Below are 115,343 nucleotides of genomic sequence, written 5' to 3' on the forward strand. Positions count from 1 at the left end.
TGGGAAAGACTTCAGATAAATTAAGAATTTGCGTGACTGTTTTTCAGCGACTCGGGCGTTTTGAAGGCCTGCAATGGCCCGCGACCACTCAGCGTAAAGGCTGAGATTATCGTGAAGGTCAGTGCGACCAAGCCCAGGATCAGATACGTTCCGTGGAAACCGATACGGTCATACATATTGCCCGCGAACACCGACATAAAGATGATTGCCACCTGTTTGAAGAAGCAGAACGTCACCAGATAAATCGTCGCGGAGAAGCGCACCTCAAACACTGAGGTAATGTATTTAAAACAACCGACAATCAGGAACGGCACCTCGAACATATGCAGGGTTTTTAGCACCACCACTTCCAGCGGCGATGACGCGAAAGACGAGCCGATGATGCGTACAGACATAATTGTCCCGGCCAGCAGCAGCGCATTCTTACCGCCAATACGGTTCACAATCAGCGGCGCGAAGAACATGATGCAGGCGTTAAGCAACTCGCCCATGGTGGTCACATAGCCAAAGACGCGCGTCCCTTCAGAAGATGACGTGAAGAACGAGGTAAAGAAGTTGGCAAACTGCTGGTCAAACACGTCGTATGTGCAGGAAACGCCGATGACGTACAACGCCAGGAACCACAGTTTTTTATCTTTCAGCAGTTCCACCGCCAGTTTGAGATTGAACGGTTTGCTATTCGCTCCCAGTTCGTTGGCCACGCGGGCGCTGGAGGTGACTTCTGGTTTGGCAATAAGCAACAGAATCGCGAGGATCACCGCACAGCCGGAACCAAGCCAGAACACGAACTCATTGTTGATGGTAAACATGATACCGACTACCGATGCACACAGCGCCCAGCCGACACAGCCAAACATGCGGGCACGACCAAATTCAAAGCTGCTGCGGCGGCTGACTTTCTCAATATAGGCTTCAATGGCAGGGGCACCGGCGTTATAAATCAGACCAAGGTAAATCCCGCCAACGACCGAACCGAGATAAATATTAATTTTCAGTAACGGTCCAAACACGTAGATAAAGAATGGCGCGAACAGGATCAGCATACCGGTGATGATCCACAGCAGATGCTTTTTCAGCCCCAGTTTATCCGCCAGTAAACCGAACACCGGCTGGAATAACAGCGAGAACAGCGAAATGCTGGCAAAGATAATGCCGGTGTCGCTTTTGCTGATCTGATTGATGTCATGCAGCCAGATCGGGAAAAACGGGAAGTAGGCGCCCATGATGAAAAAGTAAAAGAAGAAGAACAGCCCGAACATCCAAAAGTTAGTATTTTTCAGGTAATACATAAGCAATTTCCTTACGTCTGAATATCGCGCCGCCGGGGATTAACACGGCGGCGCAGGCTGTCAGGCACGTTTCATGGTGAACGAATAATGGTACTGACCGGCTGTCAGCAGGAAATCGGGGCTGACGCTCGGGCTCCACGAATCATCGCCGCCGACGCCCATATGGAAGCCGTCGATGTTCAGCCAGGTGCCCTCTTCTTCACGCAGTAAATGACGATGACTGGTCTCCATCAGCTGTTGCAGGCTGTAGCGGCTAAGACCAAAGTGGAAATTACCGCGCAGTTTCCATCCGGCATAATCCAGCTCACGGGTATCCCCGCGCAGGCCGTTTTCGGTCGGGAATACGTAAGGCGTATAGAGCTCACCAACTGGCAAAGTCCATCGCCCATGTTGTGCGGCCAGACGGCGATCCGGATAGTTTTCGTGTGGCCCCAGCCCCAGCCAGCTGACGTTTTCTGCTGTTTCTGCCAGCTGACAGGTCAGGCCAATGCGCCCCGGCGACGGTACGTTTGCTGCCACGCGAACATCGGCACTGATATGTAGCTCGCCCTGATTATCGATGCGGAAAATTTTGCGGCTCAGCAGGCGCATTTCCTCGCCCGCCATAAACGCGTGCGTGGTAATAATCACCACGCCGTCCTGCAACTGATCGGCGGAGATATTCAGCAGGCGGGATTCCAGCTGATACATGCCGGCGGCTTTCCAGCGCTCCACCCAGGCATTCGGGTCGATACGCGTGACTTCGCTGACGCCGATATCGTTATCCACCGGCGCACGGACAAACTGGTCGCGCAGTGCGCTAAGCAGGCGCGGCGTTTTGCCATCAAACCACTGTTCGAGCTGGCCGGTTTGCTGACTGAACTGCCAGCGTTGCGCGCCGTGTACTACAGAAATCAGGTCGCCCTGCTGATCCAGAACCGGCGCAGCGGCGGAGATTTTCTCCGGCACCGGCAAGGTCAGCGGCTGCGGCAGTTGCCATTGATCCCATGCGCTGCGATGCCCCGCTTCTGACCACGCAGTTGCCTGCGGCTGGTGTACTGCGACGTTCAGCCACAAATCGCCTTCTGCCTGCGGGATATCGCCCAGCTCTAACGTTTGTTTACCGCATGGCGCGATATTCAGTACCGTTTCGCCCTGCGAGATGACTTCGCCGTCACGTTCAATGCGCCAGACTAACTGTTCGTTATCGCTGTGACGGAACAGGTATTCACTGTGAATTTCCAGCGTCAGCGGCGAGGTACCGGTCAGGGAGAACTGGAAGAATTGCTGGGCGCGCTGCGCTTCGAACAAGGACGGATGCGGCGTGCGGTCGGCAAATACCAGACCATTCATGCAGAACTGACGATCGTTTGGCGTATCGCCAAAATCACCGCCGTAAGCCATATAGCGTTCGCCGTTTTCGCCGGTACGCAACAGACTCTGATCGACCCAGTCCCAGACGAAACCACCCTGCAAGCGCGGGAACTGACGGAAGGCTTTCCAGTATTTGTCGAAACCGCCGAAGCTGTTACCCATCGCGTGAGCGTATTCGCAGAGGATCAGCGGACGTGTTTCATCCGGCATGCTGATCCACTTTTTAATCGACCATTTTGGTACCGCCGGGAACGGCTGATCTTGCTCAACGCGGGAATACATCGGGCAGATAATGTCGGTTGCTGCGCTGTTAGCGCCGCCGCCTTCGTACTGCACAGGACGGGTCGGATCGACAGATTTTATCCAGCGGTATAGCGCGTCGTGGTTTGCGCCATGCCCGGATTCGTTGCCCAGTGACCAGATGATAATGCACGGATGATTGCGGTCGCGCTGAACCATACGTGTAACGCGTTCGCTGAAAGCGTTGAACCATACCGGATCGTCCGACAAACGGTTCATCGGCTGCATGCCGTGGGTTTCGATATTGGCTTCATCGACCACATACAGACCGTATTCGTCACACAGCTTGTACCACAGCGGATGGTTCGGATAATGCGAGCAGCGCACGGCGTTAAAGTTGTGCTGTTTCATCAGCACAATGTCACGGCGCATGGTGGCTTCATCCATCACCTGACCGTTTTCAGGATGATGTTCGTGGCGGTTGGTGCCGCGGATCAATACCGGCTGACCGTTCACTTTCAGCAGCCCGTTGCTGATTTCCACCTGACGGAAACCGACGTCACAGGCTTCGGCTTCTATAAGCTGGCCTTGCGGAGAAATCAGGGAAATCACGGCACGATACAGCGCCGGTTGTTCTGCGCTCCATAAAGCCGGCTGGCTGACCGGCAGGCGCAGCGTAGTGCGGTCATATGCCGCCCCGCGTTCATCGATAATTTCGCTGCCCAGCGGTTGCTGATGTTCTGCGACCGGTTTATCGCCCTGCCATAACTGGACACGCACCTGATAATCAGCCGAGTTTTCCTGCGGCACGGCGGCACTGACCTGCACTTCCAGCTCGGCCTGCGTGAAGCCATGGAACAGATGCGTGCGCACCTGGTAATCCGTAATTTGCTCCACCGGTTTATGCAGCAACGTAACATCGCGGAAAATACCGCTCATGCGCCACATATCCTGATCTTCCAGATAGCTGCCATCACTCCAGCGCAGCACCATCACCGCCAGACGGTTTTCACCCGAGTGCAGCACATGACTGAGATCGAATTCCGCCGGTAAACGGCTGTCCTGCGAATAGCCGATCCAATGGCCGTTGCACCACAAATAGAACGCGGAATTGACGCCATTAAACACGATGCGCGTCTGTCCGCTGTTCAGCCAGTCTTTATCCACAGAAACTGTGAGCGAGTAACAACCCGCAGGGTTTTCTTCAGGCACAAACGGCGGATTGACCGGGATCGGATACTGTACGTTGGTATAAATCGGTGCGTCATAACCTGCCAGTTGCCAGTTGGAAGGCACCTGTACGGGATCCGCATCCGCCAGATCCTGCTGTAACCATTGCTCCGGCACCGCTTCAGGACGGGTGAAATAGCTGAATGCCCATTCGCCGTTCAGGCTGCGGATCCTTTCTGAAGGCTGATTCTCTCTGGCTTCTTGTGCATCACGCCAGCTGTTGAAAGGCGGGTGCGCGGGTAATCTGTTGCACTGCGTCGAGGCAGGTTTTTCCCAGTCACGGCGGGCCAGAACGGTGGCCAGCGATGATAATTTATCTTCCGCTGATGAAGTCATAATTTCTCCCCGGTAAATTGTTATGCGCTCACAATAATATAAACATGCGTAACCGGAGAGAGTAAGTAAAGCGCAGGGATACGGGAAAGGGACGCGGATCACAAAATCCGCGACATGGACAATTAAATGAGGAACGGACTAAGAGAAGATCAGAGCGCGCTGAGCTGACGGGCGATGCGGATCAGTTCCTGCGACAACGCTTCCTGTGACACATTTTCTGCACCAGGTCGGGCGGTCGTATGGCGCTCAACCAGGGACGTGGGCAGCAACAGTGAGTCGCTGTGGTGATCGCTGTGATTATGCAGATGATCCACCAGCCGGTTGACGCTCTCGTGGCCGAGCAGACGGAAATCCTGTTTGATGGTGGTCAGCGGCGGGAAGAAAAAGGCGCTGTCTTCGGTATCGTCATAGCCAATTACCGAGATTTGTTCCGGCACCCGCAGGCCAAACTCGTGCACTGCGCGCAAGACGCCGAGCGCCATCTGGTCATTGGCGACCAGAATCGCCGTCGGGCGCACCGGCTGATTGAGCAGTAATAACGCCTGCTGATAACCCGACGCTGCGCTCCAGTCGCCGTGCTGAACCACACAGGGCCTAATATCGTGCGTCGCCAGCGTATTCAGCCAGCCTTCATAACGCAGGCGCGCTGAGATGGATTCAAGCGGGCCGGTCAGCACCGCGATCTGCTGATGACCTAGCGCCAGCAAATGCTCTACGCCCTGCTTCGCCCCGCAGTGCGGATCGAACAGAATTTTGAAGACGTCAGCTTCTGGATCCACATCCAGAAACAGCGCCGGTAAATTGCCACAAAGCTGTGCGATTGCAGCCGCATCGTCATTCGACAGCGGCACGTTAATCAGCACGCCGTCCACCCGCTGCGACATCAGTTCGTTCACCGCCGTGCGACAGGCGGCCAGACTCAGGTTATCAATCATCGAAATCACGACGTTGAAACCTAACTGGTTTGCGCGGGTTTTCATCGCCGACGCGATTTGTGATGGGGCATGCAGCGCCAGTTCGGTGGTCGCCAGTCCGAGGGTGAAGCTTTGTTTACCCGCCAGTTGCTGGGCAACGCGGTTCGGAACGTAATTGAGCGCTGCCATCGCCTGTTCGACTTTGTTGCGCGTTCTTACCGACACGTGCGCTGCCTGATTCAGTACACGCGAAACGGTCTGATAAGACACACCCGCATGGCGCGCGACATCATCAAGGGTGACAGATTTTGGCTTCATGGCTTTCTACCTTCAGACTTCATGTTAAGGACAGCTTAAATCGCCTTCTTCGCAGTGCAGAATGTCATTAATTTCTTTGGTGCGCTGCTCGGTTTTCTGTTGCAGACAGCCGGAATAGATCATCGGCTGAACAGATCCCCCGTCAACGCCGGAAGACATAAACGCGCAGTCGTTATCACGAAATGCAATCCAGCTGCGCTGGGCTGCTTTGAATTTGGTTTGCTGCTCCGGCGAAAGCTGCGCCATTTTTTGTTTGTAGGCCTGATTTAATAACGTATCACTGCGTTTGAACTCCTGTCCGGCACAAATGTTCATATCCATCTGCGTCGTGGCATTTTTACAGTCGGTTTCAGCGGCATGAACAAAAGGTGTCAGGGCAAATAACGCGAACAACGCTATACGCATAATTTTCTCCGCCAGTGGCGTTTCCGTTAACAGGACTGACATTGTGAAGATAAAATGGGCAATAAAAAAGGGGCCGAAGCCCCTTTGACGATTATCCTCACATTCCGGTGGTCAAGCACCGGAAGCGTAAGAATTACAGTACGTCGATTGCGTTCAGTTCTTTGAATGCCAGTTCCAGGCGAGTCACCATGGAAGACTGTGCAGCACGCAGCCATACGCGCGGGTCATAGAATTTCTTGTTAGGTTTGTCCGCGCCTTCCGGGTTACCCAACTGACCTTGCAGGTAAGCTTCGTTTTTCTTGTAGAACTGCAGGATACCGTCCCAGTTAGCCCACTGGGTGTCGGTGTCGATGTTCATTTTGATAACACCGTAGCCTACAGATTCTTTGATTTCTGCTGCAGTAGAACCGGAACCGCCGTGGAAGACGAAGTTCAGGCTGTTGTGTGGCAGGTTGTGTTTCTTGCACACGTATTCCTGAGAATCACGCAGGATCGTTGGAGTCAGTTTAACGTTACCTGGTTTGTAAACACCGTGTACGTTACCGAATGACGCAGCGATAGTGAAACGCGGGCTGATAGCGTTCAGTTTTTCGTATGCGTAATCAACGTCTTGCGGCTGAGTGTACAGTGCAGATGCGTCCATATGGCTGTTGTCCACGCCATCTTCTTCACCGCCGGTGCAACCCAGTTCGATTTCCAGAGTCATGTCGATTTTTGCCATACGAGCTAAGTACTTGCTGCAAATTTCGATGTTTTCTTCCAGGGATTCTTCAGACAGGTCGATCATGTGTGAAGAGAACAGTGGCTTACCGGTTTTCGCGAAGTGAGCTTCACCTGCGTCCAGCAGACCGTCGATCCATGGCAGCAGTTTCTTCGCGCAATGGTCGGTGTGCAGGATGACTGGCACGCCGTAATGTTCTGCCATCTGATGTACGTGATGTGCGCCAGAGATTGCACCCAGGATTGCCGCGCCTTGTGGCACGTCAGTTTTCAGGCCTTTACCAGCGATGAACGCAGCGCCACCGTTAGAGAACTGAACGATAACCGGTGAACGGACTTTCGCAGCAGCTTCGAGAACGGCGTTGATAGAGTCGGTGCCTACGCAGTTAACCGCTGGCAGAGCAAATTTGTTTTCTTTAGCAATAGCGAAAACTTTCTGTACATCATCACCAGTGATAACGCCTGGTTTTACGAAATCAAAAATTTTAGACATAGTTCTTTGTCCTGTATTCGTCGGCCGTAGATGGATTGAATCGGTTTGCTATGTCGCGCGAGTTCCACTGTGCAGCCCCTCGCGCGGCAAAGAAGAACAGGAAGCCATAAGCTTCCCGCTCAGGGTTCATTACTTCTTAGCACGCTCTTCCAGCATCACAACCGCTGGCAGTGCTTTCCCTTCAACGAATTCCAGGAATGCGCCACCGCCAGTGGAGATATAGGAAATTTTGTCAGCGATACCGAACAGGTCGATAGCCGCCAGAGTGTCGCCGCCGCCTGCGATAGAGAATGCTTCGCTGTCAGCAATGGCCTGCGCCACAATCTCGGTCCCTTTACGGAAGTTAGGGAACTCGAACACGCCTACAGGACCATTCCACAGAATGGTTTTAGCGTTTTTAATGATCTCAGCCAGGCGGTTTGCTGACTCGTCGCCCATGTCGAGAATTTGTTCGTCATCTTTGATGTCTTTAACAGACTTCACAGTTGCAACGGCTGTTTCAGAGAACTCAGTCGCCACGCGAACATCTGTAGGAACAGGAATGTCGCAGGTTTCCAGCAATTTGCTTGCGGTACCGACCAAGTCTGCTTCGTACAGGGATTTACCGACGTTGTTGCCTTGCGCAGCCACGAAGGTGTTCGCGATACCACCGCCAACGATCAGCTGGTCAGCGATTTTGGACAGGGAATCCAGAACGGTCAGTTTGGTAGAAACTTTAGAACCGCCAACGATAGCCACCATCGGACGAGCCGGGTTACCCAGCGCTTTACCCAGTGCTTCCAGTTCTGCAGACAGCAGCGGACCGGCACACGCGATAGGCGCAAATTTGCCCACGCCGTGAGTAGAAGCTTGCGCACGGTGCGCAGTACCGAATGCGTCCATCACATAGATGTCACACAGGGCAGCATATTTTTTGGACAGTGCCTCGTCGTCTTTCTTTTCGCCTTTGTTGAAGCGAACGTTTTCCAGAACAACCAGCTCGCCTTCGGCAACTTCAACGCCATCCAGATAGTCTTTAGCCAGACGTACAGGAGAAGACAGTTTGTCTTTCAGGTAGTTAACAACCGGCAGCAGAGAAAACTCTTCGTTATATTCGCCTTCAGTCGGACGACCCAGATGCGAGGTAACCATCACGCGTGCGCCTTGTTTCAGGGCAATTTCGATGGTTGGTAAAGAAGCGCGGATACGTGCATCTGACGTTACTTTGCCATCTTTAACTGGCACGTTCAGATCGGCACGGATCAGTACGCGTTTACCCGCTAAATCCAGATCGCTCATCTTAATAACAGACATGGTGAATCCTCTCGTTGATTCTCTTTAAAGTTGCTTGAAGGCAATTTCGGCCAGAAGGCCGGAACAGCCGTACTAGAAACCGCTAGCGGACATTGCCAATGTTGTATCCAACATTCGGTTGGCAAAACCCCACTCGTTATCGCACCAGACAAGTGTCTTAATCAGGTGCTGTCCACTTACCCGCGTCTGCGTTCCATCTACGATGGCGCTGTGGGGATCGTGGTTAAAATCTGTCGAGACTAATGGTAGTTCGGTATAGTCAACTATACCACGAAAAGCACCTGTTGCGGCCTTTTGCAGCAGCTGGTTCACCTCGTCTACCGTCACAGAACCCTCGACAAATACGCTCAGATCAATGGCTGTGACATTGATTGTCGGCACGCGCACCGAGATCGCCTCAAAGCGATCGCAGAATTTAGGCATGATGCGCGTGATCCCTGCGGCCAGTTTGGTATCGACCGGAATGATGGACTGACTGGCAGCGCGCGTACGGCGTAAATCCGCGTGGTACGCGTCAATGACCGGCTGGTCATTCATCGAAGAATGGATGGTCGTTACCGTGCCCGACTCAATGCCGAATGCATCGTCGAGCAGCTTGATCACAGGGATAATACAGTTGGTGGTGCAGGACGCATTGGACACAATGCGGTGCTGGCGTTCGAGCAAATCGTGGTTCACACCGTAAACCACCGTGGCGTCAAGATCATGACCACCGGGATGCGCGAACAGAATTTTTTTGGCGCCAGCCGCAAGCTGGGCTTCACCGTCTTCGCGACTGCCGTAAACGCCGGTGCAATCGAGCACCACGTCAATACTCAGTTCGCCCCAGGGCAACTGGCTGGCATCAGGCTGGTGAAGTAAACGGATGGAGTCATCGCCGACGTAAAGGTTTTCACCTTCCTGGCGGACATCCCAGGCGAAGCGCCCGTGGCTGGAGTCGTATTTGAGCAGATGCGCCATGCCTTCAGGGCTGGCGATTTCATTGATGGCAATGACGGAGATTTCCGCCCGACGCCCGGATTCGTATAACGCGCGCAATACGCTACGGCCAATGCGACCAAAGCCATTAATTGCAATACGTATTGGCATACATCTCCCTGTTACACGGTTGTTACTCAATTTCAGTAACACCTATAGTAATGCAGCGTGCGTTTACGGTGAATCACCATCGTCATCTGTCAGCACGATGCGTGCAGCAGAAAAATTTCAGTTTCCGCCACGATAACAACCTGGTGACGATGTTAAGCTCAAATAGCCCGACTGAAACGGTTCAGCTGAGAATAAACCAAACCATGAATAAAAGGAATAATTCGTCAGCCGCAGAGGCATTAATCACGCCGAACGCTTAAAAAAACATCAGCCAATTCCGTGTATTCACAGTGATTTTACTTTTTCATCACTTTTTCGACAGCGATTATTCTCAAAAACCGACGGATTGAAACAGCGTCAGAATGCAGGGAGTGTAGCTGAGTCCGCAGGAGAAGGGTTTGACCTGCATCATTTCGCGCGAAACTGAGAACCTGCGCATGAAATTGCAGGCGAAAAAAAAGCACCCGAAGGTGCTTTTAAGAAACTTTAAGAAAGCGGAATTACTTCAGTAACGCCTGTGCCTGAGCAACAACGTTATCAACAGTGAAACCGAACTCTTTGAACAGCAGGTCTGCCGGAGCAGATTCGCCGAAGCTATGCATACCGACGATAGCGCCGTTCAGGCCAACATATTTGAACCAGTAATCCGCGATACCCGCTTCAACAGCAACACGGGCTGTCACGGCTTTCGGCAACACAGATTCACGGTAAGCCGCGTCTTGTTTGTCGAAGGCGTCAGTTGAAGGCATGGAAACCACACGCACTTTGGTGCCCGCAGCCGCCAGTTTATCAGCCGCTTCCACGGTGATACCGACTTCAGAACCGGTCGCGATCAGGATCACTTCTGGGGTGCCGTCGCAATCTTTCAGCACATAACCACCGCGCGCCACGTTGGCTAATTGCTCAGCAGTACGTGGTTGCTGGGTCAGGTTCTGACGGGAGAAGATCAGGGTCACCGGGCCGTCGTTACGCTCAATCGCGTATTTCCATGCCACAGCAGATTCAACCTGATCCGCAGGACGCCAGGTGCTCATGTTTGGCGTAACGCGCAGGCTGGCGATTTGCTCAACCGGCTGGTGCGTCGGGCCATCTTCGCCCAGACCGATGGAGTCATGGGTGTACACGAACACGTTGCGGATTTTCATCAGCGCAGCCATACGCACGGCGTTACGCGCATATTCCACGAACATCAGGAAGGTCGCAGAGTACGGCAGGAAACCACCGTGCAGCGCGATACCATTAGTAATGGCGGTCATACCGAATTCACGCACGCCGTAATGGATGTAGTTACCCGCCTGATCGTCGCCGATAGACTTAGAACCGGACCACATAGTCAGGTTGCTTGGTGCCAGGTCAGCAGAGCCGCCCAGGAATTCTGGCAACACTTTACCGAAAGCTTCCAGCGCATTCTGGGATGCTTTACGGCTGGCGATGTTTGCAGGGTTCGCCTGCAGCTGTTCGATAAATTTCTGCGCTTCGGTTTCCCAGTTCGCTGGCAGCTCGCCGTTTACACGACGTTTGAACTCTTTGGCCAGTTCCGGATGCGCTTTAGCGTAAGCATCAAACTTGTCGTTCCACGCGGCTTCTTTCGCTTTACCGGCTTCTTTCGCATCCCACTGTGCATAGATGTCTTGCGGGATTTCAAATGCAGCGTAATTCCAGCCCAGCGCTTCGCGGGTTGCAGCGACTTCAGCAGCACCCAATGCAGCGCCGTGAACATCGTGAGTACCGGCTTTGTTCGGTGAACCGAAACCGATCACGGTTTTGCACATCAGCAGGGATGGCTTATCAGTCACTTTATGTGCTTCTTCGATAGCCGCTTTGATGGCGTCAGGATTGTGACCATCAACACCGCGTACTACGTGCCAGCCGTAAGCTTCGAAACGTTTAGCCGTATCATCGGTGAACCAGCCTTCTACGTGGCCGTCGATGGAGATACCGTTGTCATCATAAAACGCGGTCAGTTTGCCGAGTTTCATGGTACCGGCCAGAGAACACACTTCGTGAGAAATGCCTTCCATCATGCAGCCGTCGCCAAGGAATGCATAAGTCTGGTGATCGACGATGTCATGGCCTGGTTTGTTGAACTGTGCTGCCAGCGTGCGTTCTGCAATAGCAAAACCGACGGCGTTAGCGATGCCCTGACCCAGCGGACCAGTGGTAGTTTCAACGCCAGCGGTATAACCGTATTCCGGGTGGCCCGGGGTTTTAGAGTGCAGCTGACGGAAGTTTGCCAGTTCGCTCATCGGCAGGTCATAGCCTGTGAGGTGCAGCAGGCTGTAAATCAGCATAGAACCATGACCATTGGACAGCACGAAGCGGTCGCGGTCAGCCCAGTGCGGGTTTGTCGGGTTATGGTTCAGGTAATCGCGCCACAGCACTTCGGCAATATCTGCCATGCCCATAGGGGCGCCAGGGTGGCCGGAATTCGCTTTCTGCACGGCATCCATACTAAGTGCGCGAATAGCGTTCGCAAGCTCTTTACGAGAGGACATGTTCTACTCCAGGTCGGATTAAAAAAGCAGTCAAGAAAGTCATTTTCTCAGACTCGGCATTAAAACGGCAATCTCTAATCACTCTCGTGATTAAGTTCACAAAATCCGCTTTTAAATCAGTGCGTTTTTTCGGACTTACACTATAGATCGGGTGCTGCTAAAAACCTACCTTAACGCTATCCTTACAGTCAGGGTCTTTTCGTGACTGCTTTTCAACCTTTGCTTATCTTCTCTGGGAATCTGAACTGATGAAATTTCGTCCTGTTATGTTGAGTCTTTTTGCCGCGTCGCTGGTCAGTGGCTGCGCAACCGTCAATACCGATACCTTAATGCAGTCCGGCGCGCAGGCGTATCAGGCGTATACGCTGAGCGATGCCGACGTCAAAACGCTGAGCGTGCAGTCTTGTGAGGAAATGGATAAAAAAGCACAGATTGCTCCCGACGACAGTGAATATGCACAGCGCCTGAAAAAAATCTCGGCAGCGTTGGGCGATAACATCAACGGCACGCCCGCCAACTACAAGGTGTATCTGACCAAAGACGTCAACGCCTGGGCGATGGCCAACGGCTGTATCCGCGTTTACAGCGGCCTGATGGATATGATGAACGACAATGAAGTAGAAGGCGTGCTCGGCCATGAAATGGGACACGTGGCACTCGGCCATACCCGCAAAGCCATGCAGGTGGCTTACAGCGCTACCGCGGCGCGCTCTGCGATTTCGTCACTCGGCGGTGTCAGCGCCACCCTGTCACAATCTCAGCTGGCTGATTTAGGCGAGAAATACGTGAATGCGCAGTTCTCGCAGAAACAGGAATCCGAAGCGGATGATTACTCTTTCGATTTGCTGAAAAAACGCGGCATCGACCCGACAGGTCTGGCGACCAGTTTTGAGAAACTGGCAAAACTGGATCAGGGAAGCAGCATCGGCTGGTTTGACGATCACCCTTCTTCAGAAGCACGCGCAAAACATATCCGCGAACGTATTGCTGCCGGGAAATAATCCGTCAATTGATGAGAGATGTATCGTGAGGTACATCTCTGATATCCCCCGGGCCGTTATTCTTCCTGCACATTATCACTGAGTATTCAGGTACCCGCAGGAGCCTTGATATTCTGTTTTCTTTCATAACTCCGCCTTCTCTTTACCCAGAAAATAGCACAATCATGTCTATTCTTCCTCAATAGCACAATTTGTTTATCATTTTAAGTGATCATAAATAAATACACATCACCAATTATTATGTTTATTTTTCAAAGCTTAGCTTTTTAATTAATAAAAATGATCCTGACGATCTCTGTATTTTATGACGAATATCAATCCTGAGGAAAAAATACAACATGTGCAAACTTAAACATTAAATATTGTTTACTTATTTGCACACCCCTATAGAATTATTTCGTTACATCCATTTTGCAATTCCCCTAGTTTGATCTCTGCAACATCGATATTTATACTCCGCTCAGGTAAGCCTATGAAAAAGCTTATTCAAATCACTAATCCTTTATTTTAATATTTCTGTTGTTTTAATAATGAAAAGGACATTTCATGAAAAACATTAAGACTCTCTTCCCTTTATCTGTATTTTGTCTGGCATTCGGTAGCTTATCTGCACAGGCAGCAGATGTTGGGTTAATTACGTTTGATGGTGCGGTATCTGACACGACCTGTGAAATCACCACTAACAACGGTGTTGCAGCGAATAATGTCACTATCTCCATGCCTGTTGTGACGAAAGCGGCAGTAGATGCAACAACCCGCGCAGCGGGCGGTGTCGGCGCCAAAGAGTTCGAGTTAATGCTGAATGACTGCGCAGAATCCGTGACCAAAGCCTCCGTCAGCTTCTCTTCACAGCAATTTGCAGAATTGTCGAGCGGTACGCTGAAACCAGACACCACGGTATCTGGCAGCGCGCAAAACGTCAGTGTTGCTCTTTACAACAACACAACGACCGACGTGAGCCAGGTTCTGATCGGTGATCCGACCGATGTGGCACAAAGCGTGACCCTCGTCGAGGGCCGTGGTGTATTTGCCTACAAAGCAGCCTACGTTCCAAGCGCTGACTGGTCTGCAACGAATAGTGTTCAGGCGGGTAAAGTGAATACTAACGTTACCTTTACGATGAATTACGAATAACAATTAGCGTTTATTAATGATTCAGCGTGCCCGACAAATCAATGGGTACGCTTTCATTATAAAATTTAATAGAGGGAAATATGAATTTTATACCTACACGAAAAATAATTTCATTTAGCCTTGCCGTTCTGGGGATTATTTCTTGCGATGTCAGTGCAGATGTTGTCATCTCTGGCACCCGAATTATTTATCCGGCGCAAGCGAAAGAGATCACAGTAAAACTGGATAATCGCGGAGAAAAAGCGTTGCTGGTTCAATCGTGGCTGGACGATGGTCGCGAAGATGTAAATCCGCAGGAGATGAAAATTCCTTTCCTGGTTACTCCCCCTATTTCACGTATGAACGCTAAGCAAGGCCAGACAGTGAAAATTGCCAGCCTTGGCGGTGAATTACCCAAGGATAAAGAAACTGTATTTTGGTTTAACGTGCTTGAAGTTCCCCCTAAAGCGAAAAACAACACCGATGAAAATTTGCTTCAGCTGGCTTTTCGTACCCGCATAAAATTGTTTTATCGTCCTGAGGGGCTGAAGGGTTCATCTGCTGAAGCAGCGACCGCCTTGTCATGGAAAATAGTGAGAAATGGTCCGCAAGCTTTTGCGGAGGTGAAAAATGCTTCCCCTTATTTTGTCACTGTAAATGAAGGTTTTCTGAACGCGAATGGCCGCAAGTACGAAATTGAGAAAAAAATGATCGCCCCCGATTCCACCCAGTTGATGAAAGTCGATGGGCTGACGACGCCGGTAAGCACAGGGAAGATAAATTATACCGCAATTAATGATTACGGCGGAAATATAAAATATGAAGCATCCCTTTAAATAAAACCTTTTCGCCACCTGATTAAAAACAGTAATATTATGAAAAAAAATAAAATCACAACGGGGTTATTACTGCTTCCCTTGACTATAGGCATGAGCGCTATATGGTCAACTTCGTCCGTGGCGGAAACGGCGGTTACCAATGTTAACAGTGGGGATGATGATGAAAATGTTGAGTTTGATAGTCAGTTTCTCTACAACACCTCAAACAGTGACAAAATCGACACCCGCCGTTTCAGCAAGGGAAACCCTGTTATGCCGGGCGTTTACAGCGTCGGTATTTTTATTAACGGTTCGTTAAAACTCAATTCTAAAGTTAATTTCGTTGATAACGGGACGAATACTGCAAGCCCATGTCTCACCCCAAAATTGCTTGAGCAGTTAGATATCCTCATCGATAAAGATGATGCTGCAGATATCTCGCCGGAAGACGCGGAAACAACGTGCATAAATTTGACAGAAAAACTCCCTGATTCAAAGGTCAGATTCAGTTCATCGGAACAACGGCTGGATATTATCATTCCGCAGATTTATCTTGCCAAACATCCTTCTGGATATGTAAATCCTGCTCTATGGGAAGAAGGCATTCCAGCGTTCATGCTGTCTTATGACATGAATGCCTACCGTTCAACCGCTGACGGGGAATCCCGTGACAGCGCCTACGCTGGGTTGAATTATGGCGCCAACCTCGCTGGCTGGCGCTTTCGTGCCAGAGGCTCGTCTAACTGGGATCAGGATAATGGCCTGTCCTATTCCAGCCAGGATGCTTATATTCAGCACGATATCACCGCATTAAAAGCCCAATTCGTTTTGGGTGATACGTATACGCAGGGTGATGCTTTTGATTCAATCAATCTGAGAGGATTAAGGATATTCAGTGACACCCGCATGCAGCCGGGTTCAGATAACAGCTATGCGCCAGTGATACGCGGCACCGCAAACAGTAATGCGAAAGTGACTGTCCGTCAGAGCGGCGCGGTAATTTATGAAGTGACGGTTCCCCCAGGACCTTTTGCGCTTGATGACATTAATCCTACTGGCTATGGCAACAGTCTCGACGTGACCATAGAAGAGTCTGATGGCAGTAAACGCACTTTCTCTATGCCTTTCTCTTCGGTCACGCAAATGCTGCGCCCCGGTAATGCCCGCTGGGACATAGGCTTCGGCAAACTTAACGAGAGTTCGTTCAGCGATTCCCCCGAAGTGGCGGTGCTGACAGGCTATTACGGCATCAATAATACCTTCACCGGCTATGCGGGTGTTGAGGCTATGTCATCAGACTACCTTGCCCTGCTGACGGGGGTTGCGATGAACACTTCAGCCGGCGCATTTGCCTTCGATATTACGCATTCCCGTGCAGATATCGAAAACAATGAGTCCCTTGATGGGCAGAGCTACCGGATTTCTTACAACAAGCTGTTGACCGAAACCAATACGTCACTGAATGTTGCCGCTTACCGGTTTTCAACCCAGGACTATCTGAGCTTGCGCGATGCAGCTTCACTTCAGGATGAACTCAGTCAGGATCCGGTAAATAAAGAAGAAACTTTCAAAAATTACGACAGAATGAAAAACCAGATACAAATTAATATCAATCAGCCGCTGGAATATGGTGAACAGAACTACGGTTCTCTTTATATGACGGGCAGTTGGGAATCTTACTGGAATCAGAGTAAAAAAACGTCTCAGTTCTCCGTCGGATATAATAATAGTTACCGTTGGGCAAATTACAGCATTTCGTTACAGCGTGAATATAACGAAAATGGTGATCAGGATAACCGCCTTTATATTAGCCTGAGCGTTCCTTTAGAAAACCTGTTTGCGCAGGGTAAACGTCCTGGTGGATTTACCAATCTGAATACCGGCTTAAGCACTGACTTTAAAGGTACATCGCAACTGGACATGAGCGCGGGCGGTTACAGCGAAGATAACCGTTATAACTACAGTGTTAACACGTCGTCTTCAATGGCTGATTCCCAAAATTTGAATCAGATTGGTGGATACGGAAGTTATAACAGCGCGTATGGTCCTGTGAGTCTTTCAGCCTCTTTAACCGATGACGGAGGACGGCAGGCTTCCTTTGGTTCCAGCGGAGGCATGGTGGTTCATGCTGGCGGTATTACTTTTGCACCCGGAAATATCAACGACACTGACACACTCGCGCTGGTTAAAGCCAAAGGGGCAAAAGGCACAAAAATGAGTGTGGGTGAAGGTCGTATTGACAGTAACGGGTATGCGGTCACCCCTTATCTTTCGCCTTATCAGGAAAACACGGTCGGTCTGGACATCAGCACACTAGAGACTGACGTTAATATTGTTAACACCAGCACTATTACCTATCCACGCAGTGGTTCAGTGGTATTAGTTAATTTCGAAACTGATGAAGGTCGCTCGGTTATTATGGAATTACAGCGTTCCGATAACGGTTTTATTCCTTTAGGCGCTGATGTCTTTAATGATAAAAACATCCTCGTCGGAAATATGGGGCAAGGAGGAAGGGCTTTCATTCGCGGTATCGACGATAAAGGAATACTGCATGTTGTTTGGGGAAGTGAGTCTGACCAATCCTGTCAGATTAATTACTCTATTTCAGAAAACCCGGAAAAAGTGAACCTGACGGTCATGTTAAAAAATATCGCGTGTAAAATGACACATTGATTTCTGGAAAAACAGAATAAACAGGAGGAAAAATGATAAAGGGATACAGAACATTATTATCACCATGCGCTATTTTATTTATCGGCATGAATATGACACCGGTTCACGCACAAAATGTTGATGTCACTTTTAGCGCCAACATTCTTGAAACAACGTGTGAAATGAAGCTGGAAGGCGGCTCAGGCAATGGCATCAACAACACGATCCCTATTGGCTCCGGCGGAAAGGTAAGTTTAGATAAAATCATTGCCGGAGATAATGCCGCTACCGCGACCTTCAAGATAAAAATTGTGGAATGCCCGGCAGGGATAACCTCGATTAAAACCACCATTAGGGGTACGCCATCCAGTTATGCCAATACGTTACTCGTCAACGGGACTTCAGGTGAAGGTTCCTCCTCCTTTTTGGGCGTTTCTATTGCGCGCGCCTCAGCGTCAAACCAGCCTTTTGTCATTAACTCCACAAATGACAGTCAGCGGCTGAACTGGAGCAGCGCAGAGATCAATGCAAAAGAGGTCGCCCTGATTTCAAGGCTGCAAGAAACACAAGCTAATAAAGGGACAACTGGTAATTTCAGTGCTGTTGCCACTTTTAACTTTAACTATGAATAACGTAGAAAAACACAGGTTATAGAAGATCTGCATGGAGAAAAGTAACGTGAAACCTAAAAATCTTTTACTGCTGCCGGCTGCATTCCTCATGACATTTTCAGCGCACGCGGTTGAGCTCACGCCGACAGAAAATTTAACCGCCACCTTTACTTCTACCATTGAAGCCGGGACTTGTGCTGCCCAGATTAAGAATTCATCAGGGACACCGACATCCGCCATTAACTTTAATGATGTCTATAAATCAGAACTGAAACAGAAAAGTAAAATTCAGCCTTTTAAACTGGTGTTCAGCGCGTGCTCCGGCGTGAAATCTGCTGAGATCACCGCCAACCCAACCGCAGGAACCTGTTCCGGTAGCGGAGCCAGCGGAAAATCATTTGCCAACAACGGCGGCACGGCGGCGGCCACGGCGGTAGAACTCTGGCGTAATGCCCCTGACAGCGGGACGCAGTTCAGTTGTGTCGACAGAGCCACACCGCAAACAGTCGCGCTTACCACGGCAGGCACAACACTGAATATGAATGCCCGGATGGTGATTGCAGATGGCAGTACGCTATCAAATGTCACCTCAGGGAACTTTATTGCCCCGATCACGTTTGTGATCGTCTATCAATAAATGGCTGAGCAAAGGCCAATGGAAGGGATATGATCAATCACCCGGTGAATATGAATAAAACATTATTACGCTTGTTAACGGTATTAGCCGTGGGTTTTCCTTTCGTCACCTGCGCGGAAAATGATCTCAACATGAATATACAGGCTAATATTCTCGAGACCACCTGTCAGTTAACCGTACAGAATGGCGGCGCGATTCATTTACCCACCGTCAGCGTCAATTATTTTGATGATCGCGGTTCCCCACCTGCACCAATATTACCCACCGATCAACTGGGCGGTTATCCGTTCAGTGTTACCCTGAGCGAATGCACGGATGTGATAGAGAATGTCCACTTCAGTTTCGCCCCGCAGTCAGGCAACTTCGCACCAGGCTCTAAACAGGTATTTATCAGCGAAACAGACGGTGCAGCAGATGGCGCAGATAACGTGGGTCTGGTGATATTTTCTCAGGAATACAATACCAATGTGCTGGAAACGGACGGTTCTTCCGATGTGAATTTCCCGATAAACGCCGCAACGCCCGTGGCAGAAAAAACGGACTATCACTTCTATACCCGTTATCAAAATACAGGTGCTGTTTCAGCCGGCCGGGTAACCTCAAAAGTATTAGTGAGCGTGAGCTATGAATAATCATTTATCTTTGAATGCCGTGAGTTTGCGTTCGTCTCGTTTCATCCGCACATTCACTTTTATTGCTTTATTAGTGCTAACGGGGTCTTTAGCCGTTAAACCGGCTCATGCGGAACGAGAATGTTATTTCAGGGATGCTCCCTATACCGCAACATTAAGCCTTTCCGGCTCGGTGGTTTCCGTGCTACCACACGTGACCAGTACGCAAATGATTACGGACTTAAATCAAAAAGCATCCACAACCAAGAATGCCCGTTCTGATTGCCGCACAGGTAATGACGGAGAGATTTTATATGGGATCGGCGGTAGCGTTCCACAGGCTGGCAATTATGCTAACGCTTCCCCAGACGCGGGGTTATATGCCACCAATATCCCGGGGATCCTCTACTCCGTTCAAATAAGAAGTACTAGTACCAGCACAATTCAAGCTTTTATGCCGTATTTTTCAGGTTCCAACGTACAGATGGCACAGAATACCAACGGTGAGGAAGATGCGATGGATGGAGGGGAGTGGTATGATTACTATATAGTGATTTTTCAGACCCCTCAGTTCACCGGTATTCCCGCTGGCGTAACCTCCATCCAACCGGCTACCCCAGGCTATATAGGTGGATTCAGGATCGGTGAGAATGTTAGTGGCCACGCTCGTATCGACCTGAATATAAGTACTTTCTCCTTCCCGGTGAAAACGCCAACCTGTACTTCCCTGGTCAGCAATGTGGGCGGCGGTACCATCCCGCTGGGGGATTATAGTGCAGCAAAAGTTAATTCAGGTGCTACCAGCGTGATGAAATTCAGCCTTAATGCTTCAGGCTGTACGAATGTGAATATGTTTAAGACCCGGGTAACGACGAACATTGTCGCACCAGGGAACAATATGTTATTGGGTAATTCAGTGACGTCAAATGCGGCAACCGGTGTGGGGGTGAAAATCACCACAGGTTCTGGCAGCCAGTTAAAACCTAACGACACAAATTCTGTTTACTCAGTGGCTGATTTAAATATGCCTTCATCTAAACAATTACAGTTTAACGCGCAACTGGTCGGCGATTCCAAAAGTATTTCGGTGGGAAGTTTCTCAGCTACCGGCACTTTCGTGGTTAATTATGAATAATAAAAATAGCTGAATCATGAATTATGGCGCAGTGTTTACGCTCCACGCTGCGCCATTTATTTACCCTTGCTTTTCTGCGCTTCGGTAACCGCCCCCCAGTGCGCGGGTCAGGCGAATATCCGCGCTGATCCATTGCCCCTGCAATTGAATTTTCGTCGCCTGTTCCTGCAATAATGGCAACTTCGCTTTGGCAACATCGGCACCGCTTAGGATCCCCACAGCAAATCGCTGCCTGGTCAGTTCCCACAAATGCTGGCTTCCTTTAACTACCGCTTGCTGATGCGCATTTTCGGTGGAAAGCGTCTGTACCTGACTGGCACTTTTCACCACGTCGGTTACCGCATCAACTACCGCCTTATTATACGAAGCAATGCTCAGATTGCTGCTGGTGCGCACGATATCCAGATTGGCGTTCAGCCTGCCGCTGTCAAACACCGGCAGCGTAAGCCCGGCGATAACGCCCATTTGCTGCGCAGAACTGCGGAACAAATCACTCATATGCAATGCATCGTATTGCAGGAATCCCATCAGGTTGATGCTGGGATAAAATGCAGCGTGTGCCGCGTCCACTGCGCTCAGGGAGGATTCAATCACCCAGTGCGCGGCCTGCAAGTCCGGACGGCGCGCCAGCAACTCGTAGCCGAGACGCGGCGGCAAGCTTTCCCTGACCGGCGGCAAGGCAACAGGTTTCAGATGAACCGCTGGCGATTTCAGCCCCAGCATCGCCTGCAGCGACGTTTGCAGCAATTGCAGACGCCCTTTTGACACATCGATTTTTTCGTCAATTTTCGCCATGCGGATTTTGGTGCTGGTGTCATCGACAGAAGAACGAACACCCTGTGCATAAAGTTGCTGATCAGTTTTTGCGATGATGGCTTCCTGCTCACGTAAATCCAGCGGGGTCTGATGCAGTGCCATGTAAGTCTGGATATCCCAGAACAGCTCAACGACCGCAGATGAAACCATCAGGCGCGCCTCGGCCAGTTCAGCTTGTTTCGCCTGTGAAGCCCCCAGAGCAGACTGAATTACAGCGCGGTTTTTGCCCCACAAATCAAGCTCATAACTGCTCTGCAAACCATAAGTTCCGCTGGTATACCAAGGGCCGGTCGTTCCGGCTGCCGGGTCATCCAGCGCAAACGGCCCCATCACCCCTTCTGCCGACATTTTCTGACGCTCAACATCCGCACCGAAATCCAGCTGCGGACCGCCGCTGGCTTCCTGCATCTTGATCCTGGCTTTCGCCAGTTCAACACGTTGCTGCACCACCGCTATCGAGGGCGAGTCTTTCAGTGCCTGTTCTACCAGCGCATTTAACTGCGGATTATGATAGTCCCGCCACCAGTCTGAACCCGGCCATTCATGCATGGCAGACGCCGGTATTTCCGGTGTGCGGAGCTTTGCAATGTCAGTGACTGGCAATGCCGTTTTTTCGTCATGTACCCGCGCGCATCCGCCCGCAGACAGAAAGAGAGGCAATAAAATAAACACCGATATTATCTTATTATTATAAAAACCATGAATTAATTTCAATTTAACTATTCACTCAACAAATAAAACAGACAAACAAGGAAAGAAAAATAATGCGGCGAAAGATACGGGATAAAAAGGCGGGAAAAGTGTTAAAGCGTGCTGATGGGGGATATTTGCAGGGAAATTATTGTTGTGCAGAGAATTTAGTGAGGAATTAATTCACATTTAATATGGATTATATAAATAACATTCACTTAAAAAATATAAACGCCCGAAAAAACTCGGGCGTTGCAGATTCGTTTATTACTATTTATAAACGCTTATTCATCTTCTTCCAGATACGTATAACCGTATAAACCGGATTCAAACTCTTCAACAAACTGCGCCTGCAGTTCAGCGTCCAGATCGGTTTCTTTTACCTGATCGCGGAAACGGGCCAGCAACACATTCGGATCCAGCTGTACGTACTCCAGCATGTCCGCCACGGTATCGCCTTCGTCGGACTGCTGCACTTCAATGCTGCCGTCAGGGAACACAAACACATCTACCGCTGCGGTATCGCCGAACAGGTTGTGCATGTTGCCGAGAATCTCCTGATAGGCACCGACCATAAAGAAGCCCAGCACCGGCGGATCCTCTGGATCGTACGGCGGCATTGGCATGGTCGTGGCTACACCGTCACCGTCGATATAGTGATCGATAGTACCGTCGGAATCACAGGTAATGTCCAGCAGTACCGCACGGCCTACCGGTGGCTTATCCAGACCTTCCAGCGGCAGAACCGGGAACAACTGATCGATACCCCACGCATCCGGCATAGACTGGAACAGCGAGAAGTTGACGTACAGTTTGTCCGCCATACGTTCCTGCAATTCGTCGATGATCGGACGGTGTGCGCGGTTGCTCGGATCCAGCTGATCCTGAATTTTGTTACAGATATTCAGGTAGATGTCTTCCGCCCAGGCGCGCTGGGTCAGATCCAAAATGCCGTGCGCATATTGCGAATGAACGTCGTGCAAATCCATCTGACTGTCATGCAGCCATTCACGCAATGAGCGACGGTTTTCAGGATCGTGCATTTCGTTCCAGGTATCCCACATGCTGCCCAGTGCGCGCGGCGCATCATTTTCCGGGGCAACCGGCTCTTTGAATTCGTTGCGCTCAACGCCAATCACGTTGGACACCAGCACGGTATGGTGCGCGGTCACGGCGCGGCCAGACTCGGTGATCACCGTCGGATGCGGCAGGCCATGCTCATTACAGGCGTCGCCGATACCCCAGATGACGTTGTTAGCGTATTCATTCAGTCCATAGTTCACCGAGCAGTCAGACTGCGAACGGGTGCCTTCGTAATCCACACCCAAACCACCGCCGACATCGAAGCACTGAATATTGACGCCCAGCTTGTGCAGTTCAACGTAGAAACGCGCGGACTCACGCACACCGGTGGAAATATCGCGGATATTCGCCAGCTGTGAACCCAGGTGGAAGTGCAGCAATTGCAGACTTTCCAGACGCCCTGCTTCACGCAGCATTTCGACCAGTTGCAGAACCTGAGACGCCGCCAGACCGAATTTCGATTTCTCGCCGCCGCTGGACTGCCATTTACCGGAGCCCTGCGAAGACAGACGCGCACGCACGCCCAGACGCGGGATCACATTGAGACGCTCAGCTTCTTCCAGCACCAGTTTAATCTCAGTCATCTTCTCGATAACCAGATACACCTTGTGACCGAGCTTTTCGCCGATCAGCGCCAGACGAATGTATTCACGGTCTTTGTAACCGTTACAGACGATAACGGAACGGGTCATCCCGGCATGCGCCAGAACGGCCATCAGCTCAGCTTTTGAGCCCGCTTCCAGACCCAGCGGTTCACCGGATTCCACCAGCGATTCAATCACGCGGCGGTGCTGGTTAACCTTAATCGGGTAAACCAGGAAGTAGTCACCCTCGTAGCCGAACGATTCACGCGCACGTTTGAACGCGGCGTTAATCGAACGCAGACGGTGCTGCAAAATTTGTGGGAAACAGAACAGTGCCGGCAGACGCTGACCGTCCTGCTCACGCATGTCTTTTACCAGTTGTGCCAGATCGACACGGGCAGAAGGCTCGTCAGGATCAGGGCAGACACTGATGTGGCCCAGTTCGTTGACGTCATAATAATTGTTACCCCAATAGGCAACGTTGTAAGTGCGCAGCATTTTGCTGGCATCACGATCGTTCACGGCAACCTCCTGCATGGAGCGCAAAGAAACAGTATCGCCCGCATGTGACGGACGGTGGGGCTGGATGTCATCAGACATAGGTAAATCCTCTTTCTATACTGACAACATGGCCAGCCACTATCGCAGTAACAACAGGTGAGAACAACCCGCAAGGCTGGCTTTCAGACAGGATAAAACCCTGCGAGCCACAGCCACGAGACTGTTTTCCACTCATATCATTGTAAAACACGTTTTTAGACTCCGTGTAACGAGTCGGGAGAAATCAGGGATGGATGCCCCGGGAGATTGCAGGCTACATCAGTATTGTGTCGGGATTGCGATGTTCACGCAGGCCTGAGGTTACTGAGTAGCGTACCGATGTCGGCGACTGACCTGTCTGTCGTCGGGCTTTCTGAAACATCGCAAAGAAGACAGACGCTTTTCTGAATGAAAGTCTGAAAGAAGTGCTGCAGAACGCAATGAAGGCTGCAGGGGATGCTGTTGAAATGTTACAAGCGGTAAAAAGTGGGTCATTAACCTAACCACCTCCACACGTGCCACGCATCACCCGCGGGCATTCAAGCTGAGAAAACAGTAATTACTGGAATACGCTGCTTCTGCAGGGCCTGCAGAAATGTGCATAGCGCGCGCCGTTTATACCGGCAACCCGCTGTAATTGCAAAATGAAAATGCGGTGTAACTAGTTTCAGACCGTGAATATCACTGCAAACCCGCACAATAACGCCCACTCTGTCACAAAAATGACTGGCATTCAGAACGTCTGCTATCCTAAAATAGCCGTCCAGATGTTAATCCGTCCGCACGCATGGGTGGTTTAACGCGCAAACTGCTTCAAGGCTTTGCCTAATGGGGACATGCAGGACGCATTGCGACAATGTCGAGCTCAGCTCCTCATCTGCCCGTCACCCCAGTGCTATGCAGTGATATCTAACCCGTCGTATGTAAGGTAAAGAACATAATGGCTAAACACCTCTTCACGTCCGAATCCGTTTCGGAAGGACATCCAGACAAAATTGCTGACCAGATTTCCGATGCTGTCCTGGACGCAATTTTAGAGCAAGACCCAAAAGCACGTGTTGCATGTGAAACTTATGTCAAAACCGGCATGGTCCTGGTTGGCGGTGAAATCACCACCAGCGCATGGGTCGACGTTGAAGAAATCACGCGTCAGACTGTTCGCGAAATTGGCTATATCCATTCTGACATGGGTTTCGATGCCAATTCCTGCGCAGTGCTGAGCGCTATCGGCAAGCAATCGCCGGATATCAATCAGGGCGTTGACCGTACTGATCCGCTGGAACAAGGTGCAGGCGACCAGGGTCTGATGTTTGGTTATGCGACCAACGAAACCGACGTGCTGATGCCAGCACCGGTAACTTACGCACACCGTCTGGTGCAGCGTCAGGCAGAAGTACGCAAATCAGGTACCCTGCCATGGTTGCGCCCGGATGCAAAAAGCCAGGTCACTTTCCAGTATGACGAAGGTAAAATTGTCGGCATCGATGCCGTTGTTTTATCTACTCAGCATTCTGAAGACATCTCGCTGAAAGATCTGCAGGAAGCGGTGATGGAAGAAATCATCAAACCTGTGTTGCCCGCTGAATGGCTGAACGCCGGTACCAAATACCACATCAACCCGACTGGCCGTTTCGTTATCGGTGGCCCAATGGGTGACTGCGGTCTGACCGGTCGTAAAATCATCGTAGACACCTACGGCGGTATGGCCCGTCACGGTGGCGGTGCGTTCTCCGGTAAAGATCCATCTAAAGTTGACCGTTCAGCGGCCTACGCGGCACGTTATGTGGCGAAAAACATCGTGGCTGCCGGTCTGGCTGACCGTTGTGAAATCCAGGTGTCTTACGCAATCGGCGTGGCTGAACCGACTTCCATCATGGTGGAAACCTTCGGTACCGGTAAAGTTTCCAACGAACAGCTGACCTTGCTGGTGCGCGAGTTCTTCGACCTGCGTCCATACGGTTTGATCCAGATGATGGACTTACTGCACCCTATCTATAAAGAAACCGCAGCCTACGGTCACTTTGGTCGCGAACATTTCCCTTGGGAAAAAACCGACAGAGCCGCTCAGTTGCGCGAAGCCGCAGGTTTATAAGAAACCCACGCGACATAAAACCTCTCAAACCCCGCCGCAAGCGGGGTTTTTTATTTCTCTGGTTTCCCTTTATTTTCTTTTTCCTTTCTTTTTCATCATTCTAATACCTAAACAGCTTACAACAACAGATAAACACAGTTGTTTTATCTGAATGATTTTTAAGGTTATTTTCTTAGATGCATTCTTATTTATTTTACTTAATACATTATGTAGATATGCGTCATATTTAAATTATCCCCTCTCTTTTTTTTAACATTAACGATAACTGACATAAAATACTGATTAAAAGCCCTTCATAATCAGTATGGTGAGCGTTTTTTCAAATGTTATATTTGTGTTGTCGAACATTTATACTTAAACAAATAACACAAATAGCTAATTTGCGTGCCATTGACCTGAACATTCATTGAATCTATTATTCACCCCATCGAAAGCGTTCAGACTAATATTTACTCAAAGGGAATTAACGAAATCTTCTTCAGGATAGCGACTTATTAAACATTGAGAAAATGACAATGCCATCAAATAAATTAAAATCATTAATAATGATTTTAGCGGCCTCCCCATTAATTTTATCAGCATCATCATTTGCAGGAATAAGCGTCTATCCGATTTCGGTTCCTATGCAAAAAAGTGGTGGCGCACAAATTAGCGTAACAACAAATTCCGCCACCACGGAATATGTAAAAACAACCGTGAAGAAAATTAATAACCCGGCCACACCACAGGAAAATGAAACGACAATCAGTCAGTCATCAGGAAACGGTATTGTTGTTACTCCGGAGAAATTTGGACTTGCTCCCGGCACCACCCGAATTATACGTATGATAAATATTCAGCCACCGCAAACAGAAGAGGCATACCGTGTTTATTTTGAGGGTGTGCCGGGGCTGAATAATAACAGCGATAAAAAGGATCAGAAACAACCGGCTAAGCTCGGCATCAGCATGATCTGGGGCGTATTGGTTACCGTCCCGCCTGCTGTACCGCGACTGGACTTCACGCTGGACCCGGTGAGCCGCGTGGTCAACAATACCGGCAATATACATCTGAAGATTAACAGTATCGGTTTATGCCCTCAGCAACTTACTGATGATGGATGTAAATGGAGCAAACCGGTTAAAAACAGCATTTACCCTAATCAGCACACCACATTAGATCCTGCTTTATTTAAGGGGAGTAATTATAGCGTGGTGAAGGTGAAATATTCAAACTGGACAGATAAATCCGCTGGCGTAAAAGAATTCAGTGCAAAATAGACATTCTATTTTTCACAAGCAGTAAGAATAACCCTTGTTATAAACCCTGCATATTGATATGCACCTCTCTATTAAGGAAGTAAAATGAAATCATTTATTAAACCATTGATGGCTACAGTAATCATGGGCATGGCTATTAACGCTTATGCTGTACAGAAAGATATTACTGTGACTGCAAACGTGGATGCCACTCTGGATATGACCACTGACACGGGTGATGTATTACCATCAACTATGGAAATGGGTTATATGCCTGGTGTGGGTCTGGAACCCGTTACACAATCCACCAAAATCTATTCCAATGATGCGGAAAAAGACGTGAATATCAGCCTTGCGGGTGCTCCGCAATTAATGGATACCGTCGGCGTGAATTCAAGTATCGCATTGACCGTAAAATACGGTGACCTGGTTCTGACTCAGGCACCACAAACGATGGCCGCAACTCATTTGTTCCCTACAGGTGACACTGTAAATGGTTCCATCATCCAGCCACTGATGATCAGCCAGGCTACTCAGGTACCCGTTGCTTCCGGTAACTACAGCGGCGTTGTCAGCGTTGTACTGACTCAGGCAACTGAAACGCCATAAGCGTTCGCCCCACCTAAGTCACTCCTCATCGGCCTGTAAATCAGGCCGATTCTTTTCCCCCTCTCAGATTTTTGAATAAAGGAAAAATAATGAAACCCAATTTGAAAGTGTCCCTTTGCTTTCTGGCAATTCATTTTGCTTTATTCAGCAATCTTGCTTTAGCAGACTCCGACGTCCCCCCCGGCTTTGAAGAACTGGTCTCAGGTCAGAACGTCTGGCTGAACGTCAACCTGCTCGGCCAGTCGGCCGGATTATTTGAAGCTAACGTCACGCTGGAAACCGTCCAGTTCAAAGACCCGCAGTCGGTGCTTAAAGCCTTAAGTCTGCCACTGAAAGCCGGTACCCCGGAATATCAGCAGATGCTGGCGACCTTATCCGCCCCTCTTCCACGACACGGCAACCTGGCGTGTGGCAGTAATGCCAATGCCAAAGGATGCGGCTATCTGGAAACTGATTCTCTGGCCCTGATTTATGATGAGAATAACAGCGCAGCCGACGTTTTCGTCAGTAAAAAACTGGTACCGGAATCCGGCGGAAAAACGCTTTATTACACTCCGACCGCACAAACTGAAAATGCGTTAATTCATCAGCAAACCCTGAACATCGCGGCGCAGGATGAATACCAGAGCCTGTCATTACAGGGCTCAGGTGCACTCGGCGTCCTGACGAATGGCTATGTCGGTTTTGACTGGTCACTCGATTCCTACAAAAGTGACGACAGCGACAGCCAGACGGTATCCGTCGATGACCTCTATTTCCGCCAGAGTTTAGGCAAACGCCATTATGTGCAGGCCGGACGCATGGATTCACGCGATCTCTCAAGCAATCTCGGCGGCAATATCAGTTTCTCGCTGTTGCCGCTCAATGCGATCGATGGTGTGCGTGCCGGGAGTTCCCTGAGCTACCTGAATCTTGATGAGGCCAGCAAGGGTTCCCCGCTGGTGGTACTGCTTTCCACTAAATCCCGCGTGGATGCTTATCGTGGCAATCAGTTGCTCGGTACGTTTTATCTTAATAATGGTTCAAATACGCTGGATACCGGCAACTTCCCGAGCGGCAGTTATGCCGTCACCCTGCGAATTTATGAGAATAACCAGCTCGTGCGTACTGAAACTCAGCCGTTTACCAAAACCGGTGGGATCAATGACGGGCATATGCAATGGTTTATACAGGCCGGTGAAACAGCAGATAATAAAGTCGTCAGCACTACTGATGACGAAGAAAATGACAGCACGTCACGCAAACCCGTGATGCAGGCCGGGGCGCGCCTGCCGGTATTTGCCGAACTGATGGCCACCGCGGGCGTCGCGAATACTGATAATGAAAATTACGGTGAAGCGGGTCTGCAATGGACGCACGGTTTTACCGGCAAACTGATCGACGGCGTACTGGATATGCAGGCCAACGTTTTCAGCGGCACCGACGGTTCGAAAGGTAACGTGGAGCAAATCAGTTACAACGACGGCTTTTCCATGAGCGTCTATCGCAATGCCGCCTACGGTAAAAGCTGCACCAGTGCTGATGTCGGGGAAAATGATTACGCTGATATTGGCTGCTACGAATCCGTTAACGCCACACTTTCTGTGCCGGTCAAAGGCTGGTCCGCCTCGCTCGGCTACACATACAATAAAAATACCAGCCTCTCGCCGGACTCCTCGTCATACGATCCTTCAAAGCCTTTTGAAGACAACATGATCAATAACACCGAATCGCAGAGTACCTCGAACACCGTTCAGCTGAGCATGAACAAAAGCTTCAACTGGAAGCAAATGACCATGACCACGCGATTCGGCGGTTACCGTCGTCAGAGCAGCAGCGACAGCGATAACGACAAAGGTGTTTACGCGGGCTTCTCCCTGTCACGCAATACGCCAAAAGATGCGCAGCTTCGCAGCAGCAATACCTCCTTCAGTACGGATTATCAGGGCAGCCAGAATGGCGATGCACAGATGACGTACAACGCCAGCCAGAACTGGGACTGGGGCAGCAATAACGATCGTGAACTGGGTATTGATGTGGGTGGCACGGATACTGATAACGCTAACGCGTCGGTTCACGGCCGTCTCAATGGCCAGTATGGCAATGGCGAACTCACCGTTTCCGACAGCTATGACAATGAGCAAAAAACGCATCAGGGTGCGGTAACTGGCAGCTACAGCTCTTCCGTTGCCGTCTCCAAATCCGGTTTCTTCTGGGGGCCGGGCGGTACAGGTTCACCGGGCGCAGCCGTGGCAGTAAAAGTCAAAGGCAGCGAAGAAGAAGATCCGGATGCAGCGGATGACGCGCTGATCGACGTTTCCGTTCAGGGCGGCGGTGCGGCCCACATGAAACAGAACAGCAAAGCACTGTTCCCGGTTACCGGTTTTGAAGAAGGCAAAGTCTCGGTCAATGAAAGCCGTGATGTCAGCACCGGCAGCCAGGCCAGCATTACTCAGGGCGCAGGGAGTCAGAATTTATTCCTCCTGCCGGGGAAAATGAAACTGCGTGAAGTGACGATGGAATCGCATTACACCTACGTAGGGCAGTTGGTGACGGCGACAGGTGAACCATTGAATACCGGCACTATGCTCAATGCCAATGCCTTCAGCAGTTCGGAAGATGGCGGCTTTACTGCAGAAATGACCTCATTAGCGAAAACGCTGTATGTCAAAAACGGTGAGCAAAATTACCAGTGTGCGGTCACCGTACAATCCAGCCGCGATGTGGTGCGCTATGTCGGAAAAACATTGTGTAAACCGGTGCAGCCTGCTGATTTACCTGAAAATATTCGGAAAGTAAAATGAACATAACTCGTCTCCTGACCTCTTTATTTTTTTTGTTCAGCGCTCAGTTACTGGTGCTGCCAGATGCCCTTGCAGAGACCGTCGCCCCTATTGATCACAGCATTGATGTCAATATGAGCATCACCAAAGGCGCTGCATCGACCGTCAATATTTGGTCAAGAGAAAGCGGAGGCTATGATTCAACAAACTCCGGACGATGGGGGCTTAACTACTGGGCCTGTACATCCAGTACCGTCGACGAAAATGGAAAATGCCCAACCGGCAAAGGTGGATACGCGGCCAACCTGCCGGTCTATCTGAAATTCACTGAAAAACGCAGTGGAGCGACCCAGACTCTCGAGTTGCAAGGTACCCGCGAAGCCTACTGGTATAACGGAGGTTGCGCTACGTATGGCGACCCTAAACCGATGAACCAAAGTGCACAAAACTCCTGTGGCAGTGACTTAACGGACGGCGTTAACCTGACACTTAAGATCCCGGCAGCTCAGCTCAATATGTTACCAACGGGAGGAATATGGACCGCCCAACTCAAAATCCTCCTGCATAACAGCGGCGGAACCGAGGTCTATCACTGGGATTCAAATATTACTGTTGACGTCAACGACCCGAATAACCAGCAAATCTATTTACCTGAATTTGGCGAAGCCGCACCGCGAGTGGATCTTAACATGCGTCCGCTGCCAGGCACTGGCGGTAATCAGACACAAATGAATGGGGCTGCTACTATAGATATGTGTTTATACGATGGTTATGGCTCGAACAGCTCCAGTTTCATCCTGAAATTTGACGATCAACAGCAGGGAACAATTCAGCGCAATAACGGATACTTCTCAATTTATTCTGATCACGGTGACATTAATCAGGATTCCGGGCGCATTGATTATTACGTGAAAATGCAGGGCCCTGACGGCAAATACGTCAGTGTGATACGCGGTGATGATCTGGTTGTGTCAGATATTCAGACCGCCAAAGTCCGGCAGGTACATCTGCCAGGGATCCCACAGGCGGTATTGTGTGTCCCGGCGCCGCTGCAATTAAGCACTAAAACTATGGATATCAACAGCAAACAAGCCGGACATTATACCGGACACCTGATTGTGAACTTTACCTCACAGCTTTAGGGCGCTCTCTAAATGGATAGAAAAGAAACGTACTTTCTCGCTAGCCTGTTAACTATATTAAGCGCCCTGACAGCCACGTCAGTTAAAGCTGAAAGAGTGGAACCGACCGGGCGTGACACGCCCGTGACTGCCACATTTGATAAATCCAGCCCTCCTTCACAAATTGATATCTGGAAGAATGAGAGTGGCGGCTACGATACAGATAATCCGGGATTATGGGTAAGAAATTCATGGGTTTGCCTTTCCAGTTCAGACCCTGAAAATGGGCAGTGTAAGACCAAGCCTTCCTGGTGCAGTTACTATACCGAGTCGATTCCTCTCCTATTTCGTGAAAAACGCAGTCACCTTACTCAGATAATCAATATCAGTGGTTCTCACGAAGTGGATGCATGGGGCACATTCAAAAGTGATTCAGGCTGTAGCGGCGGGCCAACCTATGAAACAACGGCGAATTTTAAAATTGCTGCCGCAGAATTAGCTAAATTTCCAACAGGTGGGATCTGGCAAGCGGAATTTAAAGTGGTGCTGACGCAGTGGGATCCTGCAGTCAAACTCGCAGACTGGAACGCCCATATTACCCTCAACGTCACCGACAATAATAACCAGCAAATCTACTTACCAGAATTTGGCGAAGCCGCAGCGCACGTTGATCTCAACATGCGCCCGCTACCCGGCACCGGTGGTAATCAGACACAAATGAATGGCGCGGCAACGATAGATATGTGTTTGTACGACGGTTATGGCTCGAACAGTACCAGTTTCACCCTGAAATTTGACGATCTTCAGCAGGGTACGAAGGAACGCAATAACGCCTATTTTTCCATTTATTCTGACCAGGGTGATGTAAATCAGGACTCAGGCAGGATTGATTATTATGTGCGAATGCAGGCACCCGACGGTAAATACATTAGCGTGATACGCGGTAATGATCTGGTGATACCGGATATTCAGACTGCACACATCCGGCCAATGCATCTGCCCGGGATCCCGCAGGCGGTTTTATGTATTCCGGCCCCGCTGGAACTCAGCACCAAAACCATTGATATCAACAGCAAACAAGCCGGGCATTATACCGGACACTTGATCGTGAACTTTACACCGCAACTTTAGACGATTCTCAGGACAACGGATTGCACCTCATCAACGTCTTCAACGTAAGGATTTTTATGCGCAGGTCACAGACACAATGGCTGGTCTCCGGTCTGAAAATATTCCCGCCCCTGATGCTGGCGATGCCTGCCTTGTGTTTCGCCAATATCACCGTTTCACCGATGAAAGTGACGCTCAATGAGCAACATGCAACGACGGTGGTCATCAGTTCTAAAAGCGAAACGACGCAATATATTCAGGGAAAAATCACCGAAGTTCACAATCCCGGCACCGCAGAAGAAAACGAAACGCCGGCACCGCAAGGCGCGCAAAATAGCCTGGTGGTTTCACCGCTGAAATTTGGATTGCCTGCCGGTAACAGTCAGCAGGTGAGGATCGTCGGTCTGGGGGAAAGCAATGAAGAAAAAATCTATCGTGTCCATTTTCAGTCGATGACACCGGAAGAATTTAAAAATACAGCAAGCGATAAAAATTTCACCAGCGCTCTGAGCCTGACCATTGTCTGGGGCGTGGTTGTGATGGTGCCCCCTGCAAAACCGGTCGCCAGACTGGGTTGGGACACCTCTCGTCAGCAAATCACCAATACGGGAAACATTCATCTGTTAGTGAATCGTATCGGCCTGTGTGACAGCGATAAAAAAGACGCCCGCTGCCAGTGGAAAGCGCTGAAGAAAAACGTCTATCCGGGCAAGCCATACCCTCCGGCCTTAACATTTTCTGCTTCAGCATCGTCTGAAAAAATTCGAATCGATTATTTCAACGATTACACTCAAAAGCAGGAAGTGGAGAATTTTCCATTTAAGTAATTGCCATAATGAAAACGCTTACAGAACATAACTTGTTATAAATTAATTAGTTATTTGCATATGTAAGACTCTCACACACAGTATTGATTGATATAAATCAATTTGTGGGCTATTAATATCAGGCACATCCCCTTCCTGTTACGCTATCCGTTTGAAACCCTTCAAAAACAAGACACCCAATCACACCTATAAGTGTAAACGATTACAACACTGTGAGCGGGTTCACGTTAAGCTGTGCGCAGGGTAAATAACATAACAGCCTAAGCATTATTACAAACTCAAAACGATTGCATTATTTTGGAGACCGGATGAACAACTCAACTTCGACCAAAGGAAAACGCTCGAATAAAAGCGTCACTTTCTTTGTCTGTTTTCTCGCTGCACTTGCCGGACTGCTGTTCGGCTTAGATATCGGCGTCATCGCTGGTGCCCTGCCCTTTATCAGCCATGACTTCCAGATCACAAACCACCAACAGGAGTGGGTTGTCAGTTCCATGATGTTTGGTGCTGCCGTCGGTGCTGTCGGCAGCGGCTGGCTGAACTTCCGCCTGGGACGTAAATACAGCCTGATGATTGGCGCGGTTCTGTTCGTTATCGGCTCCCTGTGTTCCGCCTTTGCACCCAATGCAGAAATCCTGATTGTTGCCCGTGTTCTGCTGGGTCTGGCAGTCGGTATCGCGTCTTACACCGCACCCATTTACCTGTCAGAAATCGCACCGGAAAAAATCCGCGGCAGCATGATTTCCATGTATCAGCTGATGATCACCATCGGTATCCTGGCGGCGTATCTGTCTGATACCGCGTTCAGCTATACCGGCGCATGGCGCTGGATGCTGGGTATCATCACCATTCCTGCGTTGCTGCTGCTGATTGGTGTCTTCTTCCTGCCGGACAGCCCGCGCTGGCTGGCCGCACGTGGCGATGACGGTAAAGCACGCCGCGTACTGGAAAAACTGCGTGATTCCAGCGAGCAGGCCAAACGCGAACTGGATGAAATCCGTGAAAGCCTGAAAGTAAAACAAAGCGGCTGGGGACTGTTTGTTAACAACAAAAACTTCCGTCGTGCGGTTTACCTCGGCATTCTGTTGCAGGTTATGCAGCAGTTCACCGGTATGAACGTCATCATGTACTACGCACCAAAAATCTTCGGCATCGCCGGTTTCGCCAGCACGTCACAGCAGATGTGGGGCACGGTTATTGTCGGTCTGGTCAACGTTCTGGCGACCTTCATTGCTATCGGTCTGGTTGACCGCTGGGGCCGTAAACCAACGCTGAAACTGGGCTTTCTGGTCATGGCCGTCGGTATGGGCGTGCTGGGTACCATGCTGCATATCGGTGTTGAATCCGATGCGGCAAAATACTTCTCCATCGCCATGTTGCTGATGTTCATCGTCGGTTTTGCAATGAGTGCCGGTCCGCTGATCTGGGTATTGTGTTCTGAAATTCAGCCGCTGAAAGGCCGTGATTTTGGTATCACTGTGTCCACCGCGACTAACTGGATCGCCAACATGATCGTCGGTGCAACCTTCCTGACCATGCTCGACAGCCTCGGTAACGCCAACACCTTCTGGGTGTACGCTGCGCTGAACGTGGTCTTCATCTTCATCACCATTGCGCTGATCCCTGAGACTAAAAACGTCTCTCTGGAACACATCGAACGCAACCTGATGAAAGGCGAAGCCCTGCGCGACATCGGTAAGTAAGTTCGCCATAAGTCCGCAATAAATAAGTCGGCTATAAATCAGCCAGCTTTTCCTCCCCTGCAAAGGGGAGGAATTCCATATTGCATCTCTCCCCTGCCAGATTTATCCTTCGCCAGATGAAAACCTCACGTCTCCCCATCGCCCTGCAACAAGCCGTTATGCGCTGTCTGCGGGAAAAACTCCGGATGGCAAATCAGTTTTTTGGCACCGATTACACGGAGCCGGAAATCACTTATCAGCAACGTGGCACCAGCGCGGGCAGCGCGTATCTGCAACACTGGCAAATCCGGCTCAATCCGGTATTGCTGATGGAAAACCAGCAGCCTTTTATCGATGAAGTGGTACCGCACGAACTGGCGCACCTGCTGGTATATCGTCGTTTTGGCCGGGCACCTGCGCCGCACGGCAAAGAGTGGCGCTGGATGATGGAACATGTTCTGGGCGTTTCAGCCAGCAGAACGCACCAGTTCGAAGTCGCCTCCGTGCAAAGCAAAACCTATCCGTATTTATGCGCCTGCCGTGACCATCAGCTGACCGTGCGTCGTCATAATAAAGTGATGCGCAAAGAGTCAGAATACCGCTGCCGGCATTGTGGCGAGCTGTTACGGTTTAATGCCAAAGGCACCACTAACTGCTGATTTTTCAATCAGTAATCACGGCAAAGTCTCATTGTCACAGCCCGTGGTATCCGTTACCCTTCCGGCCTTTTAGTCTCAGGTCTTTCAGAAACATGTTTCGTAAAACGTTCTTATCTTTTCTGTTTATCGGTGCGCTGGCACCGCTGAGCGCCTTGAGCCAGTCTGGTCATGCCATCAATAATTTCTCTCAGGCCAAAGCCGCAGCGGTAAAAATTAATCAGGGTGCGCCGACCTTCTATTGCGGCTGTAACATCAGCTGGCAGGGGAAAAAAGGCACGCCGGATCTGCAATCCTGCGGCTATCAGGTTCGTAAAAGTGAACAACGCGCCAGCCGGATTGAGTGGGAACATGTGGTTCCTGCGTGGCAGTTTGGGCATCAGATGCAGTGCTGGCAGGATGGCGGACGCAAAAATTGTGCGAAAAACGCGGATTATCGTCAGGTTGAAACCGACCTGCACAACCTGCAACCCGCGATCGGCGAAGTGAATGGCGACCGTAATAATTTTATGTACAGTCAATGGAATGGTGGTGAAGGTCAGTATGGCCGCTGCGAAATGAAAGTCGACTTCAAGGCCAAGGCCGCTGAGCCGCCAGCCCGTGCCCGCGGTGCCATCGCACGTACCTATTTCTACATGCGCGATCAGTACAAACTGAATCTGTCCCGTCAGCAGACCCAGCTCTTTACCGCCTGGGATCGCCAGTATCCGGTCACTTCATGGGAATGTGAGCGCGATAATCGCATCGCCAGCGTACAGGGCAATCATAACCCTTACGTTCAGCAAGCTTGCGCACAACGAAAAAGCTAACTTAGTATTATCACGTCATCAGAGCACATTAGCTCGCGACAACGCGGGCTAATCACGCCAAAATAGCCCTCCAGAAAAGACTTTAAGGACAGCAGCCACACATGCGCATACCCCGCATTTATCATCCGGAAACCCTGACCGCTCACAGCGAAATTGCGCTGAGCGAAGATGCCGCAAACCATGTCGGACGCGTTCTGCGGATGCAGCCCGGTCAGGCGATCCAGTTATTTGATGGCAGCAATCAGGTTTTCGACGCCAGCATCACGCAGGTTGATAAGAAAAGTGTGCGTGTCAGCCTGAGCGAAGGCGTGCTGTCAGACAACGAATCCCCGCTGGATCTGCATCTCGGCCAGGTGATTTCACGCGGCGAGAAGATGGAATTCACCATCCAGAAATCTATCGAGCTTGGCGTAAATACCATTACTCCGCTGTTCTCTGAGCGCTGCGGCGTCAAACTTGACGGCGAACGCCTGGAGAAAAAATTGCAGCAATGGCAGAAAATTGCCATCGCAGCCTGCGAACAATGCGGACGTAACCGCATCCCTGAAATTCGCCCGGTGATGCAGCTCGAAGCCTGGTGTGCCGAACAGGATGACAGCCTGAAGCTGAACCTGCATCCGCGCGCCAGCCACAGTATTAACACCCTGCCGCTACCGGTGAGCCACGTCCGCTTACTGATCGGCCCGGAAGGCGGTTTATCCGCTGACGAAATTGCAATGACCTCCGGCTACGGATTTACTGATATCCTGCTGGGACCCCGTGTTCTGCGTACAGAAACCACAGCACTCACCGCGATAACGGCCTTACAGGTTCGTTTCGGCGATCTGGGTTAAGAGGAGACCAAATGATCAAGCTTGGCATCGTGATGGACCCGATTTCTTCCATCAACATCAAAAAAGACACCAGTTTCGCTATGTTGCTGGAAGCGCAGAGTCGTGGCTATGAGCTGCACTACATGGAAATGAATTCCCTGTATCTGCGCGGCGGCGAAGGCCGTGCGACCACCAAAAAACTCAGCGTGAAGCAGGATTACGACGGCTGGTATGAGTTCGGCACTGAGCAGGATATCGCCCTGCAGGAACTGGATGTCATCCTGATGCGTAAGGATCCTCCGTTCGATACTGAATTCATTTACGCCACCTATATCCTTGAACGCGCGGAAGAAAAAGGCACGCTGATCGTTAACAAACCGCAGAGCCTGCGTGACTGTAACGAAAAGCTGTTCACCGCGTGGTTCCCGGAACTGACGCCGGATACGCTGGTAACCCGCAATGCGGCGCAGCTGAAAGCGTTCCATAAAGAACACACTGACGTGATCCTCAAGCCGCTCGACGGCATGGGTGGCGCTTCAATCTTCCGTCTGAAACCAGAAGACGCGAACGTTTCTGTGGTGATTGAAACGCTGACCGAACACGGCAGTCGTTTCTGTATGGCACAAAATTATCTGCCCGCCATCAAAGACGGTGACAAACGCGTTCTGGTGGTCGACGGCGAGCCGGTGCCTTACTGCCTGGCGCGTATTCCGGCGCAGGGCGAAACCCGTGGTAATCTGGCCGCCGGTGGCCGTGGCGAAGCCCGTCCGCTGAGCGAAAGTGACTGGGCGATAGCCCGCACTGTCGCGCCAATCCTGAAGCAGAAAGGCCTGATTTTTGTCGGTCTGGATATTATCGGCGACCGCCTGACTGAAATTAACGTCACCAGCCCGACCTGTGCGCGTGAAATCGAAGCGGCATTCCCGATTTCCGTCACTGGTATGCTGATGGACGCTATCGAAAAGCGTCTGGCTGCCCGATAAACTGCCTGACCGCATAATCTGATGGGTTGTTCAGCAATGCTGGATAACCCACTTTTTTTGCTGCGGATGACGTACTACACTGCCCTCTTAGCTGCATTTCAATTTTCTGAGGTTAAACATCCTGCTTACCATGAATCTACAACATCACTTTCTAATTGCGATGCCTGGCCTGGATGAACCCCAGTTCAAACGTTCGGTCGTCTATATCTGCGAACACAATGAAGACGGCGCTATGGGTCTGGTGATTAACAAACTGGTCGAAGATTTCACCGTTGAAAACGTCCTCGACAAACTGGACATCACACCCGAGCCTCGCGACCCGAACATCCGCCTCGACCGCCCGGTGTTTTCCGGTGGTCCGCTGGCAGACGACCGTGGTTTTATTCTGCACACGCCGCGCGAAGGGTTTGGCTCCAGTATCCGTATTTCGGACAGCACCATGATCACTACGTCTAAAGACGTGCTGGAAACGCTGGGCACCCCCGACCAGCCGAAAGATGTGCTGGTAGCGCTCGGGTACGCCGCATGGGAACAGGGCCAGCTGGAAAAAGAGCTGCTGGAAAATTCCTGGCTGACCATTGAAGCCAGCAATGACATTTTATTCCGCACCCCGATTGCTGACCGCTGGCGTGAAGCCGCGAAAATGATCGGCGTTGACGTCGGCCAGCTTGCCACCCATGCAGGGCACGCATAATGGCTAACCGCACGGTTTTTGCTTTCGATTTCGGTACCAAAAGCATCGGTCTGGCCATCGGTCAGGAAGTCACCGGCACCGCCCGTCCGCTGACATCGTTTAAAGCACAGGACGGGACGCCGGACTGGCAAAAAATCGAAAAGCTGTTGAAAGAATGGCTGCCGGATCTGGTGGTTGTAGGTCTGCCGCTGAACATGGACGGCACAGAGCAACCGCTGACCGCCCGTGCGCGCAAATTTGCCAACCGTCTGCATGGCCGTTTCGGCGTTCAGGTTGAACTGCACGACGAACGTCTGAGCACCGTTGAAGCCCGCGCTGATTTGTTCGATCGCGGCGGCTTCCGCGCGCTGGACAAAGGCAGCGTGGATGCCGCCTCTGCGGTGATCATTCTGGAAAGCTGGTTTGAAAAGCAGTGGAGTCAGTCCTGATCTGCCGCCAGTAATCCTGCGCTTTCCCGCTGCTGGCGGCTTTGGGCAAACGTCTGCATTCCGGCCTGTGCGCCGGTTTGCAGGATATCCGCCAGCTGATGCGTTTTTCCTTCGCGGATCATATTGCACACCGCCGGTGTTGACGTCAGCACTTCGAACAGCGCCACTCTTACCGCTTTTTCATCATCCTTTCCCTGCCCTTCTTTCGGTTTTTGCGTCACCAGTTTCTGCGCGACGACAGCCCTGAGACTGCCCGCCAGCTGAGCCCGCACAAAGGCTTTTTCTTCTGCCGGAAAGACATCAATCAGCCGGTCGATAGCCTGCGTGGCATTGCGCGTATGCAGCGTCGCCAGTACCAGATGCCCGGTTTCTGCCGCCGTCAGCGCCAGCCTGATGCTATCGGTGTCGCGCAATTCTCCCAGCAGTAACACGTCAGGATCCTCACGCAAAGCGCCGCGTACCGCTTCACTGAATGAACGGGTATGCAGCCCCAGTTCGCGCTGCTGGATAAGGCAATGTCTGCTGATGTGAATAAGCTCAATCGGATCTTCCAGTGTAATAATGTGCCGCGTCGTATGGCGGTTGAGGTAATCAATCATTGCCGCCAGCGTGGTGGACTTCCCGCTCCCCGTTGCTCCGGTAACCAGGATCAGACCATCTTCAAGTGTAATAATTTTCTGCAAGATATCCGGTGCCAGCAGCGTTGCCAGTTCAGGACAGCGGGCGGGAACCGGCCTCAGCGCCGCCGACAAACCATGCAGTTGCTGAAACACGTTAAGGCGCATCCGTACGCCTTCCGCCAGCGTCAGCGCTTTATCGAATTGCCCGGCCAGCTGCAAATTCGTCTGTTCTGCGACATTCAGCCACTGGCTGACGAGCCTTTGCATCTGCGATGCGTCGATCAGAGGCTCGTCCTCACAGCGGCATAATTCCCCTCCGATACGCAGCACAGGCCGATTGCCGGTACAAAGGTGCAGATCGGAGGCATTTTGCTTTACACTACGCCCCACTAATCCATCAATATCCATGTTGAAATCCTCCTGAGTCCCTATGAGCATTAGTCAGCAAAACGCTATTGAGCAGAACTTACAGAATGTCCGTGAGAAAATCGCAGCCGCTGCACACCTTTGCGGCAGGCCTCCGGAAGAAATTACCTTGCTTGCAGTGAGTAAAACTAAACCTGCGAGCGCTGTCGAAGAAGCGATTGCCGCCGGGCAGTTAGCATTTGGCGAAAACTACGTGCAGGAAGGCGTGGATAAAATTGCCCACTTTGCCGGACATCAGCCTGCGCTGATCTGGCATTTCATCGGGCCGTTGCAGTCGAATAAAAGCCGTCTGGTCGCGGAGAACTTCGACTGGTGTCATACCATTGACCGCCTGAAAATCGCCCAGCGCCTGAACGAGCAACGTCCGGCGGGTTTAGCGCCACTACAGGTGCTGATTCAGGTGAATATCAGTGACGAAGCCAGTAAATCTGGCATTGCTGTGGGTGAAGTTAACGAACTGGCGATGCAGATTATGGCGATGTCTAATCTGACGCTGCGCGGTCTGATGGCCATTCCGGCCGCAGAAACCGACTATGCGCGCCAGCTTGAAGTCTTCGGTCAGATGCGTGAAGCCCTGAAAGCTTTAAAGAGCATTTGTCCGCAGGCCGATACTTTATCAATGGGCATGACCGATGATATGCCCGCTGCGATTGCCGCCGGAAGCACCATGGTTCGTATCGGTACCGCTATTTTCGGTGCCCGTGATTACAGCGCAAAACAGTAACCGTTCTCTGCCGGTATACTGCTTTACTATTGATTGGCTCAATTCAGCCCCCATTAAAAGCAAGGAGCATGAATGCAACATCGCAAAATATGTTTTATCGGTGCCGGTAACATGGCAGGCGCCATCATTTCAGGCCTGGTTGAAAGTGGTTATCCGGCCAATATGATCAGCGTTTGTGCCCCTTCCACCACCCATCGCGATGCGCTGGCCGCAAAATACGGCGTACACAGCAGCAGTGATAACAACGCCTGTGCGCAAGCGGCAGATGTCGTTGTATTGTCTGTAAAACCGCAGATGATGGCGGATGTATGTAAAGCACTGCAAAAAGACGTGGATTTTAGCGATAAGCTGGTACTGTCGATTGCCGCAGGCGTCAGCGTGGCGCGCTTCTGCGAGTTGCTGGGCGATAATCTCAACATCGTGCGCATCATGCCTAACACGCCTTCGCTGGTCGGTCAGGGCATGAGTGGCTTGTATGCACCTGATCAGGTTTCGCAGGCAGATCGTGATTACAGCGGCGAACTGATGACTGCCGTGGGCAAAATCTGCTGGGTTGATACCGAAGAAGGTATCAACCACGTGATTGCCGCCGCAGGCAGCGCACCGGCGTATTTCTTCCTGTTTATGGAAGCAATGCAGGCTGAAGCGCAGCGCCTGGGTTTCAGTGCAGAAACCGCGCGGATGCTGGTTGAACAAGCCGCCAGCGGTGCCAGCGCACTGGTTGCGGCAAGCCCGGACACGCCATTGTCACAACTTCGTGAGAATGTGACGTCCAAAGGCGGCACTACCTTTGAGGCTCTGAAAGTGTTTACCGACCGACAATTACCGGAGATCGTTTCCGAGGCCATGCAGGCCGCCATTACCCGCGCGCAGGAAATGGAAAAACTGTTCTGATAAGAACGAATAAAAAATAATACTGCCCAAAATCATCCGTGTTGCGTCAAGACGACACGCGAAGGATGAAGGGCATAGGAGAATTATGTTAACGCTGACTTTTCTGGTCAAAACACTGATTGATCTCTACGTGATGGTTCTGCTGCTGCGCATCTGGATGCAATGGGCACGTACAGATTTTTATAACCCGTTTTCACAGTTCGTGGTGAAGATTACTCAGCCGATTATCGGACCACTTCGCCGGATTATTCCGCCGCTGGGCCCGATTGACAGCGCAAGCCTGCTGCTGGCTTTCATTCTTTGCACCATCAAATTCCCGCTGCTGTTGCTAATCCAAAGCGGCGCTATCTTCTTTGGTCTGAGCAGTCTGCTGATTGGCCTGATAGGGCTGGTCAAAGCCGCGGGTTATCTGGTGTTCTGGCTGGTCATTATCCGCTCATTGATGAGCTGGGTGAGCCAGGGCCGCGGACCAATGGATTATCTGCTGATGCAGCTGACTGAGCCGCTGATGGCACCCATCCGTCGTATTCTTCCTGCGATGGGCGGCATCGATTTCTCGGCAATGGTGGTGATCCTGATCCTTTATATGCTGAATTATCTCGGAATGGATCTGTTGGGTGCGCTGTGGTTCCAGCTTTAAGCCCGGCGTTCTGGCAATCTGACGTACTGGTTTTGCGGCTGGTTATCCAGCCCAAAGCCAGCCGTGACAGCCTGGTGGGTTTGCATGGCGACGAGCTGAAAGTCGCCATCACCGCCCCGCCGGTAGACGGACAGGCCAACACACATCTGGTGAAATTTCTCTCAAAACAGTTTAAAGTCGCCAAAAGTCAGATAAGCATCGAAAAGGGCGAGCTGGGCCGCCATAAACAAGTCCGCATTACCCATCCGCAAAATATCCCGACTGAGGTCGCGGTACTGCTCGCAGAATAACGTTAAGTCAGGACTCTCCCATGCAGAAAGTCGTATTAGCTACCGGCAACGCCGGTAAAGTGCGTGAACTCGCACATCTTCTGGCCGATTTCGGGCTGGACGTGGTGGCACAAACCGAACTCGGCGTTGAATCCGCCGAAGAAACCGGTCTGACGTTCATTGAGAATGCCATCCTGAAAGCCCGCCACGCGGCGGCTGTCACCGGTTTACCTGCTGTGGCAGATGACTCCGGCCTGGCGGTTGATTTTCTCGGTGGTGCGCCGGGGATTTACTCCGCGCGCTACGCGGGCGTTGATGCCAGCGATCAGCAAAACCTCGATAAACTGCTGGTTGCGCTGAAAGACGTTCCACAGGGCCAGCGTAATGCGCAGTTCCATTGCGTGCTGGTGTATATGCGCCATGCTGAAGACCCGACGCCGCTGGTGTGCCACGGCAGCTGGGCAGGTGAAATCACCTTTGCCCAGGCAGGTGAAGGCGGCTTTGGTTATGACCCGATCTTTTATGTTCCTGAGCTGGGTAAAACCGCCGCAGAACTGAGCCGTGAAGAAAAAAGTGCGGTGTCGCACCGGGGACAGGCATTGAAACTGTTGTTTGCCGCGATGAAAGAGGCAGTACAGAAGAATGCGTAAGTTACCGCCGCTGAGTCTCTACATTCATATTCCGTGGTGCGTGCAAAAATGCCCTTACTGCGATTTCAACTCGCACGCGTTAAAGGGCGAAGTGCCGCATGACGATTATGTCGCGCATCTGCTGGCAGATTTAGATGCGGATCTGCATCTGGTGGGCGGACGCAGCGTAGGGACCATTTTTATCGGCGGCGGAACCCCAAGCCTGCTGAGCAGCGAAGCAATGCAAAATCTGCTCGACGGCGTGCGTGCGCGGTTGCCACTCGACGCTCACGCTGAAATTACCATGGAAGCCAATCCCGGTACCGTCGAAGCAGATCGCTTCAGCGGCTACCAGCGCGCGGGTGTAAACCGTATTTCCATCGGCGTGCAAAGTTTTGATGTACAGAAACTGGAGCGTCTGGGGCGTATTCACGGCCCTGACGAAGCCAAACGCGCGGCACATCTGGCGACTGGCCTGAACCTGCGCAGCTTCAATCTGGATCTGATGCATGGTTTGCCGGATCAGACACTGGAAGAAGCACTGGACGATTTGCGTCAGGCAATCGCACTCAATCCGCCGCATTTGTCCTGGTATCAGCTGACTATCGAACCAAATACGATGTATGCCTCGCGTCCGCCAAAACTGCCGGATGATGACGCGCTGTGGGATATTTTCGAGCAAGGCGATCAGTTGCTGACCGCAGCCGGATACCAGCAATACGAAACCTCGGCGTATGCCAAACCGGGCTATCAGTGTCAGCACAACCTGAACTACTGGCGCTTCGGGGATTATCTCGGCATCGGTTGTGGCGCGCATGGCAAACTGACGCAGCCAGACGGGCAAATCCTGCGTACCGTCAAAACCAAACACCCTCGCGGTTACATGCAGGGTCGTTATATGGATAAACAGCATCCGGTGGAAACCGAAGATTTGCCGTTTGAATTCTTCATGAATCGCTTCCGCCTGCTGGAAGCCGCGCCGCGTGAAGAGTTTGGTCTGTATACCGGGCTGGATGAATCGGTGATCCGCGCACAGTTAGACGAAGCGATTGCCAAAGAATATCTGGTCGAAACCGACACGCACTGGCAGATCACCAGCAAAGGAAAGCTGTTCCTGAATTCGCTGCTGGAGCTGTTTTTGGCGGAGTAGAATCAAGTGATAACAGGGGTAAACACTGCCCGAAAACCCATTTTTGGTATATTATCACCACGTTGGGGTGCTGGCTTTCGTACTACTTACGGAAGTAGAAACTCTGGAAGATGTAGCTCCAACTACCTCTTCCAACAAAAAAACCGCGTAATCGCGGTTTTTTTGTATCTGTCATTTGGCAGCTTACTGTTTCAAATCTGCCAGCAAGGTTTTGTGCTGAGTATCCAGATTGGTCACGCGCTTACAGACGTCATCACCAAAGGCTTTGAACTCTTTTTCCTGCTTGTTCCACTCTTCCTGAACGGCCTGCTGCAGTCCGCCGAGATTACCCATCATCGCCTGCAGTGGATTTCCACCACTCGCCGCCTGTTTGAGCCCCATCTCGTTGATGCTGTCCTGCATCACGCCGCCCATGGTTTGTTCCATCAGCTTCTGACCGTTCTGCTTAACCTGATCCACCGCTTTATGGTGGAAGGTCAGGCCATCAGTGCGGTGTTCGATAATCAGGTTCATCTGCTCTTTCAGCTGCTTATCGAGCTTGACCAGGCGGTTACGCACGTTGCTGTCACTGCCCAGTTTTTCGACGATCACACGGTCAACCGCAACCCGGCCTTTTTCAAGATGCGCCGTCGCGCCCTGGTCAATCCACGGCAGGTCACGGCGTAAACCGGCCTGATAGTCGATGGCTTCCTGACGCTGTCTGGCGCTCAGGGTCATGTCTTTTCCGTTGAGGGTTACGTTACCGTTTGGTGTGATCAGCAGATCACCGCTGTTACCGACAACCTGTACGGTCTGCGGCTTGATGATCACGTCATCCTTAGGCTGGACGGCACACTGATAATCAGCCTGTGCGCTCCACGCGCTCAGCGCCAGTAACGCAGCAAGTCCGGTTTTTACCAATCCACTTTTTACTAACATGTACTCTCCCTTAAGACAGCAAACTCAAAAAATTGAACGGCCAATACGTTGCGCCAGTAATTCTAAGGCAGCAATACCTGCCAAAGAGTTCCCTGCCGCATCAAGTTCCGGTGACCAAACCGCAATGCACATCTCGCCAGGCACCACGGCAATGATGCCGCCGCCGACGCCAGATTTACCCGGCATACCGACGCGGTAGGCGAATTCACCCGCGCCGTCATACATGCCGCTGGTGACCATCATCGCATTAATCTGACGCGCCTGACGGGCATCAATGAGCGGTTCTTCACTCCCCAGCGGATGCCCTTTATTGGCAAGATATACAAACGTCCGCGCCAGTTCTTCGCAACTCATACGTAATGCACAGTAGTGGAAATAGGTATGCAAAACGGTGATGACGTCGTTGTCGAAATTACCGAAAGACTTCATCAGATAGGCAATCGCCGCGTTGCGGTCAGAATGCTCGAACTCTGAACGGGCAACGTGCCGATCGTAGTTGAGATCTGCCGATCCGGCCAGTTGCCGCACCACTTCCAGCATTCTCTGCTTTGGTGCGGAGAGCCGGGTTTGCAGCAAATCGCAGACCACAAGCGCGCCCGGATTGATAAACGGATTACGCGGTTTTCCCTGTTCAAGCTCAAGCTGAACCAGCGAATTGAACGGCTGACCGGACGGCTCTTTGCCGACGCGCTGCCAGATTTCGCTTTCCTGATAACGGGTCAGCGCCAGCGTCAGGCTGAGCACTTTTGAGATCGACTGGATCGAGAAACGCATGTCGGCATCACCGGCACGAAAGATCTCCCCTTTCGTGGTACACACGGCAATCCCTAAATGATCGGGGCTGACTTCCGCCAGCGCAGGAATGTAATCAGCAACGTTGCCACGGCCAATCAGCGGCCTGACCTGCGCCAGAATATCTTCCAGCAAACTGTTATCGAGTTCGGTACCCAACGTCCTGCCTCCAGATGTAACAAAGGTGCCGGAAGGCACCTTTCAAAGATTCAGAATTTATCTGACCGGTGGAATCAGTCCCACCAGATATCGAATAACTCAGAAACTTCCACGTCTTCCATTTTCTGGTCTTCTAACCATTTTTTGACCTGCGCGCGCTGTTCATCAGTGCAGTGACCGATATCCTGACGGCAAACCAGACCTTCCCATTGCAGATAGCCACTGCCATCGAAAGCCAGTTTGTTTGGCTCGATCACACCGTCGATGAATTTATCCAGGGATTCATCAATGGTTTCTACCGCGGTACCTTCCGGGAAACGCCATTTTACAGAGAAGCCCAGTTCCTGGAACTCGGCAATGTGTAACTTCTTACGTAAACGACGACTGCGATTTGTAGCCATTATTGCTTCCTCTCAAACATCAGATCCCACACGCCGTGGCCTAAACGCTGGCCACGCATTTCGAACTTGGTCACCGGGCGCGATTCAGGACGCGGGACATAATTACCTTCCTGCGACAGATTCACCCAGCTTACTAAACTGGTCATGACTTCGAGCATGTGCTCCGCATACGGCTCCCAGTCGGTTGCCATGTGGAATACACCGCCCACTTTTAGTTTCTTGCGCAGCTTCTCGACGAACTCAGGCTGCACGATACGGCGCTTATTATGGCGCGCTTTGTGCCACGGGTCAGGAAAGAATAGCTGCACCATATCGAGCGAGCCATCCGGAATCATTTTTTCCAGCACTTCAACCGCATCGTGACACATCACGCGCAGGTTGCTGACGCCCTCTTCGTGCGCCGTTGCCAGACACGCGCCAACACCCGGTGAGTGTACTTCAATCCCGATAAAGTTCTGGTCAGGATTCTGCTGCGCCATGGTAACGAGCGATGTGCCCATGCCGAAACCGATTTCCAGTACCACAGGTGCAGAGCGACCAAATAAGGCATCAATATCCAGGGATTCGGCCTGAAACTCCACGCCCATCACCGGCCAGAAGTTGTCCAGCGCAAATTGCTGACCTTTAGTCAGACGGCCCTGACGGCGGACAAAACTACGGATACGGCGCATCGCGCGACCGTTCTCGTCGAACTCCGGTGAAATGACGTCGTTTTTCATGGTGTTTCCACTCCGATTGGCAAGACGCGGTACCCGCGCGCGGATGCCTGTGCTTTGGTCACTAAATATAAGGAAAGGCGCATTATCCAAACTTACTCCCGATTAGCAAGGCTTGCGGGCAGGAAATCCGTCAATACAGTGCGGAAAGTTCCGGTTTACAGCCAGACGGGAACTGTGATGTGATCAGCCCCGTCTTTTAACCCTGCCGGACTGTAATTCACCCATGATGGAAGCCCAACGTTTCTCACCTCTGGTGCTCGACTGGTATCAGCGCTATGGCCGCAAAACGCTGCCGTGGCAAATCGCAAAAACACCTTATAAAGTCTGGCTTTCGGAAGTGATGTTGCAGCAAACGCAGGTAGCGACTGTTATCCCGTATTTTGAACGTTTTATGCAACGCTTTCCGACGGTGTCTGATCTCGCCGCAGCGCCCCTCGATGAAGTCCTGCATCTGTGGACCGGGCTGGGTTATTACGCCCGTGCGCGTAACCTGCATAAAGCGGCGCAGACCATCGCCAGCCAGCACGGCGGCGTATTTCCGACAACTTTTGATGAAATTCTCGCGTTGCCGGGCATTGGCCGTTCCACCGCCGGCGCGGTTTTGTCGCTGGCACTGAATCAGCACTACCCTATTTTAGACGGGAATGTGAAGCGCGTGCTGGCCCGCTGCTATGCTGTTGACGGCTGGCCGGGCGAGAAGAAAACCGAAAATAAGCTGTGGACGATAAGCGAAGACGTCACGCCCGCCGAAGGTGTTGCTCAGTTTAATCAGGCAATGATGGATTTGGGCGCGATGGTTTGTACCCGCAGCAAACCCAAGTGCGAGCTGTGCCCGGTGAAATCCGGCTGTGAAGCTTATGCGCATCACAGCTGGGCGAATTATCCCGGTAAAAAACCTAAGAAAACCCTGCCGGAAAAGACCGCGTTTATGCTGATGATCCAGCAGGAAGATAAAGTCTGGCTGGAACAGCGTCCGCCGGTCGGCCTGTGGGGCGGATTGTTCTGCTTCCCGCAATTTACCACCGAAGATGAACTGGCTATTGGTCTGAAAAAATACGGTGTTACGCAAAATCAGTTGCAGCAGCAGACCGCTTTTCGTCACACTTTCAGCCATTTCCATCTGGATATCGTCCCGATGTGGTTAAATCTGCGTTCTTCCGCGGGTTGCATGGATGAAGGTGCGGGTCTCTGGTATAACTTAGCCCAACCACAATCCGTCGGGCTGGCCGCGCCGGTAGAGCGTCTGTTAACGCAACTGGCTAAAGAACCGACCCAAAAGAACGATCGATAAGGAATTAGCATGAGCAGAACGATTTTTTGTACTTTTCTCAAGCGCGATGCTGAAGGACAAGACTTCCAGCTGTACCCTGGCGAGATTGGCAAACGTATCTTCAATGAGATTTCGAAAGAAGCCTGGTCGCAGTGGATGGCCAAACAAACCATGCTGATTAACGAAAAGAAACTCAGCATGATGAATCCGGAAGACCGCAAACTGCTGGAACAGGAAATGGTCAACTTCCTGTTCGAAGGTCAGGACGTGCATATCGAAGGCTATACCCCGCCGTCAAAATAATCATTTATAACAATGGTTATAACATTAAGGCAGGTACTCCGGGTGCCTGCTTCTTTCATCAGAAACGGTTTGTAAGATGAAGAAAATTTTAGCTTTGCTGGTTATCGCGCCCATGTTGATCTCCTGCTCCGGCAGCAAGAAAGACCAGTTCAACGAAGCTTATGTGAAAGACACCAACGGATTCGATATTTTGATGGGGCAGTTCGCCCATAACATCGAAAATATCTGGGGTATGAACGAAGTGCTGATCGCGGGTCCGAAAGACTACGTGAAATATAGCGATCAGTATTACACCCGCAGCCACATCAACTTCGATGCGGGTACCATCACCCTTGAGACTATTTCTGGCACGGATCCGGCGGCCAGCCTGCGTCAGGCCATTATCAGCACCTTGCTGGTGGGCGACGATCCGGGCAATGTTGACCTTTATTCCGACGCCAATGATATCCAGATCAGCCGTGAACCGATGTTGTACGGTCAGGTTCTCGACAATACCGGCCAGCCAATCCGCTGGGAAGGCCGCGCAGCAAGTTTTGCTGATTATCTGATTCAGAACAAACTGATGCGCCGTCAGTCCGGTCTGCACGTGATTTATTCCGTGACGATCCAGATGGTGCCGAACCACCTGAACAAACGTGCGCATAAATATCTGCCGATGATCCGTGAAGCATCAGCTAAGTATGGCGTCGATCAGTCTCTGATCCTGGCGATCATGCAAACCGAATCAGCCTTTAACCCGTATGCGGTGAGTAATGCCGATGCGCTGGGCCTGATGCAGGTTGTGCAACATACCGCGGGTGTTGATGTGTTTAAATCAGAAGGAAAATGGGGCAAGCCAAGCCGCAGCTATCTGTTTGATCCGCAGAATAATATCAATACCGGCACGGCTTATCTTGCGATGCTGCAAAACGTGTATCTGGGGAACATCAACAACCCGACATCACGTCGCTATGCTGTGATTACCGCTTATAACGGCGGTGCAGGTAGTGTTCTGCGCGTGTTCTCACAGAACAAAACGCAGGCGTTTAACATCATTAACAATATGGCGCCTGGCGATGTGTACACCACTCTGACGACCAAACATCCGTCGGCAGAATCCCGCCGCTATCTGTACAAAGTGAACAATACTCAGCGCAGCTACCGCCGCGTAGATTAACGTTTATCGTCCCGGCTTCTCAGGCGTGAGGCGCCGGGACTAATGTCTTAACTGTGAGTCTGTAAACTCTCCGTCGGCAGACTTTGTGTCTGGAATTTTCCGTCACCCAGATCACTGACAATATGATTCATGCGCTCTTCCGTCAGCTGGTAGTAACGGATAGAGAAAGCCGTAATCAGATAGAAAATAGCCGGTAAGACGGTGAATAAAATCAGGACACCGCGTACCGCTTCCGCCGATTGTTGTTCCACGCCCGCCTGATAACCAAACCATGCCAGCCCCCAGCCTGTCAGCGCCCCACCAATCGCCACGCCGAGTTTAATCACAAAGATATTCGCCGCGATGTTCATCCCTGTAATTCGGCGCTGGGTTTTCCACTCCCCATAATTATTGGCATCCGTGATCATTGACCATTGCAGTGGAGCATTTATCCCCTGTAATAAGTTAAGGGCAATATGAACAATAAAGGCAGGGATCCAGTAATCGGTTGGCAGCACAAAGAAAAGTAATCCTGCAAATGCACTTAATATGTTCACCCAGATGGACGCGCGGATTTTACACATCCACGAGCCCAGTTTTTTGGCAAATAAACTGCCGATAACCGCCGCAACGGTAGTCGCCATCATGAAAATGGAAATAATGCCGCTTCCCTGATGCAGAACATATTGCACGAAATACACCAGCAAACTGCCGCGAACAACCACGCCGCATAACATGGCAAGGTTATAAACTGAGAGGATCCGCCACTGATCATTTTGCATAAGAACACGCACATCACGAAGGATATTCATGTTCTCTTCTTTCACCGGTGTAATACGCTCCCGCGTGGTGAGGAAACAGACAAAGAACATCACGCAGCCAATGACACCAAAGATGCCCATCGCCCACTGCATACCGGTCGCGCGGTCTCCCGGTGAGATAAAATCAGCTAGCGGCAGGATGAGCGCCGTCCCCATCGCACCCCCGACGGGCGCAATAGCGAAACGCCACGATTGCAGGGAAAGATTATCCTGCGGGTCGGCAGTAATTGCGGCCCCCAGAGAACAGTAAGGAATATTAATCGCCGTGTACATTAAGGTCATAAATATATAAGCGAAAACCGCATAAACAATTTTACCGGTCTGTTCAAAATCTGGCGTAGAATAAACCAGAACACAACTGACGGCAAAGGGCACACAAATAATCAGTAGCCAGGGCCGAAATCTTCCCCAGCGACTTTTGGTCTGATCGGCAATCGCGCCCATAATAGGATCAGTGATCGCATCAAGTACCCTGACCACTAAGAACAGGGTTCCCATTACCGCTGGCGGCAAACCATAAATATTCGTATAGAAATAGGCAAGAATAGCGACAGAAGAATCAAAAACAATGTGGCTTGCCGCATCACCTAATCCAAAACCCAGCTTTTCTTTCGCACTGATCCTTTCAGTTAATGCTGACATGCAGTCACCTTTATTAAGATGGAATTCTGCATTAGTTATAATTCCAGAAAATCACGCTGAGTATTGTGATTTCTCATTTACGTTTTATGCTTTTAATCAACTGTGACGCAGGTATCTATACTCTGGCTGAATAAGAGGATTATTTTCGAGCTGCATCACATATCCCCATGCAGGGTTATTGTCGCGATTGATCAATAAAAAACGATCCAATAAAAAACCCATCCGGAGATGGGTTTTATGCGGGCTATTGTGCGAGAACATACCCCATCACGCGTTTCCAGCCGACCGGCTTTTTCTCAATATACACACCCTGTAATTCCGGCGAGAAGCCCGGTAACAGGTTGATCCCTTCTTCCAGCGCCATAAAGTAACGCTGAACTGCCCCGCCCCACAATTCGCCGGGCACCACGCAGAGCACGCCCGGAGGATACGGCAGCGCGCCTTCTGCGGCGATACGCCCTTCAGCGTCACCAATCGCTACCAGCTCAATGTTATCGCGGATAAACTCGTTATGCGCGTCCTGTGGATTCATCACCACTTTCGGGAAGCTCTTCTCGCGGAACATCTCTTTTTGCAGCTCTTTCACATCAAAACTGACGTACAGGTTATGCATTTCCTGACACAGCTGACGGATGGTGTAATTGCGGTAACGGTCTTCGTTTTTACGATACACCGTCGGCAGCACTTCGCTGAGCGGCGCATCTTCTTCGATGTACTGCTCAAAACGCACCAGCTCTTCCACCAGCAACTGCATTTTGGCCGGCGTTTCGGCCGGCGTCAGCAGGAACAGGATCGAGTTCAGGTCGCATTTCTCCGGCACGATGCCGTTCTCGCGCAAATAGTTGGCCAGAATGGTCGCCGGAATGCCGAACTCAGTGTATTTACCGCTGGACGCATCAATGCCCGGCGTAGTCAGCAGCAGCTTGCACGGATCAACGAAATACTGCTTTTCGGCATAACCGTCGAAGGCATGCCAGCGTTCACCCGGCACAAAATCAAAGAAGCGAACGTCGTTAGCCATCTCATTGGTTTCATGATCCTGCCAGCGCTTTCCGCCGACCACTGGCGGCACAAACGGCAAAATCATCGAGCATTGATCCAGCAGCATTTTGCGGGTTTCGATGCCCAGCTTCACGCATTCCATCCACATGTGTTTTCCGCTGCCACCGGCATGAATACGCGCATTCACGTCCAGTGCGGCAAACAGCGGATAAAACGGGCTGGTTGAGGCGTGCATCATAAAGGCATTGTTGAGCTTTTTATGGCTGCAATGGCGCTTCTGGCCCTTAATGTGATTGTCTTTTTTATGGATCTGCGAAGTCTGCGAGAATCCGGCCTGCTGCTTATGCACCGACTGTGTGACGATAATCCCCGGATCGTTTTCATTAAGCTCCAGCAGCAACGGCGAACATTCTTTCATCATCGGGATGAATTGCTCGTAACCGACCCATGCAGAATCAAACAGAATGTAATCGCACAGATGACCGATTTTATCGACCACCTGACGCGCGTTGTACACTGTGCCGTCGTAGGTGCCGAGCTGGATGATGGCCAGGCGGAACGGGCGTTTCTCGTTAGCACGATCCGGTGCCACTTCTTTGATCTGTTTACGCAGATAAGTTTCGTCGAAACAGGCCGCATCGATGCCGCCAATAAACCCAAACGGGTTACGTGCTGTTTCGAGATACACCGGCGTCGCACCCGCTTGCAACAGCGCGCCATGATGGTTTGATTTGTGATTATTACGGTCGAACAGCACGAGGTCGTCGCGGGTCAGCAGCGCGTTAGTCACGACTTTATTGGCCGCAGATGTCCCGTTAAGCACGAAATAGGTTTTATCTGCACTGAAGACTTTAGCGGCATACTTTTGAGCGTCTTTCGCCGAGCCTTCGTGGATCAGCAAATCGCCCAGTTTGACGTCCGCATTACACATGTCAGAGCGGAAGATATTCGGGCCGTAGAAATCATAAAACTGACGCCCTGCCGGATGACGACGGAAAAACTCGCCGCCCTGATGGCCCGGACAAGCGAACGTGGCGTTCTCCATCTCGACATACTTTTTCAGCGTGTCGAAAAACGGCGGGAAGAGCGCCTCTTCATAGGCCTGTGCGGCAGATTCGATTTGTGCCGCGTAAAACGCCTGGTTGGCGTCCGACAGCGTGATCACGCCTTTCAGCAAAGGCAAAAATTCCGGCGACACCTGCTCCGTTCCCTGCACTGCCACAAACGCGGGAATACCGAATCCCAGTGTTTCAATCTCCGCCAGCCTGCCGTGATTCAGATCACCCACAGAAATGATGATGGCCGCTACGTCCGCGTAATCGGCGCGGCGCAGGTCAACGACCAGACGAGCAGTCTGGAGATAAGGGGCGACAGAAGCGCTTGCTGCAAGTTTTAAGTGTTTCATTCAGACTCTCAAACGGTTAAGTAAGAGGGTGTGCCAGATGGCACGGCAATGAGCAGGTTCTTACGTCATAGAGCAATTGCGCGCAGAGTCCGGCCCGGCAAATGACGTTGGCTAAGCAAGATATCGAGTGCGACAGGACAATGCCGGTGAGGCAAAGTGGTGACAAATCGAGTTTCAGACCCGGCCACGTCTGATAGACAACAGTAAAATCAGAGAATTGCCCTGTGGATGACGCTCTGTTTTTAATAATGCCTAACAGCGGACAAACGGTAGCCTTACCGCATGAAAGAGACTGCAAAAGGAGAAAAGCTGAAATCGTGGTGTTTACAGCACCCGGAGATCATCATCAGATTTTTTATGCACTTATAAAAAGCGCGATGTGATAAACCAGCCATGCCGCAACCCTCTTGAGCTGTCGCGTGAAAACGGGAACAGAGTTGTTTAATAAATCGGCGCAATAATGGCATCTTTTAGACCCCCGTTCAACCCTGTAAATTGCGCGAATTTCTTACAAAATACGACACCGTCCGGCATGGGATTTTGCCTGTGAATTTCAGGCAAACCGCAGATTCCGGCAGTTAAATCGACAAATCGTCGTAAAAAGCATCATTCAGGTGACGAACACCACCGTTGTCACAAAAAGCCGTTGACGACACATCCCCAATACGGTTTAATGCGCCCCGTTGCCCGGATAGCTCAGTCGGTAGAGCAAGGGATTGAAAATCCCTGTGTCCTTGGTTCGATTCCGAGTCCGGGCACCATATTTAAAAGAACCCGCCTATGGCGGGTTTTTTGCTTTTTGAGTTCTTATAAAAGATCATGGACTCTCCATCGAACTTCGTTCGATGACTCGCCTTAGCAGGCTCGCCCTGCGGGCCAACGGCAAAGCCGTTGTTCAAATGCCTGCGGCATTAGTCCGAGTCCGGGCACCATATTTAAAAGAACCCGCCTATGGCGGGTTTTTTGCTTTCTGCTCTCCTGAAACTTCAAGCCCGTTTAGAAAGCAAAAAAAGCCGGAGAATGTCAGCGCATTCTCCGGCTTTTTCTTACTTATGAAGCAACAGCGACGGGCGTTATCCGTACAATTTCAGCCGCTGACACTGCTTTTCATGATGAATGCAAAAGCGAGGATCATTTGTATGCAAACCATCAATGGCAGATTCAGTATTGAGAATGTTAATAAACGATGCGTTTACGTTCATTAAAATCATGCCATTTTGTTTTGATATATTCGTCCAGTTCATTATGAAATCTTTCCCCGGAAAACTTTAATGCATTTTCACGACAGTCCAGAGGAAGAATTGAGTCTTTAATGGTATCGAAGTGACGCACGGCCTTTATCAGAGACGCCGCTGTTTGCTCAGCGAAAAAGACTCCTGTTGCATGCTTTTCACCGTAAGGTCTGATGGTCTCCAGAACGCCGCCTTTGCCAAAGGCAATAACCGGCGTTCCGCTGGCCTGCGCTTCGACAGGCGTGATCCCAAAATCTTCTTCCGCAGCGAAAACAAAAGCCTTTGCGCGTCGCATATAGTCTTGCATCACATCGTCAGGCTGATAGCCCAGTATTTCAATGTTACTGCCCGCTTTGGCCTTAATCTTGCCCATTTCAGAGCCGTCTCCGATGACCACCAGCTTCTTATCCGGCATCTGACTGAATGCTTCCACAATCAGATCGATACGTTTATAGGGCACCATGCGCGAAGCGGTAAAATAGAAATCCTCTTTGTTCTCCTGCAATGTAAAACGCTCTACATCGACAGGCGGATAAATAACATCCGCGTCGCGGCCATAGACTTTCTTAATGCGGCGGGCAATAAACTGGGAATTGGCAATAAAGTGATCCACCCCATTAGCCGTCCGGTAATCCCACATCCTGATTTTATGCAGGAACCAGCGGGCAAGATTGCCTTTCAGCCCCTTATTCAGCCCTGCCTCACGCAGATACTGGTGCTGAAAATCCCAGGCATAGCGGATCGGAGAATGCACATAGCTGATGTGCAACTGGTCAGGACCGGTCAGCACGCCCTTGGCGACCGCATGACTGCTGGAAAGCACTATGTCATGTCCGGTCACATCAAGTTGTTCGATAGCCAGCGGCATTAAAGGCAGATATTGCTGATATTTCTTTTTAGCAAAAGGTAAGCGCTGAATAAAAGAGGTCGTCGCTTCTTTACCGTAGAATTTTTTGCGGGACTCATCAGAAAGAAAATCAACAACAGAATAGATATCTGCGTCCGGGTATAATTTAATAAATTCCGCAATGACTTTTTCGGACCCGGCAAATGTCACCAGCCAGTCAGCAACAATCCCCACACTCACATTATGTGACATAATCTAAACCTTATAAAATAAAAATGGGCAAAATAAACCCATAGCGAGTTATTACCACTCACTTAAATAAGATATTTTCAATAATTACATGCTACGAAGGATGGAAAGAATCTTCCTGGTTTGTTCCTGCATTAATTTTGTATTAGCACGGGATTCCACATTCAGTCGAACAACCGGTTCAGTATTAGAACTACGGAGATTGAAACGCCACTCATCAAACTCCAGACTTATTCCGTCCGTATGGTCGATGTTCAACGCCTCTCCTTCATACATCGCTAATACACGGTCAATAGACTCTTTGGGCTTTTGCAGGTAACTGTTTATTTCACCTGAAGCAGGGTAAGCGGTGATCCGGTCATTAACCAGTTGCCTCAGGGACTTACCTTTAACATGCAGTAATTCAGCGACCAGCAACCAGGGGATCATACCACTGTCACAATAATAGAAATCGCGGAAGTAATGATGGGCGCTCATCTCGCCGCCATAGACCGCATCTTCCTGGCGCATACGCTCTTTAATAAACGCATGACCGGTTTTTGACATCACAGGCACTCCGCCCGCACCGGTGACAATATCAATGGTATTCCAGCTCAGACGCGGGTCATGAATGATACGCGAGCTGGGGTATTTCTCGAGGAACGCGTCGGCCAGCAGACCCACGATGTAATACCCTTCGATGAAATTACCGGCATCATCAAACAGAAAACACCGGTCAAAATCACCATCAAACGCGATCCCCATATCTGCCTGGTGTTTAATGATGGCATTGGTGGTGTCCTGGCGGCACTCAGGCAATAACGGATTAGGGATGCCGTTGGGGAATGTTCCGTCGGCCTCGTGGTGAATTTTGATAAATTCAACCGGTGCTCCGGCAGCAATAAAGCGCTGCTCGATAGCATCCACAACGTGACCGGCAGCGCCATTACCGGAGTTAAATACCAGTTTCAAGGGACGGGTGAAATTCTCTAAATTGACATAGCTGAGCAACTTATCAACATACGCTTCCAGCACAGAGGCTTTTTCATAAGTGCCACGTATAGCCTTTTCTGCTGGTGCGAAATTATTAGCTTCGGCCAGTGCCTGAATCTCGCGTAAACCGGTATCGCCACTGATTGGACGGGAGTTCTCACGAACCAGTTTCATACCATTATAATTCATTGGATTATGGCTGGCGGTGACTTCAATACCACCATCAAGGCTGAGATAGGAAGTCGCAAAATAGATTTCTTCCGTGCCGCTCACGCCAATATCAACAACATCAGTCCCCGCATCCTGTAAACCCTTCGCCAGAGCAAGTTTCAATGCTTCACTGGTTAAACGAACATCACCGCCTAATACCATTCTATTTGGCTTTAAATATTCGCCGTACGCTCGTCCTATGCGATAAGCAATATCTTCGTTTAATTCAACACCTAATTCACCGCGAATATCGTACGCTTTAAAGCAAGATAATGTATCTGACATATTTCACCCCAAAATTAACAGCGACCATAGTGATCTTTTATACGAATAATATCGTCATCTTCCAGATATGAACCTGATTGTATTTCCAGAAGTTCAAGAGGTATTTTTCCGGGATTCTCTAATCTGTGATGAGCACCAATGGGTATAAATGTGGATTCATTTTCAGTCAGCAGATAATCTTTATCTTCCAGAATAACTCTGGCTGTACCCGAAAGAATTACCCAGTGTTCAGCCCGGTGATGATGCATTTGTAATGAGAACTGTCCGCCCGGTTTTACCGTTATTCGATTCACATGATAACGGGGCGCCGTCACAACATTATCGTTCCGCCCCCATGGACGATAAGATTCACGATGCACGCGATATTCCCGGCGTTTATGACTTTTTAAATATTCAACGACTTTTTTAACGTCCTGCACCTGGTTTTTATCAATCACTAAAACGGCGTCTTTAGTATTAACAATCACCAGATTATCTACACCAATAGCGGCCACCAATTTTTCATCGGTATTGATATAACAATTCGTCGCATTATGAGTAAATACATCGCCACTGAGGGCATTACCCTCGATGCTTTTATTATTCACTTCCCAAAGAGCCGACCAGGAACCCACATCATTCCAGCCCGCATCTAACGGAACGACAATCGCATCAGTGGTTTTTTCCATCACCGCATAATCAACAGACTCATCGGGACAGGAAATAAATGATTCTTTATCAACACGAATAAAATCCTGCTGCTCATCGGCCTGTGAGGTTTCAATGGCTTTAAGACAGGCATCAACAATGTCCGGCCTGAATTTCGTCATCTCTTGCAGAAAACGCTTCGCACGGAACAAAAACATACCGCTGTTCCAGTAATACTCACCGCTTTCCAGATATTGCATCGCGGTAGCAAGATCCGGCTTCTCGACAAAACGCTGCACCCGAAAAACAGGATCTGCGTCGGTGCACAATTTGGTTCCCCTCTGTATATAACCGTATCCGGTTTCCGGACCGGTCGGCACGATACCGAAGGTCACCAGCTTCCCCTGTTCCGCGAACGGAATAGCATTCTGTACGGCCCGGTGAAAGGCCGCAGGAGACTCGATAACATGGTCAGCAGCAAGCACCAGCAAAAGCGGGTCTAAACCTTTGTCGATAGCACTGAGCGCAGCCAGCGTAATCGCAGGCGCCGTATTGCGCCCGACAGGCTCGAGGATAATATTATCTTTGAGCTGATTTATTTGCCGCAGTTGTTCGGCAACGAGAAAACGATGCTCTTCATTACAAATAACCAGCGGCACAGAAACATCCAGCCCTTTTAAACGGCAGACGGTTTCCTGCAACATTGAATTATCGCCATGCAGACGAAGAAATTGTTTTGGATAAAGCTCACGAGACATCGGCCACAAACGGCTACCGGTACCGCCAGCCATGATTACTGGAAGGATCATAATATTCGTCTCAGGAAAAAGTCAGATAAGATGCAATCATTAAAAAACAATTCAGTGCTCAGAGGAATAACTGAATTATCATTCAGAATGAGCACTGACAAATTGTGAATGATTTATGCTTTAATTTTAAAAACTGTTTTAAGGGAAAAGTAGAGCAATACTGGAGAAATTCTAATCATGAGTATGGAGTAAAATTTTTTATAATTAAGTTGCGGTTTTAACCTGAATAAACATGAAACATTGATGCGTTTCTGGATTTCTGCAACTTCATTTACCGGAGCACCAAATTTAATTGCATTAATAAAAACCATCAAAGCCACAATATACTCATGCTTTATTATCCTCAGCTTGTCTGATTCTGAGATAATTAAAGGCTTTATCAGTGACTTGGTAATTTCCAGGTATTGCAGTCTGTCTAGTGCTTTTCGGTAGGATTTTTTTGTCAATGAGGAAACATGCTGTACATAATGATACTTGGGTTCACTGCCAAATGAGATGTCAGCACCATTGAGAAACATCGTCATAATGACAAGATAGTCTTCAAAAACGGGTAACGTAGTGTCAAAATGAACATTCAGGAAAAGATCCCGTTTGAATATCTTATGCCAAAGGAAACCTGTTATTTCATTTTCCAGCATAGAAAAAACAGCATCTTTACCCTTCAGAATCTTTTTGGGAGAAAATTGATTTACCGTACCGCTTTGGACACCCTCGGGTGTTTCAGAGTAGTATAAGCACTGGCCTATATCCGTATTATTACTTACTACAATGTTCATTAAATAACTTATCGCATCATGCTCAAAGTAGTCATCAGAATCTAAAAAACAAATAAAGTCCCCTTTTGCATGCTCCACTAACTTATTCCGTGTGAAAGAAACCCCTTCATTTTTAACATTATGAGAAATGCTACGACGGATATGATCGTGCTCAATAAAAAAACTCTCAACAATTGCCCTTGAAGAATCGCTCGAAAAATCATCGACAATAACCACTTCTATATTAGAATAGGTTTGAGTGGCAACAGACTCCAGGGCCTTCCTGATATACTTTTCAGAGTTGAAAAGAGGAATAAGGATGCTAACTAATGCTGATTGAGTTTCCATAAAATCATCTAGCCCCTCTTAAATATCTTTCCCGCCAGTGAAAGTATCATTGCTTTTCTACTCTTAGAAGTGATAGTAAAAATAAGAGTACAATAGGATATCGCACCAACGGTAATTTTTACTGCTATTCCAGCCCAGGATTCATTTAATAATATAAACTCCTGCATACCCATCAGAATAATACACATACCCCCGGCGCATATAATGGGAATAATAATCTCTCTTATGTATTGTCTGAATGTTAAATTTAAGAGTGTTAATGCACACCATGCGGAAACAGGGTAAAGAAGTATTGTACGGATGGAAAATACCAGTGCAGTAGCAATCAAACCATATCGAACAAAAATATAGAATGCCAAAACATTACTTATTGCATAAAGCAGTGTTAATCTGGCTTGCCATTCAGGTTTATCACGGGCAAACATGACGGAATGATTGTAATATCCAATCGATGTAACAAACCCTACAGCACTGACAATTTGCATTATGGGTACAGATGGCATCCATTTCTGTCCCAGCAGCAGAAAAGTAATATCATGAGATAATGCACTAAGACCAACAAAAGCAGGCGCTGTTACCAGAACGGTAAAATAGGTTGCTTGCAGATACTTTTTACCAAATTCATTTAAATCGTTTTTATATCGGGTAAATGCGGGTAATGAAACCCGCATTAATGCGGATGAGAGAACGGTGTTCAGGGTGTTTACGATGCGTTTACCCGCCGAATAAACACCGGCACCCGCAGTTCCAAGAAAGTAGGTAATAAAGAAAACATCACTATTTTGATTGGCGAAGTTAGTAATATTGCTCAGAGCCACATGCTTAGAAAACCCTACAGACTCGCGAATGGAATCCTTCGAAATCTTCATTTTTGGCTTCCAGGGTGTCGTCACCCACAGCACGACCAGAGAGATCAGTGAAGTGACAACTTGCTGTACCACCAGACTCGTAACAGCATACCCTTTACAGGCAAGCACCACTCCGACAGCCCCCCCGATAGAGATAGAGCAGATTGACCTTATCGCTAAAGGGCGGAACATCATATTATGCGTTAACCAGGCTTCGTGTGTCCGGCTCAATCCGCTGACGACAATAATAATGCCTGTTCCCCGGATGACATTGGCCAGCTCCGGTACTTTCATGTACGCCTCAATAAACGGGGCGGAAAAGAAAATAATCAAGAATGCGGGTACAGATAAAGAGAAACATAAAAAAAATGCAGAATTATAGTCTACAGGTGTCGGTGATTTCATTCTCACGATCGATGTCGCAATACTATCGAATATAACATTGCGAAAAAACTGCGTAACAAGCAAAGACACACTGAGCATGCCGTATATACTGGGTGTCAGCAACTTCGCTAATATTATGAATATAATAAATGTTATGACTTGTGAAACTGTATTATCCAGAACAGACCAGATAGCGCCTGAAATTATACTCGGCTTCTGGTTTCTCGCTTGAGCGTTCAATTTAGCGTCCTTAGAATATCATTTGCATTTTGAAAGCCTGTCGATGCCGTTTAATAAGCGCTCTACATTATTGGTAAATTTAAAATCTTCGCTTAGAAAACCCGGTCTGGACTTCACATCAAGAAGCACGCTGGATGCCTGGTCAATAAATCTGTTATTCAAATTCAGATTTAAACGCTCTTCAACTGTCCTGATAGCTTTGTTTGGAATTCGATGCAATGCTAACTGAGTTAACTGCTGATACTTCACCCACCACTTTTTGTTCTTTAGCTCTCGCTGTTTTCTGAAGTATTTAACAGCGAACTCTACATCTGAATCAGGTAAGAAATACTTTTCTCCATAGGTACACAGAGATTTATCGCGTAAATACTCACGCAGGGAACTGCTTCCCAGAACAGTTGGCCGGTAGGGGGTATTTATGGTCTGAGTCCAGTCTAACCATTTGAATGTATTGATCTGTGAGGAAGTAATTAAGGGAACCCAGGGTACGCGCAGAGCGTCAGCAATAATGGCCGCATGCATAGCATCCGCCAGCACCAGTTTTGCATGTCTGATTTTTTGGATAACCGTCTTTGCATCCGATTGAGGATTCACGAACTCAATCCCAGCCTGCTGGCACACCTTTTCCCATTGCCCGGTGACAAGCGCGTGATGATGAGGAACAAAAATTACCCCTTTGCGTTCAGCATCTGAGAGTGGTTGAAACTCAGCGAGCGTGTTTAAAAGGGCAGCGCCATCAGTAATAAATTTGTCTTTCGGCAATCCTAAAATCTCAGCACTGAGCGGACCCCGAACGCAGAGTGTTTCCCAGGAGCTGTCGCCAAAGTTGACTGGCGGATAGCCATAACCGACACCACTCGAGAAGACTATCCATTTTTTAGCCGGAGGCATGGCAGAAGTAATAATGGTGCCAATCCCTGATACCCTGACATTTTCGTTATCATCAAAAAAGCCGGGAAGCAATGCATCCCAGATCCATGCGTTAAGGTCGTCCCCAAAATTCCCATGCGCAGATTTATAATAGTAAATTTTCAATTTATCACCGATTAATATTTAATGGCTAATTCGATAGAATAGTAAGCATTCTTGAATATGATTTATCCTGATCATATTCATTGTCAATTTTCATTTTTGCATTCTGACAAATATCAGATAAAACACTGGGATCTTTTATAATATCTGAGACGATATTTGCAATACCTTCGGCATCATGTTCTTTGACCAAAAATCCAGATATTCCATTTTCTATCAATTCAGGGATCCCACTGTGAAAAGTTGAAATTACCGGGATACCCATAGCCATGGCCTCCATCAATGCCACCGGTATTCCTTCCATATCGCCATCCGCGGCTGTCACTGAAGGTAATAAAAAAATATCCGAGATATTTAAGTAGTCAGTAACAGTTTCCTGCGTCTGCGCGCCTGAGAAGATCACCTGCTCGTTCAATTCAAGTTCAGAAACCTGCAACTCAAGGTCATTGCGTAACGGACCATCACCGATAATGGTGTAGCGAAAATGAATATTTCTTTTCTTCAAAAAAGAACATGCAGTGATGGCAACTGATATCCCTTTTTTCTCTGTAAGCCTTGCGATAGAGAGTAAGCGAATGGGATTACCCAAAACGGATCGAGGTCGAAACGAGAATTTGTCAACACTGATCCCCATCCTGACAACATGAATATTTTTCTCATGACCTGAAACGGCTTTGATTTTATTAGCCCATAACTGACTTACTGGCAGGATGAATTCCGCATTATCAAAAAGATTTTTATAATCATCCTTAAAAACATCAAGAGTACGAGTTTGTGAAATGTCATTACCATGAAACACTGCAGCTAGTTTACCTTTAAGAAAATCAAGCTTCCTTAGTTGATTTGCCAATACTGCAGTGGTGCCAAAGTGAGAGACGATAACATCAGCCTCTATGGGAGGCTTATTTTTTGACAATATATACGGGAGCATCAACGTTTTCGCATAATAGCCATATTTAGAGACATTCATACTCTTAATGGCACAAGAGGAAAGAACACAAGGGAGCAGTCCTTTAAGTCGCGCAAAAAACCTGGAGATCTTACCTTTTGGTTCTCGTTCAAGTAAATATCGCGTTTTATCTATCAAATCAAATTTTTTGATAACATGGTGTTCAGCATCCAGCTCACCGGGAAAAACGGAAACTATGCTTACGTCGCAACCCTTGTTAATGAAATACGCTATTTGGTTGAGGATAAACGTTTCAGAAAGCACAGGGAATTTATATACAAAAAACAAAATCCTCATATTACCTCTTTACTCTCATTAATTAATTACATAAATACTAATTAATAATACATTATAACCTTCATCATCATTTATGATTATCTTTATTAAGTAACTCAGTAATGACAGGAGCGACTAACTTGGGCGAGAGATCATTGTTCAGGAGGCCAAAATTATAATCCCTCTTGCTCTTGTCTTTGCCATCATCAATGAGGTCATAAATCCAGACACCTTTTATGTATGAACGAGACTTTGCATCTTCAATATAATTTTTTATATAATCGGCCGATTCTTGCTGGCTCATTCCCCCAGGTCCGGTATAGTTTGTCACTCCAACTTCAGTAATGTATAAGGGGAAATCCCTCCCTGCTATTTTGTGGCTATCAGCGTAAAACTCATCAATAAAATCTAAATTACCTTTTGTCGTTCTTAAGTCCCGGCGACCATTCAGATACGAATAAGTGTGGATTGAAATCCCATCGGCATAATCCAGAATCCCCAATTTTAGTAACTGCTCAAACCAAACCACATCCGTAATATTCAGATATTTGGCTCTTTGTTCCAGGGGATTTAATCCGCCGGCCAAGATTATTGCATTGGGGTCGATACTTTTTATTGCCTTGCTTGTTGCCTTAACGAGATTAAAATAGACCTCAGCAGAAGGTATATTGTCACGATAGCGGGTCATTCCAGTACCAATAGTCCATTCATTCCAAATTTCGTAATATTTCACTTTCCCCTTAAATCTTGACGCAACCCAACTTGCATATCTAACGAAATCTTCAATCGATTCCTGATTTCGTGGATAATCACCGTTATTATACAATTTATTTCCATAATCAAGGATCAAGATAGGACTGAGACCTTTACTCTGGGCATTTAAAAATGCAGCGTCAGTTTTTTTTATATTATCACTTACTGAAAAAACGCCTTTAGTTCTTTCAACGTTTGACCAGGAATAGTCCTCACGAAATGATGTAAATCCCATCTCTTTGATTTTTTCTAAATATATACTGCTTTCTCCACGATAACCTTGAAAGTGCGTTCCTGCTCCGATAATTGTACACATTCCGTATGACGAGTGAATGAATATAAACACACAACAAATTTTTATATAAAGCATCATCCTGTTCATTATCTACCTTACTAAAATAGCCTATGAGGTGCAGTTTACTTTTTTAAGTTATTCAAACAATTCGTTATCAGATCGGCCGTTTTCTCCCAGGTGAATTTTTTAGCCTGAATTAAACCTTTTGCTATTAGTTCCTTTTTCAAATCTGGATTGTAATAAAGGTTGCCTATTGCCAGCGCAATCTCCTCAGTGTTTTCAGGATCCACAAGGATTGCTGCATCACCTGCGACTTCTGGTAAAGAGGTGGTGGTGGACGTTATCACAGCGGTACCACTGGACATTGCTTCAATGACAGGAAGACCAAAACCTTCGTAAAGTGAAGGAAATAATAAAAAAAGTGATTCTTTGTATAAAGATGCCAGTTCGCTGTTCTCTACGCGCCCTTTAAAAATAACTCTATCCTGCAAGTTTGTACGTTTAATTTCGTTCTGCAGGCTTTCATCCGGATCCCCTGTGAAAACTAATTTTACTGATGGCGGAATGTTAGCCATGTGAAAAGCTGATAATATTCTCGATTCATTTTTATGTTTCTTTCTGTTACTGACAACTAAAATGTATTCACCTTCAGAGTTAGTTACCCTACTCTCTGTATTTAAAAACTCCTCCGACACACCATTCCCAACCACCAGGACCCTGGAATCACTTATGCCTGCCCATTCACAAATTCTTCTTTTTGAAAAATTCGACACTGTCAGAACTTTAAGCGATTTCTTACAAGCTCTTTTCATCACAAATTCATAATATATTTTCTTAAGAAAACTACTATTGTGTTCTATATCTATATGATTCAAGTCGTGAATAGTAATGACACTTCTGTTTAAAAAGAATAACGGACAGTTATATCCCGGTGAAAAGTATACCCCACGTTTGAATGCTAAATATAAAGTGATAAAAAAAACATCAAAAGGACTTGTTGGTTTCAAACCATTTTTTATTTTTAGAAATCCCTTATTGCGTACCGATACTTCATTTGCGAATCGTCCGATCCCATGCTCACCAATCCAGCGTGCATCAAAAATTATTCTTGCCATCCTTATCCCCATTCATTTCAATCAGCATTTCTAACATGCTTTATAGACTCTTGAATTGATCAAAAACCCCATGGAAAGTGCCATAAATGGATACTCCGGAGCCGTCATTGATAATCCAAATAAACATAAAACTATCAGCAACAATGATAAATACCTGCAAGTATTCCCATTATTAAATACAGTAGATTGATAAAAAGCCCAGAATAATAAAATGAATCCCAACAGATAACCACCGGAACCAATAAGATAAAGATACATACTATCACCCGGATTATAGGCACCTGTCCCTAATTTGGAACCCACTCCAATCGTTCCCATTCCACCACCAAAGAAAAGGTTTCCATTACTGATGATAGTATTAACACCTTCCGGCCAGGTATTAATCAGTCGATCATTCAGCGATGCTAATAACATAACCTGCATCGGATCCCTGCTTACATTAAAATGATAGTTGGTACTTCCTATCGTAAACACTGTAAAGATAAAAGCACAGGCTAATGTAATCCGCCATATAACTTTGACAGGAATAACTTTCACCAGAATGTAGAGAAGGAGAATAATATGGAGTAAAAAAATTGTTTTAGATATGGTTAATAAAGCTACAAGTGCACTAAAAACAAATGAACTAACAATCAAGGTTTTACTTTTACTTGTTGATACTATATATAGAAGAAGAATTAATACGTTAGCGGATGCCTGTAAAGAACTCTTAAAAAAACCAGCGTATCGGGTATAGCCACCGCTGCTGCCTATCTGAGAGGAAGAAACATCCATCCCGGCAATTTCATATGATACGTTATACCAGGGGTAGTTGAAAAACACGTTACAAATAACACCACAGCATGATAATAGAAAAATAATTACTATAATACGGTTTGTTTTTTTCTCCTTAAGATTTGACATAATTATTCTTGCCCCGTGATACCCCAGAAACAGAGGAAGAATTGCCCAAATACCGACAAATAATGCTGCCGGTTGAGATGATATCATGCTTATAAAAATCAAATAGCATATAGTTACTGAAGCAATCATGCCATTTACAGTTACTTTTCTATAATACAAAACCAATATTATCGAGAAGGCTTGAGTCAGTAAAATAAAGAGCTTTGGTATTGAAAATAAAAATTCGACACCAGCCATATGAAAGACCATCCGAAGTGGTCCTGCAAAGCATTCAAAAATGATAAAAAGTAACAACGTTAGTCCAATAAGCTTTTTCTCTGCCCCCTTCATTGTCATTTTATACACCCGATTTGCCGTTATAAACCCGGAGATATTGGTTAGCTATTTCCCTGGGTGTAAACCGCTCAATAAGCGAAGAGTCGACGACTTTTATCTCAGCGGTTGCTATTTTATCGTCGAAGTCACGTTCAATATTTTCGGTAATAATGATGTTAGGCAGGAGCATAGATAACTCTGTCATTGCCCCAACCGGGTTGGTGAGAACCAATTTATCAGCCAGTACACATTCAACCACAGTACGCCCAAAGGGTTCATCCCATCTGACAGGAAGAACGACAGCATCAACCTGATTCAGAAAATCGTCCAGTTTCATAAAACCTTTCAGGGTCACATCAGATTTATTTGCCAACTCCATTAGTGATTGCTGCTCTTCAATATTGACGAAGTTACCGGCAGCAATGAATGAATATTTTCTTTTATACTGACCCGCTACATTACAGAAGATATCAAATCCTTTTTCAGTTGATAACCTACCGATGAACCCTATTCTTTTAATTTCCTTAACTTTATCTGCTTCTATTTTTGAGACAGCATTATAAATAACATGGTGTCCCGCTCTTGTGAAAAAGGCGTTATCGCAATGCTGTTTTTTGATAAATTGACTAATGCCGACATACTCATCAACATGTCGGTCATATACTCTCTTTATTGCAGACCAAAATACAATATTTTTACCTTTTAAACTCATCCTCTGACCATGACTAAATAATGTGCTATTAGGATGAAAAAGATAATAGTCTCTTGAAGTATGTATGAGTCTGACCTTGCATTTCTTTACAGCCTTCCATAAAAGCACTGAAAATCCTGATATATTATTTGTATGAACAATATCAGGAGCAAATATCTGGATTTCTTTCAAAGCCTTAAAATACATTTTCACATTCAAATAATCGAACAAATGCCAGATAGCCTTTTTTAAAAAGCTTTTATTTTCATTCGTAAATGGCCAATAGACATTGGATAACGGTAACTTAACAAGCTCTACCCCATTAAGCGTAGTCACTTCCCTTTCATCCCCTTCCGTAAGACTCACCACTCTCACTGTATGTCCTTGCAGCGCGAGTTCTTCGGCAAGGAGCTGAACCGAAACCTCGGCGCCACCAATTCTGTAGGGGAAATACAATGTGTTGAATATCATTATTTTCATTTTATTTCCCATTTCTTCGAAGGTGCTGCATATTTATTAACAGGGTCACTTATTTAATGATGAGCATTCCGTCTGAGAAACTTGTCTCCCAGATGGAGATCTAAATTCTATTTTTCTTTGTTATCGGTGTAAGAGTAATCATATTGACTATAACCGTAACCGTAGTAGCTACTCGCCTTTTTAAGCACACCATTGAGAATACAACCTTTTATTTGCACACCCACTTGCTCAAAACGCCTGATACTGACCTCTACTTCTTTAACCGTGTTTGTTCCATAACGAGCAACCAGCAATGATGTGCCAGCGCAACGACCAATAATGGCTGCATCTGTTACGGCTAAAATAGGCGGTGTATCGATAATAACCAAATCATAGTTATCTGAAGCCCAATCAAGCATTGAACTTAAGCGTTTATGCATCAGTAATTCTGAAGGGTTAGGCGGTAACTTTCCTCTTGGGATGAAATCAATGCCTATCTCCGGTACATGTTTCTCTATTTCGTTAATATTTATTTTTCCGGAAAGAATATCCGACAACCCCTGTTCTCCTGTAAATCTGAATAGTTTATGTGAATACCCTTTTCGCATGTCTGCATCAATAAAAAGTACTTTTTTTCCTGACTGCGCAATGACCGCTGCCAGATTACTGGCAATAAATGTTTTACCCGCGTTTTGGGTTGAACCGGAGATCATCAGAATATTATTTCTTGCTTCCATCATGGCAAAATGCAAGCTCGTTCGCAGACTACGGATGGCTTCAATGGCTAAGTCTGCTGGGTTTTCTACGGCCAGGAATTTGATTTCTGATTGCCTTTTTCTCCCCCCACTTCTATTTGATCTCTCTGGTTTATTTTTCTTATTTAACCACTCGGAAAGCGGGACACTGGCATAAACGCTGACGCCAACTTCTTCCAGCTGCTCCGGAGATTCAATTCCACGACGCACAAAAACTTTCAGTAAAACGAGTGAAAAAGAAACAAATAGCCCCGCAACAATACCGATCAAAACAACCAGGGTTTTTCTTGGTTTCACCGGTTTAGGTTGTGTTATTGCGTTGTCGATAATACGAACATTACCGATTGCACTGGATTTGGCGATACTGAGTTCTTGCTGACGATTGAGCAACTGCATATAAATAGCCCGGCCAGAGTCAACATCTCGACTCAAACGCTCTACTTCTTGTTGAGTTGCCGGCATTGCCGTCACACGTTTATTTAGGCTATCTCGCTCATGCACCAAGGTCTGACGTTTTTCCAGCAGGGCCTTATACGTCGGATGGCTTTTCGTATAAAGTTGCGAAATCTCAGCCTCGCGAAACGTCAGTTCATTAAGCTGGCTGTCTACATTAACGATTTGCTCAAGTACCGATTTTGCTTCTAGCGATAAATCAACCGAATCCTTCTGACGGCGGTACACATTAAGTTTATCCTCAGCATCGTTCAGTTCGCTTCGTACAAGCGGTAACTGCTGATTCAGAAACTCCAGGCTTTTCGCATCTTGCGCAGCCTGACGGGCAATATTCTGGTTCAGATAGTTTTGGCTAATATCATTAAGGACTGACGTTGCCAGCACCCTGTCATCACTATTGAATGACAGGTTTAGGATCCCCGTATCTTTACCCTGTTCGTCGACAGTAAGCGAATTGATTAAACCGTTGATAGCATCTAATCGCGTTATATAGTTGACCGTGAATTGTGTTCCTGGATCAGCATCCATACTCCGGACGTTCAGGGCAATGCCATCTTGTGTAATTAAGGTCCCCACTTCTCCATCCAGTTTGAAATTATCACCTTCGACCTGGAAACGGTGTCTATCAATAACTGTCAGCGTAATGTTCGGTACATCATTACTGGTTTTAGGGATATACAGACGACTGATGCTCAGTTTTCCCGGGATCTCGCCGGTCATCCTTGCCCAGCCTCGGCCAAATACCGGAAAGTAATTCTGAGTTATAACAGCCTGTAAATTAAGATCATCAACGGTTTTGCCTAAGATCATCCTGGATTGCAACAATGCAATCTCAGGTTCAGAAACAGGCTGAGAATCCGGTAACATCTGGCTAATGCTATCAAGGATAGCGTTACCCTTTTTTTGTTCAATCTGTATCATCGCTGTGGCCTGGTAAACAGGTGTGGCGAATAGGGCATAAGTTACCGCCAACAGAGTGATAACAATTGTCAGAATAATAATCAGTTTACGGTGATCGAGAATTTCCCCATAAAGGCGTCCCAAATCGATTTCGTCAGAGTCTGGTGTTGCGGTTATTTTTGAAATAGCTGATGACATGCGATGATTTCCTGAGAGATTAGGCGGTGAGCTTCTGTGCCCAGCGTTGACAGGCCTGATCAATAAGCTGATAAACGGATTCGAAGGCTTCCTGGCTTTTGCGATAGGGATCCGGGATTTCCCGATGTTCTGACCAGTGTCCCAGTAGCATGATTTTGCCTCTGGCCTGTGGAGCCATTTCGCTGATGTGTTCCAGGTGCCTATCTTCCATCACCAAAATAAGGTCGAACTCTCCGGCCATCGAAGTCCGAAACTGCGTGCCTTTATGTCCTTCTAACGACACACCGTGGCGCCCGGAAACAATCACAGCAGTCTCATCAGCCGGGTGATTGACCATGGCCATCAGTCCAGCGGAACGGATCATTTTTTCAGGAAAATATTGCTTCATGATCCGTTCGGCCATTGGCGAACGACATATATTGCCGGTGCACACTACAAGAACTGAAGAGAACATGGTCAGTTCCACTGGTTGATGTAACGTGTGCCTTCAATCATGTCATGCACACCCGCAATGGTCGGGACTATCTGAGATATCACACGATTCCAGCGAACAAGCGGTGCTGTAGTGACATAAACGATATCGTAAGGTTGCAGCTGGAATTCAGTGCTCATCACCATCGAGGATGCATCTTTTGCATTTAACTGATAGATGTCGGCGATTTTGCTTTTATTGCTGCCTTTAAGCGGTCGAATGACAAATATCCCGGAGGCATCTGCCATGCTTTGTGAGATACCGTCTGAGTTACCCAGCGCTTCGGCCAGCGTCATTCCGCTGCGATCCATTTTCAGCGTGCTCTGTTTTGTGACTTCTCCCATCACAAACACTTTAAGGTCGTCATTACGCGGTACGAACAGAATGTCACCGGGATACAGTAAGCGGTTCTGTGTCAGGTCGCCTTTTTGCATCAGAGCATGCAGGGAAATCTGCGTATTCTGACCTTTATGGTTGAGCACAACGTTACGCCAGTCCGCATCCGGCGCTAATCCCCCTGCCGCATTGATGGCGTCAATGACAGTAAGAGGAATATTAGTGACGGGTTGCTGGCCGGATTTTACGACTTCCCCGGTGGTATAAATTTTTTGCGAACGGAACGCGGCAATACTGACGTCAACTTGCGGGCTTTCAATATAAGCTGCCAGACGGGTACTGATTTCCTGACGAACCTGGGTGACCGTTTTACCGGTGACTTTTAATTTACCAATATAGGGATAGAAAATCGTACCGTCTGAATTCACCCAGTTACCGGTATCACTGGCACTTCGATACTGACCTGCCGGTGTCGTCAGTTCAGGATGGTCCCAGACGGTCACCATCAGTACATCGCCGATACCGATATGATATTCATAATCTTTAAGCTGCTGATCTAACTGAGGATTGGGGCGGGCTATCACTGACTGCGGTCGTAAATTATCGATCAGTGCTGGCGTCAGGGGATAAATATTAACCAGCTTATCAATATCATAATGTCTATCGGGTTGTTCAACGACTTCTTTTCCTGCTGTTTTTAAACTCTGGCCTGGAACAAGGGTGCATCCACTTAATAACCCCAACGCGGTTATCATCAGAGAAATATTCAAAAATCTATTTTTCATTATTTCACATCATCTGTATTTCAGGTTTAATATCTGCCTATCAGAGAGAATCCCTATTCCCAATCTGGCAGTCGCAGTTTCTCATTCCTGTGTGTAGATATTAACAAAAGCATCAAAACACTTTCATGACGGAGCGATTCAAACCCTTTTATACAGTCTGAATAACCAGGACTACGAAAGTATTAAAACTTATTTTTCATGCAAATTAAGGTGACGGATTTATTTCTTATAAAGGCATCTGGTGCAGAATAATTTATTAAAAATCATCACGGGATCGTAGTTATCAGTCTAATAAGCCCCCTCTCTTCTGAGCACAACACTCACGGTTTTAAATAAAATGGCGATGTCATTCCACATTGACCAGTTTTTGACATACCAGGCATCAAGATAAACACGGGTTGAGTAATCGACTTCACTGCGTCCGCTCACCTGCCAAAGCCCGGTCATTCCCGGTTTGCTGAGCAGGTAATAATCAACTTCATCGCAATAACGCTCCAGTTCAGCAGTAATAACAGGACGCGGTCCTACCAGACTCATTTCACCTTTTAAAACGTTAAAGAGTTGCGGCAACTCATCAAGACTGGTCCGGCGCAGAAAATGGCCGATAGCCGTTATGCGTGGATCGTATTTTAGTTTGAACGTCAGATCCCATTCCTGTCGCGCTTCAGCATTATTTTCCAGCAATTCTTCCAGCACTTCCTTCGAGTTAATTATCATCGAGCGGAATTTCAGACATTTAAAGGGTTTACCATTTTGACCAATGCGTTCATGACCATAAATTGCGGGCCCGCCATCTTTTCTCACTTTACGGCTGATGTAGAGCAGCAGCGGCGACAACAGCATGATGATCGCCAGTGAACCGACGATATCAAATAAGCGTTTTGCCAATCGCGAGGAGCACTTCGCCAGGTTCTGATGCACGCGGAAAATCATCACTTCCTTGCTGAATATAAATGACATGTCGGTGTTATCCAGCGGCATACCGCGAAGCGTGGGAATGACAGAAACGGACCGGTATCCATTAATCATAAATACCCGCAGCCATGCATTTCGGATGTCGCTCTGATGCGATTCTACGGCCACGATAAACTGCGTCTTTTTATCGACATTAGTGCGTACCCAGTTTTCGTCCGAAGGCATAACCGGCACGCCTTCTATCGCATCTCCGGGCTGGTCGCTGGGTTCACTGGAAATAAATTTAAGAACCCGCAGTCCGAGGTTTCGGTCACTTTTAATGGCGTTATACCCTTCACGCGCATTATTGCCGCTGCCAATAATGATTGCATCTCGTTCCCAAAGCCCGAGTGAATCCAGCACACGCTTGGTCATCATTCGCGCGAATGGCACCAGAATAAGTACAAGAGTCCAGGTCAGTACCCAGAGATAACGGGAGAAATACCATTTAGCAAAGGCGATCACTGCGATTTCGATAAGCGCAAAAATAAGCAGAGTGCGCAGGATTTCTTTCAATTCAAACCAGAATGTTTTTCGATAGTAATAATGTCTTAGTCGCAGGTGAAACCACGCCACACAGCAAATGGCTAATAAGCTGTGCAACGCAATCCAGCCGGAAGTCTGTGCCGCGGGGATCCGTTGCTCAAAATCCGTCATGACCTGACTGAGTATCCCTTTAGCCAGATACAGAGAAAGGGTGAAGCTAAGAAAATCGGATAACGCGAGTAATAAATTTGACCAAAGGTTCCTGGTGAGAAATGTCATATGCACCTCACAACAATTAACGATAATAATCCTCCCTCACGCCTTTGCCTGAAGGAATTTTATGCTGATGAATAATAATGCGATAGCTGCGTGAGTCAGACATCAAATGTTATAGTCATAAATAAAACGCATAACATTTCCTGATGCAGAGAAAAATCTCATGCCTAGAAAGTCTATTGCATAATTTATAGTTAAGTTTTATACATTCTTAATACGCACATGATAACTCATTGTTTTTTGGCCATGCTACCGCCCCTGGTTTACGGCCACCAATTTGCCAAAACATAACCAAGATAATTTTTAACGCAGTTAATCCTCACCAAAATATTCAGGGTGATTTATGCGGGTAGATCTACATTAAAGTTGCAACGGGCAAATAACGTTTTATTCACCTATGCATCACTTAATATTCTCTTTATCAAAAAAAAATGAGTAGACTCTTCCTGTCCATAGGCAAACCACAACGCCCCGTACATGCTCCGGCTATTACTGCCACTCAGAAACTCAATGTACTGTGGACTTCCGGCGCCATACATGATGACGCCATTACAATTATGGCCTGAGGGGATCTGGTTTTTTCTTAGTGAAAGGGTTCCCTGGTGTTGCCAAAAAGGTCTTACTCATTTTTATATATTCAAATATTTACTTATTACCTAAGACAAACTGGACTTTCCTGTGCCGAAATTGTCCAGCCCTGACGGTCAGCATCGTAAAAAATCTGACCATAGCATCACTTTTAACTGCCAATTCTGTTTCCCACAGCGTGTTTATGCAAAAAAAACAAAGCTGAACTGCTGTTGGCGTCAACGCCTATTTTCCTCAAGGAATTGCACTTATGTACACTTACCGTCTTGACACTCAGTTTCAGAATATTTGAGATGCTTGTCACCGACAGACCAGACATCATCATCACTAAAACCTTCTCTTCCATCCTGGTAATATTGTAATTAAAAGCCTGCTTGTTAAGCGTCGTGCCCTGAAGCTGGATAAACTGTTCTACTGAAGTCACGACGACAGCCAATTCTTTTTTTTTCTTAAGAAACTTAAATTCTTTCTTAAGCAAAAGTTCAAGCATCAACATATCGACCGCAGAGGACATAATGAGGATCCTTTCCGGGTCCAATACGCTCATATTTTCTCGCAAAAACTCATAACATCTGTGGAACCCGCCGCCTGATGGATCAATGATCAGATAATCTTTTGCATACAAGTTCACCTCATCGCCGTGGTCATAAGAAATGACTTCATTAACGTAAGGTAACTTCCTGGAGATTATTTCTTTCAACGCCAATTTTGTATACTGGCACTCACTCCAAATTATTACCCGAGGCATTGAGCCGCCTAATTGTGAGGTTTTAAAAACGCTTAAATCCTGCCCCGTGAAACCGGGGAAGAATAAAGCACTCTCAGAGAGATATAAGGAAAACGAATATTTAAATTCGTTCTATATCCTATTTAAATCTTTTCAGTAGCCGTATGTAGAGTAATACGCAGCGGAAACTCTTCAAATCGTTTTTCTCGCTCATAATTGCAGGCAACAATAGGTTTAACCGATCGATTTACACGATCTTATCGTTAAACCCATCAATTTTTACTAGGCAGATTCCTAATGAATCCCGAAAAACACCAAGAAAATGTGAGTATCGCAACGATTTTTGATATATTTCGACTCGAAACTAAGAATAGTCTCATTAATAATCCCTCCCATAGAGTGTGTTTCATTCGCAGAATAATTAACCTGAAAGTTTACGTTAAAACAGAATATTTCACTTTTTTAAGGGTGATTTAAGTTTCATTTATTTACCGATAATAAACACGAAAACATAAGAATTGAGTGATTTTCTGAAAATCTTATTAGGTGAAACTGATCTATTGGTTTTTTATATACATTTATGCTTGTAAATTAACATTTGCAATTCACCAGGGCATACCTCAGAGTATTCTTACCTGATGTGAAAATAGTCTTATTGCTTTAATTTGAAACAAACATCGCCCCTGATTTGTTTTTTAGCTAATAATATGACCAAGAGTATTCTTAATTAAACCCCCTCTTTAAGTAACATTTCCGTATCAAAAGAGAGGAATTCCACTTGACGTTCTTCATCTATCGGACAGGATGCGAAAATATGTAAATTATGTTTTCTAAAAGGGAATATATTTGGAAAAAAAATGCCTTAAACTGAGCGAAAAAAAACCAGCCTTTAGGCTGGTTTCCGGTTTAGCAGCGGACATCTGATGATAATGCGGTTAGTTAACTCGCCTTCCGCCAGCTACGGGTCAGTACTTTTTCTATCTCGACAATCACGAACAGCGCGATACCGATCAACAGGCCGATGATCCAGTAGAAGAACGGCAGCGGTCGTGTGCCGAACAGCGTATTCATCAGCGGGACGTAGATAATGATCGCCTGCAGCGCGAACAGCACCACGGTGACAATCCAGATCCCTTTGTTTTGCAGCAGACCGCGGTTGAGTGAGAAGTTATCCGAATCGCGACAGTTAATCATGTACACCCACTGCGCGGTCACCAGTGTCTGCAACAGCACTGTACGGATGAATTCAGGTTCATAACCGCGCGGTTGCAACCAGGCTTCCAGCATGAAGGCGCTGATTGAAATCAGTAGCCCGACAAACGCCACACGCCAGATGGCGTATTTATCCATGACGTGTGCGCTGACATTGCGCGGCGGACGGCGCATCACACGGCTTTCGGCTTTCTCAAACGCCAGGCCGAAGGAGAGCGTGGCGGACGTTGCCATGTTCATCCACAAAATTTGCACCGGCGTCAACGGAAGCAGATTCCCCATCAGAATAGCGATGATAATCAGCAACCCCTGTGCCAGGTTGGTCGGCATAATAAAGAGGATGGTTTTCTTCAGGTTATCGTAAACGCGCCGCCCTTCCCTGACCGCATTGGCGATAGTGGCAAAGTTGTCATCCACCAGGATCATATCAGCAGATTCTTTGGTCACCTCGGTGCCTTTAATGCCCATGGCAATCCCGACGTTGGCCTGTTTCAACGCAGGCGCATCGTTCACGCCGTCGCCGGTCATCCCTACAATTTCACCGGTCTCCTGCAACGCTTTTACCAGACGCAGTTTATGCTCCGGGCTGGTACGGGCAAAAATATCGAACTGAACGGCCGCCTTTCTCAGCTGCGCGTCATCCATATGTTCCAGCTCATAACCGGTGATGGAATTCTCGCTGTTACCGATGCCGAGCATTTTACCGATCGCCATCGCCGTTTCCTGATGGTCGCCGGTGATCATCTTGACGCGTATCCCCGCCTGCTGACATTCGCCAATCGCCACAATCGCTTCCGGACGCGGCGGATCCATCATGCCCGCAATGCCGATCAGCACCATACCGTGACTGAGTTCAGGATGATCGAGTGCCGCAACCGGTTGATCAACCGGCTTCCAGGCCGCGGCCACCATGCGCAGCCCTTCGCTGGCATATTGCGTAATTGCCGATTCCCAGTAGGCATGATCCAGCGGCACCGCACCTGCCGGTGTTTGCTGGAACTGGCAGAGTTTGAGCAGCACATCTGGCGCGCCGGTGAGCATTATCTGCGACTCACCGTTTTTCTCGCCCGCCACCGCCATATATTTGTAAAGCGAATCAAACGGAATTTTACTGCTGAGATTAAACGCCAGCTCCGGCAAATGCGCTTTGGCCGCCAGCACTTTCAGCGCCCCTTCGGTCGGGCCACCGGTAATCCCCCAGTGTCCATGAGCATCCTGTTTAAGCGTACTGTCGTTACAGATATCGACTGTACGCAGGAACTGAGTCAGCAAAGGCGAAGAATCCGCAGGCAGCGGCGACGCCGAACCGGCAATCGTAAAGCTGCCCATAGGTTCGTAACTGTTGCCTTCCACCGTCCAGATGTTATCCGCCAGGATCACTGCTTTGACGGTCATTTCGTTCATGGTCAGCGTGCCGGTTTTATCCGAACAAATCACCGACATCGCGCCCAGCGTTTCCACTGTTGGCAGCTTGCGGATAATGGCTTTGGAGCGCGCCATCGCCTGCACGCCGAGCGAAAGAATGATCGAGATGATCGCCGGTAAGCCTTCAGGTACCGCCGCGACTGCCAGACTTATCACCGACAGCAGCAGTTCGCCAAACGGGATATCGCGCAGCAGATAACCGAAAATCAGCAGCGCCACCATCATGAACAGAATGATGACGAAAATGGATTTACCCAGTTTGTCTATCTGCACCAGCAGCGGCGTTTTATTGTCTTCAATGGAGGACAACATTTCATTGATATGGCCAAGCTCGGTCTGGCCGCCGGTGGCAAATACCACGCCGCTGGCGGTACCGGAACTGACCGTAGTGCCTGAAAACGCCAGGTTTTTGCGGTCACCAATCGACTTCTCACCTTCCAGCGAATCGGTTTTTTTCGATACCACCGTGGATTCGCCGGTCAGAATGGCTTCTTCCACCCGCAGGTTATGGACATCTATCAGACGTAAATCGGCAGGAATTTTGTCACCGGGACGCAGCAGTACAATGTCGCCCGGCACAATTTCATCGGTTGCCACGGTGACCTGTTGTCCGCTGCGTAATACCAGCGCCTCACTGGAAAGCATATTCTGAATACTTTTCAATGATTTCTCGGCATTATTTTCCTGAATAAAACCTATTAAGGCGTTGATCACCGCCACGCCTAATATCACCAGTGTGTCTACCCAATGACCCATTATTGCGGTGACGACGGCAGCGGCGAGTAAGATATAAATCAGGATGTCTTTAAAGTGAGAGATAAACTTTATAAATAAAGACTTACCTTCTTTTTGCGGAAGAACATTCGGTCCGTAATGTTTTAGTTTATTTTGTGCTTCTTCGGGGGAAAGCCCGGCTGGTCCTGACTGCAACCCCGCCAGACTTTCTTCTACAGTTTGCTGATACCACAGTTTTTCTGTGGTCGTTTTATTCACAGCAAGTGGCGCTGGATTATTCATAATGCCTGACTCCTTGACCCCTGAAATGGTTCATGAATGAAGCGGGTAATGAATGAATTGTCGTGATGTTTTCTGGCAAGATGCGTAAAGCTGTATAAACTATAATATACCGACTTAAATAGTGTTAATTCCTTGCTTTAAAAAAACAATTAAATAAACAAAAACAATAAGTAGCTTAATAGTCTCACTAAAAATACGTCATAGCAGAAAATAGCGGAGCCTGTGTATTAAAGGCCTTCACTATTCTGCCGGGAATAAATTTTTCGCATGTGGTTTGCATGAGGGGAAGTATTTTGAATATCCGCTTTTCTCCCGCTCTGATCCTCCTTTTACTTTTAAGCGCCTGTGATCAGAAAACCACAGACGCCCCCGTTCCGCCACGTCAGGTTAAAATCGCTACTGCTGAAGCGGCCAGTCCGCTGAGTACCCGCGTGTTTCCGGCACGCATTCTGGCTGGCGATAATACTGATATCGCGTTTAAGCGCGCAGGCCAGTTGCAGACGCTGGAAGTGCGGGAAGGCGAGGCGGTGAAACAAGGGCAAATCCTCGCCCGGCTGACTAACAACGATGCCCGTCAGCGTCTGAACGATCGCCAGAGCGCGGCCACGCTGGCGCAGCGTCAGTTCGAACGTTACCAGACGCTGGCACGGCGCAACGTGGTGTCGCAGGCGGAACTCGAAGTGCACAAAGCCAGCCGGGATTCGGCCAGAGCCGCGCTGAAAATCGCGCAGGAAGAACTGAATGATTTGAACCTGACCGCACCGTTCAGCGGGGTGATCGCCCGGCTTTCTGTGCGAAATCATCAGGTCGTCGCTGGCGGTCAGCCAGTCGCGACGATCAGCCGCTCAGATCTGTTAGACGTGATTTTCAGCGTCCCGGAAAACCTGTTTACCAGCCTCGATATGCGTAATGCCAGTTACCAGCCACGGGTGCGCATTAACAACCTTCCTGACCGCGAATTCACCGCCACTTATAAAGAACACACCGCCAGCAGCGAAGCCAATTCGCTCACCTGGCAGGTGACGCTGATCATGCCACGCCCGGAAAACTTCCCGGCCGTCGCCGGTTTAAGTGGCACCGTGACGATCAATCCGGCCAATCTCGCGACGGCAACGCCCGTGGATACGCTGGTGGTGCCGGTCGAAGCGGTATTTAACCCGGACAGCAGCCAGCGCAATGAGGCACACGTCTGGGTGATTGCCGGTGAAGGCGACACATTACATGTCGAAGACCGCAAAGTGACCGTCGGCGAACTGACCTCTCAGGGCATCGAAATCAAATCCGGCCTGCAAAAAGGAGACAGGGTGGTCGCGGCGGGTGTCAGCGAATTACACGCTCAGCAACCGGTTCGCATCTGGGTCAGGGAACGGGGTCTGTGATGAGCATTAACGACAGCTTTATTAATAATCCCACGCGCGTCTGGCTGGTGATCCTGCTGCTCGGCGTGGGCGGACTGATTGCGTTGTTCAATATCGGGCGGCTGGAAGATCCGGCGTTCACCATCAAAACTGCCGTGGTGTCCGTACAGTATCCCGGCGCCTCTTCCCAGCAGGTTGAGGAAGAAGTCACGCTGCCGCTGGAAAACGCCCTGCAACGCCTGCCTTATGTCGATAACATTTCCTCGATTTCCGCCGTCGGCTTATCGCAAATCACCGTCAATATCGACTCCCGCTATCACTCCTCCGAACTGCCGCAAATCTGGGATGAACTGCGCCGACGCGTCAATGACGCCACGCTGCAATTTCCGCCTGGTGTCAGCCCGCCGTTCGTGAACGATGATTTCGGCGATGTGTACGGCTATTTTTTCTCGATTTATGGCGACAACTTTACCAATCCCGAACTGCGTAAATATGCAGAACAATTGCGCAGGGAACTGGTGCTGGTGCCCGGCGTCGGTAAGGTCGCCATCGGCGGTGTCCTGCCTGAACAGGTTTATATCGAGATTTCCCGCGCCAAAATGGCAGCATACGGCGTGACCTTGCCGCGTCTGGCCGATGTGCTGAACCGGCAGAATCTGGTGTCCGACGCGGGCAGCATGACCGTCGGCAGCGAGTCGATCCGACTGCATCCGACCGGTGGTTTTCAGAATATTGATGAATTGAATAATGTGCTGATCAGCCCCGCCGGAACCACGCACAGCATTTACCTGCGTGATATCGCCACGGTGTCGCAGGGCGTAAGCGATCATCCGGGCAATATTTACCACGCCAATGGCCGCGATGCGCTGACCATCGGTGTCTCGTATATTCCCGGCGTGAATGTCATGAATATCGGCCATGCGATTGAAGCCCGCATGCAGCAGCTGTCCGCCGATAAACCGGCCGGGATCCAGCTGAAAGTATTTTATGATCAGGCCTCTGAAGTGAAGAAATCCGTCGACGGATTCATCATTAACTTCCTGATGGCACTGGCGATTGTGGTCGGCGTACTGCTGATTTTTATGGGGCTGCGCAGCGGGATCATCATTGCCGTGTCGCTGGCGCTGAACGTGCTCGGTACGCTGCTTATCATGTATTTGTTCGGCATCGAGCTGCAGCGTATTTCGCTCGGTGCGCTGATTATCGCGCTCAGTATGCTGGTGGATAATGCGATTGTGGTGGTGGAAGGCGTGCTGATTGCCCGCCAGCAAGGCAATCCGCTGATGAATGCCATTTCGCACATCATTAAACGTTCTGCCCTGCCTTTACTGGGCGCCACCGTGATTGCCATTCTGGCGTTTGCACCCATCGGCCTCTCGCAGGATTCGACCGGGGAATACTGTAAATCGCTGTTCCAGGTATTACTGATATCGCTGATGCTCAGTTGGGTGACTGCTCTCACGCTGACGCCGGTGCTGGTGAAATGGGCATTCGCCAACATGAAAGTGGCAGAGAAAAAAACGGATGAGCAGGCCGATGATCCCTACGGCGGCTGGATATTTCGCGTTTACCGGCGCGTGCTGTCGGCGCTGCTGGTACGCCAGACTCTCACGCTGGTTGTTCTCGCCGCGCTGCTGGCGGCATCAGTCTGGGGATTCGGCTTTGTGCGCCAGAACTTTTTCCCGTCGTCTAATACGCCAATTTTCTTCGTCGATTTGTGGATGCCTTATGGCACCGATATCAACCACACCGCGCGTATTGCGGGAGAAATCGAAAAAGAGATCAATCATCAGGAAGGCGTGGAAAACACCGTGACCACCGTCGGTCAGGGCGGGATGCGCTTTATTCTCACCTACAACGGCGAACGCCAGTATTCCAACTATGCGCAGATTATGGTGCGTATGGACGATCAGCGGAAAATCGCCGCACTGACCCGCCGCACCGAACAGAACATTCGTGACCATTATCCCGAGGTCAATGCCAGCCTGAAACGCATCATGTTTGGCCCGTCCGGCGGCAGCGCGATTGAAGTGCGCATCAAAGGATCCGATCCCGATACGCTTCGCCAGATCGCCAGTCAGGTCGATAAAATTATTCTCGAGGACGGCGCAGCCGACGGCTTGCGCAACGACTGGCAGGATCGCAGCAAAATGGTGCGCCCGGTGTTCTCGCCTTATCTTGGACGCGAACTGGGCGTTGACCGGGGTGACGTCGACAGCGCATTACAGATGAATTTCAGCGGCAGCACCGTCGGCATATTCCGTGACGGTTCGACGTTGATGCCGGTTGTATTGCGTCCCCCGTCAGTTGAACGGCTGGATGTCGATCACATGGCCAATATCATGGTCTGGAGCCAGACGCGCCAGCAGTTTATTCCGCTAAGTAACGTGGTCAGTGATTTCAGGGTCGAATGGGAAGACCCGCTGATCATGCGGCGCGACCGCTCTCGGGTGCTGACCGTGCTGACCGATCCGGATCCGGCCAGTGGCGAGACTTCCGGCGATATGCTGGCGCGTATCCGGCCGCAGGTTGAGGCGCTGACCTTGCCGCACGGCTACAGCATAGAATGGGGCGGCGACGCGGAAAACTCCGCTGAAGCGCAGCAGGGATTATTCACCACGCTGCCGATTGGTTTCCTGATGATGTTTATCATCACCGTGCTGATGTTCAGTTCGGTGAAAAACGCCATCGCCATCTGGCTGACGGTGCCACTGGCGCTGATCGGCGTGACATTTGGCTTCCTGCTGACCGGCATTCCGTTTGGATTTATGGCGCTGATCGGCCTGCTCAGCCTGAGCGGCATGCTGATCCGCAACGGCATCGTTCTGGTCGAGGAAATCGGCCAGCAGAAAAAAGAGAAGAGTCAGACCGAAGCGATTATCTACGCCGCCACCTCGCGTCTCCGCCCTATCCTGCTGACCGCTTTCACCACGGTGCTCGGCCTCGCACCGTTATTGCTTGATGTCTTTTTCCAGAGCATGGCGGTTGTTATCATGTTCGGGCTGGGATTCGCCACCGTGCTGACGCTGCTCGCGCTGCCGGTGATTTACAACTGTTTCCATCGTGAAGGACAACGACGTACACAATGAACACCACGGGACTGAATATTATTAAAACGCTCGGCTGCCTGACCGCCGTGACTTTTTTTACCGTTTATAACACTTACGACAATTACAATTATAACTACGACAGCATTCTGGCTTTTCTGACCTTTATTTCGACCATCGCCACGCCGCTGTTTTTTGTGGTTACCGGTTATATGGATGCCGGTTCGCAGCACACAACAGAATGGCAGATGAAGAAAATTCGCAGCATATTAACCCTCTTCATCTTCTGGTTTTCGATTTATTATTTATGGGGGCCTTACCAGAAAGGCTATCTTATCCAGCCGTGGTTCATCTTTTCGCTGGTCATTATTTACACCTTCCACCCGCTGGTGGAATGGCTGGCTAAAAGACGCGTCATTCTCGCCTCGCTGATTGCCGGTCTGCTGATTTTTTCGTTTGCGTATGATCTGCTGGCCATCTATTACACTGAACACAAAGCCTTTTCGACGCCCGCACAGTTCCGCATCTGGACCTGGGTGCTTTATTATCTGACCGGGCAGTTGTTGTATGATCCGGTGATTTCCGCGATGTACGGCCGCCCGCGGGTGGCAAAAATTGCTGCCATCGCCATTCCGTTTGTGTATATTTTCACCTGGTTTTATGAAAAACATTTCTTCTTTTCACTCTTCAACATGGAGCGCAACAGCTTTATTCTGACCGGATCGCAGGTCTATATTCTGGTGGTATTGATTATTATCGCGGCCAATGGCGTCAAACAGGACGCCACGCGGTTGCCGGTCAGTCAAATGGTCAGTTCGCTGGGGAAAACCATGACCGGCGTTTATATTCTCCACTACACCTTTTTCAATTTATTAATCCAGTGGATCCCGATCAATTCCCTGACCGCAAAACTGTTCGTCATCCTGCTGACGTTCCTGCTTTCAGTGCTGTCTTCAATGTTGCTGCTAAAGAACAGTGTGACGAAGAAACTGATTACGTTTTAAGAGGGTGGTCTGAGGCAGGGATCAAATATGATCCCTGCAAATGGGGGGAACTTTATTAAGGAAATTAATTATCACGTTTGTCTCTGCCAGTGATTTTATCAATCGCCTTAGACAGAAAATAGAGGAACACGAGCCACACTCCGATGCTGACAAACTTCATCGGCCAGGGTTCGACAAGCATAATGCAAAGTATTGGGCCAATAACGATCAGTGGGCCAATAAGTGCTTCAAAAGCATGATGAATAGTGAAGGTGATAATTTTAGAGGTAATATTAAGTAAGGAGCGGATAAAGCGTATAAAAATAGTATTATGCTGCATTGAGCTTCTTCTCCACGCTATCCATAATTTTCCTGAATGTGGGTTCACCTTGCGTCATTCTGACATGTATCGCGTCCACAAAGGGTTGGACTGAAGATTTAAACAGGAAATAAAGCAGGTCGTAATCTCTTGGTCTGAGAAGCTTATAAATTTCCGGGAATTCTGCCTGCAGAGATTCAGAGGTGCGTATTGAGCGTTCTGACATACCACCGATCATTAAAATAGTACTTATAGCCCCAATATAGGGTTTACTGCTGCTGGCCGAAATGAAGGAAACCCGCTCTAATACAGCTCCCGATATTTTAGTGATAACCATAGAAGTGCCGAATCTGCCAAGTACTGATGAAACTACACCTCGGTAAATTTTGTCTTGCTCAGTTTCTGAAACATATTTATTAAACTCAGTAAAAACCAGTTTCACTGCTTCAGAGATATGATGGTGATTCAGAATGTCGTTTCTGATTGCTGCCGCCATGCGTATTCGCATCGTTTCATGTATGTATCGTGAACCGGTATCAAATACCCCATACGCCATGTATCCAAAATCAACCGGAACGGTAAGTGCCCCGTTTATAAGGCCATATACAGAATCAGGGGACAGAATAATCCCGGCAATCCGCGTGGCGATATCTTCAATGTCAGCCATGTCATCCCTTAGCTATTAATAATTCCCGCGCAAATTGTAGGTCATTAATAACTCAGCAGCCAGACTCTTTATTGTATATACCTGCCGCGCAGTACCTCCGGGATCACAGATTGATCATTAACACAAAACCTCAACTCTGCTCCGACACCAGCACCGCCATGGTGTCTGGTTCCAGTGCGCGGAAGATGTGTTCCACGTCGGCAGGATAGGAAATGTAATCACCGGCATTCAGCTCCACCGGCGAATCCACCAGCCCGACGAGGGCACGCCCTTGCGTGATAATGATGTGTTCGACCGATCCCTGCGGATGCGGGCTGGAAACGCGATCCGCGCCCGGCTGGGTGGTCAGCAGATAAATATCCCGGCGCGAACCCGGCGGACACGTCGCCAGCAAAACGGCTTTATAATCCGCCAGTTCAGCAACCACTGTCGGGCCTTCGCCACGGCGGATCACCTGCATCTTGTTCACTTCCGGTTCCATCAGGCGCGCGAAAGGAATATTGAGGGCCACGCACAGCGCCCACAGGGTTTCCAGACTCGGATTACCGTTGCCCGCTTCCAGCTGCGACAGCGTTGATTTGGCGATGCCAGCACGACGCGCGACTTCTGCCAGTGATATACCCGCCCGCTGACGTTCACGAACCAGACCTTTAGAGATAACGCTGATAGGTTGCGACATGATCCTGCCTGTTTTATATAACGAACGATCGTTCGACTTGAAGAACGATTCAGATGCGTTCATTATAATGGGAAATCGTTCGTTATGGGATTGAATTATGTCTGCGCGTTTCTTTTCACCGCTGGGAAGTGATGTGGTGAAAGCCATCTTCCTGGTCTGCCTGGCCGATGGTCTGGTGGGGATTTCGTATGGTTCGCTGGCCGTCGCGGGCGGCTTTCCGCTGTGGGTGCCGCTGATGCTCTCACTGCTGGTACTGGCCGGTGCGTCTGAGTTTTTATTTATCGCCATCGTCGGCGGCGGGGGCAGTCCGTTCGCCGCGGCCGCAGCCGGATTACTGGTTAATGCGCGCCATTTACCGTTCGGGATTGCGGTAAAGGATCTGGTCGGCAACAAGGGCATGAGCTGGCTTGGTTGCCACATCATGAATGATGAAAGCGTGGTGTTTGGCATCTCCCAGCCTACTCATGAAAAACGCAAAAAAGCCTACTGGTTATGCGGTGCGGGTATTGCGCTGTTCTGGCCGGTCAGCGTGATTGCCGGTGCGTACATCGGCCAGTTCATTCCCGATATCAAAGCCATTGGCCTCGACGCAGTATTCCCGGCCATTTTGCTGGCACTGATTTTCCCGGCATTGCGCAGCCGCCGGGCGCGCATTCCCGCTTCCTGTGGTGCGCTGATTTCCGTCGCCGCCGTGCCGTTTGTGCCTGCCGGTATGCCGGTGCTGTTTTCCCTGCTCGGATTACTGACGTGGAGGAACCGGAAATGATCTCTCACAGCCTGATGATTGCCGGTATTGCGGTGCTGGCCGCCGGAACGTTCCTGATGCGTGTGGCCGGTTACCGTCTCGGTTCGCGCCTTAATTTCTCACCGGCGACGCAGACGATGCTTTCCGATTCTGCGACCACTTTATTGCTCGCCGTTGCGGCGACATCGGCGCTGTTTGAAGGCCAGCATTTTGCCGGATACGCACGGATTATTGGCGTCGGCGTTGCGCTGTTTTTAGCGTGGCGAAAAGCGCCGCTGATTGTGATTATTATCGCGGCCGCCGCCGTTACGGCGCTGATGCGCTGGCTGGGGATTCACTAGCAGAAACAAAAATGGCTCCTGCGAAGGAGCCATTTTCATATCAGTCAGGCGTTACGCCACGTCTTCGTATTGCGGTACCGGATTGCGGAAACTTTTGGTCATGCAGGCCAGATAAATGAAGCCGATTGCGCCCCAGATCAGCCCCAGCACCATCGACCCTTCTTCCAGATTCACCCACAACGCGCCCACCGTCAGCGCACCGCACAATGGCAAGAGCAGATACTGGATGTGATCCATCACGGTTTTATTGCGCTTCTCACGGATCCAGAATTGCGAAATCACCGACAGGTTCACGAAGGTAAACGCCACCAGCGCACCGAAGTTAATCAGCGCGGTTGCCGTCACCAGATCAAAGTTAATCGCCATCAGGGCAATTGCGCCCACCAGCAGCACGTTAAAAGACGGCGTGCGCCATTTCGGATGGATATAACCGAAGAAACGTTTCGGGAACACGCCGTCGCGCCCCATCACATACATCAGACGGGAAACGCCCGCGTGCGCCGCCATACCGGAAGCCAGCACGGTGATACTGGAGAAAATCAGTGCGCCAAACTGGAACGCCCTGCCCGCCACCTGCAACATAATTTCCGGCTGTGACGCGTCCGGGTCTTTAAAGCTGGAGATGTCCGGGAAATAGAGTTGCAGGAAATACGTCGCCGCAATAAAGATCACGCCGCCGATCAATGCCGTCAGGAATATTGCCCGTGGGATCACCCGTTCTGCGTCTTTGGTTTCTTCCGACAAATTACTGATGCCGTCAAAGCCGGTAAAGGAGAAACACAGAATGGTCGCGCCGGTAATCATCGGCACGGTATGCGCGTTTTCACCCCAGAAAGGCTTAGTGCTGGCGAGCGTGCCGTAGCCGGTGCCGTGATCAACGCCATAAATCACCATACCGGTGATCACCGTAATCAGCACAATCTGCAAGACCACTACCAGCGTATTAATGTTGGCGACGGTTTTAATACTGCGCAAATTCGACAGCGTCATAAATCCGACCAGCACCACCACAAATATCCACGACGGCACCGAAGGCACCAGCGCTTCAAAATAGATTTTGGCCAGCAGGATATTAATCATTGGCGCGAATAAGTAATCAAGCAGCGACGACCAGCCGACCATAAAGCCGACCACCGGATGAATCGCTTTTTGCGCGTAAGTATACGCTGAGCCCGCAGAAGGATAGCGGCGCACCAGCTTGCCGTAGCTCAGCGCGGTAAACAGGACGGCGATCAGCGCAAACGCATACGCCGTTGGCACATGGCCGTCAGTCAGGCCGGAGACAATACCGAACGTATCGAACAGTGTCATGGGTTGCATATAGGCCAGGCCTATCATGACAACCGGAATCAGCGTAAGACTTTTACGCAATTCCACGCGGGAGGCGGTACCCGTAACGACGTTATCCGACATGATGTGTAATTCCCATGATGGAAAACGCGGCATAGTGAGAGTGCTGCACCATTAATGTTTCCTTGCGACATGACTGTCGGTATCTGAAAGTAAATATCTATCCGGTACTAAGCCCGGCCTCTGTTTTGAAAGTTTTCTTGTGCGAAGAGTCCTTCGCCAATGAAGAAATAACGGTTAATCCCCGATTTGCGGGGCGCATATTTTGCCCTATTACGTAATGAAATGACAAGGCGGGGAGGAATAAAGACAGGCATTAAATAAAATAAGCAGTAAAAACTGGCACGTATTGTCAAAGCGGGTTTCAGCGAGTTTTAGAAATTGTTCTCATTATGTGAAACAAAGATAAAATGCGGTTATTAATAATCGAATTCTGGCGCTTAAATATAACCTTCAGGCCTGTTATTTAACATTCAGACGGTTACCGTCCGATCCCCGTGTATGCATCTGTACAGGACAACTCGTACTTATGGGCAAAATCTGAAAAATTCGTCCACGGAAGCCTTTTTAGATCAGACTGTTTGTAAACACCGGAGGGGTAGTGCTTCGCAGGCAGCCGGTCGTGAGGTCCGCTGGCATGGCATACAGGGAGCTGTGCCGTGATGAAAGTCATTCACTTTTGTTGTTAACAGTTTGTGCTATAAATTCTGCATAAGAAAAACAAAACGTGTCAATTTTTCGCACAGCAATGATCTACGGGGTGGAATGTGTCTCTTTCTATTTCTGAATGGACGATGGCTAACGACATTGAGTGCTCGCATCTGACCGCGAGTAATTCCTCATTTCCGCGTCATACTCACGACGAATACGTCATCAGTGCCAATCTGACCGGCACGGAAGAAATCTGGCTGCACGGCAAAACCGAGCTGGTGCGCGGCGGCGAAATCACGATTTATAATCCGGCCACCATTCAGTCGTCCCGGTTTGGCGACGACAAAGTCGAATTCCTCAGCGTGCATATTCCGCAGTCATTACTGCGTCAGGTTTCAGTTGATCAGAATCTGCGTTCCGACCACTGCGCGCCGGTGCTCAAAGAAGGCGTACTGAATAATCCCGAGCTGTTTTCCGCGCTGTGCCATTACAAACGCACACTCAATGATGACGATCAGGAACAAAATTTACTGTGGTTGCTCGGCGCGTTGCTGGAAGAACCGGCCAGAGAACAGGAACAATCCCTGCGCCCCATCCAGCTCGCTCTCGATTTTATGCGCGACCATCTGACGCGAAAAATTCATCTTGATACGCTGGCTCAGGTCAGCGGGCTGAGTAAGTTCCATTTTGTCCGGCTGTTCCGCCAGCACATCGGCATGCCGCCGCTGCAATACCATATGCAGTTACGTTTACTGGAAGCCCGTAATCAGCTGCGCAAAAACGACAATGCGCTGGATGTGGCGATCCGCCTGGGCTTTTACGATCAAAGCCATTTCATTAATACTTTCCGTAAAATGATGGGGATCACTCCCCATCTTTATTCGCTGTCGCTCAACGCTTCACAGCAGATGAGTCAGGTGCTTACACGATAAATTCGCGATAGCCGGTGATCACCACATACAGCGCGAAGTACGAGAAAATCACCGCAGAGGCCATGTAAGAATAACGAAGCATTTTGGTGCCGAGCATTTTCCCGCCCAGACTGCCGACCGAGCAAATCACGACCGTCCAGAAAACGCCAGCAATGAAAAAGCCACTCAGAAACCATGAAGCATCTGCCGTCCCGCCTTGTCCCATCCGCGAAATCAGCGCCCCGCCGACGGCGGCAAACCACAAAATTGCCGTCGGTGAGGACATCGCCAGAACAATGCCGCGTCCGAAATTTCGCAATACCGATCGCTGCGGAACGTTATCCCCGGCATTCAGATTTTCCGCGGGAGCCAGTGCGGCGCGGATCATTTTGTAGGTAAACCACATCAGCATCAGCGAGCCGCCGACCCACAACACCCAGCGCACGCTCTGGTATTGCAGCAAAATCGTCATGCCTGCCAGCGCCAGCACGGCGTAAATCAAATCCCCGATGCAGGTGCCGATACCCAGCCAGAATCCGTGAAAATAGCCGCGTTGCATCGCCAGCGTCATCATGGCGATATTGGCAATCCCGATGTCCAGACACAGCGACAGGCTGAGCAAAAATCCATTTGAAAACGGCATCATAACGGGACTCTCTTGATTAACTGGTTGTATTCGATCATGTCATTGGTCGTGCCCAGCCGCGCCATCAGGATTTCAACATCTTCAGGGTTGGTATGCGGACAATGTTGCAGCATGAACGCCTGCGCACGCTCGGTATCGCCACCCAGCAGTTCTTCGCTCATCAGACGGGTGAGATTTGCCATCTGGGTAAAGAACAGCTCTGGATGGAAATCAATCGAGTCGGCTTTCAGCTCAACACAACCGTGCTCACGCAAATAATTGAACTGGATCCAGGCTGCACCGGCATCGGGATAACTTGACGGGCCGCGGCGCAGATAGCGCAGCATTTCGAGGAAATAAATGCGCGCCAGCACCGTGCGGTCGAGCTGCAATCCTTCAGTGACCTGCGGCGTCAGACACATCAGCAGACCGAACTGATCCGCCAGCGCTTCCTGCACCATCATTGATCCCCAGCGATCAATTTTGCTGAGTTTCGGGAAGACGTTTTCATTACGCACCAGCGAATGCCCCAGGTCATGCCCGCGGAACCAGGCAATCAGATAGCGCTGGCACACATGGCTTTCCGGCAACGCGTCTTCCGCCCAGCCCATTTTCACCGCTTCGGTCCGCGAAAACAGTTCGAACAGTTGCAGGTAGGTATTGGCAAATACCACCGTGCGCTTCACCGGCGAATACTTCAGCCCTTCGTCCTCCGGGAAGAAATACGCAAAGTGTTTCGGATACGTGTTGGCCTCACCCGCAATGCCAAACAGATTGATAATTTTGTAGGCACAGCCCGGCATCGCCAGTAAATCCGCGGCGATTTCCTTTTGCAGATACAGCAGACTTTCCGGGAACAGGCTGTCCATTACGTCGGAAATTTCCTGTAAAACCGGCGCGGGTTCGCCAAACCATGAGGAATAAAAACTCTGTCTGGATTTACCGACCCACGTCGAGGTGTTGCCAATGCCCAGCACCAGTTGCTGTTCATTCAGACCGGCAATTTGCGGCAGAACTGTTTTTCCGCAACTGTCATCCGCCAGAATTTCTGCCCGTAAAAACAGTCCACGCCGGGTATCCGGATCGTCAAACATCGGTGCCAGACGGAAACACTGAATCGACATCTCTTCACGCAGAGCGTCCAGCAAACGGCTTTCACAGGCCGCTTCCAGCTGATTAATGGCTTCCGTCAGGCGCAGACAATAGTGAATGGTTTGCAGAGCTTTGGGATGTAAATTTTCCGGAGCATCCAGATCCATCATTGAAACCTGATATGCCGCAGCAGCTGGCCAAAATGACGTAGTAAACATAGTTTCAGACCCTTGAGCGCAATAGAGTAAACCTACTACATCATTCCGCTGTAATCGGGTATTGGAAGAAATTGCGCATAAGTCTGAACGTGTGAGTTTGCCCCCGGCGACTACAGTTAAGGTATCCGTGTTTTTTGCCAGGTGCCTGACATCATGAGTTTATCTTTGCGCCATTATCTGCGCGTGCGTGGTCGTTTACTGATCTCGATAATTGCCGGTGTGATGTGCTTTTTTGCGCTTCCGTCGCATCTGGGGATTTTGCAGCGGCTGATGACCGGCTGGAACGTGCTGGCGTGGCTGTACCTGTTTTTCCTGTGGTTTCGTATGTTGCGTACCGAAGCAAAAGATATTCCGCATATCGCCAAAACTCAGGATGAAAGCGCGACGCTGGTGCTGACGCTGGTCACGCTGACCTGTCTGGTCAGTATTCTGGCGATCCTGATGGAGCTCGGTTCGCTCAAAGAGCTTACGGGAACCGCAAAAACGCTGCATATTCTGCTGACCGCAACCACGCTGATTGCCTCGTGGGCCCTTTTGCCGACGTCGTTCGCCATGCATTACGCCCATCACCATTATCTGCGCCGGACAAAAGACGTGACGCCGATGATTTTCCCGGAAAAACCTGCCGAACCCGGTTACTGGGATTTCCTCTATTTCTCTTTCACCATCGCCGTCGCCTCACAAACCGCCGACGTTGCCACCGGCACCACCGACATGCGCCAGATTGCCCTGCTGCAGTCCGTCATTTCCTTTGTCTTTAATCTGGCGATTTTAGGCTTTTCGATTAACGTCGGGGCGGGCTTGCTGAGCTAGAGTGAAGTAATGCGCTGCTATTCATAGGATTTTCCGCAGAGTTGACTATAAGTGGAGAATAAGTGAAAAAACGCTGAATTTAGACTTCTATACGTCTAAAACTTAGTGTAGGTTTTTACAATATTTTCCCAATCTGGTTACGTTTAAGGAACTCCATTTATGCGCACTCCGTTTGTTGCTGTGACACTCCTTGCTGCCACACTGTTTTCTGCTGCCTCGTTTGCCGGAGCGACACTTGATCGCGTGACGAAAACGGGCGTGCTGCGCAATGCCATCGTCAACGACTATCCGCCTTTCGGTTTTATTGATGACAATAATCAGCTGGCCGGTTTTGACGTGGATGTGGCGAAAGCCGTGGCGCAGCGCATGGGCGTAAAACTTGAAATCATCGCGCCGGGCTGGGAAACCATTGTCGGCGGTAAATGGCAGGGGCGCTGGGATACCTGTATCTGCTCGATGACGCCTAACACTGAGCGCGCCAAAGTGCTGGGTTTCCCGACACCGTACTACAATTCTCCCGCAGTTCTGGTAGTGAATAAGAAAGATGACCGCTTTAAATCGGCCGCCGATCTGAGCAATAAAAAGATTGGCGTCGGTATCGGCTCTTCCTACGAAACTTACCTGCAAAAAACGCTGGTGATCCCCGGCAGCAAGCCGATCGCCTTCCCGTTCGATAACGTTCAGGTCATTCCAAGCGATGAAGAAGTGGCGTTCCAGAATCTGGCGCTCGGGCCGGGCGTTCGCCTCGACGGCGTGGTTTCGGATCTCGCCACCGCTAACGCCCGCATCAAGCGTGCGCCGGTGTTTAAAATTGTCACCGAACTGTACGCAGAACCTAACTGGGTCGCGACCGACAAAGGCGACGCTGAGTGGGATAAGAAAGTGGCGGATACCATTAAATCGCTGCGTGACGATGGCACGCTGGCAAAAATCTCTCAGCACTGGCTGGGTGAAGATATTACGCACGAGGTACCGTGATGCCGCAAATCCCGGACAGCCAGCCAAAGGTGGAAACGCCGGAGCGCTGGCACCACGCACACGCGTTTAAATTTAAAACCGGGCTGACCTGGCTGATTTTGCTCAGCCTGCTGCTCGGCGCGTTCAGCAAAATGGGTCTCGACTGGAGCCTGATCGGCCAGAAACTGCCCTTCCTGCTGGGTCTGCGTCTTTCGCCGGACGGCTTTATTCAGGGCGCGGCGCTGACCATTATGATCACCGCCTGTTCGATGTTTTTCTGTCTGCTGATTGGGCTAATTACTGCGCTCGGGCGGATGTCGGACAATGCGCTGGCCTTTGGTTGTGCGACGTTTTATGCCTCGCTGTTTCGCGGCACGCCGCTGCTGGTGCAGGTGCTGATTATCTATCTGGCATTGCCGCAGGTCGGGATTGTGCTCGGCGCGCTCAGCTCCGGCATTATTGCCTTGTCGATGAACTATGGCGCGTATCTGGCGGAAACTATCCGCAGCGGCGTGCTTTCCGTACCACGCGGTCAGCAGGAAGCCGCGCTGGCGCTCGGCGTGTCACGCTGGACGGTCGCGGTTCATGTGACGGCACCGCAGGCGCTGCGCATTATTATTCCGCCCGCTGGCTCGATGTTTATTTCGATGCTGAAAGATTCCTCATTAGTCTCGCTGATGGGACTGTGGGAACTGAATTTTCTGGCGCAATCCTACGGGCGCAGCACGTACCGTTATATGGAAATGCTGGCGACTGCGGCGGCAATATACTGGATTATGTCGATTGTGCTGGAACTGCTGCAAAGCCGCCTTGAGCGCCGTTTTGCCCAAGGCCAGCGCCGCTAATGTTTTAAATTCTTATCAACGGATATGCTATGTCTTTTCCTGAAGATTTTCGCTTAATCAGCTATCTCTCGCGTCTCGAACACGCCGTGCGTTTTCCGCTGTCATCGTCTTATCCGGAATCGATGAGCATCGATACGTTATTTGAACTGGCCGGAAAGCAGCATCGCGCGCCATTCATGCAAACCGTGCTGGATTACCCGCCACTGCGCGGAACACCCGAACTGCTCGACGCCATCGCCTCGACCTATAAAAATGTCGCCGCGCAGGACGTCATCAGTTTTGCCGGGGCCGACGAAGCGATTTACGCCAGCTTCCAGATGCTGCTCAAGTCCGGCGATCACGCGGTAGTGATCACCCCGAATTATCAGTCGCTGGAAAGCGTACCGTTATCGCTGTGCGACGTCACCGGCGTGGCGCTCGATGCAGATAACGACTGGGCGCTGGATACCGGTAAAGTCCGCGACGCACTGCGCGCCAATACCAAAGTGCTGGTGATTAACTTTCCGCATAATCCGACTGGCGCGCTCATCAGCCGCCAGCAACTTAATGAGCTGATCGACCTGTGTCGCGAGCGTGGGATCTGGATTTTCTCAGACGAAGTGTACCGGCTGACCGAGTTCGATCCGGCCGATCGTCTGCCGCAACTGGCGGATGTCTACGAGCGCGGGATCTCCCTGAATGTGACGTCCAAGGCTTACGGATTACCGGGCTTGCGCATCGGCTGGGTGGCGTGCCAGGATAAATCGTGGATGCTGGAACTGGAGCGCATGAAACAGTACCTGTCTATCTGCAACTCGATGCCCGGTGAGTTCCTTACCACCGTGGCACTGAATGCCCGTGCGCCCATACTCGAAAGGGTGATGGAGCGCTCGCGCCGTCAGCTCGCGTCGCTTACCGCATTTCTGGCGAAATACCCGCATCTGTTCCGGCTCAGCGTGCCGAAGGCCGGGGTGCTGGCTTTTCCACGTTATACCGGTGCAGAGGGCGCAGAAGCTTTCGCCACGCAGCTGGTTGAAGAAGCCGGTGTGATGGTGATCCCTTCTGTCGCCTACGCGTCAGAACTGAACACCGTGTCGGAAGATTTCCTGCGTATCGGTTTTGGTCGCGAAAATCTTGATGAAGCGCTGGCCGAAATGGGTAAATGGCTGGACAAAAGAGGCCGGTGAAGGGATGAAAAAAATGGGCGCGGAAATCGCACCCATTTTAGTTTTCCCCGATGAACGGAAACCGGAATTATTGTAGATTTGCCAATGAATTACACATCACTTACAGGCTTTGATCTCTTTCCACTGTGACCATTCACCGGTGAACGACGGGTTACCTGGCTCATTGTCCTGAGTCCAGTAATTCGCGAGATACTCCTTACCTTTCCAGTTAACACTTTCTCCGCCGTTATACACTTTACCCGCATCCCAGTTGTCAGCGCAGCCAGTGCTGGTGCCTTCATCAGGGAGCGGCAATACTTTCGGTGTGACTGTCAGAACATACGTCGCCACACTGCTTTTCTTACTATCGGAAACGGTCAGGGTGAAGTTGAAGCTTTGCTTGCTGGTGACCACCGGTGCAACAAAACTCAGCGACTCACGATCGTTACCGGCCAGCGTAGTGCCGTTCGGCAGCAACCAGCTGTAGGTGAGTTTATCGCCATCAGCGTCGGTAGATTCAGCCGCATTGAGCGTCACATTCGCCTGACTTTCCACATCACCAATCGGGCCGGAAAGTTTTGCTACCGGCGCAGAATTACCGTCAGCCGGGGCTGGTGTCGGTTCCGGTGTTGGTGTTGGTGTTGGTGCTGGCGTCGGTTCAGGGGCAGGCGTTACCGCTTCCTCTTTACCGGCATCATCGACCACTTTCACGTTAAAGAAGTGCTGCACGCAACGTTGGTAATCGCCCTCTTTGAATGCGGAGAACGGTGTCTGATAACCGACCAGCTGACAGGAGTAAGTCAGACCGGTTGGCGTTTCTGCTGACCATCCCCAGTCTTGTTCCCAGTATTGCGGCAATGCGCCCGCGCCCCCGGAATCAAACTGCTTCATGTTTTTACAGCCCAGCACTTCGTTTGCCGGAACCGGCACTTTCAGGTATTCCGCTTCGCTTTTGTAATACGAGATACGGTTCAGACCCTGCGCAATATCCTGCGGGCCACCGCACTCAACGCCGCCGTTGATGATCTGGATCGTCACGCCGAATCCCGGTACCAGACCGTTAGCTTTGTCATGATCGTTTGGCTGCCACGTTCCGTCGATCACATGCAACATGCTCGGCTTCGGTGCCTGTGGCGTCACATAGAAAAATACCGCACTGGCAAGGTTCAGCCAGGTGTCAGCCACCAGCTCCGGTTTATCAAGCAGGGTTTTGACCGTGCCGAACATGGCATCGGAGAACGGGCCATAGTTATAGTTATAAGAAAGCTGTTTGGCCCCGCGACCGAAGTAGCTGACAAAATCCCCGTCGGCATCTTTGCCGCACGGCCAGGTTTGTCCCTGCCAAACGTTCGGGTTACATTCGCCGTTGTAGCCGCCTTTCTGCCCTTCTTTCCAGCCCATTTCACGCAGGAATACCAGCCCCTGACGCCATTCGGCTTCAGGACGCCAGCTTTCATGGCCGCCGGTTTCCTGTGCAAAGTGTGCAAACATGGTGGCAAGGCCTTTGCGGCAAATGGCATCAGAATCACGACCATCAGTGTAGGTTCCGCACACCGCCGGGAACTTGCCGATGGCTTGCAGGAATTTGGTGTAGGTATAACTCGGGTCACGCAACGGGAAAATATGGTCCCACTTATCGCTGCCCAGAATGCTTTCCACCCGCTTGACGTTGGCCGGGTTATCGCTGCGGCCTGGTGCAATTTTATCGACAGAATCGTTATCCAGCGTGCGGATTGAGGCTTTCACTTCCTGCATTAGCGGGTTTTGAGTCAGGCTGTTCTCTTTTTTGATCAGGTCACTTTCTTTGATGACGTAGGGCTCTGACGTATCGGCTGCCAGAGCCGGTGCCATGCCAGCCATCAGACAGGAAAGCGTCATAAGCTGTAAAAGGGCTTTATCTTTAGTTCTGCGCATAAGGATAACCTTATATATTGAGTCGAAGTTAAATGCTGAAAATAATTTCTGCATGATATTAACCGGCCAGAGTCTTTGTAACGCTTCCCTGCCCTGTCACTCAAAAGATTATTCGCCCGATGCCATTCCCGCTAATAAAAACAAGGTCATAAACATCATAATAACAGGATGATATTTATTAAATTATGGCTTATAAATTTACGCCAGAAATAAAAACGCGGACCGAGTCATTGGAATCGATCCGCATATTTATCACTCAATGTGAAATTTCATTGATTCCCTTCGTTTACCGCTGAGCAAACGTAAAGTTTTCTGCCAACCTCTTCACCCGATCACCCGCTATCATTAATAACGGCCCACCGAGGACGCCTCCCATCCCGGAGGTCAGCAAAATCATATTAAAACTCATATCCCTTTCAATCAAAACAATACTTAACAGAAAACCGGTGAAACACGATACGACAATTTGCGCAAAGCACTTATAAATATCCTCAACGGTAGGTTTAGTTTTGCAGCGCATAATGAAAAGCACCAACCCACCCCATGACGACATAACTAATATGGAAACTAATAATTCAAATTCGATAAATACAACTTCTTTAGCATGAAAAGTGATCATGATGAAAACCTCATAGATTAATTAAGTACAATTAGATAACTGCGACAATCATAATCCGGTTCGCATCAAAGCAATAATCACTTCACCTCAATAATTAATTTTAATCATCTGGTGAAGGGTATTTATTAAAAAATTGTCATTAAAAAATAAAAATATCTCATCGTAAATATCGTTAACCACATTTTTTGCCACATCTTTCAGACAGGCTCCACGGCCTTCAACTGAGAAAGGACCATATGTACATAACGTCTTTTGCTGCTGTTGGACAAGTAATGCATATAGACAGGTGAATGTTTGATAGAAATTTCTTTCGGTAAATCAAAGCATTTCAGCTTACAGTTTCGTTCCCGGATAAAATAGTCTGCCAGCATACGGGGCAGGACTGTGAGCATATCACTGCGTTCCAGCGCGCTGATGATTCCGTTGATGGAAGAAGAGCGATAAATAACTTTGACCAGGCCCGCATAGGGCGCATCAATGGTCAGAGAGGTACCAAGAAGGCTGGTAAAATCATTATAAACACCGTCATTATAAACTGCGTGAGGTAATGCATAATAGTGCAACAGCGCCAGTTCTTTTTGATTGGATAATAAACTGTTGGCACCGCACAAGATAACGTAGTTATCCATGGAATCCATCTTTACCGAAGTGATTTTTTCATGTTGCAGGGCATGATGCGAAATCACCACGTCAATATTTGCATGCAACAAACTCTTTACCATTTCATCACTCTTAACATTATTCGTACTGGAAAACTCAACTTTTACTGCTTTTCCTGAATCGTTCTTATACATCCGGTTAAAATAATAATCCTCAAGTACATCAGGACACATCACGCGTAATATGGGACAGGATGGCCCCTCCGTTTTTGTCGACTGGAGGACATCTTCAATAATAGTAATCGCGTTAACAAAGGAATCATGAATATCCAGCGCAGTGGCCGTCGGTTTGAGGCCGGTTGCCGTACGGTAGAACAAATCCTCCCCAAGATGCCGCCTGAGTTTGTTTATCGACAAACTTATTGCTGAGGGGGTAAGGCTCAGATTTTCAGCGGCTTTTGAAATATTCCCTGAAACAATGACTTCGTTCATTATCTTAATTAGATTGTAATCGAAATTAATCGCACTTGGCTCATTCATTATTGACTCTCCAGATAATGGGATAGTTTTCTGCAAAATAAATAATACAACTCTTTATGCATTTTACTGTCAGAAAAATCCACCTTTAATATTGATAAGCATTATGATTGGCATACGCATTCACAAAAAATTCCGACAAAATTAGAGATTTATCCGCCCCTTCATCCAGCCATAAACGAATGATTCGTTGGCAGTTCGCCCTTCTGCCAGTTCCAGGTAACGTTGCCCCTGACTGCAATTGAGGGAGATGACGAGGACCCCGGCGCCTTCCGTACCGCGTTTCTCAAGGAACTGCGTCAACGCCTTTAACGTACCGGGACCAATTTTGCCGTCAACGGTGATATCGGCATAGTGGGCTTCCTCGTGATTAAACACATTCAGCCAGCGTTGCAACCATTTGATACCGACGACCGGCCCCATATTGGTGCCGGTATCACACAGTTCCAGCGCCAGCACGGGTGCGATGGCATAGACTTTGTCAAAACCCGGCTGATACCAGTAATTTTTTTCCAGGATCAGGTAGGCATCTTCTTTCGTGAAGTCGACCATTTTCCCGGTGTAGCCATAACTGCGGGCGGTCTTTTCGGTAATACCCCAATGGGTCGGGCCGCCGGTATCATTCGGGTGGTCAACATAACCCCCTTCGTTTTTCAGTACAGAATTGATCACAGGATTGGTAAACATAAGGTATTCCTCCGACAACGATTAAAGTTGAAGCGTCAGGAACAACGCGGTACCGAGCAATAACACTGAGACGATAAAACCAAATGCCAGCAGCCACGGTCTGACGTTTTTGACAGGTGGAACCTTCTCTTCCATGATTTCGACGGTGGCTGAGGTACTGACACGGATGCCTGATTTCGGTACGGTAATAAAAAATTCATCTAGTCCGGCAAATTTAAGATCACGGCGTATTAAATAAAGAGTTTGAGTGAGGCTGGCATCGCTGGTGAATTTACTGCGGCTCCCCCACAAGGCTTGTGAGATTGCCTCTTTTTCGATGACTTCATCCTGGGCATGTTCAATTATATAACTCAGGCAGCGTGCTCTCATTGACGTCAGTTTAATGTTTACATCACTGTGGAGTTTTTTAAATTCCTTTGTTTTTTCATTAAATATATATTCACTATTTATCAGGTAAACAGCCATCATCCTCTCCCCTCCATTATTACAGACATCTGAGAAACCCCACGTAATCTTTGCTGATGATTAAGCGTATCTGCTTTTATTATTTTCTCCACAGGCAATAGGATTAATATTAAGTATTTTAGTTAAGATGTGACTGATTTAGAAGAAACGGGGGGTTATTAAGTAAAACTCAAAAACAACTTAATTCTCACTCAACAACAACACGCCAGTCAAGCAACTGAATAGTAATGTTTTTAATGATTAATTTGTGATATGTGATTTTGTCATCAGCGTGATTATTGAGATCGATAAAACTAGCCATGTTTTAACGTTCATAAAACATCCATAAATTTTATCTTAGTCAATTTTATTTATATCTCAATGTGATTTGCCGGTTTTTATTTCCAGGTCGAATATATCCACCAGCAGCAAACGGCTGTTGATGTATTCAATTAAAACTTAGGAAATTATTATGCCGAACAGTGAAATCATTAAGACCGACGAGTTAACCGAATCTTCCTATAAAGATGACGGTTTTAAACCCGCCACAGAAACAGAGAATTACAGCTATACCTCTGCACGTGTCACTAAACCGGTATACAACAAATACAACAAGGCGAATAAGCCAAAAGTATTTGGTTATTATACTGACTGGTCTCAATATGATGGCCGTTTGCAAAATGCGAAGGCAGAAAAAGGGTCACGTGGCCGTGGCTTTGATCTGGCAAATATTCCACCGACTGCTTACGACAAAATCATCTTTGGTTTCGTTGGAATCGTTGGTGATCAGGGCGAAAAAGCCAACACCGTCGCCAATGCGGCGCGGCAAATGGACAAAACCACCCATCAGGCGACGTTCCTGGATCCGTGGGGTGATTTCGCTTCTACCGTCAATAACAATCTCGACAATCCGGGCTGGGTTGAGCTTTCTCCGACCAGCGCCACGCAAGCCAATGTAAAAGGTCTGATTGGCGGCTTACGTGACCTGCAAAAACGTGCCAAAGCGGTCGGTCATGATCTGGTGCTTTCCATGAGTATTGGTGGCTGGACGTTAAGTAATGGCTTCCACAACATGGCGAAATCAGCAGACGGGCGTCAGATTTTTGCGAAAAGCGTCGCCAGCCTGTTCACCCGTTTCCCAATGTTCAGCGAAGTGGATATCGACTGGGAATATCCGGGTAATGCCGGGAATAACAACCCGTATGACGATAATGATGGTGCAAACTATGCGTTTCTGCTGGCTGAAATCACCAAAGAGATGAAAGCCATCAAGCGCTCTGATGTGAAAATCAGTATCGCCAGCTCTGCTGTGGTCGCCATCCTTGAAAAATCCAACGTAACTGCACTGCAGGCTGCTGGCCTGTATGGCATTAACGTCATGACTTATGACTTCTTCGGTACGCCGTGGGCTGAAAAACTGGCACACCATACCAACCTGCATGCGCTGGTTGAAGGTGGGTTCGGTACCGATACCATCGTGGAATACCTGCTGGCTAAAGGCTTCCCGGCGGATCGTATTAACGTCGGTTATGCCGCCTATTCCCGTAATGGCCAGAATGCCGTGCTGGAAAGTTATTCTCCTTTAGAAGGGTCTTATACCCCTGTTGAAGGCAAAACCACTGTCGGGACGTTCGAAAGCGGTACCAGCGAATGGTACGACCTGGTAAATAACTATCTGGATCTGGAAAACCAGTCAGGCCGCAACGGCTTTGAGGTGTACACCGATCAGGTTGCTGATGCTGATTATCTCTACAACAAAGATACCGGCCTCTTTATGTCTATCGATACTCCACGTACCGTGCGTGAAAAAGGCCGTTATGTGATTGAAAAAGGCCTGGGTGCGCTCTTTACCTGGACCATCGATCAGGACAACGGCATTCTGGTCAATGCCGCACGTGAAGGCCTCGGTTACACCCTCGAGCAGAAGGTTATTGATATGTCACCTTTCTACTTTGAAGGGGTGAATATCGCGGGTCAGGTACCGGAAGGTGAAGTCCCTGCGGAAAGCAATGTGGCACCGACCGGTGACATTTCGTTGCAGGTATTCAGCGGCGCGAAAGTGCGTCTGAGCGCAGCGGGTTCTGCCGACCGCGACAACGACAAGCTGACATATAAATGGACTGCGCCGGCTGCCATTGCGCTGTCTTCTTATAGCGCTGTGTCCGCAGACTTCACTGCACCGGACCTGGTCAGCAAATCTGATTTCAGCTTCACTCTGGTCGTCACCGATGAGCATGGTGAGAAATCATCGTCCAAATCTATCACCGTGACCGTCCTCGGGAATACGGCTGTTGAACCAGAACCAACGCCAGAACCGACTCCGGAGCCAACGCCTGAACCGACACCAGAGCCAACGCCGGAACCGACTCCTGAACCAACACCAGAACCAACGCCAGAGCCGACACCAACGCCATCTCCGGCCGGCAAATATGCCACCTGGGAATCCAGCAAGGTGTACAACACGGGTGATAAAGTCAGCCTGAACGGTAAAGATTATCAGGCCAACTACTGGACGCAGGGCGACCAGCCGGGCAAAGCCGAATTTACCGGCGAATGGTCACAGTGGAAGCAAATCTGATCCCCTTCAGACGTGCGATAAATCGCGTCAGACCTGAGATAAATCTCGTCAGACCTGAGATAAATCTCTTCTGACCTGTAATAAACCTCTTTTGACTTGTAATAAAAAACCTCACGGGGCCTTGTGCCCCGTTTTTTTATCCGGATGTGATATCACCCAGCACCTGTTTTTCGGTAAGAAAATCAATAAATACCCGCACTTTCGGCAGCATATGACGGCTGCTCGGCCACACCACGGAAAATTTCCCGCCTTCTTTCAGATAATCATGCAGCACCGCCACCAGTTCACCGGACTCAAGATAAGGCCGCACGATAAATTCCGGCACATAGGCCAGTCCCAGCCCTTGCAACGTCGCCTGTAAAATAGATTCCAGATTATTGCTGCTCAGCGCCAGCGGCAGCTCAGGTGGCGTCACGCCGGTCATCTCCCATTCCTGCCACTGTCCGTTGCCCGGAAACCGGTAGCGCAGACAGGCGTGCTGATAAAGATCGTCAGGTCTTAGCGGCGCCGGATGGCTGGCGAAATACGCCGGACTTCCCACAATGGCAAACCGGAACGGCCCGAGGCGGCGTGACATCATTTGTGAACTGTTCAGTTCGCCGCTGCGGATGGCGATATCAAAGCCTTCGTCGATGACATCTGCCATCCGGTCACTGAAATCCAGATCCAGTTCGACATCGGGATAACGCTGACGAAATTCCGGCAGATGCGGCAACAGCATGCGGTAACCGATAGCGGGCGCGGTAATGCGTAATTTTCCGCGTGGCACAGCAGAAATTCGCACCAGTTCCTGTTCCGCCTCTTCCAGTTGCGAAACGATATTCTGGCAGCGTTCGAAAAACAGCTGCCCCTCATCGGTCAGGCTGATACGCCGCGTGCTACGGTTGAATAACCGCACGCTGAGTTTTTCCTCCAGCCGCGCCACACTTTTGCCAACCGCCGAGGCCGAAATCCCCATGCGCTCCGCCGCCGCCGCAAAACTCTGACTTTGCGCCGCGCGGACGAAGGCCAGCAGGCCGTTGAGGTTCTCCATTTTTCCTTCCCGTTTATTAGAGCGTTTTAGTCCTTAATCATCGGACTTATGGCCTGTTTCCGCAATATTGCTGACATTTTATCATCATCACTATTCTCAACTGTCGGAAGCAGCCATGAACTCATCAGCAACACCCTCGACGGGCAGCCTGCGCGTTTTGTTTACCGTATGTCTGGCGGCGGTGATTTTGCCGCTTAATTTTGTCAGCGGCGCAGTGGCAACGCCCGCTATTGCCCGCGAACTCGGCGGCAGTGCGCAGGCACTGAGCTGGATAACCAATTCATTTATGCTCACATTCGGCTGTTTTCTGATGGCCGCCGGCGCGCTGGCCGATGAACTGGGGCGTAAAAAAGTGTTCATCAGCGGTGTCTCGCTGTTTGCGTTGCTGTCGTTATTGCAGGCATTCAGCAGCAATTTGCTGTGGATTGATCTGCTGCGCGCCGCACAGGGCATCGCGGCGGCGGGCGCACTGGCGGGCGGCGCGGCGGCTCTGGCACAGGAATTCGACGGCGCAGCGCGTACCCGGGCTTTCAGCCTGATGGGCAGCAGTTTTGGCATCGGGCTGGCCTTCGGCCCGTTCCTCGCGGGCGTGCTGATCGCCCACTTCGGCTGGCGTGCGGTGTTTTTCTCCGCGACGGTGATTGCAGCTCTGGCGCTGGTGACCGGTGCCAGCAAAATGCGCGAAACCCGTAATCCGCAGGCGACGGGTATCGACTGGCCGGGTACCGTCTCCTTCACCGCCATGCTGGCATTGCTGACCTGGGCGCTGATGGAAATCCCGCAATCCGGTCTGCAAAGCGTCCGGGTACTTTCGCTGCTGGCGGGTGCGGCGCTGTTACTGGCAGTTTTTGTCATGGTGGAGCGTCGCGTAAACAACCCGATGCTCGACTTATCGCTGTTCCGCTATATCCGTTTTATCGGTGTGCAGGCGCTGCCGCTGGCGACCGGTTTCTGTTTTGTGGTGCTGCTGGTGATTTTGCCGATGCTGTTTATCGGCATAGAAAATCTTAGCGAAGAACGGGCCGGGCTCATGATGATGGCGCTGTCGGTGCCGATGCTGGTGGTTCCGCTGCTGGCGGCATGGCTGACGCGCTGGGTGTCCGCAGGCGTGTTATGCACCTCGGGCTTGGTGATTGCCGCCGCCGGATTAGGCTGGTTAAGTCAGGCGGTACTGGCGCAGGATATAACCGCGATGCTCGCGCCGATGGTGGTTATCGGCATCGGCACCGGTCTGCCGTGGGGACTGATGGATGGATTGTCTGTGAGCGTCGTTCCCAAAGAACGGGCGGGCATGGCGACCGGGATTTTCAGCACCACGCGGGTGGCCGGAGAAGGCGTCTCACTGGCGATCGTCGGTGCTATTCTTTCGGCATTAACGCACACCGCGCTGACGGCGAATTTTACCGGCACCGCGATCAGTGTTCAGGCGATCAGTTCCCCGGCAATCAGTCAGGCGGCGCAGCGGCTGGCGACCGGTAATCTCGCCGTGGCGCAACAGCTTATTCCGCAGGCCAGCACGGCGCAGCTTCAGCAGATTTATGCCGCTTCACTGCATCCGTTACTGTTATGTCTGATGGCGATTACGCTGTTCTCTGCGCTGGTGGTGCTGCTGGCGCTGCGCGGGAATCATCAGGATGAATCCGATCCCGTACCTGCCGGATGTCAGAAGGATCTGTCGCCGTAATCCGCGTCCAGCACCGGTTTCAGCCGGGCATAAATTTCCTCAATCTCTGCCGGAATATCAACTTCTGCGATAAAGCCCGCCCCGCGCGGACCATAACCACCCGGGGCGTTACGCAGGCGTGGGATTTCGCCGAGCAGCAGCGAGACAAACCGTGGCAGCGACCACAGGCTGTGATGCCCTTCTCCGGCAAAACGCAGTCCGTCGCCGTCACGTTCCAGCTGAGGCACCAGCACCGGCCAGTTGACGAATGTCACTTCAGGGCGGTCGCGCCAGACGTGGCGGAAACTCGCATCGGTGCGCAGTTGCATCAGCGGATCCTGCACCAGCGTGATGTGCGTGGAGCGATCACCGGCCAGATCCAGCACCCGTCGGGCCTGTAAGGCATTGTCGCCACAGTTGGTTGAGGCGGTTTCCAGCAAAATCTGCTTTTGCGGCGCGGCGCAGCACTGAACGCCGATATCGTTCAGCACTTCGGCCTCACTGCGACCTGATGTATGGATGTGCCGGTAGCGCAGATGCGTCTGCACCGCCTGATACAGCAAGTCAGTGGAATGCCCAATCCCTCCGGCAATCAGCAAACGGGAAATCCGCCCCTGCGCCAGCGCCTGAAACGCCGCTTCGGCGGTCGGCAAAATCGCATTGCCCAGCAGGATCATGAGAGACGCTTCACCTTCCGGTCCCTTTCCTGACGTCTGATCTAAGGCCAGAAAATGCGCCAGCCGGTTCATGTCTTGAATCACATCATCTGAAAACATCAGTAGCTCCGTTGAACTATCACGAGAAGCAAATTGATAACATCACAAAACCAATGGTTAAAAAACCTCATCGTTTAGTGGTCTTAACGCAATCATTAACAACACAAAACATAAATAAACAGGATTAAAAATGGATAATTTTGAATTTATAGAATTTTTATCCTTATTAACCAGAATGCTGAAAAGATCCCCTTAAGGTAAATTTATTAACTTATATTTAACCATGACGGCGTTTTTCATCATGCGCATTAAGGTCAGGGCTCCGTTCCATTGTGAAGGGAAAACATAACACCCGGCCTGAACGCTGTTAATTACCGGCTTTTCTTGCAGTTTTTTAGCGTTAATTATTGACCACCAGAGGATTTCCACATGCAACGCCGTTGCATGAATACACAACTGTGTAAGCGGTTATTGGGAGTCATCATGGGCGAAAAAAAATCATTATTACTGGCCGGTCTTGCTGCTGCAACGCTGATCTTAGCGGCAGGTGTTCAGGCAGCCGGTACCTTAACAGGGCAGGTAGGCGTTCAGCTGACCATCAGCACCGGTTGTACTGTCGGTAACGGCACATCAACGGGGGGAACCAACCAGTGGGGTACCCTGAACTTTGGTAACTACGCGGATCTGACCAGCGTGATCAACGGGACAGTATTTGGTGCCAATGGCACCGGTGCCGTCACCATCACCTGTAGCACCGGGCTGACACCGACGTTGTCATTGAACGGCGGACTGGCGGCAACCGGCGGGCTGCGAACCATGACATCCAGCGGCAACAGTATTCCTTACCGCCTCTATTCTGACACTGCACGTACCACAGAAATCGCCATCAATACGCCGATTACTTTGACGACGGGCACCACTGCGCAAAATATCCCGATTTATGGTCGTGTGCTGCCTGCTGACCAGACCAGCACCACACCGGCTGCGGGGACGTATAACGATACCGTTGTTGCCACTCTTTCCTGGTAAGGCTGTTTTCCATCAGAGCCGGTTTCGCCTCTGACTGGCTTTTGTTTCAAGGAAGGAAAGATCATGGACATCAAGGTACTGCTGCTATTGCCGGCTGCCCTGCTGGTGTCAATGCAGTTGCGCATTCCATTCAGCCAGGCGGCAACGATAGGCATCAGCGCCACGTTGCTGCCCGCCTGCAATGCGGGAACCACGACGTCCGGCAGCACCAGCTTCGGTACGCTGAATTTTGGCAACTATGCGTCGCTCACCAGCGCAATTAACGCCACCAGCGCGCAACTGGCGGGGTCGATTCGCGTGAATTGCGTGAACGGGCTGACGTATAAAATCGTCATGGATGGCGGCAGCAGTGGCGTTGTTACCGCCCGCAGGATGGTCAATACCACCAACAGCGCACTGACCTTGCAGTACAACCTTTACACCACGGCGGCGCGTACCACCGTCTGGGATAATGTCACCGGCGTCAGCGGAACCGGTAATGGCGCGGATCAGTGGAGCACGGTCTATGGACGCGTTCCGGCGCAGACCACGCCTGCTGCCGGTGTTTATCAGGATACGGTGAATGTCACCGTATCCTGGTAGAGGTTTTTATGCCTGGCCGTTTGCTGGTGCCGCAGGTGCTGCTCATGTTGCTGCCGCTGATGTCGTTGCCGCTGATAATGTGCAGTTCAGCACGCGCCGCGACAACCACCGCCACATTTACCGTCACGGCCACGCTCACCAACGGCTGCGTTTTCGGCAGCTCACTTTCCAGCCCGACCACCAATCTCGGCACCCTCAATTTCGGCTCCTTTCCTTCCGTTCCCACCAATGTCGATGTGGTCAGCACCTCGGGCGCAGGCTCGGTGGTGGTCACCTGCACGCCGGGCACCACGGTGGCGATTGGGATGGATTACGGCATTCACGGCGGCTCCGCCGCACAACGTTATATGGCCAACAGCGGTGCCACCGCGACGCTTGGCTATCAGCTTTATCAAAATGCCGCACGCACCGTGGTTTGGGGAACCGGCGCACAGGCGATGACCATCAGCAGCTTTCCCTCAACAACACAAACTTACCCGGTCTATGGCCGGTTGTTTTCATTCACGACGTCACCCACTGCGGGCACTTACACCGACACGGTAACCGTGACTCTCACTTATTGAATCATCAGGATATGAGCTATGACGACGATGTTCTCACGCATGATGGCTGCCACTACTATGGCTGTGGCTTTGTTTTCCGGTACGGCGGTTCAGGCTGCCAGTTCGGTGCTGGTGTGGCCGGTCTATCAGATTATCGAATCCGATCAGAACGGATCGGCCCTTTGGCTGGAAAACCGTGGCGCAGAGCCGGTGTCTTTACAGGTGCGCGTGCTGGCCTGGAAGCAGGAGAATTTTAACGAGAAATACGCCGATCAAACCAACGTGGTCGCCAGTCCGCCGTTCGCCACCGTGCCGCCGGGCCAGCGCCAGCTGATCCGTTTGATCCGCAACACGCCGGTGCCCGCGAATACCGAACAGGCGTACCGCATTATCATCGATGAAATTCCGTCTCCGCTGAACAGTGCCGGTGAAGGCAAAGACAAGGCGGTGGTCGGGCTGCAATTGCAGATGCGTTATCTTCTGCCGCTGTTTATGGATGGCGGCAGTTTATGGACCAACGATCGCCCTGATATGAAACGCGATGAGTCAACGGCGACCCGCCCGATCCTCACGTGGCGTTCGGTATCCGAAGGCGGCAAAACCTATTTGCAGGTGCGCAATACCGGCATTGTCCATGCGCGTCTGAGCAACGTGTTCTGGTCATCCGCTGGCAATCAGAAGCAAGGCGTCAAAACCATGGTCGGCGGTTTTATGGGGTATGTATTGCCGGGGCAGCAGATGCGCTGGCCAGTGCCGGCAGGCGTCACGCCGGGCGCACAGCTCAATGCGCAAATTGCCGATAACACCAAACCGATTGTCATTCCACGCGGCGAATAACAGCAGGAGCCGCCACGGATGCCAAAAAGATCGCTTCCCGGTGCAGGTTGTCAGCGTGTGCTGATTTTCCGGGGAAGCCTGTGCCTGTTGTATCTGAGCGCCTTCGGCGCGCAGGCACAGGAATATTCGTCACTGCCCGATGCCCCGCGAGCGGCACCGGTGGTGACCGACGCCATGTTTTATCTGTCGATTGTGGTCAACGGCCAGACAGATAATCAGGTGGTGCCGGTGACGTATCGCAATAATGCCTATTTCGTTGAAGCCGGTGTACTGGCAAAAAATCACATCCACATTAACGGTCAGCAGGGGCTGATCAATGTCGGCGAATTGCCGGACGTTAAAGCAAAATACGATTCAGCCACCCAGCAACTGGTGTTAACCGTGCCGGACGCCTGGCTGCCGAACCAGAAGGTCAGCGGCGATCCGCTGATGAACTACACGCCGTCGCAAAGCAGCACCGGCCTGCTGTTTAACTATGACTCGTACTACACCGACCCGCCGGGTGGTTCTAAATCTATCGCCACCTGGATGGAGCAACGTTTATTCAGCAGCCTCGGATTGCTCACCAATACTGGTACTTACCGCTATAACATCGACGGTTCGGGCAATAACGAAAATGGCGGCAGCACCGCGCAGGACGGCTATCTGCGTTACGACACCTTCTGGCGCTTTACCGACGAAAAGAACCTGATCAGCTATCAGGTCGGGGATTTCGTCAGTGACTCCCTGACCTGGAGTAATTCGGCGCGCATGGGCGGTTTGCGTATCAGCCGCAACTTTGCCGTTCGCCCGGATCTGGTGACCTATCCGCTGTTGCAGTACAGCGGCACAGCGGCGGTACCAAGCACGGTGGATCTGTTTCTCAACGGCTACAAGGCCAGCAGTAATAACCTGAATTCCGGGCCTTTTACGCTGACCAACGTGCCGTATATCAACGGTGCCGGTGAAGCGACGATTGTCACCACCGATGCGGTCGGACGTCAGGTTTCAACCAGCGTGCCGTTTTACGTTTCCAACACCCTGCTGCGCAAAAACCTCAGCGATTTCGATTTCTCGCTCGGGGCGGTGCGCAACAACTATGGCGTCACAAATGGCGATTATTCGGATGCCGCATTCAGCGGTATTTACCGTTACGGGCTGAGCGATTATCTGACGCTGTCCGGTCATACCGAAATCGTACAAGGTCTGGCACTGGGAGGATTAGGGGCGGATGTGGCAGTGGGAACCTGGGGAACGCTGAGCGTTTCCGGCAGCCAGAGTAAGGCCGATCATCCGCCGGTCAGCAGCGATAATCAGACAGTTACGCAGGATAATGACAACAACGGGCAGAGGCCGGGCATCCCAAATTCCAGCGGCGAAATCGACAATCCGCTCGGTGAGAATATCACTGACAAAAAGGATGGCAGCCAGTACACGCTGGGTTATTCCTACTATTCGACGGTGTTCAGCCTCTCGGCGCTGCGTTCAAAACGCACGGTGGGTTATCAGGATCTGACGTCGTACACCAGCGACACGCGATTAAGTCGTCAGGCGGATCAGGTGACGTTCAGCACCTCGCCGTTCGGACCGTCGAACGGCACGATGGGCATCGGCTATTACGACGTCGAAGCCTATGACAATTCGCATACCCGTCTGGTGAATTTCTCCTACAGCCGCTCGCTGTGGGGACAAAGCAGCATGTTTTTATCACTCAACAAAACGCTGGGCGACAGCGGCTACAGCGCGCAGCTGCAATTTATCATTCCGATTGGCACCAATATCAACATGAATGCCGGTGTGCAGCGTGACAGCGCGGGCAATTATCAGGAGCAAATCGGCGCCAGCAAAGCCACGCCAACTGACGGCGGACTCGGCTGGAATCTGGCCTACAGCGGCGGCAACAATCCTTATCAGCAGGCCGATGCCACCTGGAAATCACGCTTCGCCACGATTCAGGGCGGGTTCTACGGCAATCAGGGCGATTACACCAACTGGGCTGACTTAAGCGGTTCAATCGTGTTTATGGCCAATGACTGGTTCCTTTCTGACAAGATCAATGATGCCTTTATCGTGGTCGATACCGACCATTACGCCGACGTTCCGGTACTTTTCGAGAATCAGAAAATGGGCAAAACCGACAAGAAAGGCCATCTGCTGATCCCAACCGTCAGCTCGTATTACCCGGCCAAAGTGGAAATCGATACCCTGCCGCTGCCCGCCGACGTGGTTGCGAATAACGTCAATGACCGCATCGCGGTGAAACAAGGCAGCGGCGTGGTGGTGAAATTCAGCGTTGAAAAAGTGCTGTCGGCCAATATCACCCTGCACGACGCCGCCGGACAACCGCTCAAGCTGGGCACTCTGGTCACAGAGCAAAATACGCAGCAAACCACCGTCACCGGTTACGACGGGCTGGTGTACTTCTCGCATCTGAAGGAAAACAACGTGCTGAATATCCAGCAGGAAGATCATTCGGTCTGTCGGGTCAGCTTCACGCTGAACCCTGATCGCCACAGCATAGAGCAGGTGGGGCCGCTGTCATGTCCGGGTGGCAAAACAGGCGCATCAGCAGGAGATAAATCATGAGAATGTTCAGGCAGTGGATACGCCGCGCTCTAGTGCCGATCCTGTTGCTGATGCTGTTGACGGGCGTGTCATCGCAGGCGTTTGCCGGCTGTACTACGGCGGCCACCACCATCACGCTGGGTACCCAAAACTCGTTTGCGGTCAGCACTTCACCGCTGGTCACCTCAGGCAGCAGCGGCTTAAGCTGCACGGGTCCCTTGCTGAGTATCGGCGGCACCAACACCATAACCGCGACCATTGGCGCCACGCTTCATCCCAGCGGCACGCAGCCCCGCCTTTACAGCGCGGCAACCGGCCAGTATCTGCCTTACAACCTGTGTAAAGACAGCAGTTGCGGCACGGTATATAACCAGGGCGATGTGATCAGCTGGAGCAGCACGACTGCACTGGGGTTACTGGGGTTGTTCTCCGGGCCGAACGGTACGTTACCGTTGTATGTGATGCCACAAACGCTATCCAATCTGGCGGCCGGCACCTATACGGATACCATTCCTATCGCCTGGAGATGGAACATCTGCTCGGTGGCCGTTGGCACGTTGTTGTGTATCGCCGATACCGGCAATGTCAGCGGTTCCGTCAACCTGACGCTTAACGTCACCAACTTTTGCTACATCGACAGCGCGCCAAACGTGGGTTTTGGCAGCGCCGCCCTGCCTTCCGGCCTGACCACGGTGGTTGCTAATACCATCAGCGTGCGCTGTACGCTGAACGCCAGTTATTCCGTCAATCTCACCAGCAGCGTAGCGGCATCCGGCCAGTACCGGCAGATGGCATCCACCGTCGGCGGCACCACCAGTTATCTGCAATATCAGATATTTAAAGGCGACAGCACGGTGTGGACGGCGGCAACTAACAGCAGCGCGACCGGTACCGGCACATCACAATCGTTTCCGTATACGGCTTCCGTGAATCTGGCGCAAAGCAATCAGCCCGCCGGAAACTACAGCGATACGGTGACCGTGACGGTGACTTATTAACGAGGGAGGAAACAGAACCGGTGCTGCGAATGCGCACCGGTTTTGGAAAAGAAAATCTTAAAGTGCTTTCAGCGTTTTGACGGTGGCATCCACATCAATTTCATCTTCCGTAAACACATAAGTGCTGTTCTGGAAGGTGGTGATCAGCAGCTTTTTCATGGTGCGTGTTTCCGCTTTCTTCTCTTCTTCCTGCGGGCGGATACGGTTCATCAGCAGGCCCACGGACAGCACGGCGTTTTCTTTGTCGATCTTCGACTCTGCCGGTACTTCTTCGTTAAACGCCAGGAAGGACTTGATGCTGGTGATTTTGATGCGCTCACCGGCGATAAAGATGTATTTGCTCTCCGGCTCGACTTTCACCGCAAAGGCGGAAAGGCCTTTGTTATTGGTGGTCGGCTCGAAAGTGACTACAGCATCTTTTTTAATCAGCTCAGGGTTTGCAACTTTAATCACGTGGAAATAACGGTTATCGCCGTTTTCATCTTTGATAAAACCGAAACCTTTATCTTCAAACCAGGTTGTGATTACGCCGTTCATCGCTTACCGCCTAAGTAATTATCTATTCAACATGTCAGTTTTTGCAGGGCGGCAGTGTAAAGCAGAATGAGGATAAAGTCCTGTGCTTTACTGCCCGATACCCTCAGTTTATATCGCTTTTCGGAACGTCAGATTAAATCGGTAGGATCCGGTCAGCGGATGCTCGCCCGCTTTCAGCGGCAACACGCCATGATAACGCAGCCGCGACGGGCCGCCCCACACCACAATATCGCCATGCGTTAACTGCACGCGCTGTGTTTTATCGCTGCGCTCCATGCCGCCAAACTGAAAAACAGCCGGTAAACCCAGCGAGACAGAAACAATCGGCTGGCCGAAATCGTGCTCGTCC

At 49.8% G+C, this 115,343-nt stretch carries 99 protein-coding genes and 1 tRNA gene (1 of these 100 only partly in view); 51 read left to right on the forward strand and 49 right to left on the reverse strand.

What is annotated here, in order from left to right; translation table 11 throughout:
- Positions 1 to 20: 20 nt before the first annotated feature.
- The 8 genes from ACJY2G_RS06225 to tkt all read right to left on the reverse strand — a co-directional run bounded on the left by ACJY2G_RS06225 (position 21) and on the right by tkt (position 12,175).
- The gene (locus ACJY2G_RS06225) at positions 21 to 1,289 is read right to left on the reverse strand and encodes an MFS transporter (RefSeq protein WP_112288980.1); all 1,269 of its coding nucleotides are present in this window, start codon (positions 1,287 to 1,289) and stop codon (positions 21 to 23) included.
- A 60-nt stretch (positions 1,290 to 1,349) separates the two neighbouring features.
- Entirely contained in the window at positions 1,350 to 4,448 is a 3,099-nt protein-coding gene (locus ACJY2G_RS06230; RefSeq protein ID WP_430318847.1) for a beta-galactosidase, read from the reverse strand.
- Positions 4,449 to 4,597: 149 nt separating this feature from the next.
- The gene (locus ACJY2G_RS06235) at positions 4,598 to 5,680 is read right to left on the reverse strand and encodes a LacI family DNA-binding transcriptional regulator (RefSeq protein ID WP_112288982.1); all 1,083 of its coding nucleotides are present in this window, start codon (positions 5,678 to 5,680) and stop codon (positions 4,598 to 4,600) included.
- Positions 5,681 to 5,704: 24 nt separating this feature from the next.
- Positions 5,705 to 6,085, reverse strand: coding sequence for a lysozyme inhibitor LprI family protein (locus ACJY2G_RS06240; RefSeq protein WP_120160975.1), 381 nt, complete (start codon positions 6,083 to 6,085; stop codon positions 5,705 to 5,707).
- A gap of 133 nt (positions 6,086 to 6,218) precedes the next feature.
- Entirely contained in the window at positions 6,219 to 7,298 is a 1,080-nt protein-coding gene (gene fbaA / locus ACJY2G_RS06245; RefSeq protein WP_112288984.1) for a class II fructose-bisphosphate aldolase, read from the reverse strand.
- Positions 7,299 to 7,427: 129 nt separating this feature from the next.
- A complete protein-coding gene (gene pgk, locus ACJY2G_RS06250; RefSeq protein WP_101075336.1) occupies positions 7,428 to 8,591 on the reverse strand; it encodes a phosphoglycerate kinase in 1,164 nt (387 codons plus the stop codon).
- A 72-nt stretch (positions 8,592 to 8,663) separates the two neighbouring features.
- Positions 8,664 to 9,680, reverse strand: a complete 1,017-nt coding sequence (gene epd, locus ACJY2G_RS06255) for an erythrose-4-phosphate dehydrogenase (RefSeq protein ID WP_112288986.1) — start codon at positions 9,678 to 9,680, stop codon at positions 8,664 to 8,666.
- A gap of 500 nt (positions 9,681 to 10,180) precedes the next feature.
- A complete protein-coding gene (tkt, locus tag ACJY2G_RS06260) occupies positions 10,181 to 12,175 on the reverse strand; it encodes a transketolase (RefSeq protein WP_439291546.1) in 1,995 nt (664 codons plus the stop codon).
- A gap of 248 nt (positions 12,176 to 12,423) precedes the next feature.
- Here tkt and ACJY2G_RS06265 point away from each other — a divergent pair, with 248 nt between their 5' ends.
- The 8 genes from ACJY2G_RS06265 to ACJY2G_RS06300 all read left to right on the forward strand — a co-directional run bounded on the left by ACJY2G_RS06265 (position 12,424) and on the right by ACJY2G_RS06300 (position 20,756).
- Positions 12,424 to 13,176, forward strand: a complete 753-nt coding sequence (locus tag ACJY2G_RS06265; RefSeq protein WP_113878237.1) for a M48 family metallopeptidase — start codon at positions 12,424 to 12,426, stop codon at positions 13,174 to 13,176.
- 546 nt (positions 13,177 to 13,722) lie between these two features.
- Positions 13,723 to 14,310 (forward strand): fimbrial protein, encoded by a 588-nt coding sequence (locus ACJY2G_RS06270; protein WP_430318846.1) that lies wholly within the window; start codon positions 13,723 to 13,725, stop codon positions 14,308 to 14,310.
- An 80-nt stretch (positions 14,311 to 14,390) separates the two neighbouring features.
- Positions 14,391 to 15,125, forward strand: coding sequence for a fimbrial chaperone (locus tag ACJY2G_RS06275; protein ID WP_430318845.1), 735 nt, complete (start codon positions 14,391 to 14,393; stop codon positions 15,123 to 15,125).
- Between the two features lie 39 nt (positions 15,126 to 15,164).
- The gene (locus tag ACJY2G_RS06280; protein WP_430318844.1) at positions 15,165 to 17,783 is read left to right on the forward strand and encodes an outer membrane usher protein; all 2,619 of its coding nucleotides are present in this window, start codon (positions 15,165 to 15,167) and stop codon (positions 17,781 to 17,783) included.
- 32 nt (positions 17,784 to 17,815) lie between these two features.
- Entirely contained in the window at positions 17,816 to 18,394 is a 579-nt protein-coding gene (locus ACJY2G_RS06285) for a fimbrial protein (protein ID WP_430318843.1), read from the forward strand.
- A 31-nt stretch (positions 18,395 to 18,425) separates the two neighbouring features.
- Positions 18,426 to 19,010 (forward strand): fimbrial protein, encoded by a 585-nt coding sequence (locus ACJY2G_RS06290; RefSeq protein WP_439291550.1) that lies wholly within the window; start codon positions 18,426 to 18,428, stop codon positions 19,008 to 19,010.
- Positions 19,011 to 19,039: 29 nt separating this feature from the next.
- Positions 19,040 to 19,642 (forward strand): fimbrial-like protein, encoded by a 603-nt coding sequence (locus ACJY2G_RS06295; protein ID WP_120160989.1) that lies wholly within the window; start codon positions 19,040 to 19,042, stop codon positions 19,640 to 19,642.
- The gene (locus ACJY2G_RS06300) at positions 19,635 to 20,756 is read left to right on the forward strand and encodes a fimbrial protein (protein WP_439291551.1); all 1,122 of its coding nucleotides are present in this window, start codon (positions 19,635 to 19,637) and stop codon (positions 20,754 to 20,756) included. The genes ACJY2G_RS06295 and ACJY2G_RS06300 overlap by 8 nt, the downstream gene beginning before the upstream one ends.
- Positions 20,757 to 20,816: 60 nt before the next feature.
- Here the strand turns inward: ACJY2G_RS06300 and ACJY2G_RS06305 are convergent, their stop codons facing one another.
- Together ACJY2G_RS06305 and speA are read right to left on the reverse strand one after the other, a co-directional pair.
- The gene (locus ACJY2G_RS06305) at positions 20,817 to 22,277 is read right to left on the reverse strand and encodes an efflux transporter outer membrane subunit (RefSeq protein WP_439291592.1); all 1,461 of its coding nucleotides are present in this window, start codon (positions 22,275 to 22,277) and stop codon (positions 20,817 to 20,819) included.
- Between the two features lie 269 nt (positions 22,278 to 22,546).
- A complete protein-coding gene (speA, locus tag ACJY2G_RS06310) occupies positions 22,547 to 24,529 on the reverse strand; it encodes a biosynthetic arginine decarboxylase (protein WP_430318841.1) in 1,983 nt (660 codons plus the stop codon).
- Between the two features lie 880 nt (positions 24,530 to 25,409).
- On the opposite strand from speA, the gene metK reads away from it, so the two are divergent.
- The 14 genes from metK to ruvX all read left to right on the forward strand — a co-directional run bounded on the left by metK (position 25,410) and on the right by ruvX (position 40,292).
- The gene (metK, locus tag ACJY2G_RS06315; RefSeq protein WP_112288996.1) at positions 25,410 to 26,561 is read left to right on the forward strand and encodes a methionine adenosyltransferase; all 1,152 of its coding nucleotides are present in this window, start codon (positions 25,410 to 25,412) and stop codon (positions 26,559 to 26,561) included.
- A gap of 515 nt (positions 26,562 to 27,076) precedes the next feature.
- Positions 27,077 to 27,820, forward strand: a complete 744-nt coding sequence (locus ACJY2G_RS06320; protein ID WP_120160995.1) for a fimbria/pilus periplasmic chaperone — start codon at positions 27,077 to 27,079, stop codon at positions 27,818 to 27,820.
- A gap of 84 nt (positions 27,821 to 27,904) precedes the next feature.
- A complete protein-coding gene (locus ACJY2G_RS06325) occupies positions 27,905 to 28,408 on the forward strand; it encodes a CS1 type fimbrial major subunit (RefSeq protein WP_430318840.1) in 504 nt (167 codons plus the stop codon).
- A gap of 89 nt (positions 28,409 to 28,497) precedes the next feature.
- Positions 28,498 to 31,191: a TcfC E-set like domain-containing protein gene (locus tag ACJY2G_RS06330; protein WP_430318839.1), complete on the forward strand. Its 2,694-nt coding sequence runs from the start codon at positions 28,498 to 28,500 to the stop codon at positions 31,189 to 31,191.
- Positions 31,188 to 32,312: a CfaE/CblD family pilus tip adhesin gene (locus ACJY2G_RS06335; protein WP_430318838.1), complete on the forward strand. Its 1,125-nt coding sequence runs from the start codon at positions 31,188 to 31,190 to the stop codon at positions 32,310 to 32,312. The genes ACJY2G_RS06330 and ACJY2G_RS06335 overlap by 4 nt, the downstream gene beginning before the upstream one ends.
- Before the next feature lie 12 nt (positions 32,313 to 32,324).
- Positions 32,325 to 33,422: a CfaE/CblD family pilus tip adhesin gene (locus ACJY2G_RS06340; protein ID WP_430318837.1), complete on the forward strand. Its 1,098-nt coding sequence runs from the start codon at positions 32,325 to 32,327 to the stop codon at positions 33,420 to 33,422.
- Positions 33,423 to 33,478: 56 nt separating this feature from the next.
- Entirely contained in the window at positions 33,479 to 34,228 is a 750-nt protein-coding gene (locus ACJY2G_RS06345) for a fimbria/pilus periplasmic chaperone (RefSeq protein ID WP_113878354.1), read from the forward strand.
- 308 nt (positions 34,229 to 34,536) lie between these two features.
- On the forward strand, positions 34,537 to 35,931 hold the full coding sequence (locus tag ACJY2G_RS06350; RefSeq protein ID WP_095924804.1) for a sugar porter family MFS transporter: 1,395 nt from the start codon (positions 34,537 to 34,539) through the stop codon (positions 35,929 to 35,931).
- A gap of 116 nt (positions 35,932 to 36,047) precedes the next feature.
- Positions 36,048 to 36,569: a SprT family zinc-dependent metalloprotease gene (locus ACJY2G_RS06355; RefSeq protein ID WP_430319100.1), complete on the forward strand. Its 522-nt coding sequence runs from the start codon at positions 36,048 to 36,050 to the stop codon at positions 36,567 to 36,569.
- A 92-nt stretch (positions 36,570 to 36,661) separates the two neighbouring features.
- On the forward strand, positions 36,662 to 37,375 hold the full coding sequence (gene endA / locus ACJY2G_RS06360; RefSeq protein ID WP_120161005.1) for a deoxyribonuclease I: 714 nt from the start codon (positions 36,662 to 36,664) through the stop codon (positions 37,373 to 37,375).
- Between the two features lie 101 nt (positions 37,376 to 37,476).
- A complete protein-coding gene (rsmE, locus tag ACJY2G_RS06365; RefSeq protein WP_120161007.1) occupies positions 37,477 to 38,208 on the forward strand; it encodes a 16S rRNA (uracil(1498)-N(3))-methyltransferase in 732 nt (243 codons plus the stop codon).
- A gap of 11 nt (positions 38,209 to 38,219) precedes the next feature.
- Complete coding sequence (gene gshB / locus ACJY2G_RS06370; protein ID WP_112289007.1) at positions 38,220 to 39,170, forward strand: glutathione synthase; 951 nt, start codon at positions 38,220 to 38,222, stop codon at positions 39,168 to 39,170.
- Positions 39,171 to 39,300: 130 nt separating this feature from the next.
- Complete coding sequence (locus ACJY2G_RS06375; RefSeq protein ID WP_112289008.1) at positions 39,301 to 39,864, forward strand: YqgE/AlgH family protein; 564 nt, start codon at positions 39,301 to 39,303, stop codon at positions 39,862 to 39,864.
- The gene (ruvX, locus tag ACJY2G_RS06380) at positions 39,864 to 40,292 is read left to right on the forward strand and encodes a Holliday junction resolvase RuvX (protein WP_013576828.1); all 429 of its coding nucleotides are present in this window, start codon (positions 39,864 to 39,866) and stop codon (positions 40,290 to 40,292) included. The genes ACJY2G_RS06375 and ruvX overlap by 1 nt, the downstream gene beginning before the upstream one ends.
- On the opposite strand, the gene ACJY2G_RS06385 is transcribed toward ruvX, so the two are convergent.
- The gene (locus ACJY2G_RS06385) at positions 40,283 to 41,320 is read right to left on the reverse strand and encodes a type IV pilus twitching motility protein PilT (RefSeq protein WP_430318836.1); all 1,038 of its coding nucleotides are present in this window, start codon (positions 41,318 to 41,320) and stop codon (positions 40,283 to 40,285) included. The two genes, ruvX and ACJY2G_RS06385, sit on opposite strands and share 10 nt — an antisense overlap.
- Before the next feature lie 22 nt (positions 41,321 to 41,342).
- On the opposite strand from ACJY2G_RS06385, the gene ACJY2G_RS06390 reads away from it, so the two are divergent.
- From ACJY2G_RS06390 to hemW, 6 genes are all read left to right on the forward strand, one after another.
- Positions 41,343 to 42,062 (forward strand): YggS family pyridoxal phosphate-dependent enzyme, encoded by a 720-nt coding sequence (locus ACJY2G_RS06390; RefSeq protein ID WP_430318835.1) that lies wholly within the window; start codon positions 41,343 to 41,345, stop codon positions 42,060 to 42,062.
- A gap of 72 nt (positions 42,063 to 42,134) precedes the next feature.
- Entirely contained in the window at positions 42,135 to 42,956 is an 822-nt protein-coding gene (gene proC, locus ACJY2G_RS06395) for a pyrroline-5-carboxylate reductase (RefSeq protein WP_430318834.1), read from the forward strand.
- An 85-nt stretch (positions 42,957 to 43,041) separates the two neighbouring features.
- Entirely contained in the window at positions 43,042 to 43,596 is a 555-nt protein-coding gene (locus ACJY2G_RS06400; protein ID WP_013576832.1) for a YggT family protein, read from the forward strand.
- A complete protein-coding gene (gene yggU, locus ACJY2G_RS06405; protein ID WP_426785049.1) occupies positions 43,581 to 43,886 on the forward strand; it encodes a DUF167 family protein YggU in 306 nt (101 codons plus the stop codon). Before ACJY2G_RS06400 ends, yggU begins: the two co-directional genes overlap by 16 nt.
- Before the next feature lie 20 nt (positions 43,887 to 43,906).
- Positions 43,907 to 44,515, forward strand: a complete 609-nt coding sequence (locus ACJY2G_RS06410; protein WP_113878345.1) for an XTP/dITP diphosphatase — start codon at positions 43,907 to 43,909, stop codon at positions 44,513 to 44,515.
- Positions 44,508 to 45,644, forward strand: coding sequence for a radical SAM family heme chaperone HemW (gene hemW / locus ACJY2G_RS06415; protein ID WP_439291557.1), 1,137 nt, complete (start codon positions 44,508 to 44,510; stop codon positions 45,642 to 45,644). The genes ACJY2G_RS06410 and hemW overlap by 8 nt, the downstream gene beginning before the upstream one ends.
- Positions 45,645 to 45,827: 183 nt before the next feature.
- On the opposite strand, the gene ACJY2G_RS06420 is transcribed toward hemW, so the two are convergent.
- The 4 genes from ACJY2G_RS06420 to trmB all read right to left on the reverse strand — a co-directional run bounded on the left by ACJY2G_RS06420 (position 45,828) and on the right by trmB (position 48,633).
- On the reverse strand, positions 45,828 to 46,562 hold the full coding sequence (locus tag ACJY2G_RS06420; RefSeq protein ID WP_430318832.1) for a DUF2884 domain-containing protein: 735 nt from the start codon (positions 46,560 to 46,562) through the stop codon (positions 45,828 to 45,830).
- Between the two features lie 24 nt (positions 46,563 to 46,586).
- The gene (glsB, locus tag ACJY2G_RS06425; RefSeq protein ID WP_120161020.1) at positions 46,587 to 47,513 is read right to left on the reverse strand and encodes a glutaminase B; all 927 of its coding nucleotides are present in this window, start codon (positions 47,511 to 47,513) and stop codon (positions 46,587 to 46,589) included.
- A gap of 74 nt (positions 47,514 to 47,587) precedes the next feature.
- Positions 47,588 to 47,914 (reverse strand): YggL family protein, encoded by a 327-nt coding sequence (locus tag ACJY2G_RS06430; protein WP_095924788.1) that lies wholly within the window; start codon positions 47,912 to 47,914, stop codon positions 47,588 to 47,590.
- Positions 47,914 to 48,633, reverse strand: a complete 720-nt coding sequence (gene trmB / locus ACJY2G_RS06435; protein ID WP_430318831.1) for a tRNA (guanosine(46)-N7)-methyltransferase TrmB — start codon at positions 48,631 to 48,633, stop codon at positions 47,914 to 47,916. The genes ACJY2G_RS06430 and trmB overlap by 1 nt, the downstream gene beginning before the upstream one ends.
- Positions 48,634 to 48,856: 223 nt before the next feature.
- Here trmB and mutY point away from each other — a divergent pair, with 223 nt between their 5' ends.
- The 3 genes from mutY to mltC all read left to right on the forward strand — a co-directional run bounded on the left by mutY (position 48,857) and on the right by mltC (position 51,362).
- A complete protein-coding gene (gene mutY / locus ACJY2G_RS06440; protein WP_120161024.1) occupies positions 48,857 to 49,924 on the forward strand; it encodes an A/G-specific adenine glycosylase in 1,068 nt (355 codons plus the stop codon).
- Between the two features lie 9 nt (positions 49,925 to 49,933).
- Positions 49,934 to 50,206 (forward strand): oxidative damage protection protein, encoded by a 273-nt coding sequence (locus ACJY2G_RS06445; protein ID WP_112289019.1) that lies wholly within the window; start codon positions 49,934 to 49,936, stop codon positions 50,204 to 50,206.
- Positions 50,207 to 50,282: 76 nt separating this feature from the next.
- Positions 50,283 to 51,362 (forward strand): membrane-bound lytic murein transglycosylase MltC, encoded by a 1,080-nt coding sequence (mltC, locus tag ACJY2G_RS06450; RefSeq protein ID WP_112289020.1) that lies wholly within the window; start codon positions 50,283 to 50,285, stop codon positions 51,360 to 51,362.
- A gap of 47 nt (positions 51,363 to 51,409) precedes the next feature.
- On the opposite strand, the gene ACJY2G_RS06455 is transcribed toward mltC, so the two are convergent.
- Entirely contained in the window at positions 51,410 to 52,804 is a 1,395-nt protein-coding gene (locus tag ACJY2G_RS06455; protein WP_120161026.1) for a glycoside-pentoside-hexuronide (GPH):cation symporter, read from the reverse strand.
- 244 nt (positions 52,805 to 53,048) lie between these two features.
- Complete coding sequence (speF, locus tag ACJY2G_RS06460) at positions 53,049 to 55,211, reverse strand: ornithine decarboxylase SpeF (RefSeq protein ID WP_120161028.1); 2,163 nt, start codon at positions 55,209 to 55,211, stop codon at positions 53,049 to 53,051.
- Positions 55,212 to 55,896: 685 nt separating this feature from the next.
- On the opposite strand from speF, the gene ACJY2G_RS06465 reads away from it, so the two are divergent.
- Positions 55,897 to 55,972, forward strand: a tRNA-Phe gene (locus ACJY2G_RS06465).
- A gap of 84 nt (positions 55,973 to 56,056) precedes the next feature.
- Complete coding sequence (locus tag ACJY2G_RS06470; protein WP_439291559.1) at positions 56,057 to 56,416, forward strand: hypothetical protein; 360 nt, start codon at positions 56,057 to 56,059, stop codon at positions 56,414 to 56,416.
- On the opposite strand, the gene ACJY2G_RS06475 is transcribed toward ACJY2G_RS06470, so the two are convergent.
- From ACJY2G_RS06475 to ACJY2G_RS06555, 17 genes are all read right to left on the reverse strand, one after another.
- Positions 56,388 to 57,542 carry a glycosyltransferase family 4 protein gene (locus tag ACJY2G_RS06475; protein ID WP_279919855.1) on the reverse strand — a complete coding sequence of 385 codons (1,155 nt, stop codon included), beginning with the start codon at positions 57,540 to 57,542 and terminating at the stop codon, positions 56,388 to 56,390. The two genes, ACJY2G_RS06470 and ACJY2G_RS06475, sit on opposite strands and share 29 nt — an antisense overlap.
- Before the next feature lie 84 nt (positions 57,543 to 57,626).
- Positions 57,627 to 59,006, reverse strand: a complete 1,380-nt coding sequence (gene cpsG, locus ACJY2G_RS06480) for a phosphomannomutase CpsG (RefSeq protein WP_430318830.1) — start codon at positions 59,004 to 59,006, stop codon at positions 57,627 to 57,629.
- 14 nt (positions 59,007 to 59,020) lie between these two features.
- Positions 59,021 to 60,442, reverse strand: a complete 1,422-nt coding sequence (locus ACJY2G_RS06485) for a mannose-1-phosphate guanylyltransferase/mannose-6-phosphate isomerase (protein WP_430318829.1) — start codon at positions 60,440 to 60,442, stop codon at positions 59,021 to 59,023.
- 113 nt (positions 60,443 to 60,555) lie between these two features.
- A complete protein-coding gene (locus ACJY2G_RS06490; protein WP_430318828.1) occupies positions 60,556 to 61,545 on the reverse strand; it encodes a glycosyltransferase family 2 protein in 990 nt (329 codons plus the stop codon).
- Positions 61,546 to 61,553: 8 nt separating this feature from the next.
- Positions 61,554 to 63,017: a lipopolysaccharide biosynthesis protein gene (locus ACJY2G_RS06495; protein WP_430318827.1), complete on the reverse strand. Its 1,464-nt coding sequence runs from the start codon at positions 63,015 to 63,017 to the stop codon at positions 61,554 to 61,556.
- An 18-nt stretch (positions 63,018 to 63,035) separates the two neighbouring features.
- Positions 63,036 to 64,052, reverse strand: a complete 1,017-nt coding sequence (locus tag ACJY2G_RS06500) for a polysaccharide pyruvyl transferase family protein (RefSeq protein WP_430318826.1) — start codon at positions 64,050 to 64,052, stop codon at positions 63,036 to 63,038.
- A gap of 25 nt (positions 64,053 to 64,077) precedes the next feature.
- Positions 64,078 to 65,295: a glycosyltransferase gene (locus ACJY2G_RS06505; protein WP_430318825.1), complete on the reverse strand. Its 1,218-nt coding sequence runs from the start codon at positions 65,293 to 65,295 to the stop codon at positions 64,078 to 64,080.
- Between the two features lie 67 nt (positions 65,296 to 65,362).
- A complete protein-coding gene (locus tag ACJY2G_RS06510) occupies positions 65,363 to 66,409 on the reverse strand; it encodes a cellulase family glycosylhydrolase (protein WP_430318824.1) in 1,047 nt (348 codons plus the stop codon).
- A 35-nt stretch (positions 66,410 to 66,444) separates the two neighbouring features.
- The gene (locus ACJY2G_RS06515) at positions 66,445 to 67,437 is read right to left on the reverse strand and encodes a glycosyltransferase family 4 protein (RefSeq protein WP_430318823.1); all 993 of its coding nucleotides are present in this window, start codon (positions 67,435 to 67,437) and stop codon (positions 66,445 to 66,447) included.
- Positions 67,438 to 67,467: 30 nt separating this feature from the next.
- Positions 67,468 to 68,676 (reverse strand): hypothetical protein, encoded by a 1,209-nt coding sequence (locus ACJY2G_RS06520; RefSeq protein WP_439291561.1) that lies wholly within the window; start codon positions 68,674 to 68,676, stop codon positions 67,468 to 67,470.
- Position 68,677: 1 nt separating this feature from the next.
- Positions 68,678 to 69,826, reverse strand: a complete 1,149-nt coding sequence (locus tag ACJY2G_RS06525) for a glycosyltransferase family 4 protein (RefSeq protein ID WP_430318821.1) — start codon at positions 69,824 to 69,826, stop codon at positions 68,678 to 68,680.
- 107 nt (positions 69,827 to 69,933) lie between these two features.
- A complete protein-coding gene (locus ACJY2G_RS06530; protein ID WP_430318820.1) occupies positions 69,934 to 72,111 on the reverse strand; it encodes a polysaccharide biosynthesis tyrosine autokinase in 2,178 nt (725 codons plus the stop codon).
- A gap of 19 nt (positions 72,112 to 72,130) precedes the next feature.
- Positions 72,131 to 72,565, reverse strand: coding sequence for an arsenate reductase/protein-tyrosine-phosphatase family protein (locus ACJY2G_RS06535; RefSeq protein WP_120161052.1), 435 nt, complete (start codon positions 72,563 to 72,565; stop codon positions 72,131 to 72,133).
- A 2-nt stretch (positions 72,566 to 72,567) separates the two neighbouring features.
- Positions 72,568 to 73,704: a polysaccharide export protein gene (locus ACJY2G_RS06540; protein WP_120161053.1), complete on the reverse strand. Its 1,137-nt coding sequence runs from the start codon at positions 73,702 to 73,704 to the stop codon at positions 72,568 to 72,570.
- 288 nt (positions 73,705 to 73,992) lie between these two features.
- Complete coding sequence (gene wbaP, locus ACJY2G_RS06545; protein ID WP_430318819.1) at positions 73,993 to 75,423, reverse strand: undecaprenyl-phosphate galactose phosphotransferase WbaP; 1,431 nt, start codon at positions 75,421 to 75,423, stop codon at positions 73,993 to 73,995.
- A 736-nt stretch (positions 75,424 to 76,159) separates the two neighbouring features.
- A complete protein-coding gene (locus ACJY2G_RS06550; RefSeq protein ID WP_430318818.1) occupies positions 76,160 to 76,714 on the reverse strand; it encodes a helix-turn-helix transcriptional regulator in 555 nt (184 codons plus the stop codon).
- Between the two features lie 960 nt (positions 76,715 to 77,674).
- Positions 77,675 to 80,389, reverse strand: a complete 2,715-nt coding sequence (locus ACJY2G_RS06555; RefSeq protein WP_120161059.1) for a cation-transporting P-type ATPase — start codon at positions 80,387 to 80,389, stop codon at positions 77,675 to 77,677.
- Between the two features lie 293 nt (positions 80,390 to 80,682).
- Here ACJY2G_RS06555 and ACJY2G_RS06560 point away from each other — a divergent pair, with 293 nt between their 5' ends.
- Genes ACJY2G_RS06560 through ACJY2G_RS06570 form a run of 3 tightly spaced genes read left to right on the forward strand, consistent with a single transcriptional unit; the run spans position 80,683 to position 85,798 of the window.
- Positions 80,683 to 81,768: an efflux RND transporter periplasmic adaptor subunit gene (locus ACJY2G_RS06560; RefSeq protein WP_439291565.1), complete on the forward strand. Its 1,086-nt coding sequence runs from the start codon at positions 80,683 to 80,685 to the stop codon at positions 81,766 to 81,768.
- Positions 81,768 to 84,836, forward strand: a complete 3,069-nt coding sequence (locus tag ACJY2G_RS06565; protein WP_439291567.1) for an efflux RND transporter permease subunit — start codon at positions 81,768 to 81,770, stop codon at positions 84,834 to 84,836. Before ACJY2G_RS06560 ends, ACJY2G_RS06565 begins: the two co-directional genes overlap by 1 nt.
- The gene (locus tag ACJY2G_RS06570) at positions 84,833 to 85,798 is read left to right on the forward strand and encodes an acyltransferase (RefSeq protein WP_112287796.1); all 966 of its coding nucleotides are present in this window, start codon (positions 84,833 to 84,835) and stop codon (positions 85,796 to 85,798) included. Before ACJY2G_RS06565 ends, ACJY2G_RS06570 begins: the two co-directional genes overlap by 4 nt.
- A 64-nt stretch (positions 85,799 to 85,862) precedes the next feature.
- Here the strand turns inward: ACJY2G_RS06570 and ACJY2G_RS06575 are convergent, their stop codons facing one another.
- From ACJY2G_RS06575 to ACJY2G_RS06585, 3 genes are all read right to left on the reverse strand, one after another.
- A complete protein-coding gene (locus ACJY2G_RS06575) occupies positions 85,863 to 86,117 on the reverse strand; it encodes a hypothetical protein (RefSeq protein WP_113878143.1) in 255 nt (84 codons plus the stop codon).
- On the reverse strand, positions 86,107 to 86,763 hold the full coding sequence (locus tag ACJY2G_RS06580) for a hypothetical protein (protein WP_439291570.1): 657 nt from the start codon (positions 86,761 to 86,763) through the stop codon (positions 86,107 to 86,109). The genes ACJY2G_RS06575 and ACJY2G_RS06580 overlap by 11 nt, the downstream gene beginning before the upstream one ends.
- A gap of 130 nt (positions 86,764 to 86,893) precedes the next feature.
- The gene (locus ACJY2G_RS06585) at positions 86,894 to 87,442 is read right to left on the reverse strand and encodes a helix-turn-helix domain-containing protein (RefSeq protein WP_112287794.1); all 549 of its coding nucleotides are present in this window, start codon (positions 87,440 to 87,442) and stop codon (positions 86,894 to 86,896) included.
- Positions 87,443 to 87,539: 97 nt separating this feature from the next.
- On the opposite strand from ACJY2G_RS06585, the gene ACJY2G_RS06590 reads away from it, so the two are divergent.
- Positions 87,540 to 88,208 (forward strand): AzlC family ABC transporter permease, encoded by a 669-nt coding sequence (locus ACJY2G_RS06590; protein WP_113878141.1) that lies wholly within the window; start codon positions 87,540 to 87,542, stop codon positions 88,206 to 88,208.
- Positions 88,205 to 88,528 (forward strand): AzlD domain-containing protein, encoded by a 324-nt coding sequence (locus ACJY2G_RS06595; RefSeq protein WP_113878140.1) that lies wholly within the window; start codon positions 88,205 to 88,207, stop codon positions 88,526 to 88,528. Before ACJY2G_RS06590 ends, ACJY2G_RS06595 begins: the two co-directional genes overlap by 4 nt.
- Before the next feature lie 51 nt (positions 88,529 to 88,579).
- Here ACJY2G_RS06595 and ACJY2G_RS06600 read toward each other — a convergent pair whose 3' ends face one another.
- A complete protein-coding gene (locus ACJY2G_RS06600) occupies positions 88,580 to 89,941 on the reverse strand; it encodes an APC family permease (protein ID WP_112287800.1) in 1,362 nt (453 codons plus the stop codon).
- 704 nt (positions 89,942 to 90,645) lie between these two features.
- Between ACJY2G_RS06600 and ACJY2G_RS06605 the strand changes: the two genes are divergently transcribed.
- Positions 90,646 to 91,461 carry an AraC family transcriptional regulator gene (locus ACJY2G_RS06605; RefSeq protein WP_430318812.1) on the forward strand — a complete coding sequence of 272 codons (816 nt, stop codon included), beginning with the start codon at positions 90,646 to 90,648 and terminating at the stop codon, positions 91,459 to 91,461.
- Here ACJY2G_RS06605 and ACJY2G_RS06610 read toward each other — a convergent pair.
- Together ACJY2G_RS06610 and ACJY2G_RS06615 are read right to left on the reverse strand one after the other, a co-directional pair.
- A complete protein-coding gene (locus ACJY2G_RS06610; RefSeq protein WP_112287791.1) occupies positions 91,451 to 92,086 on the reverse strand; it encodes a LysE family transporter in 636 nt (211 codons plus the stop codon). The genes ACJY2G_RS06605 and ACJY2G_RS06610 overlap by 11 nt on opposite strands.
- Positions 92,083 to 93,375, reverse strand: coding sequence for a hypothetical protein (locus ACJY2G_RS06615; protein ID WP_430318811.1), 1,293 nt, complete (start codon positions 93,373 to 93,375; stop codon positions 92,083 to 92,085). The genes ACJY2G_RS06610 and ACJY2G_RS06615 overlap by 4 nt, the downstream gene beginning before the upstream one ends.
- A 153-nt stretch (positions 93,376 to 93,528) precedes the next feature.
- Here ACJY2G_RS06615 and ACJY2G_RS06620 point away from each other — a divergent pair, with 153 nt between their 5' ends.
- The 4 genes from ACJY2G_RS06620 to ACJY2G_RS06635 all read left to right on the forward strand — a co-directional run bounded on the left by ACJY2G_RS06620 (position 93,529) and on the right by ACJY2G_RS06635 (position 97,156).
- Positions 93,529 to 94,188, forward strand: coding sequence for a DUF1345 domain-containing protein (locus ACJY2G_RS06620; protein WP_113878138.1), 660 nt, complete (start codon positions 93,529 to 93,531; stop codon positions 94,186 to 94,188).
- 159 nt (positions 94,189 to 94,347) lie between these two features.
- On the forward strand, positions 94,348 to 95,166 hold the full coding sequence (locus ACJY2G_RS06625; RefSeq protein WP_113878137.1) for a transporter substrate-binding domain-containing protein: 819 nt from the start codon (positions 94,348 to 94,350) through the stop codon (positions 95,164 to 95,166).
- The gene (locus ACJY2G_RS06630) at positions 95,166 to 95,990 is read left to right on the forward strand and encodes an amino acid ABC transporter permease (protein WP_113878136.1); all 825 of its coding nucleotides are present in this window, start codon (positions 95,166 to 95,168) and stop codon (positions 95,988 to 95,990) included. The genes ACJY2G_RS06625 and ACJY2G_RS06630 overlap by 1 nt, the downstream gene beginning before the upstream one ends.
- 29 nt (positions 95,991 to 96,019) lie before the next feature.
- Positions 96,020 to 97,156: an aminotransferase class I/II-fold pyridoxal phosphate-dependent enzyme gene (locus ACJY2G_RS06635; RefSeq protein ID WP_430318810.1), complete on the forward strand. Its 1,137-nt coding sequence runs from the start codon at positions 96,020 to 96,022 to the stop codon at positions 97,154 to 97,156.
- Positions 97,157 to 97,252: 96 nt separating this feature from the next.
- On the opposite strand, the gene ACJY2G_RS06640 is transcribed toward ACJY2G_RS06635, so the two are convergent.
- The 5 genes from ACJY2G_RS06640 to ACJY2G_RS06660 all read right to left on the reverse strand — a co-directional run bounded on the left by ACJY2G_RS06640 (position 97,253) and on the right by ACJY2G_RS06660 (position 101,959).
- Entirely contained in the window at positions 97,253 to 99,049 is a 1,797-nt protein-coding gene (locus ACJY2G_RS06640) for a glycoside hydrolase family 19 protein (protein ID WP_439291573.1), read from the reverse strand.
- Positions 99,050 to 99,335: 286 nt separating this feature from the next.
- The gene (locus tag ACJY2G_RS06645; protein WP_120161082.1) at positions 99,336 to 99,668 is read right to left on the reverse strand and encodes a phage holin family protein; all 333 of its coding nucleotides are present in this window, start codon (positions 99,666 to 99,668) and stop codon (positions 99,336 to 99,338) included.
- A gap of 197 nt (positions 99,669 to 99,865) precedes the next feature.
- On the reverse strand, positions 99,866 to 100,807 hold the full coding sequence (locus tag ACJY2G_RS06650) for a LysR family transcriptional regulator (protein WP_120161084.1): 942 nt from the start codon (positions 100,805 to 100,807) through the stop codon (positions 99,866 to 99,868).
- A 141-nt stretch (positions 100,808 to 100,948) separates the two neighbouring features.
- A complete protein-coding gene (locus ACJY2G_RS06655) occupies positions 100,949 to 101,491 on the reverse strand; it encodes a glycoside hydrolase family 108 protein (RefSeq protein ID WP_113878132.1) in 543 nt (180 codons plus the stop codon).
- 21 nt (positions 101,492 to 101,512) lie between these two features.
- Entirely contained in the window at positions 101,513 to 101,959 is a 447-nt protein-coding gene (locus ACJY2G_RS06660) for a winged helix-turn-helix domain-containing protein (protein WP_439291576.1), read from the reverse strand.
- Between the two features lie 448 nt (positions 101,960 to 102,407).
- Between ACJY2G_RS06660 and ACJY2G_RS06665 the strand changes: the two genes are divergently transcribed.
- The gene (locus tag ACJY2G_RS06665; protein ID WP_439291577.1) at positions 102,408 to 104,513 is read left to right on the forward strand and encodes a glycosyl hydrolase family 18 protein; all 2,106 of its coding nucleotides are present in this window, start codon (positions 102,408 to 102,410) and stop codon (positions 104,511 to 104,513) included.
- Positions 104,514 to 104,649: 136 nt separating this feature from the next.
- On the opposite strand, the gene ACJY2G_RS06670 is transcribed toward ACJY2G_RS06665, so the two are convergent.
- On the reverse strand, positions 104,650 to 105,546 hold the full coding sequence (locus tag ACJY2G_RS06670; RefSeq protein WP_430318806.1) for a LysR substrate-binding domain-containing protein: 897 nt from the start codon (positions 105,544 to 105,546) through the stop codon (positions 104,650 to 104,652).
- Positions 105,547 to 105,661: 115 nt separating this feature from the next.
- Here ACJY2G_RS06670 and ACJY2G_RS06675 point away from each other — a divergent pair, with 115 nt between their 5' ends.
- Positions 105,662 to 107,230: an MFS transporter gene (locus ACJY2G_RS06675; protein WP_430318805.1), complete on the forward strand. Its 1,569-nt coding sequence runs from the start codon at positions 105,662 to 105,664 to the stop codon at positions 107,228 to 107,230.
- On the opposite strand, the gene ACJY2G_RS06680 is transcribed toward ACJY2G_RS06675, so the two are convergent.
- Positions 107,209 to 107,985, reverse strand: coding sequence for a YdcF family protein (locus ACJY2G_RS06680; protein WP_430318804.1), 777 nt, complete (start codon positions 107,983 to 107,985; stop codon positions 107,209 to 107,211). The two genes, ACJY2G_RS06675 and ACJY2G_RS06680, sit on opposite strands and share 22 nt — an antisense overlap.
- 423 nt (positions 107,986 to 108,408) lie before the next feature.
- Here ACJY2G_RS06680 and ACJY2G_RS06685 point away from each other — a divergent pair, with 423 nt between their 5' ends.
- From ACJY2G_RS06685 to ACJY2G_RS06710, 6 genes are all read left to right on the forward strand, one after another.
- Positions 108,409 to 108,954 (forward strand): Csu type fimbrial protein, encoded by a 546-nt coding sequence (locus ACJY2G_RS06685; RefSeq protein WP_112287777.1) that lies wholly within the window; start codon positions 108,409 to 108,411, stop codon positions 108,952 to 108,954.
- Between the two features lie 63 nt (positions 108,955 to 109,017).
- Positions 109,018 to 109,536, forward strand: coding sequence for a Csu type fimbrial protein (locus tag ACJY2G_RS06690; RefSeq protein ID WP_112287776.1), 519 nt, complete (start codon positions 109,018 to 109,020; stop codon positions 109,534 to 109,536).
- A 44-nt stretch (positions 109,537 to 109,580) separates the two neighbouring features.
- Positions 109,581 to 110,099: a Csu type fimbrial protein gene (locus ACJY2G_RS06695; protein WP_208644613.1), complete on the forward strand. Its 519-nt coding sequence runs from the start codon at positions 109,581 to 109,583 to the stop codon at positions 110,097 to 110,099.
- A 27-nt stretch (positions 110,100 to 110,126) separates the two neighbouring features.
- Positions 110,127 to 110,915, forward strand: coding sequence for a fimbrial biogenesis chaperone (locus ACJY2G_RS06700; protein WP_430319099.1), 789 nt, complete (start codon positions 110,127 to 110,129; stop codon positions 110,913 to 110,915).
- Positions 110,916 to 110,933: 18 nt separating this feature from the next.
- The gene (locus ACJY2G_RS06705; protein ID WP_430318803.1) at positions 110,934 to 113,480 is read left to right on the forward strand and encodes a fimbria/pilus outer membrane usher protein; all 2,547 of its coding nucleotides are present in this window, start codon (positions 110,934 to 110,936) and stop codon (positions 113,478 to 113,480) included.
- Positions 113,477 to 114,457 (forward strand): Csu type fimbrial protein, encoded by a 981-nt coding sequence (locus ACJY2G_RS06710; RefSeq protein WP_120161098.1) that lies wholly within the window; start codon positions 113,477 to 113,479, stop codon positions 114,455 to 114,457. The genes ACJY2G_RS06705 and ACJY2G_RS06710 overlap by 4 nt, the downstream gene beginning before the upstream one ends.
- A 57-nt stretch (positions 114,458 to 114,514) precedes the next feature.
- Here the strand turns inward: ACJY2G_RS06710 and ACJY2G_RS06715 are convergent, their stop codons facing one another.
- A complete protein-coding gene (locus tag ACJY2G_RS06715; protein ID WP_113878123.1) occupies positions 114,515 to 114,994 on the reverse strand; it encodes a cold shock domain-containing protein in 480 nt (159 codons plus the stop codon).
- A gap of 108 nt (positions 114,995 to 115,102) precedes the next feature.
- Positions 115,103 to 115,343 carry the end of a DNA oxidative demethylase AlkB gene (gene alkB / locus ACJY2G_RS06720; RefSeq protein WP_439291580.1) on the reverse strand. 413 nt of this gene lie beyond the right edge of the window, so only the last 241 of its 654 coding nucleotides appear in the window; its start codon lies beyond the right edge, outside the window; the stop codon is at positions 115,103 to 115,105.

The sequence above is a fragment of the Rahnella sp. ATs2 genome (assembly GCF_051851855.1).
Classification (GTDB): Bacteria; Pseudomonadota; Gammaproteobacteria; order Enterobacterales; family Enterobacteriaceae; genus Rahnella; species Rahnella variigena.

Coding starts and splice junctions, on each gene's coding strand:
- ACJY2G_RS06225 (WP_112288980.1), bottom strand. CDS start 1,289: ATGTATTACCTGAAAAATACTAACTTTTGGATGTTCGGGCTGTTCTTC.
- ACJY2G_RS06230 (WP_430318847.1), bottom strand. CDS start 4,448: ATGACTTCATCAGCGGAAGATAAATTATCATCGCTGGCCACCGTTCTG.
- ACJY2G_RS06235 (WP_112288982.1), bottom strand. CDS start 5,680: ATGAAGCCAAAATCTGTCACCCTTGATGATGTCGCGCGCCATGCGGGT.
- ACJY2G_RS06240 (WP_120160975.1), bottom strand. CDS start 6,085: ATGCGTATAGCGTTGTTCGCGTTATTTGCCCTGACACCTTTTGTTCAT.
- fbaA (WP_112288984.1), bottom strand. CDS start 7,298: ATGTCTAAAATTTTTGATTTCGTAAAACCAGGCGTTATCACTGGTGAT.
- pgk (WP_101075336.1), bottom strand. CDS start 8,591: ATGTCTGTTATTAAGATGAGCGATCTGGATTTAGCGGGTAAACGCGTA.
- epd (WP_112288986.1), bottom strand. CDS start 9,680: ATGCCAATACGTATTGCAATTAATGGCTTTGGTCGCATTGGCCGTAGC.
- tkt (WP_439291546.1), bottom strand. CDS start 12,175: ATGTCCTCTCGTAAAGAGCTTGCGAACGCTATTCGCGCACTTAGTATG.
- ACJY2G_RS06265 (WP_113878237.1), top strand. CDS start 12,424: ATGAAATTTCGTCCTGTTATGTTGAGTCTTTTTGCCGCGTCGCTGGTC.
- ACJY2G_RS06270 (WP_430318846.1), top strand. CDS start 13,723: ATGAAAAACATTAAGACTCTCTTCCCTTTATCTGTATTTTGTCTGGCA.
- ACJY2G_RS06275 (WP_430318845.1), top strand. CDS start 14,391: ATGAATTTTATACCTACACGAAAAATAATTTCATTTAGCCTTGCCGTT.
- ACJY2G_RS06280 (WP_430318844.1), top strand. CDS start 15,165: ATGAAAAAAAATAAAATCACAACGGGGTTATTACTGCTTCCCTTGACT.
- ACJY2G_RS06285 (WP_430318843.1), top strand. CDS start 17,816: ATGATAAAGGGATACAGAACATTATTATCACCATGCGCTATTTTATTT.
- ACJY2G_RS06290 (WP_439291550.1), top strand. CDS start 18,426: ATGGAGAAAAGTAACGTGAAACCTAAAAATCTTTTACTGCTGCCGGCT.
- ACJY2G_RS06295 (WP_120160989.1), top strand. CDS start 19,040: ATGATCAATCACCCGGTGAATATGAATAAAACATTATTACGCTTGTTA.
- ACJY2G_RS06300 (WP_439291551.1), top strand. CDS start 19,635: ATGAATAATCATTTATCTTTGAATGCCGTGAGTTTGCGTTCGTCTCGT.
- speA (WP_430318841.1), bottom strand. CDS start 24,529: ATGTCTGATGACATCCAGCCCCACCGTCCGTCACATGCGGGCGATACT.
- metK (WP_112288996.1), top strand. CDS start 25,410: ATGGCTAAACACCTCTTCACGTCCGAATCCGTTTCGGAAGGACATCCA.
- ACJY2G_RS06320 (WP_120160995.1), top strand. CDS start 27,077: ATGCCATCAAATAAATTAAAATCATTAATAATGATTTTAGCGGCCTCC.
- ACJY2G_RS06325 (WP_430318840.1), top strand. CDS start 27,905: ATGAAATCATTTATTAAACCATTGATGGCTACAGTAATCATGGGCATG.
- ACJY2G_RS06330 (WP_430318839.1), top strand. CDS start 28,498: ATGAAACCCAATTTGAAAGTGTCCCTTTGCTTTCTGGCAATTCATTTT.
- ACJY2G_RS06335 (WP_430318838.1), top strand. CDS start 31,188: ATGAACATAACTCGTCTCCTGACCTCTTTATTTTTTTTGTTCAGCGCT.
- ACJY2G_RS06340 (WP_430318837.1), top strand. CDS start 32,325: ATGGATAGAAAAGAAACGTACTTTCTCGCTAGCCTGTTAACTATATTA.
- ACJY2G_RS06345 (WP_113878354.1), top strand. CDS start 33,479: ATGCGCAGGTCACAGACACAATGGCTGGTCTCCGGTCTGAAAATATTC.
- ACJY2G_RS06350 (WP_095924804.1), top strand. CDS start 34,537: ATGAACAACTCAACTTCGACCAAAGGAAAACGCTCGAATAAAAGCGTC.
- ACJY2G_RS06355 (WP_430319100.1), top strand. CDS start 36,048: ATGAAAACCTCACGTCTCCCCATCGCCCTGCAACAAGCCGTTATGCGC.
- endA (WP_120161005.1), top strand. CDS start 36,662: ATGTTTCGTAAAACGTTCTTATCTTTTCTGTTTATCGGTGCGCTGGCA.
- rsmE (WP_120161007.1), top strand. CDS start 37,477: ATGCGCATACCCCGCATTTATCATCCGGAAACCCTGACCGCTCACAGC.
- gshB (WP_112289007.1), top strand. CDS start 38,220: ATGATCAAGCTTGGCATCGTGATGGACCCGATTTCTTCCATCAACATC.
- ACJY2G_RS06375 (WP_112289008.1), top strand. CDS start 39,301: ATGAATCTACAACATCACTTTCTAATTGCGATGCCTGGCCTGGATGAA.
- ruvX (WP_013576828.1), top strand. CDS start 39,864: ATGGCTAACCGCACGGTTTTTGCTTTCGATTTCGGTACCAAAAGCATC.
- ACJY2G_RS06385 (WP_430318836.1), bottom strand. CDS start 41,320: ATGGATATTGATGGATTAGTGGGGCGTAGTGTAAAGCAAAATGCCTCC.
- ACJY2G_RS06390 (WP_430318835.1), top strand. CDS start 41,343: ATGAGCATTAGTCAGCAAAACGCTATTGAGCAGAACTTACAGAATGTC.
- proC (WP_430318834.1), top strand. CDS start 42,135: ATGCAACATCGCAAAATATGTTTTATCGGTGCCGGTAACATGGCAGGC.
- ACJY2G_RS06400 (WP_013576832.1), top strand. CDS start 43,042: ATGTTAACGCTGACTTTTCTGGTCAAAACACTGATTGATCTCTACGTG.
- ACJY2G_RS06410 (WP_113878345.1), top strand. CDS start 43,907: ATGCAGAAAGTCGTATTAGCTACCGGCAACGCCGGTAAAGTGCGTGAA.
- hemW (WP_439291557.1), top strand. CDS start 44,508: ATGCGTAAGTTACCGCCGCTGAGTCTCTACATTCATATTCCGTGGTGC.
- ACJY2G_RS06420 (WP_430318832.1), bottom strand. CDS start 46,562: ATGTTAGTAAAAAGTGGATTGGTAAAAACCGGACTTGCTGCGTTACTG.
- ACJY2G_RS06430 (WP_095924788.1), bottom strand. CDS start 47,914: ATGGCTACAAATCGCAGTCGTCGTTTACGTAAGAAGTTACACATTGCC.
- trmB (WP_430318831.1), bottom strand. CDS start 48,633: ATGAAAAACGACGTCATTTCACCGGAGTTCGACGAGAACGGTCGCGCG.
- mutY (WP_120161024.1), top strand. CDS start 48,857: ATGATGGAAGCCCAACGTTTCTCACCTCTGGTGCTCGACTGGTATCAG.
- ACJY2G_RS06445 (WP_112289019.1), top strand. CDS start 49,934: ATGAGCAGAACGATTTTTTGTACTTTTCTCAAGCGCGATGCTGAAGGA.
- mltC (WP_112289020.1), top strand. CDS start 50,283: ATGAAGAAAATTTTAGCTTTGCTGGTTATCGCGCCCATGTTGATCTCC.
- ACJY2G_RS06455 (WP_120161026.1), bottom strand. CDS start 52,804: ATGTCAGCATTAACTGAAAGGATCAGTGCGAAAGAAAAGCTGGGTTTT.
- speF (WP_120161028.1), bottom strand. CDS start 55,211: ATGAAACACTTAAAACTTGCAGCAAGCGCTTCTGTCGCCCCTTATCTC.
- ACJY2G_RS06470 (WP_439291559.1), top strand. CDS start 56,057: ATGACTCGCCTTAGCAGGCTCGCCCTGCGGGCCAACGGCAAAGCCGTT.
- ACJY2G_RS06475 (WP_279919855.1), bottom strand. CDS start 57,542: ATGTCACATAATGTGAGTGTGGGGATTGTTGCTGACTGGCTGGTGACA.
- cpsG (WP_430318830.1), bottom strand. CDS start 59,006: ATGTCAGATACATTATCTTGCTTTAAAGCGTACGATATTCGCGGTGAA.
- ACJY2G_RS06485 (WP_430318829.1), bottom strand. CDS start 60,442: ATGATCCTTCCAGTAATCATGGCTGGCGGTACCGGTAGCCGTTTGTGG.
- ACJY2G_RS06490 (WP_430318828.1), bottom strand. CDS start 61,545: ATGGAAACTCAATCAGCATTAGTTAGCATCCTTATTCCTCTTTTCAAC.
- ACJY2G_RS06505 (WP_430318825.1), bottom strand. CDS start 65,295: ATGAGGATTTTGTTTTTTGTATATAAATTCCCTGTGCTTTCTGAAACG.
- ACJY2G_RS06510 (WP_430318824.1), bottom strand. CDS start 66,409: ATGAACAGGATGATGCTTTATATAAAAATTTGTTGTGTGTTTATATTC.
- ACJY2G_RS06515 (WP_430318823.1), bottom strand. CDS start 67,437: ATGGCAAGAATAATTTTTGATGCACGCTGGATTGGTGAGCATGGGATC.
- ACJY2G_RS06520 (WP_439291561.1), bottom strand. CDS start 68,676: ATGACAATGAAGGGGGCAGAGAAAAAGCTTATTGGACTAACGTTGTTA.
- ACJY2G_RS06525 (WP_430318821.1), bottom strand. CDS start 69,826: ATGAAAATAATGATATTCAACACATTGTATTTCCCCTACAGAATTGGT.
- ACJY2G_RS06530 (WP_430318820.1), bottom strand. CDS start 72,111: ATGTCATCAGCTATTTCAAAAATAACCGCAACACCAGACTCTGACGAA.
- ACJY2G_RS06535 (WP_120161052.1), bottom strand. CDS start 72,565: ATGTTCTCTTCAGTTCTTGTAGTGTGCACCGGCAATATATGTCGTTCG.
- ACJY2G_RS06540 (WP_120161053.1), bottom strand. CDS start 73,704: ATGAAAAATAGATTTTTGAATATTTCTCTGATGATAACCGCGTTGGGG.
- wbaP (WP_430318819.1), bottom strand. CDS start 75,423: ATGACATTTCTCACCAGGAACCTTTGGTCAAATTTATTACTCGCGTTA.
- ACJY2G_RS06555 (WP_120161059.1), bottom strand. CDS start 80,389: ATGAATAATCCAGCGCCACTTGCTGTGAATAAAACGACCACAGAAAAA.
- ACJY2G_RS06565 (WP_439291567.1), top strand. CDS start 81,768: ATGAGCATTAACGACAGCTTTATTAATAATCCCACGCGCGTCTGGCTG.
- ACJY2G_RS06570 (WP_112287796.1), top strand. CDS start 84,833: ATGAACACCACGGGACTGAATATTATTAAAACGCTCGGCTGCCTGACC.
- ACJY2G_RS06575 (WP_113878143.1), bottom strand. CDS start 86,117: ATGCAGCATAATACTATTTTTATACGCTTTATCCGCTCCTTACTTAAT.
- ACJY2G_RS06580 (WP_439291570.1), bottom strand. CDS start 86,763: ATGGCTGACATTGAAGATATCGCCACGCGGATTGCCGGGATTATTCTG.
- ACJY2G_RS06585 (WP_112287794.1), bottom strand. CDS start 87,442: ATGTCGCAACCTATCAGCGTTATCTCTAAAGGTCTGGTTCGTGAACGT.
- ACJY2G_RS06590 (WP_113878141.1), top strand. CDS start 87,540: ATGTCTGCGCGTTTCTTTTCACCGCTGGGAAGTGATGTGGTGAAAGCC.
- ACJY2G_RS06595 (WP_113878140.1), top strand. CDS start 88,205: ATGATCTCTCACAGCCTGATGATTGCCGGTATTGCGGTGCTGGCCGCC.
- ACJY2G_RS06600 (WP_112287800.1), bottom strand. CDS start 89,941: ATGTCGGATAACGTCGTTACGGGTACCGCCTCCCGCGTGGAATTGCGT.
- ACJY2G_RS06610 (WP_112287791.1), bottom strand. CDS start 92,086: ATGATGCCGTTTTCAAATGGATTTTTGCTCAGCCTGTCGCTGTGTCTG.
- ACJY2G_RS06615 (WP_430318811.1), bottom strand. CDS start 93,375: ATGTTTACTACGTCATTTTGGCCAGCTGCTGCGGCATATCAGGTTTCA.
- ACJY2G_RS06620 (WP_113878138.1), top strand. CDS start 93,529: ATGAGTTTATCTTTGCGCCATTATCTGCGCGTGCGTGGTCGTTTACTG.
- ACJY2G_RS06625 (WP_113878137.1), top strand. CDS start 94,348: ATGCGCACTCCGTTTGTTGCTGTGACACTCCTTGCTGCCACACTGTTT.
- ACJY2G_RS06630 (WP_113878136.1), top strand. CDS start 95,166: ATGCCGCAAATCCCGGACAGCCAGCCAAAGGTGGAAACGCCGGAGCGC.
- ACJY2G_RS06635 (WP_430318810.1), top strand. CDS start 96,020: ATGTCTTTTCCTGAAGATTTTCGCTTAATCAGCTATCTCTCGCGTCTC.
- ACJY2G_RS06640 (WP_439291573.1), bottom strand. CDS start 99,049: ATGCGCAGAACTAAAGATAAAGCCCTTTTACAGCTTATGACGCTTTCC.
- ACJY2G_RS06645 (WP_120161082.1), bottom strand. CDS start 99,668: ATGATCACTTTTCATGCTAAAGAAGTTGTATTTATCGAATTTGAATTA.
- ACJY2G_RS06650 (WP_120161084.1), bottom strand. CDS start 100,807: ATGAATGAGCCAAGTGCGATTAATTTCGATTACAATCTAATTAAGATA.
- ACJY2G_RS06655 (WP_113878132.1), bottom strand. CDS start 101,491: ATGTTTACCAATCCTGTGATCAATTCTGTACTGAAAAACGAAGGGGGT.
- ACJY2G_RS06660 (WP_439291576.1), bottom strand. CDS start 101,959: ATGATGGCTGTTTACCTGATAAATAGTGAATATATATTTAATGAAAAA.
- ACJY2G_RS06665 (WP_439291577.1), top strand. CDS start 102,408: ATGCCGAACAGTGAAATCATTAAGACCGACGAGTTAACCGAATCTTCC.
- ACJY2G_RS06670 (WP_430318806.1), bottom strand. CDS start 105,546: ATGGAGAACCTCAACGGCCTGCTGGCCTTCGTCCGCGCGGCGCAAAGT.
- ACJY2G_RS06675 (WP_430318805.1), top strand. CDS start 105,662: ATGAACTCATCAGCAACACCCTCGACGGGCAGCCTGCGCGTTTTGTTT.
- ACJY2G_RS06680 (WP_430318804.1), bottom strand. CDS start 107,985: ATGTTTTCAGATGATGTGATTCAAGACATGAACCGGCTGGCGCATTTT.
- ACJY2G_RS06685 (WP_112287777.1), top strand. CDS start 108,409: ATGGGCGAAAAAAAATCATTATTACTGGCCGGTCTTGCTGCTGCAACG.
- ACJY2G_RS06690 (WP_112287776.1), top strand. CDS start 109,018: ATGGACATCAAGGTACTGCTGCTATTGCCGGCTGCCCTGCTGGTGTCA.
- ACJY2G_RS06695 (WP_208644613.1), top strand. CDS start 109,581: ATGTTGCTGCCGCTGATGTCGTTGCCGCTGATAATGTGCAGTTCAGCA.
- ACJY2G_RS06700 (WP_430319099.1), top strand. CDS start 110,127: ATGTTCTCACGCATGATGGCTGCCACTACTATGGCTGTGGCTTTGTTT.
- ACJY2G_RS06705 (WP_430318803.1), top strand. CDS start 110,934: ATGCCAAAAAGATCGCTTCCCGGTGCAGGTTGTCAGCGTGTGCTGATT.
- ACJY2G_RS06710 (WP_120161098.1), top strand. CDS start 113,477: ATGAGAATGTTCAGGCAGTGGATACGCCGCGCTCTAGTGCCGATCCTG.
- ACJY2G_RS06715 (WP_113878123.1), bottom strand. CDS start 114,994: ATGAACGGCGTAATCACAACCTGGTTTGAAGATAAAGGTTTCGGTTTT.